At 62.9% G+C, this 114,153-nt stretch carries 103 protein-coding genes and 1 pseudogene (1 of these 104 only partly in view); 50 read left to right on the forward strand and 54 right to left on the reverse strand.

Translation table 11 applies throughout. The annotated features are described in order from the left end of the window. Nucleotides 1-114: 114 nt before the first annotated feature. Together UB48_RS11695 and UB48_RS11700 are read right to left on the reverse strand one after the other, a co-directional pair. Entirely contained in the window at nt 115-393 is a 279-nt protein-coding gene (locus UB48_RS11695; protein ID WP_045197123.1) for a DUF3077 domain-containing protein, read from the reverse strand. 65 nt (nt 394-458) lie between these two features. Then, nucleotides 459-686, reverse strand: a complete 228-nt coding sequence (locus UB48_RS11700; protein ID WP_045197124.1) for a hypothetical protein — start codon at nt 684-686, stop codon at nt 459-461. Nucleotides 687-1,151: 465 nt separating this feature from the next. Here UB48_RS11700 and UB48_RS11705 point away from each other — a divergent pair, with 465 nt between their 5' ends. Continuing rightward, nucleotides 1,152-1,754: a hypothetical protein gene (locus UB48_RS11705; protein ID WP_045197126.1), complete on the forward strand. Its 603-nt coding sequence runs from the start codon at nt 1,152-1,154 to the stop codon at nt 1,752-1,754. On the opposite strand, the gene UB48_RS11710 is transcribed toward UB48_RS11705, so the two are convergent. After that, complete coding sequence (locus tag UB48_RS11710; RefSeq protein ID WP_045197127.1) at nt 1,751-2,626, reverse strand: EamA family transporter; 876 nt, start codon at nt 2,624-2,626, stop codon at nt 1,751-1,753. The two genes, UB48_RS11705 and UB48_RS11710, sit on opposite strands and share 4 nt — an antisense overlap. A gap of 95 nt (nt 2,627-2,721) precedes the next feature. Between UB48_RS11710 and UB48_RS11715 the strand changes: the two genes are divergently transcribed. Both UB48_RS11715 and UB48_RS11720 read left to right on the forward strand, forming a co-directional pair. Continuing rightward, on the forward strand, nt 2,722-3,498 hold the full coding sequence (locus UB48_RS11715) for a helix-turn-helix domain-containing protein (RefSeq protein WP_045197129.1): 777 nt from the start codon (nt 2,722-2,724) through the stop codon (nt 3,496-3,498). After that, on the forward strand, nt 3,495-4,049 hold the full coding sequence (locus UB48_RS11720; protein WP_045197131.1) for a nucleotidyltransferase family protein: 555 nt from the start codon (nt 3,495-3,497) through the stop codon (nt 4,047-4,049). Before UB48_RS11715 ends, UB48_RS11720 begins: the two co-directional genes overlap by 4 nt. An 811-nt stretch (nt 4,050-4,860) precedes the next feature. Here UB48_RS11720 and UB48_RS11725 read toward each other — a convergent pair. From UB48_RS11725 to cra, 4 genes are all read right to left on the reverse strand, one after another. Further along, nucleotides 4,861-5,574 (reverse strand): DUF4225 domain-containing protein, encoded by a 714-nt coding sequence (locus tag UB48_RS11725; protein WP_045197133.1) that lies wholly within the window; start codon nt 5,572-5,574, stop codon nt 4,861-4,863. Beyond that, a complete protein-coding gene (locus UB48_RS11730) occupies nt 5,562-6,056 on the reverse strand; it encodes an Hcp family type VI secretion system effector (protein ID WP_045197134.1) in 495 nt (164 codons plus the stop codon). Before UB48_RS11730 ends, UB48_RS11725 begins: the two co-directional genes overlap by 13 nt. A 98-nt stretch (nt 6,057-6,154) precedes the next feature. Next, a complete protein-coding gene (locus UB48_RS11735) occupies nt 6,155-6,934 on the reverse strand; it encodes a TatD family hydrolase (protein ID WP_045197135.1) in 780 nt (259 codons plus the stop codon). 2 nt (nt 6,935-6,936) lie between these two features. After that, complete coding sequence (gene cra, locus UB48_RS11740) at nt 6,937-7,932, reverse strand: catabolite repressor/activator (protein WP_045197136.1); 996 nt, start codon at nt 7,930-7,932, stop codon at nt 6,937-6,939. 389 nt (nt 7,933-8,321) lie between these two features. Between cra and ptsP the strand changes: the two genes are divergently transcribed. The 3 genes from ptsP to UB48_RS11755 are packed head-to-tail and all read left to right on the forward strand — an operon-like array spanning nt 8,322 to nt 13,863. Continuing rightward, complete coding sequence (gene ptsP, locus UB48_RS11745) at nt 8,322-11,180, forward strand: phosphoenolpyruvate--protein phosphotransferase (RefSeq protein ID WP_045197137.1); 2,859 nt, start codon at nt 8,322-8,324, stop codon at nt 11,178-11,180. Next, nucleotides 11,180-12,130, forward strand: coding sequence for a 1-phosphofructokinase (pfkB, locus tag UB48_RS11750; protein ID WP_045197139.1), 951 nt, complete (start codon nt 11,180-11,182; stop codon nt 12,128-12,130). The genes ptsP and pfkB overlap by 1 nt, the downstream gene beginning before the upstream one ends. Beyond that, nucleotides 12,127-13,863, forward strand: coding sequence for a PTS fructose-like transporter subunit IIB (locus UB48_RS11755; RefSeq protein ID WP_045197141.1), 1,737 nt, complete (start codon nt 12,127-12,129; stop codon nt 13,861-13,863). Before pfkB ends, UB48_RS11755 begins: the two co-directional genes overlap by 4 nt. On the opposite strand, the gene UB48_RS11760 is transcribed toward UB48_RS11755, so the two are convergent. Then, entirely contained in the window at nt 13,864-14,094 is a 231-nt protein-coding gene (locus tag UB48_RS11760) for a DUF3820 family protein (protein ID WP_045197143.1), read from the reverse strand. It lies immediately after the preceding gene. A 201-nt stretch (nt 14,095-14,295) separates the two neighbouring features. Between UB48_RS11760 and UB48_RS11765 the strand changes: the two genes are divergently transcribed. Continuing rightward, the gene (locus tag UB48_RS11765; RefSeq protein WP_045197145.1) at nt 14,296-14,772 is read left to right on the forward strand and encodes a PA2169 family four-helix-bundle protein; all 477 of its coding nucleotides are present in this window, start codon (nt 14,296-14,298) and stop codon (nt 14,770-14,772) included. Here the strand turns inward: UB48_RS11765 and UB48_RS11770 are convergent. From UB48_RS11770 to UB48_RS11800, 7 genes are all read right to left on the reverse strand, one after another. Further along, the gene (locus UB48_RS11770; RefSeq protein WP_045197872.1) at nt 14,769-16,262 is read right to left on the reverse strand and encodes a sensor domain-containing diguanylate cyclase; all 1,494 of its coding nucleotides are present in this window, start codon (nt 16,260-16,262) and stop codon (nt 14,769-14,771) included. The genes UB48_RS11765 and UB48_RS11770 overlap by 4 nt on opposite strands. Before the next feature lie 195 nt (nt 16,263-16,457). Further along, the gene (locus UB48_RS11775) at nt 16,458-17,789 is read right to left on the reverse strand and encodes an OprD family porin (RefSeq protein WP_156160193.1); all 1,332 of its coding nucleotides are present in this window, start codon (nt 17,787-17,789) and stop codon (nt 16,458-16,460) included. 205 nt (nt 17,790-17,994) lie between these two features. Beyond that, complete coding sequence (locus tag UB48_RS11780; RefSeq protein ID WP_045197146.1) at nt 17,995-18,210, reverse strand: hypothetical protein; 216 nt, start codon at nt 18,208-18,210, stop codon at nt 17,995-17,997. A gap of 175 nt (nt 18,211-18,385) precedes the next feature. Then, nucleotides 18,386-19,768, reverse strand: a complete 1,383-nt coding sequence (locus UB48_RS11785; RefSeq protein WP_045197148.1) for a heavy metal sensor histidine kinase — start codon at nt 19,766-19,768, stop codon at nt 18,386-18,388. Beyond that, entirely contained in the window at nt 19,743-20,417 is a 675-nt protein-coding gene (locus tag UB48_RS11790; RefSeq protein ID WP_045197149.1) for a heavy metal response regulator transcription factor, read from the reverse strand. Before UB48_RS11790 ends, UB48_RS11785 begins: the two co-directional genes overlap by 26 nt. A 9-nt stretch (nt 20,418-20,426) precedes the next feature. Continuing rightward, complete coding sequence (locus UB48_RS11795) at nt 20,427-23,519, reverse strand: multidrug efflux RND transporter permease subunit (RefSeq protein WP_045197151.1); 3,093 nt, start codon at nt 23,517-23,519, stop codon at nt 20,427-20,429. Beyond that, nucleotides 23,516-24,682 (reverse strand): efflux RND transporter periplasmic adaptor subunit, encoded by a 1,167-nt coding sequence (locus UB48_RS11800; RefSeq protein WP_045197153.1) that lies wholly within the window; start codon nt 24,680-24,682, stop codon nt 23,516-23,518. The genes UB48_RS11795 and UB48_RS11800 overlap by 4 nt, the downstream gene beginning before the upstream one ends. Before the next feature lie 291 nt (nt 24,683-24,973). On the opposite strand from UB48_RS11800, the gene UB48_RS11805 reads away from it, so the two are divergent. Continuing rightward, nucleotides 24,974-26,557, forward strand: a complete 1,584-nt coding sequence (locus tag UB48_RS11805; protein ID WP_045197154.1) for a PAS domain-containing methyl-accepting chemotaxis protein — start codon at nt 24,974-24,976, stop codon at nt 26,555-26,557. A 6-nt stretch (nt 26,558-26,563) separates the two neighbouring features. Here the strand turns inward: UB48_RS11805 and UB48_RS11810 are convergent, their stop codons facing one another. The 4 genes from UB48_RS11810 to norR form a co-directional block, all read right to left on the reverse strand. Next, the gene (locus UB48_RS11810) at nt 26,564-27,313 is read right to left on the reverse strand and encodes a YkgJ family cysteine cluster protein (RefSeq protein WP_045197156.1); all 750 of its coding nucleotides are present in this window, start codon (nt 27,311-27,313) and stop codon (nt 26,564-26,566) included. Continuing rightward, entirely contained in the window at nt 27,310-27,621 is a 312-nt protein-coding gene (locus UB48_RS11815) for a hypothetical protein (RefSeq protein ID WP_045197159.1), read from the reverse strand. The genes UB48_RS11810 and UB48_RS11815 overlap by 4 nt, the downstream gene beginning before the upstream one ends. Before the next feature lie 79 nt (nt 27,622-27,700). Then, nucleotides 27,701-28,600 carry a chemotaxis protein gene (locus UB48_RS11820; protein WP_045197161.1) on the reverse strand — a complete coding sequence of 300 codons (900 nt, stop codon included), beginning with the start codon at nt 28,598-28,600 and terminating at the stop codon, nt 27,701-27,703. Nucleotides 28,601-28,680: 80 nt separating this feature from the next. Continuing rightward, complete coding sequence (gene norR, locus UB48_RS11825; RefSeq protein ID WP_045197163.1) at nt 28,681-30,234, reverse strand: nitric oxide reductase transcriptional regulator NorR; 1,554 nt, start codon at nt 30,232-30,234, stop codon at nt 28,681-28,683. A gap of 153 nt (nt 30,235-30,387) precedes the next feature. Here norR and hmpA point away from each other — a divergent pair, with 153 nt between their 5' ends. Together hmpA and UB48_RS11835 are read left to right on the forward strand one after the other, a co-directional pair. Then, a complete protein-coding gene (gene hmpA / locus UB48_RS11830; RefSeq protein WP_045197165.1) occupies nt 30,388-31,569 on the forward strand; it encodes an NO-inducible flavohemoprotein in 1,182 nt (393 codons plus the stop codon). Nucleotides 31,570-31,740: 171 nt separating this feature from the next. Continuing rightward, nucleotides 31,741-32,208: a phosphate-starvation-inducible protein PsiE gene (locus UB48_RS11835; protein ID WP_038998766.1), complete on the forward strand. Its 468-nt coding sequence runs from the start codon at nt 31,741-31,743 to the stop codon at nt 32,206-32,208. Here UB48_RS11835 and UB48_RS11840 read toward each other — a convergent pair. Then, nucleotides 32,177-32,482, reverse strand: coding sequence for a DUF3509 domain-containing protein (locus UB48_RS11840; protein WP_045197167.1), 306 nt, complete (start codon nt 32,480-32,482; stop codon nt 32,177-32,179). The two genes, UB48_RS11835 and UB48_RS11840, sit on opposite strands and share 32 nt — an antisense overlap. A 200-nt stretch (nt 32,483-32,682) precedes the next feature. Here UB48_RS11840 and UB48_RS11845 point away from each other — a divergent pair, with 200 nt between their 5' ends. The 4 genes from UB48_RS11845 (at nt 32,683) to UB48_RS11865 (ending at nt 36,465) form a co-directional block, all read left to right on the forward strand. Next, nucleotides 32,683-33,102 (forward strand): hypothetical protein, encoded by a 420-nt coding sequence (locus tag UB48_RS11845; RefSeq protein ID WP_045197168.1) that lies wholly within the window; start codon nt 32,683-32,685, stop codon nt 33,100-33,102. A gap of 3 nt (nt 33,103-33,105) precedes the next feature. Then, nucleotides 33,106-34,533: a PAAR domain-containing protein gene (locus UB48_RS11850; protein WP_045197170.1), complete on the forward strand. Its 1,428-nt coding sequence runs from the start codon at nt 33,106-33,108 to the stop codon at nt 34,531-34,533. After that, nucleotides 34,526-34,924, forward strand: a complete 399-nt coding sequence (locus UB48_RS11855; RefSeq protein WP_045197173.1) for a hypothetical protein — start codon at nt 34,526-34,528, stop codon at nt 34,922-34,924. The genes UB48_RS11850 and UB48_RS11855 overlap by 8 nt, the downstream gene beginning before the upstream one ends. A gap of 1,139 nt (nt 34,925-36,063) precedes the next feature. Then, nucleotides 36,064-36,465: a hypothetical protein gene (locus UB48_RS11865; protein WP_045197177.1), complete on the forward strand. Its 402-nt coding sequence runs from the start codon at nt 36,064-36,066 to the stop codon at nt 36,463-36,465. 57 nt (nt 36,466-36,522) lie between these two features. Here UB48_RS11865 and UB48_RS11870 read toward each other — a convergent pair whose 3' ends face one another. The 4 genes from UB48_RS11870 to UB48_RS11885 form a co-directional block, all read right to left on the reverse strand. After that, nucleotides 36,523-36,927 carry an HPF/RaiA family ribosome-associated protein gene (locus UB48_RS11870; protein WP_045197178.1) on the reverse strand — a complete coding sequence of 135 codons (405 nt, stop codon included), beginning with the start codon at nt 36,925-36,927 and terminating at the stop codon, nt 36,523-36,525. Between the two features lie 178 nt (nt 36,928-37,105). Next, nucleotides 37,106-39,445 carry a TonB-dependent Fe(3+) dicitrate receptor FecA gene (gene fecA, locus UB48_RS11875; protein WP_045197180.1) on the reverse strand — a complete coding sequence of 780 codons (2,340 nt, stop codon included), beginning with the start codon at nt 39,443-39,445 and terminating at the stop codon, nt 37,106-37,108. A 91-nt stretch (nt 39,446-39,536) separates the two neighbouring features. Beyond that, a complete protein-coding gene (locus tag UB48_RS11880; RefSeq protein ID WP_082075434.1) occupies nt 39,537-40,469 on the reverse strand; it encodes a DUF4880 domain-containing protein in 933 nt (310 codons plus the stop codon). After that, on the reverse strand, nt 40,466-40,960 hold the full coding sequence (locus tag UB48_RS11885; protein ID WP_045197879.1) for a sigma-70 family RNA polymerase sigma factor: 495 nt from the start codon (nt 40,958-40,960) through the stop codon (nt 40,466-40,468). Before UB48_RS11885 ends, UB48_RS11880 begins: the two co-directional genes overlap by 4 nt. A gap of 219 nt (nt 40,961-41,179) precedes the next feature. Between UB48_RS11885 and UB48_RS11890 the strand changes: the two genes are divergently transcribed. The 7 genes from UB48_RS11890 to UB48_RS11920 all read left to right on the forward strand — a co-directional run bounded on the left by UB48_RS11890 (nt 41,180) and on the right by UB48_RS11920 (nt 49,489). Next, a complete protein-coding gene (locus UB48_RS11890) occupies nt 41,180-43,147 on the forward strand; it encodes a ligand-gated channel protein (RefSeq protein WP_045197182.1) in 1,968 nt (655 codons plus the stop codon). A gap of 74 nt (nt 43,148-43,221) precedes the next feature. Next, nucleotides 43,222-43,527: a DUF3649 domain-containing protein gene (locus UB48_RS11895; protein WP_045197184.1), complete on the forward strand. Its 306-nt coding sequence runs from the start codon at nt 43,222-43,224 to the stop codon at nt 43,525-43,527. Continuing rightward, entirely contained in the window at nt 43,524-45,098 is a 1,575-nt protein-coding gene (locus UB48_RS11900; protein WP_045197185.1) for a PepSY domain-containing protein, read from the forward strand. Before UB48_RS11895 ends, UB48_RS11900 begins: the two co-directional genes overlap by 4 nt. Continuing rightward, entirely contained in the window at nt 45,098-45,424 is a 327-nt protein-coding gene (locus UB48_RS11905) for a DUF3325 domain-containing protein (protein WP_045197186.1), read from the forward strand. The genes UB48_RS11900 and UB48_RS11905 overlap by 1 nt, the downstream gene beginning before the upstream one ends. A 22-nt stretch (nt 45,425-45,446) precedes the next feature. Then, nucleotides 45,447-46,010 (forward strand): RNA polymerase sigma factor, encoded by a 564-nt coding sequence (locus UB48_RS11910; RefSeq protein WP_123566555.1) that lies wholly within the window; start codon nt 45,447-45,449, stop codon nt 46,008-46,010. Next, complete coding sequence (locus UB48_RS11915; RefSeq protein ID WP_045197189.1) at nt 46,007-46,981, forward strand: FecR domain-containing protein; 975 nt, start codon at nt 46,007-46,009, stop codon at nt 46,979-46,981. Before UB48_RS11910 ends, UB48_RS11915 begins: the two co-directional genes overlap by 4 nt. 105 nt (nt 46,982-47,086) lie before the next feature. Then, a complete protein-coding gene (locus UB48_RS11920; protein ID WP_045197191.1) occupies nt 47,087-49,489 on the forward strand; it encodes a TonB-dependent receptor in 2,403 nt (800 codons plus the stop codon). On the opposite strand, the gene UB48_RS11925 is transcribed toward UB48_RS11920, so the two are convergent. Then, entirely contained in the window at nt 49,486-50,361 is an 876-nt protein-coding gene (locus UB48_RS11925) for an AraC family transcriptional regulator (RefSeq protein ID WP_045197193.1), read from the reverse strand. The two genes, UB48_RS11920 and UB48_RS11925, sit on opposite strands and share 4 nt — an antisense overlap. Before the next feature lie 137 nt (nt 50,362-50,498). Between UB48_RS11925 and UB48_RS11930 the strand changes: the two genes are divergently transcribed. Further along, the gene (locus UB48_RS11930; RefSeq protein WP_045197195.1) at nt 50,499-51,401 is read left to right on the forward strand and encodes a DMT family transporter; all 903 of its coding nucleotides are present in this window, start codon (nt 50,499-50,501) and stop codon (nt 51,399-51,401) included. 190 nt (nt 51,402-51,591) lie between these two features. Further along, a complete protein-coding gene (locus tag UB48_RS11935) occupies nt 51,592-51,960 on the forward strand; it encodes a hypothetical protein (RefSeq protein WP_045197197.1) in 369 nt (122 codons plus the stop codon). Here the strand turns inward: UB48_RS11935 and UB48_RS11940 are convergent. Together UB48_RS11940 and UB48_RS11945 are read right to left on the reverse strand one after the other, a co-directional pair. Further along, nucleotides 51,957-52,934, reverse strand: coding sequence for a D-glycerate dehydrogenase (locus UB48_RS11940; RefSeq protein ID WP_045197199.1), 978 nt, complete (start codon nt 52,932-52,934; stop codon nt 51,957-51,959). The two genes, UB48_RS11935 and UB48_RS11940, sit on opposite strands and share 4 nt — an antisense overlap. Before the next feature lie 73 nt (nt 52,935-53,007). Next, a complete protein-coding gene (locus UB48_RS11945; RefSeq protein WP_045197201.1) occupies nt 53,008-53,955 on the reverse strand; it encodes a LysR family transcriptional regulator in 948 nt (315 codons plus the stop codon). A gap of 186 nt (nt 53,956-54,141) precedes the next feature. On the opposite strand from UB48_RS11945, the gene UB48_RS11950 reads away from it, so the two are divergent. Genes UB48_RS11950 through UB48_RS11965 form a run of 4 tightly spaced genes read left to right on the forward strand, consistent with a single transcriptional unit; the run spans nt 54,142 to nt 58,919 of the window. Then, on the forward strand, nt 54,142-55,668 hold the full coding sequence (locus tag UB48_RS11950; RefSeq protein ID WP_045197203.1) for an efflux transporter outer membrane subunit: 1,527 nt from the start codon (nt 54,142-54,144) through the stop codon (nt 55,666-55,668). Next, entirely contained in the window at nt 55,665-57,851 is a 2,187-nt protein-coding gene (locus UB48_RS11955) for an FUSC family protein (protein ID WP_045197206.1), read from the forward strand. Before UB48_RS11950 ends, UB48_RS11955 begins: the two co-directional genes overlap by 4 nt. After that, nucleotides 57,841-58,041, forward strand: a complete 201-nt coding sequence (locus tag UB48_RS11960) for a DUF1656 domain-containing protein (protein ID WP_028943216.1) — start codon at nt 57,841-57,843, stop codon at nt 58,039-58,041. Before UB48_RS11955 ends, UB48_RS11960 begins: the two co-directional genes overlap by 11 nt. Nucleotides 58,042-58,052: 11 nt before the next feature. Further along, nucleotides 58,053-58,919: an HlyD family secretion protein gene (locus UB48_RS11965; RefSeq protein ID WP_045197208.1), complete on the forward strand. Its 867-nt coding sequence runs from the start codon at nt 58,053-58,055 to the stop codon at nt 58,917-58,919. A 7-nt stretch (nt 58,920-58,926) separates the two neighbouring features. Here UB48_RS11965 and UB48_RS11970 read toward each other — a convergent pair whose 3' ends face one another. Next, a complete protein-coding gene (locus UB48_RS11970) occupies nt 58,927-59,379 on the reverse strand; it encodes a universal stress protein (RefSeq protein ID WP_045197210.1) in 453 nt (150 codons plus the stop codon). A 162-nt stretch (nt 59,380-59,541) separates the two neighbouring features. On the opposite strand from UB48_RS11970, the gene UB48_RS11975 reads away from it, so the two are divergent. The 4 genes from UB48_RS11975 to UB48_RS11990 all read left to right on the forward strand — a co-directional run bounded on the left by UB48_RS11975 (nt 59,542) and on the right by UB48_RS11990 (nt 64,645). After that, nucleotides 59,542-60,447 (forward strand): LysR family transcriptional regulator, encoded by a 906-nt coding sequence (locus tag UB48_RS11975; RefSeq protein WP_045197211.1) that lies wholly within the window; start codon nt 59,542-59,544, stop codon nt 60,445-60,447. A gap of 111 nt (nt 60,448-60,558) precedes the next feature. Then, entirely contained in the window at nt 60,559-62,100 is a 1,542-nt protein-coding gene (locus tag UB48_RS11980; protein ID WP_045197214.1) for an MFS transporter, read from the forward strand. 23 nt (nt 62,101-62,123) lie between these two features. Continuing rightward, nucleotides 62,124-63,194, forward strand: a complete 1,071-nt coding sequence (locus tag UB48_RS11985; RefSeq protein ID WP_045197216.1) for an HlyD family secretion protein — start codon at nt 62,124-62,126, stop codon at nt 63,192-63,194. Then, nucleotides 63,191-64,645 carry an efflux transporter outer membrane subunit gene (locus tag UB48_RS11990; protein WP_045197218.1) on the forward strand — a complete coding sequence of 485 codons (1,455 nt, stop codon included), beginning with the start codon at nt 63,191-63,193 and terminating at the stop codon, nt 64,643-64,645. Before UB48_RS11985 ends, UB48_RS11990 begins: the two co-directional genes overlap by 4 nt. Before the next feature lie 38 nt (nt 64,646-64,683). Here UB48_RS11990 and UB48_RS11995 read toward each other — a convergent pair whose 3' ends face one another. The 15 genes from UB48_RS11995 to yaaA form a co-directional block, all read right to left on the reverse strand. Further along, nucleotides 64,684-65,508, reverse strand: a complete 825-nt coding sequence (locus UB48_RS11995; RefSeq protein WP_045197880.1) for an SDR family oxidoreductase — start codon at nt 65,506-65,508, stop codon at nt 64,684-64,686. A 469-nt stretch (nt 65,509-65,977) separates the two neighbouring features. Next, nucleotides 65,978-66,442, reverse strand: a complete 465-nt coding sequence (locus UB48_RS12000) for a hypothetical protein (protein ID WP_045197219.1) — start codon at nt 66,440-66,442, stop codon at nt 65,978-65,980. Nucleotides 66,443-66,547: 105 nt separating this feature from the next. Then, nucleotides 66,548-67,999: a mannose-1-phosphate guanylyltransferase/mannose-6-phosphate isomerase gene (locus UB48_RS12005; RefSeq protein ID WP_045197221.1), complete on the reverse strand. Its 1,452-nt coding sequence runs from the start codon at nt 67,997-67,999 to the stop codon at nt 66,548-66,550. A gap of 33 nt (nt 68,000-68,032) precedes the next feature. Further along, nucleotides 68,033-68,689 (reverse strand): alginate O-acetyltransferase AlgF, encoded by a 657-nt coding sequence (locus tag UB48_RS12010; protein ID WP_045197222.1) that lies wholly within the window; start codon nt 68,687-68,689, stop codon nt 68,033-68,035. Nucleotides 68,690-68,702: 13 nt separating this feature from the next. Then, nucleotides 68,703-69,860, reverse strand: a complete 1,158-nt coding sequence (locus tag UB48_RS12015; RefSeq protein ID WP_045197224.1) for an alginate O-acetyltransferase — start codon at nt 69,858-69,860, stop codon at nt 68,703-68,705. A gap of 11 nt (nt 69,861-69,871) precedes the next feature. After that, nucleotides 69,872-71,329 (reverse strand): MBOAT family protein, encoded by a 1,458-nt coding sequence (locus UB48_RS12020; RefSeq protein ID WP_045197227.1) that lies wholly within the window; start codon nt 71,327-71,329, stop codon nt 69,872-69,874. Between the two features lie 195 nt (nt 71,330-71,524). Continuing rightward, complete coding sequence (locus tag UB48_RS12025; protein ID WP_045197229.1) at nt 71,525-72,634, reverse strand: mannuronate-specific alginate lyase; 1,110 nt, start codon at nt 72,632-72,634, stop codon at nt 71,525-71,527. 7 nt (nt 72,635-72,641) lie between these two features. Next, on the reverse strand, nt 72,642-74,051 hold the full coding sequence (locus UB48_RS12030; RefSeq protein WP_045197231.1) for an alginate O-acetyltransferase: 1,410 nt from the start codon (nt 74,049-74,051) through the stop codon (nt 72,642-72,644). 13 nt (nt 74,052-74,064) lie between these two features. Then, nucleotides 74,065-75,630 carry a mannuronan 5-epimerase AlgG gene (gene algG / locus UB48_RS12035; RefSeq protein WP_045197233.1) on the reverse strand — a complete coding sequence of 522 codons (1,566 nt, stop codon included), beginning with the start codon at nt 75,628-75,630 and terminating at the stop codon, nt 74,065-74,067. 18 nt (nt 75,631-75,648) lie between these two features. Next, nucleotides 75,649-77,130, reverse strand: a complete 1,482-nt coding sequence (locus UB48_RS12040; protein WP_045197235.1) for an alginate export family protein — start codon at nt 77,128-77,130, stop codon at nt 75,649-75,651. Continuing rightward, complete coding sequence (gene algK, locus UB48_RS12045; RefSeq protein WP_275559629.1) at nt 77,127-78,623, reverse strand: alginate biosynthesis TPR repeat lipoprotein AlgK; 1,497 nt, start codon at nt 78,621-78,623, stop codon at nt 77,127-77,129. The genes UB48_RS12040 and algK overlap by 4 nt, the downstream gene beginning before the upstream one ends. A gap of 12 nt (nt 78,624-78,635) precedes the next feature. Next, complete coding sequence (locus UB48_RS12050; protein ID WP_045197237.1) at nt 78,636-79,802, reverse strand: alginate biosynthesis protein Alg44; 1,167 nt, start codon at nt 79,800-79,802, stop codon at nt 78,636-78,638. A 37-nt stretch (nt 79,803-79,839) separates the two neighbouring features. Continuing rightward, nucleotides 79,840-81,330: a mannuronan synthase gene (alg8, locus tag UB48_RS12055; RefSeq protein WP_177329156.1), complete on the reverse strand. Its 1,491-nt coding sequence runs from the start codon at nt 81,328-81,330 to the stop codon at nt 79,840-79,842. A gap of 63 nt (nt 81,331-81,393) precedes the next feature. Beyond that, complete coding sequence (locus UB48_RS12060) at nt 81,394-82,710, reverse strand: nucleotide sugar dehydrogenase (RefSeq protein ID WP_045197240.1); 1,317 nt, start codon at nt 82,708-82,710, stop codon at nt 81,394-81,396. Nucleotides 82,711-83,455: 745 nt separating this feature from the next. Beyond that, nucleotides 83,456-84,235, reverse strand: a complete 780-nt coding sequence (gene yaaA, locus UB48_RS12065; protein WP_045197242.1) for a peroxide stress protein YaaA — start codon at nt 84,233-84,235, stop codon at nt 83,456-83,458. A gap of 134 nt (nt 84,236-84,369) precedes the next feature. On the opposite strand from yaaA, the gene UB48_RS12070 reads away from it, so the two are divergent. Further along, nucleotides 84,370-85,497 carry a polysaccharide deacetylase family protein gene (locus UB48_RS12070; RefSeq protein WP_045197244.1) on the forward strand — a complete coding sequence of 376 codons (1,128 nt, stop codon included), beginning with the start codon at nt 84,370-84,372 and terminating at the stop codon, nt 85,495-85,497. A 340-nt stretch (nt 85,498-85,837) separates the two neighbouring features. Further along, nucleotides 85,838-87,232, forward strand: a complete 1,395-nt coding sequence (locus UB48_RS12075) for a PhoH family protein (protein WP_045197246.1) — start codon at nt 85,838-85,840, stop codon at nt 87,230-87,232. Between the two features lie 64 nt (nt 87,233-87,296). On the opposite strand, the gene UB48_RS12080 is transcribed toward UB48_RS12075, so the two are convergent. Then, nucleotides 87,297-87,545, reverse strand: coding sequence for a hypothetical protein (locus UB48_RS12080; protein WP_045197249.1), 249 nt, complete (start codon nt 87,543-87,545; stop codon nt 87,297-87,299). Nucleotides 87,546-87,731: 186 nt separating this feature from the next. Between UB48_RS12080 and moaC the strand changes: the two genes are divergently transcribed. The 4 genes from moaC (at nt 87,732) to UB48_RS12100 (ending at nt 89,926) form a co-directional block, all read left to right on the forward strand. After that, the gene (gene moaC, locus UB48_RS12085; RefSeq protein ID WP_045197251.1) at nt 87,732-88,208 is read left to right on the forward strand and encodes a cyclic pyranopterin monophosphate synthase MoaC; all 477 of its coding nucleotides are present in this window, start codon (nt 87,732-87,734) and stop codon (nt 88,206-88,208) included. Further along, on the forward strand, nt 88,205-88,450 hold the full coding sequence (gene moaD / locus UB48_RS12090; protein WP_045197253.1) for a molybdopterin converting factor subunit 1: 246 nt from the start codon (nt 88,205-88,207) through the stop codon (nt 88,448-88,450). The genes moaC and moaD overlap by 4 nt, the downstream gene beginning before the upstream one ends. 2 nt (nt 88,451-88,452) lie before the next feature. Next, entirely contained in the window at nt 88,453-88,899 is a 447-nt protein-coding gene (gene moaE, locus UB48_RS12095; RefSeq protein WP_045197255.1) for a molybdopterin synthase catalytic subunit MoaE, read from the forward strand. A 247-nt stretch (nt 88,900-89,146) separates the two neighbouring features. Next, nucleotides 89,147-89,926, forward strand: coding sequence for an ABC transporter substrate-binding protein (locus UB48_RS12100; RefSeq protein WP_045197257.1), 780 nt, complete (start codon nt 89,147-89,149; stop codon nt 89,924-89,926). 29 nt (nt 89,927-89,955) lie between these two features. On the opposite strand, the gene UB48_RS12105 is transcribed toward UB48_RS12100, so the two are convergent. The 5 genes from UB48_RS12105 to UB48_RS12125 form a co-directional block, all read right to left on the reverse strand. Further along, a complete protein-coding gene (locus tag UB48_RS12105) occupies nt 89,956-90,582 on the reverse strand; it encodes a transcriptional regulator (protein ID WP_045197259.1) in 627 nt (208 codons plus the stop codon). A 73-nt stretch (nt 90,583-90,655) separates the two neighbouring features. After that, complete coding sequence (locus UB48_RS12110) at nt 90,656-91,786, reverse strand: FAD-binding oxidoreductase (RefSeq protein WP_045197262.1); 1,131 nt, start codon at nt 91,784-91,786, stop codon at nt 90,656-90,658. Nucleotides 91,787-91,796: 10 nt separating this feature from the next. After that, nucleotides 91,797-92,747, reverse strand: a complete 951-nt coding sequence (locus tag UB48_RS12115; protein WP_045197264.1) for an ornithine cyclodeaminase family protein — start codon at nt 92,745-92,747, stop codon at nt 91,797-91,799. Nucleotides 92,748-92,893: 146 nt separating this feature from the next. After that, complete coding sequence (gene rhlB, locus UB48_RS12120; protein ID WP_093379758.1) at nt 92,894-94,333, reverse strand: ATP-dependent RNA helicase RhlB; 1,440 nt, start codon at nt 94,331-94,333, stop codon at nt 92,894-92,896. Between the two features lie 96 nt (nt 94,334-94,429). Further along, a complete protein-coding gene (locus UB48_RS12125) occupies nt 94,430-95,086 on the reverse strand; it encodes an alpha/beta hydrolase (protein ID WP_045197265.1) in 657 nt (218 codons plus the stop codon). 335 nt (nt 95,087-95,421) lie between these two features. Between UB48_RS12125 and UB48_RS12130 the strand changes: the two genes are divergently transcribed. From UB48_RS12130 to UB48_RS12145, 4 genes are all read left to right on the forward strand, one after another. Continuing rightward, the gene (locus UB48_RS12130; protein ID WP_038998832.1) at nt 95,422-96,450 is read left to right on the forward strand and encodes an amino acid ABC transporter substrate-binding protein; all 1,029 of its coding nucleotides are present in this window, start codon (nt 95,422-95,424) and stop codon (nt 96,448-96,450) included. 67 nt (nt 96,451-96,517) lie between these two features. After that, nucleotides 96,518-97,696, forward strand: coding sequence for an amino acid ABC transporter permease (locus tag UB48_RS12135; protein WP_045197267.1), 1,179 nt, complete (start codon nt 96,518-96,520; stop codon nt 97,694-97,696). A 10-nt stretch (nt 97,697-97,706) separates the two neighbouring features. After that, complete coding sequence (locus UB48_RS12140; protein WP_045197269.1) at nt 97,707-98,804, forward strand: amino acid ABC transporter permease; 1,098 nt, start codon at nt 97,707-97,709, stop codon at nt 98,802-98,804. A gap of 10 nt (nt 98,805-98,814) precedes the next feature. Next, nucleotides 98,815-99,579, forward strand: a complete 765-nt coding sequence (locus UB48_RS12145) for an amino acid ABC transporter ATP-binding protein (protein ID WP_010220739.1) — start codon at nt 98,815-98,817, stop codon at nt 99,577-99,579. An 82-nt stretch (nt 99,580-99,661) separates the two neighbouring features. On the opposite strand, the gene algW is transcribed toward UB48_RS12145, so the two are convergent. After that, nucleotides 99,662-100,819 carry a Do family serine endopeptidase AlgW gene (gene algW, locus UB48_RS12150; RefSeq protein WP_010220741.1) on the reverse strand — a complete coding sequence of 386 codons (1,158 nt, stop codon included), beginning with the start codon at nt 100,817-100,819 and terminating at the stop codon, nt 99,662-99,664. A 229-nt stretch (nt 100,820-101,048) separates the two neighbouring features. On the opposite strand from algW, the gene UB48_RS12155 reads away from it, so the two are divergent. From UB48_RS12155 to cysN, 4 genes and pseudogenes are all read left to right on the forward strand, one after another. Continuing rightward, a complete protein-coding gene (locus UB48_RS12155; RefSeq protein WP_045197274.1) occupies nt 101,049-101,807 on the forward strand; it encodes a Nif3-like dinuclear metal center hexameric protein in 759 nt (252 codons plus the stop codon). 136 nt (nt 101,808-101,943) lie between these two features. Continuing rightward, nucleotides 101,944-102,861: a sulfate adenylyltransferase subunit CysD gene (cysD, locus tag UB48_RS12160; protein WP_038998836.1), complete on the forward strand. Its 918-nt coding sequence runs from the start codon at nt 101,944-101,946 to the stop codon at nt 102,859-102,861. A gap of 102 nt (nt 102,862-102,963) precedes the next feature. Beyond that, nucleotides 102,964-103,305 (forward strand): annotated as a pseudogene (locus UB48_RS12165) (four helix bundle protein). Nucleotides 103,306-103,358: 53 nt separating this feature from the next. After that, nucleotides 103,359-105,260 carry a sulfate adenylyltransferase subunit CysN gene (gene cysN / locus UB48_RS12170; protein ID WP_045197276.1) on the forward strand — a complete coding sequence of 634 codons (1,902 nt, stop codon included), beginning with the start codon at nt 103,359-103,361 and terminating at the stop codon, nt 105,258-105,260. Between the two features lie 98 nt (nt 105,261-105,358). Here the strand turns inward: cysN and UB48_RS12175 are convergent, their stop codons facing one another. From UB48_RS12175 to UB48_RS12180, 3 genes are all read right to left on the reverse strand, one after another. After that, on the reverse strand, nt 105,359-105,619 hold the full coding sequence (locus tag UB48_RS12175) for a bacteriocin immunity protein (protein ID WP_045197278.1): 261 nt from the start codon (nt 105,617-105,619) through the stop codon (nt 105,359-105,361). Next, complete coding sequence (locus UB48_RS27700) at nt 105,616-105,849, reverse strand: HNH endonuclease (protein ID WP_156160195.1); 234 nt, start codon at nt 105,847-105,849, stop codon at nt 105,616-105,618. Before UB48_RS27700 ends, UB48_RS12175 begins: the two co-directional genes overlap by 4 nt. Before the next feature lie 219 nt (nt 105,850-106,068). Then, the gene (locus UB48_RS12180) at nt 106,069-106,548 is read right to left on the reverse strand and encodes an Lrp/AsnC family transcriptional regulator (protein ID WP_045197280.1); all 480 of its coding nucleotides are present in this window, start codon (nt 106,546-106,548) and stop codon (nt 106,069-106,071) included. 128 nt (nt 106,549-106,676) lie between these two features. Here UB48_RS12180 and UB48_RS12185 point away from each other — a divergent pair, with 128 nt between their 5' ends. Continuing rightward, nucleotides 106,677-107,873 carry a methionine gamma-lyase gene (locus UB48_RS12185; RefSeq protein ID WP_045197282.1) on the forward strand — a complete coding sequence of 399 codons (1,197 nt, stop codon included), beginning with the start codon at nt 106,677-106,679 and terminating at the stop codon, nt 107,871-107,873. A 36-nt stretch (nt 107,874-107,909) separates the two neighbouring features. Beyond that, complete coding sequence (gene mdeB, locus UB48_RS12190; protein ID WP_045197885.1) at nt 107,910-110,606, forward strand: alpha-ketoglutarate dehydrogenase; 2,697 nt, start codon at nt 107,910-107,912, stop codon at nt 110,604-110,606. Nucleotides 110,607-110,690: 84 nt separating this feature from the next. Here the strand turns inward: mdeB and UB48_RS12195 are convergent, their stop codons facing one another. Further along, complete coding sequence (locus tag UB48_RS12195; RefSeq protein ID WP_038998843.1) at nt 110,691-111,125, reverse strand: YhcB family protein; 435 nt, start codon at nt 111,123-111,125, stop codon at nt 110,691-110,693. 138 nt (nt 111,126-111,263) lie between these two features. Between UB48_RS12195 and UB48_RS12200 the strand changes: the two genes are divergently transcribed. From UB48_RS12200 to zapE, 3 genes are all read left to right on the forward strand, one after another. Then, nucleotides 111,264-111,899: an alpha/beta hydrolase gene (locus tag UB48_RS12200; RefSeq protein ID WP_045197284.1), complete on the forward strand. Its 636-nt coding sequence runs from the start codon at nt 111,264-111,266 to the stop codon at nt 111,897-111,899. Between the two features lie 24 nt (nt 111,900-111,923). Further along, complete coding sequence (locus UB48_RS12205; protein ID WP_045197286.1) at nt 111,924-113,273, forward strand: tryptophan--tRNA ligase; 1,350 nt, start codon at nt 111,924-111,926, stop codon at nt 113,271-113,273. Between the two features lie 82 nt (nt 113,274-113,355). Continuing rightward, nucleotides 113,356-114,153: the 5' portion of a cell division protein ZapE gene (gene zapE, locus UB48_RS12210; RefSeq protein WP_045197288.1), read on the forward strand. The gene runs 297 nt beyond the window's last position; only the first 798 of its 1,095 coding nucleotides appear in the window; the start codon lies at nt 113,356-113,358; its stop codon lies off the right edge, out of view.

A 114,153-nucleotide genomic window follows, 5' to 3' on the forward strand; every position in this document is an offset into this window, starting at 1 on the left:
CCGGTTTCATTAGACCACTACAAGTACAGGAGGTGATCCTGACGAGCAGGGCAAGTTTATCGTTTCTATCGAACGGGTCCAAATGAGCTTTGACCTGGCTCAACAGGATGTCGATCACCCATCCGCCATCCCATGCACTACATCCTCAACCAACGCCTTCGCCATCCCACTCAAATAATGAGCCGCACACACCATCGCCTCATCCTCTTCAATCATCACCTGATGAGTCAGCTTGCTCACACACCCCATCAACAAAGCCGCTTGCTCCAGCACAAATTCCACACTGTGCCCTGGCTCAACCCGAAACAGTCGTTCGGTGGTCTTCCCGCTCGGGCCTTCGCCGAAGGTGCCGACGCCTATCGTTTTCACAATTGAAGCACGATCTTCGTTCATCAATACCTCCCAAAGCAGGCAGCCAGCATTGCCCAGGCAACACTGGCGCTCTTCTGAAATTGACCTCAGTGCTTCAACTGAACCTTGCTCAAGGCCACTTCAATCAAGCTTCGGGCGTGTTCAATCTCGTGCATGGTCGCCAAGGTCAGTACCTGCTCAGGCGGTCTGGGATGGAGCAGCACGGTCTGCTGAGCAATAGTCAGCGCGCGGACCAAATATCCAGACGTCTGGACGAGAAGGTCTTCAAGGGATTGGTTGGGATGATGCGGTGGGTCGGGGACGATTTTGAGCATGCGAACCTCTAGAGTCATCGAGGCTGCTACAGACCTGCTGTCAAACAAGTAGGTGGCAGCGGTACGCGGGTTGACAGACCGAGGACTCTAGAAACTCGGCGCACACGAGGTGCCCCACGTACTGCCGCCATAAAGCGTGCACGTGTTCTAGAGATCTGGAGGCCTGTCAAAGCCTGTCGTTAAAGGTCAACGACCGGTCGAGACTAGAGTGAGGCCAATGCCATCGCAATGGTTTACGCGCGGCAAAAGTATGATTGGGAAATGGACTACATGGAATCAGGAAATTCTGAAGATTTCCGCCGTTAAAGTACCGTTCTCGCGACTATTCGTTACAAATCCACGTTCCACGCTGGTGACCCTGCCATCACCCACGCCATCATAGGAGGTCACCGCAACCTGGCCTGTCCAGGCGCTGCGTTTTATACGAAGGGCAACGAAAGCCCTCTTTTTCTGCTGGGGCGATGGATGAAACAAGGGCGAGTGTGGGCGCTGATGTTGATGGTTGCGGTCTTGTCGGGCTGCGCCACGGCGCCGCCGAGGGATCAGAACAATCTGTGCAATATCTACCGCCAGTACCCGGACTGGTACGAAGATTCGCTGAAGATGCAGCAGCAGTTCGGCACGCCGCAACATGTGGCGATGGCGATCATGAAGCAGGAAAGCAGCTTCGTCTCCGATGCGCTGCCGCCCCGCGACTACTTGCTGTGGGTAATTCCGTGGGGGCGGGTGAGTTCGGCCTATGGTTATGCCCAGGCTCAGGACCCGGTCTGGGGTGAGTACAAATCCGGCACCGGCAATGGCGGCTCGCGGGATAACTTCGATGACGCGGTGATGTTCATCGGCTGGTACACCGCCGGCACCCAGCGCCAGTTGGGGATTTCCAAGTGGGATACCTACAACCAGTACCTGGCCTATCACGAAGGGCGCGGCGGTTTTAGTCGTGGGACTTATCGCAGCAAGCCGTGGCTGATGCAGGTGGCGCGCAAGGTAGAGGCGCAGTCGCGGGTCTATGGCGCCCAGCTCAAGGCCTGTCGCCAGGAGCTGGAGGATGATCGCGGTTGGTTCTAGACCGTTCGGCGCAGCAGCGGGCGGGTTTTGATTAGCCCCGCTGCAAGGGCCGCCAGAATCAGGGCAATGGCGATGCCTTCGTTGCGCTCGATGTGGTGGCCGAGCATGAGGATGGAGCCGGCGACGCCGAATATCGGGATCAGCAACGACAGCGGCGCAACGGTCGAAACCGGGTACTCGCGCAGCAACAGGTTCCAGCCCCAGTAGCAGAAGTGCGTCGCCGCGTAGACCTGGAACACCAGCGATAGCAGGGCGATGCCCTCAAGGTGGCTGGCCAGGGCGGTGAACGGCGCGCTGCCATGGTTGAGCCAGGTGAGCAGCAGCAAGGGGATCGGCGGGAAGAGGCTGGCCCACACCACAAAGGCAAACATCTCACGCACTTTCGAGCGTTTGATGATGACGTTGCCAACGCTCCAGCTGAAGGCGCTGACCAGCAATACGCTGTAGCCCGCGGTCGTCGCCTGGCCGGGGCTGCTGGCGATAATGCAGAGCAAGCCGAGGGCGGCGAGTAGCACGCCAACGCACTGGCCAAGGCTCATGCCTTCGCGAAACAGCAGCACGCCCCAGCCCAAGGTGAAGAAGGCACTGAACTGAATCAGCAGGGCAGCGGTGCCGGGTGGCACGCCCAGGCTGATGCCTATGTTGATCAGCGCCCACATTGCCACGCCGAAGATCAAGCCATAGGCGGCCAGCCAGCCCAGGGCCACGGGCGGGCGTTTGATGAACAACACCCAGGGCAGGGCGGCGAGGCTGAAGCGCAGGGCGGTAAGCAACAGCGGGTCGATCTCGGCCAGGGCCAGTTTGCTGATGGGGAAGTTCAGGCCCCAGACGGCGGTCACCAGCACGGCGAGCAGCAAGTGTTTTGGTTGCATGGTGTTGTTATCCACAGGCGGGCAGGGCGCAACTATGCGCAATGCAGGCGGTGGCCCGCTTGCGCTATCGGGTCGCAGGCCGGTAGATTCGGGCCATGATTGAAATCGACCCGTCTGAACACATTCCCCGCGATGCAGTGGTGACCGCCGTTGATTATGCCGATGGCCATCACTTCGCCTTGCATACCCATCAGCGCGGGCAGTTCGCCTATGCGGCCTGTGGGGTGATCACCGTGTTCACCCGCCAGGGCAACTGGGTGGTGCCGCCGCAACGGGCGATCTGGGTGCCGGCGCAGGTACCCCATGAGATGGTCATGAGCGGGCCGGTGACCATGCTCAACACCTACGTCAGCAACGTGGCGGCGGCACGTTTGGCGCTGCCGGGGTTGTGTCAGGTGTTCGATGTGTCGGCGTTTTTGCGCCAGTTGCTGATTCAGGCAGCAGACGTGCCGGCGCTGTATGCGCAAGAACAGCGCGACGGTCATTTGATGGCCTTGCTGCTGCACGAAATCGCCAGCATGGCGCCGCTGTCGCTGAATGCGCCGCTGCCGGATGATCCGCGCCTGGCCCAGGCGTGCCAGCGGCTGTTGCAGCAACCCTCGCTTGAGGTGAGCATCGATGACATGGCCCGGCAGGTGGGCCGGAGCCGGCGTACGTTTACCCGGCTGTTTCGTCAGCAAACCGGTATCAGCTTTGTCGAATGGCGCCAGCAGGCATGCCTGTTGGCAGCGGTAGTGCGCCTGGGCAATGGCGAGCCGATCACCCGGGTGGCGGTGGACCTGGGCTATAGCAGCCCGAGTGCGTTCACCAGCGTGTTTCGCAAGGTGTTAGGGGCGGCGCCAAGTCGGTATTTCAACAAGGATGCGCTATGAATCATGAAGCACAGGTGCAGCAGATTATCTCGACCGATGCGCGCCGCTGGCAGGTGCTTGAGGTGGTCCGGCGCCTGGATCTGCCGGACTGCTGGATCGGTGCCGGATTTGTGCGTAATGCGGTGTGGGATTATTTGCACGGTCGTAGGCCGTCAGCGCTGACCGGGGATGTGGATATCATCTGGTTTGATCCGGCTCGGGCAGACGCTGCCGAAGACCAACGCCTGGAAGCGACGTTGCGCGTGCTGGCTCCCGGCATCGACTGGTCGGTAAAAAACCAGGCGCGCATGCACAGCCGCAACGGCGATGCGCCCTACGGTTCATCCGCCGAAGCGATGTCCTTCTGGTGTGAAACGGCTACCGCCATTGCGGTAAGACGCACTGCTGATGACAGGTGTGAAGTGTCGGCGCCTTTGGGGCTTGATGACTTGTTCGCGCTGCTGCTCAGGCCGAGTCGGCGCTTTGTGGTGGATAAGCGGCAGGTTTATGAGGAGCGGATTGCGGGTAAGGCGTGGTTGAGTAAGTGGCCACGGTTGCGGTGTGTTGGCTGATGTCCTTTTGTGGGGTGGCTGAGTCCCTGCAGAAAGCGAAAACCCGATGAAAGCTGGTGGGATCATTTCTCGCTGGGCTCGTACTCGGGTTTTATAGCTTTCGCGGATAAGCCCATCCATGAAATAGTACTAGTGCCATGGAGAGCCAATCTATGAGTGGGTAATCACCCGATGAATAGTTTTGAATTCTAAGGTAGGTGTATTTTTCATGGTTCACCAGATAGAGGTAGCAACTGCTGAAAAAGACATTGCAGGTCAAGGAGATGAGGAACTTTGTCCAGCCTAGGTCAGCCCCAGTGAAGCGCTTCTTTAATAGAAGTGCTAATGAAATGCCCAGGGTTGCAAACACGAAAAAAGCAGTAATTATCATTTTTAAATTCGTCGCATACTTTCTTGTTTGTTATGGCGTCGTTCATAATTTTAGTGGCTAGTGATACGTTTTCCAGTTTTTTGAATGCGCGTACATAGGCCATTTTCCAGAATCGGAAAGGGTGCAAAGTGAGGCGCGCTTCAGGTGGTGTTGGGCCTCATCTTCGCTTTTCTTTCTTGGGGTAGCTGAATCCATGAAAGAGAAATAGAAGTGGAGCGCACCAGCCAATAAATTGATAGTCTTCGATTATGTCGGGGCGGTATCCGAAATAAACAAAATGATCCTGTTTTGCGATTAAAAGATAGCAAACCCCAAAAAAGGCATTGTAAGCCAAGCAAAACAATAGCTTGGTCCAGCCTAAGGATGGCCCGGAAAAATGTAATTTTAAAAAAATAGAAGACGCAATGCCAATAATTGCAAATCCTATAAATGCTAATGGGATCATTTTTTTATTTCATCATGGATTTGCATTCCTGTGAGTATGTCAGCTATGACTTCGGAACCCAGCGTCCCTGCCCCCATATTTTTATAGCCCCGCTCGAAGTCAGATTTCAGGTAGCGAAATAAGCGCCAGGAGTCTTTCTTGAGTACATGTCTGCCGAAGCCGTAAGCCGATAAACCTAAGTCAATACTGTTGTATGCGATATTTCCTTCGCGATTTTGAAAGCCGGCCGTTTTAGCAAGGGACTGATATCCCTTACGGACCGGACCTTCGGTATCATTGCTTCTTGTAACGAGATTTCGCCCATTTTCATAAATGTTATTTGTTCCATGTGCCATAAGTGGCACTCCAAAAAATACACATAGGGATCCAACACTGGCGTAACAAATACCTCCGCCAGCTACGACCTGAGCGGTGCCAACAGCCACACCGAATCCTTTGAAAAATATCTCCTGCGACTGTTTGAGCAAACTCCGCTGCTCTTCCTGGATTTCTCTAAGCCCTTCCTCAGGGCTCAAGCGTCGCTGCTCGACATCATCGACCACGCGCTTGGCGTAGTACGCCAGCTCGCGGTTGAATTGCATGCGTACACCATCATCCTCAAGGTGGCGGGCACTGATCGCGCAGGCGTAGCTGGTCAGGCGTGCGGCGGCGCTACTGACTTCCCATAGATCGTGTGAGCGCAGTTCAGGTTTTTTCTTCATTCGCTCCATTGCTCGTCCCCCCAAAAGGCATGACCACTGGTGCCTGCCAGGTGATGAGTCCAGAAAATGTCGCGATAGCGGATGGCAAGGTGTTCCTGGGCATCCATGTCGTGCTGGAGAACCGCGTGGGGTACATCGATTCTCAAATCGACGACCATCCCGCCCCTGAGCTCTATGGTGTAGTACTTCTCATGGTGGCCGCTGGAAGAGATTCGAAAGAAGTTGATCAGGCACTTCAGCTCCTCTCGATTGGCCAGCGCCTGAGCCAGTAACGGTGATGCCTTGTCTATGTTTTTGCTGATGACAATCGGGCGGTGGGTGGCGTTCTGGGTGTTGCCGAGGTTGGAAAGGTTATGACTGTACGCCAGCACCATGATCTCGTCGCAATGCCCGGACTGATACTTGTTGCCCATTGAATCTGCGGTGGAACAGCCAGCCGAGATCAGCCCTTGCTGCCTGCCGGTGATGGTCATGTATCCATGATTGGCCATAAGCGTTACTCCCTGTAGTCAGAGAGCGCAGCCTAGATTCGAATAAGTTGATGGGTATGTAGGTCGTTTCCGAAAATTGTCGCTTTGGCCTGAAAGATTTACGCCCAGCCAAACAACTCACAAGCATTACCCGTACTCACCTCAGCCAACCGCTCAACCTCGATCCCCATGATCGCGGCCAGCGCCTGGGCAATCTGCGGCAGGTGCTCCGGGCTGTTGCGCACGCCGGGGAACATCACCGGGGCCATGTCTGGCGCGTCGGTTTCCAGCACCACGCTGTCGAGCGGTAACTGTGGCAGCACCTTGTGCAAGCGCAGCGCCTGCGGCCAGGTCGCGGCGCCGCCGAGGCCGAGTTTGAAGCCGAGCTTGTGGTACTCGCGGGCTTCTTCGACGCTGCCGGCAAAGGCGTGGATGATGCCGCCGCGCTTGAGTTTGTAGCGTTTGAGCGTGGCGATCACCACGGCGTGGCTGCGGCGCACGTGCAGCAGGGCGGGCAGGTTGCAGTCTGCGGCCAGTTGCAGCTGGGCTTCGAACAGCGCTTGCTGGCGTTCGCGGTCGAGTTCGGGCAGGTAGTAATCCAGGCCGAATTCGCCGACTGCGCACAGCTGGCGCTCGCCTTGCAGGCGGGTCAGCCAGTCGCCCAATTCGACAAGGTGCTCGGGGCGGTGCTGGTCTAGGTAGACCGGGTGCAGGCCGAACGCGGCATAAAGTTGCGAGTCGCTGCGCACCAGGTCCCAGACGCGCTGCCAATTATCCTGATGCACCCCCAGCACCACCATGCGCTCGACCCCACCGGCCCGGGCGTTGGCCATTAAGGCCGGGCGGTCGGGGTCGAAGTCTGGAAAGTCCAGGTGGGTGTGGGTGTCGATCAGGCGCATGTTCAGGCCGGGAAGATTCGCTGTTTGAAGGTTCGACCGATGGCGTGCACGCCCGGTTGGTATTGCTTCTGTTCAACGGCGGCGAGGGCCAGCTTGAGCGCGGTTTCAGCGATCAGGCCGTGTTGCTGGGCCATGGCGTTGACCGGCAGCGGCAGGAAGTCGAGCAGCTGGTTGTCACCGAAGGTGCCCAGTTGCAGGCTGCGCGAGTCGGCCGGGCGTGCTTGCAGTACGTCGAACACGCCTTGCAGCAGCACGTAGGAAGTGGTCACCAAGGCGTCGGGCAAGCGGCCGAGGTCTTCGAGCAGCTGGTTCATCAGGCGCTGGCCGCACTCGCGGCTGAAGGCTTCGCCTTGCAGGCGGCTGACGTTACCGCCGAAGCCTTCCAGGGCCTGGTCGAAGCCGCCGGCGCGGGCCTGGCTGACGCTCAGCTCCGGGCGCGCGCCGATCAGGGCGATGTGCGCAGGCTGGGTGGCCAACAGGCTGCGGGTCAGTTGCTGGCTGGCGTTGCGGTCGTCGCTGACGATCGAGCAGAAGTGCGCGGGGTCGAGGCTGCGGTCGATGGCGATGATCGGCATGCCCTTGGCTTGCAGTTCGCGGTAGCTGTCGTCTTCTGGCGGCAGGCAGCTGGCGACGAACAGGGCGTCGCAACGGCGGGCGCGAAACAGCTGCTGCAGCTGGCGCTCGCTGTCGGGCTGGTCGTCGCTGCTGGCGATCAGCAGTTGGTAACCCTGGGCCCGGGCGCGTTGTTCCAGTTGTTTGGCGATACGCGCGTAGCTGGGGTTTTCCAGGTCGGGGAGGATGAAGCCGAGGGTACGCGTGTGCCGGCTGCGCAAACCTGCAGCCTGGGGGTTAGGGGTAAAGCCGTGGGCTTCGACCACCGCCTGCACCCGCTCGACAGTGCTTTTGCTGATGCGTTGCTGTTCGGCCTTGCCATTGATGACGTAGCTGGCGGTGGTGACGGACACACCGGCCAGACGCGCGATATCGCTGAGTTTCACCGCATTTTCCTTGTTATTACCGAGACTGGCTGCAAAGCCTGACCGGGTATTGTCGCCGATCCTGGAAGGATGGCGCAGACGACCATTGTCGCAATTGTCCTACAACATGGGCAATGTTGTTCACAGTTCCTACAGGAGCTGCATGCACTGAACCCTGTGGGAGCCGGCCTTGCCGGCGATGGGCTGCAGAGCAGCCCCCCGCAATACGACAAGCAGGGCTTCATTCATCCCACATTATCGAGTAACGTGCTCGTTAATCTAGATTAAACGTTTCAGCAGGCGATTTACTGCCGATCCCTTCGCCTGGACAGGGCCATTGCAACTGGCCCTTAGCTGAACAATTCACAACAATACCTCAGCACCGCCCTGGTGCTGCAAAGGAGAAGGTCATGCTCGAGCTCACCGTGGAGCAGATATCCATGGGCCAGTCGGCTGTGGATAAGTCGGCGGCGCTGCACCTGTTGGCCGAGCGCCTGGTCAGCGACGGCCTGGTTGCCGAAGGCTATCTGGCCGGCCTGCAAGCCCGTGAAGCGCAAGGCTCGACCTTCCTCGGCCAAGGTATTGCCATCCCCCACGGCACCCCCGCAACCCGCGAGCTGGTGCATGCCACCGGGGTGCGCCTGCTGCAGTTCCCCGAAGGCGTGGATTGGGGCGACGGCCAGATCGTCTACCTGGCCATTGGCATTGCCGCCCGCTCCGATGAGCATCTGCGCCTGCTGCAACTGCTGACCCGCGCCCTGGGCGAGACGGACTTGGCCGAAGCCCTGCGCCGTGCCAGCTCTGCCGAGGCATTGCTGAAGTTGCTGCAAGGCGCGCCGCAAGAGCTGGCGCTGGATGCGCAGATGATCGGCCTGGGCGTGCCCGCCGAAGATTTTGACGAGCTGGTATGGCGCGCCGCGCGCCTGCTGACCCGCGCGCAGTGTGTCGGCGGCGGCTTTGCCGGGGTGTTGCAGCAGCTCGATCCGCTACCGCTGGGCGAGGGCCTGTGGTGGCTGCACAGCGAGCAGGCGGTGCGCCAGCCGGGCCTGGCCTTCGTCACCCCGCAGCAGCCGCTGCGCCACAATGGCCAGCCGGTGCAGGGCCTGTTCTGCCTGGCCAGCCTTGGCGCTGCGCATCAGGCCTTGCTTGAGCGCCTGTGCACGCTGTTGATCGAAGGCCGCGGCCAGGAGCTGTGCCGCGCCACCAACAGCCGCACCGTGCTGGAAGTGCTGGGCGGCGAGCTGCCTGCCGACTGGCCCAGCGCGCGTATCGGCCTGGCCAACGCCCACGGCCTGCATGCGCGGCCGGCCAAGGAGCTGGCGCAACTGGCGAAAAACTTCGATGGCGAGATTCGCCTGCGCCTGGTCGACAGCGGCCAGCCAGCGGTGTCGGCCAAGAGCCTGAGCAAGCTGCTGAGCCTCGGTGCCCGGCGTGGGCAGATGCTGGAAATCATCGCCGAACCCGCCATTGCCGGCGATGCCTTGCCGGCGTTGCTGGCCGCGATTGAAGCGGGCCTGGGCGAGGAGGTCGAGGCGCTGGCGCCGGTGGTCGAGGCGGTCATCGAGGTGATGGCCGAGCCAGAGCTTGTGCCACCGGCAGCGGGCGCGCTGATCCACGGCGTTGCCGCTGCGCCGGGCATTGCCAGCGGCCCGGCGCATATCCAGGTGCTGCGCGAGTTCGACTACCCGCTGCGCGGTGAATCGCTGCCGATTGAACGCCAGCGCCTGCAGCAAGCGCTTAGCAATGTGAACCAGGAGATCGCAGCGCTGACCCAGCGCAGCCCGGCCAAGGCCATCCGCGAGATTTTCGTCACCCACCAGGAGATGCTCGCCGACCCGGACCTTACCGACGAAGTCGACCAGCGCCTGCGCCAGGGCGAAAGCGCCGCCGCTGCATGGATGGCGGTGATCGATGCCGCCGCGCGCCAGCAGGAGTCCTTGCACGATGCGCTGCTTGCCGAACGTGCCGCCGACCTGCGCGATATCGGCCGGCGGGTATTGGCCCAGCTGTGCGGCGAAGCCGACGTGCCGGCGCCGCAGCAACCCTATGTGTTGGTGATGGAAGAGGTCGGCCCCTCCGATGTGGCGCGCCTCGACCCACAACGGGTAGCCGGGATTCTGACCGCTCGGGGCGGCGCCACCGCCCACAGCGCCATCGTCGCTCGTGCCCTGGGTATCCCCGCTGTGGTGGGTGCCGGCGACGCCGTGCTGCTGATTGCCCCGGGTACGCCGCTGCTGCTTGACGGCCAACGCGGGCGCCTGACCGTCGCCCCCGCCGCTGACCAACTCGAACGGGCCCTGGCCGAACGCGACCGCCGCGAGCAACGCCTGCAGGCCGCCAAGGCCCGGCGCCTGGAGCCTGCAATCACCCGCGACGGCCATGCCATCGAGGTGTTCGCCAATATCGGCGAAAGCGCCGGGATCGAAGCGGTGGTTGATCAGGGCGCCGAAGGCGTTGGCCTGCTGCGCACCGAACTGATCTTCATGGCTCACCCGCAAGCCCCCGACGAAGCCGTGCAAGAGGCCGAGTACCGCCGCGTGCTCGATGGCCTTGCTGGCCGGCCGCTGGTGGTGCGCACCCTCGATGTCGGCGGCGACAAACCCTTGCCTTACTGGCCGATCGCCAAGGAAGAAAACCCCTTCCTCGGCGTGCGCGGCATTCGCCTGACCCTGCAACGCCCACAGGTGATGGAAAGCCAGCTGCGCGCCTTGCTGCGCGCTGCTGGCGACCGGCCGCTGCGGATCATGTTCCCGATGGTCGGCCAGCTCGAAGAGTGGCGCCAGGCGCGGGCCATGGTCGAGCGCCTGCGCGAGGAAATCAGCGTCAGCGACCTGCAACTGGGGATCATGATCGAGGTGCCATCGGCCGCCTTGCTGGCGCCGGTGCTGGCCCAGGAAGTGGACTTTTTCAGCGTCGGCACTAACGACCTGACCCAGTACACCCTGGCCATCGACCGCGGCCACCCGAGCCTTTCGGCGCAAGCCGACGGCCTGCACCCGGCGGTGCTGCAACTGATCGACATCACCGTGCGCGCCGCCCATGCCCAGGGCAAGTGGGTCGGCGTGTGCGGCGAGCTGGCGGCCGATCCGCAGGCGGTGGCGCTGCTGCTCGGCCTTGGCGTCGATGAGCTGAGCGTTGCTGCGCGCAGCATCGCCGAGGTGAAAGCCGAAGTACGTGAACTGAACTTTGAACATGCCCAAAAGCTTGCGCGCCAAGCCTTGCTGCAGGGCAGTGCCGGCGCAGTGCGGGCACTGCTGGAGACCCGTTGATGGCCAAGATACTGACCCTGACCCTGAACCCGGCGCTGGACCTTACCGTCCGCCTCGACAGCCTGCTGGCCGGCCAGGTCAACCGCAGCCAGGCGCAGCACAGCCATGCCGCCGGCAAGGGCCTGAACGTTGCCCAGGTACTGGCCGATCTTGGCCATAGCGTGACGGTGGGCGGCTTTCTCGGTCGCGACAACCTGGCGCCGTTCGAGGCCCTGATCGGCCGCCGTGGCTTTGCCGATTGCTTCGTGCGGGTAGCCGGCGAGACCCGCTGCAACATCAAGCTGGTCGAAGCCTGCGGCCAGGTCACCGACATCAACGGCCCCGGCCCGCAGGTCGATGAGCAGGCGCGTCTGGAACTGCTGACCCGCCTGGAGCAGATCGCCCCCGGTCACGATGCGGTGGTGGTGGCCGGCAGCCTGCCGCAGGGCATCAGCCCGCAGTGGTTGCAGATGCTCCTGGCCCGGCTCAAGGCCATGGGCCTGAAAGTGGCTCTGGACACTAGCGGTGAAGCCTTGCGGGCCGGGCTTGCCTGCGGGCCGTGGCTGGTCAAGCCGAACACCGATGAGCTGAGCGAAGTGCTTGGCACTGCGGTGCAGGATGTTGCCCAGCAGCAACAAGCTGCAACCCGGTTGATCGGCCAGGGTGTCGAACATGTGGTGGTGTCCCAGGGCGAGCAGGGCGTCAACTGGTTCCGCCAGGGCAGCGTCCTCAGCGCCGTGCCGCCCAAGGTCACGGTAGCCAGTACCGTCGGCGCCGGCGATTCGCTGCTGGCAGGCATGGTCCATGGCCTGCTGAGCGCCGACACGCCGGCGCAAACCCTGCGCCGGGCCACGGCGATTGCCGCCCAGGCGGTGACCCAGATCGGTTTCGGCATCAACGACCGGGCGCAACTGGCGCAACTGGAAAGCCAGGTGCAGCTGACAGAAGCACAACAAGAGGCTTGCAGATGAACATTGCCATCGTCACCGCCTGCCCCAATGGCCAGGTCTCCAGTGTGCTCAGTGCGCGCCTGCTGGAAGCGGCCGCGCTGCGCCAGGGCTGGAGCACCAGCGTTGAAGTGCACGACCCGCAGCAACCCGAGCGGCAGTTATCGGCGGCGGCGATCGCTGCCGCCGACTGGGTGCTGGTGGTCAACACCGGCCCGCTGGAGCTGCGCCGTTTCGCCGGCAAGCGCCTGTTCCAGAGCACCCCGGCGCAAGCCCTGGCGGATGTCGAAAACTTTCTCCGTGAAGCGGCCGAAAAGGCTGTGGTTTATCAGCCCGAAGCCGAGCCGGTTGCAGCGCCGGTAGAGCGCGGCGCGAAGATCGTCGCGGTCACCGCCTGCCCGACTGGCGTGGCCCATACCTTCATGGCCGCTGAGGCCTTGCAGCAGGCGGCGCAGCAGCTGGGCTACCAGCTCAGCGTCGAGACCCAGGGCTCGGTGGGCGCGCGTAACCCCTTGTCGGCAGCGGCCATTGCCGACGCCGACGTGGTGCTGCTGGCCGCTGATATTGAGGTGCCCACCGCGCGTTTTGCCGGCAAGCGCATCTACCGCTGCGGCACCGGCGTTGCCCTCAAGCAGGCCCAGGCGACACTGAAAAAAGCCCTGGCCGAAGGCCGCGAAGAAGCTGCCGCGCAAGGTGCAAACGCAGCGCCTGCGCGCAGCGAAAAAACCGGGGTGTACAAGCACCTGCTCACCGGCGTGTCGTTCATGCTGCCGATGGTGGTGGCCGGCGGTTTGCTGATCGCGCTGTCGTTCGTGTTCGGTATCGAGGCTTACAAAGAGCCCGGCACCCTGCCTGCGGCATTGATGCAAATTGGCGGTGACGCGGCGTTCAAACTGATGGTGCCGCTGCTGGCCGGTTACATCGCTTATTCGATCGCCGACCGCCCGGGGTTGGCGCCGGGGATGATTGGCGGCTTGCTCGCCAGTACCTTGGGCGCGGGGTTTATCGGCGGGATCGTCGCAGGCTTTCTCGCCGGTTACAGCGCCAAGGCCATCAGCCGCTGGGCGCGCCTGCCCAGCAGCCTTGAGGCGCTCAAGCCGATCCTGATCATCCCGCTGCTGGCCAGCCTGTTCACCGGCCTGGTGATGATTTACGTGGTCGGCAAGCCGGTGGCCGGCATGCTCGAAGGCCTGACCCATTTTCTCGACAGCATGGGCACCACCAACGCGATTCTGCTCGGCGTGCTGCTCGGCGGGATGATGTGCGTCGACCTCGGCGGGCCGATTAACAAGGCGGCCTATGCATTCTCGGTCGGGCTGCTGGCGTCACAGAGTTATGCACCGATGGCCGCGACCATGGCCGCCGGCATGGTGCCGCCGATTGGCCTGGGCATCGCCAGCTTCATCGCCCGGCGCAAGTTCGCCCAGAGCGAGCGCGAAGCCGGCAAGGCGGCGCTGGTGCTGGGCCTGTGCTTTATTTCCGAGGGGGCGATTCCGTTTGCCGCCAAAGACCCGCTGCGGGTGATCCCGGCCAGCGTCGTCGGCGGTGCGCTGACCGGCGCCTTGTCGATGTACTTCGGCTGCAAGCTGATGGCGCCCCATGGCGGCCTGTTCGTCATGCTGATCCCCAATGCGATCAACCATGCCGTGTTGTACTTGCTGGCGATCGTCGCCGGCAGCCTGCTGACGGCAGTGGTGTATGCCGTGCTCAAGCGTGGTGAAGGGGTGGAGCTGACAGTGCAGCCGGCCAAGGCCTGATCAGTTGCGCGGGCGCGGGTACTTCTTGCGCAGGGGGACCAGCAGGTCGCTCAGGCCGTTGTGATCGACCTCGTGCATCAGCGCCAGCAGGGCCCCCAGTTCGCCCTTGGGGAAGCCCTGGCGGGCGAACCAGTTGAGGTAGTGGCCAGGCAGGTCGGCGATCAGCCGGCCCTGGTATTTGCCGTAGGGCATTTCGCGGGTGACCAGCAGGACGAGGGCTTCCGGGTTCATGGCAAGGCTGTTCTTTGAAGAGGTGGGCCAACATACATGCAATCTGCATGAAGGCCAAAGGACAGTTCATGCAGAACGCGTGCAAGTGATAAGTTCATTTAATTTCAAGTTATTGAAAGTTAACGATATTTTTTATGTTCGCCGGCTGGCACGAACCCTGCTCCGATCTATTGCACTTCCCTCATGCAAAGGAGCAACGTCATGACTACCCCCAACAAAGAAGTGGTCTCGGTTCTCAACGAACTGATCGAGTTCAGCAAGGATGGCGAAAAGGGTTTCAAAACCTCTGCCGAGGATGTGAAAAATCCGCAGCTCAAAAGCTACTTCATCCAGCGTGCCGGTGAGTGCGGTAGCGCCGCCGCCGAACTGCAACAGCAAGTGCGCAGCCTCGGTGGCGACCCGGAAACCTCGACCAGCGTCAGCGGTGACCTGCACCGTGGCTGGGTCAACCTGAAGTCGATGCTCACCGGCAAGGATGAAGAAGCGGTGCTCAACGAAGTCGAGCGCGGCGAGGACCACGCCCTGAAAGCCTACAAGGACGCCCTGGAAAAACTGGCTCGCCTCAACACCCTGCCAAGCAGCGAGGTGTACGCCCTGGTTGAACGCCAGTACCACGGTGTGCAGCGCAACCATGACCAGGTCAAGGCCCTGCGCAACCAGGCTCGCGCCAGCTCTTAACGCGCAGCCTCGACCCGGTTGCGGCCGTTGCCCTTGGCACGGTAAAGCGCCTCGTCGGCATCGCCCAGCAAGGTCGCAAGATCTTGCTGGGCGCCTGGCGTGTGGCAACCGATGCCGATACTGACGGTCACCGGCGCTGTGTCAGCGCCAAACGGCGGCAACGCCTCGACGGCTGCGCGAATGCGTTCGGCCAGCAGCAGTGCCCCCGGCAGTTCAGTCTCCGGCAACACCACCAGAAATTCCTCACCCCCATAGCGTGCGGCCAGGTCGGCCGGGCGGCGAATGCTGCTGGCAATCGCTGCGGCCACCTGGCGCAAGGCGGCATCGCCACCCGGGTGGCCATGGCGATCGTTGAAGGCCTTGAAGTGATCGACATCGACCATCAGCACCGCCAGCGGCCGGGCATTGCGCAGGCTTCGTGCCCATTCCTGGCGCAGCACCTGGTCGAGGCGCCGGCGGTTGGCAAGGCCGGTCAGGCTGTCGGTGGCGGCCAGCGCCGCCAGGCCTTGTTCGGCGCTCTGTCGGCGGCGTAATTCGCGACCCAATAGCAGGGTCAGCCAGAGAATGCCGATGCACAGCACGCCGGTGGCGACGCTGACCAGCACGGCGGTGCGCCGCCACGACTCGAAGACTTCGTCGGCGGAGTGGGCGACGATGACGATCAGCGGCAAGTCGCCAACCCGGGCGAAGGTAAACAGCCGTTCTTTGCCGGTGCGGGTGGAAACCCCGGCAAAGGTGCCGCTGACATCGGCGCGCATGCGCTGGAAGTTCGGTCGGTCGCTGTAGTTCTGGCCGATTTTCGGCTCGTCCGGGCTGCCCGGCTGGCGTACCAGCAGGGCGCCGTCGGTGTTCATCAGGTTGATGCTGCTGTCGGTGCCGATGTCCAGGCGCTGGAACAGCGTGCTGAAGTACGACAGGCGCAAGGCCCCGGCAGCCACGCCGAGAAACTCGCCGTGGGGCCCGGAGATGCGCCGGCTGAAGCTGATGCACCAGTCCAGGTCGCCCAGCCGTGCCTTGAACGGCTGGCCGATGACCAGGCCCAGGTCGGGGTTGTCGCGATGCTGCTGGAAGTCCTTGCTGTCGGCGAAATTGGCCTGGCGCGGGATGCTGCTGGTGGAGTCTGCAACCACGTCGCCCTTGGCATCGAGCCAGAGGATATCGCCACGTACCGGTGCGGTAACGGCCTGGTTGAAGAGAATCTGCTGGCGCAGCTCGACCGGCACGGCGAGCAGTTCCGGGCGCTGCACGGCCCAGATCAGGCCTTGCAGGGAAAGGTCATAGAGTTCGACATTGCGCACGATGTCGCTTTCGATCAGCTGCACTATGTTGCTGGCCGAGCGTGCGGCGGCCTGTTCGACGCTGCTGCGTTCGCGCATCAACAGGAAGGTGACGATGGCGACGATGGCGAGCACCGCGAGGCAACTGCCCAGGTTGAGGATCAGCTCCGGATGAGACTTGTACAGGGCGGATCGCTGGGATCGGGTGGGCAACGTCATGGTCACTGATGCCGAAGACCGTCTGGAAAGTGCGGTATTACTGCGCGGCGGCCGTATTCTAGGGGCGCGCGGATTGTCGGACAAGGATTTAATGGTGACATTCTGACGAATGTGGGAGCGGGCTTGCCCCGCGATTGCAACGGGTCAGACCCATCGCATCGCGAGTCAAGCTCGCGCCTACAGGTTCGATCAGAAAATGTTCAGCGGGTAGTCAACGATCACCCGGTACTCGTCGACATCGTTGTCGATGTGCGAGTAGCCCTGGGTGCCACGGTGCGAGGCCCAGCGCAGCAGTACCGAGAGGTCCTTGAGCTGGCCTTGCTGGAACACGTACTGCAGGTCGACGTCACGTTCCCAGTGCTGGGCATTCTCGCCGTCGGCGTTGTACCAGTGACCGTAGCCGACGCTGTTGGGGTCGACCTTGCTCATGTCCAGCTCACCGCGCGAGTAGGACACAATCGAGGTCAGGCCGGGGATGCCGGCACCGGCGAAGTCGTAGGCGTACTTGAGCTTCCACGAGCGCTCGTTGGGGCCGTTGAAGTCCGAGTAGATCTGCGAGTTGTCGAGAAAGACGCTGTCGCCCTGGTTGATGTAGTCGAACGGGGTGTTGCCGTTGACCCGCTGGTACACCGCGGTGAGGCTGTTGTAGCCGACGTTGACGGTGAAATGCAGGCTGTAGGTGTTGTTGTCGATATGCCCGAGCAGCGCCTGGCCGGTGTCCTGGGTGTGGTAGAAATGTAGGCCGGGGTTGAGGCTGACCAGCTCGTTGAGTTGCCAGGTGTAGTCCAGATCGAAGTAGTACTGGTTCCAGATGTCTTTGAGCTCGGCGGCATACAGGCTCGAGGTCAGGTTCGGTACGCCGCTCCAGGCCACCCCGGCCCAGTTCAGGTGGCGGCTGTCGCGCTCGTCCTGCAACTTGCCGTAGAAGGTGTCGATGCGCCGATGGCCGCTCTGGTTGTAGGGCTTGGTGAAGCTGGCCTGGCCGGCTTCGAGCATCACCCCGTCAAAGCTGTTGTTGGTGACGCTGACGCCACGGAAGGTCTGCGGCAGCATGCGCGACTCACCGCCGGCGATCACCGGGTTGGTGAGGAACAGGTCGCCGGCCTTGAGCTCGGTGTCGAAGGCTTTCATCTTCAGCGCAGCGCCGGCAGTGGAGAACGAATCGTGGGCCTTGCCCGGTTCGCCATCGCCCTTGGTGTTGATCGGCAAAATACTCGAGCCGGAGGTACCGCCACCGCCGTCGAGTTTCAGCCCGAGCATGGCGTGGGCATCGAGGCCGAAACCGACTGTACCCGGGGTGTAGCCCGACTCGAACTTGCCGAGAAAACCCTGGCCCCATTCGCGGTTGTCACGCACGCCTGGCAGCAGCTGGTTGCGGTTCAGGTAGTAGTTGCGAGCGTGCACATTGAGGCTCGACCCTTCGATAAAGCCTTCGGCCTTTTCCTCGTCGGCCTGGGCGCTGCAGGGCATCGTTGCAGCCAATGCAACGAACAGTGGGGTGAAGCGTAAAGCAGTGTTCACCGGTGTGGACTCCTTGGGGTGAATGTACGGCAGTTTTTATTGTGTGAAAGACGGTCTTGTTATGAACAAACGAGCCAGCGCGCTGGCATTTTTCGACACACGAAAAAAAGCCGCTGATCGGCAGCGGCTTTGAAAGACAACCGCACAGGCGCTCAAGTCACCTGTACGGCCATCGAGGGAGTCGAAGGAGTGGAGCGTGTCGCTATCAGCTATCGGAAGCGTCACTCGTTTGAGCCTTGGAAGCGGTCTGTTCCAGGCCTTTGGCCTGCTCGGAACGTTGCGCGGCGAAGGCTTCCTGAACGACGGCGGCGCGCTCGGCATTACGGGCAACAAAGGCCGGGGATTCTTCAGCCATGGCCAGTGGCGACAGCAACAGGGACGACAGGACGAATACGCTGGCAACACCCATACTGTTGGACATTTGCAACAACCTTCTTGCTTGGCAAGTGTGGATTAGGTTTGACTAAATTAGTCGGAAATGGGTGATAGAAACAGTTACTTTTAGGATAAGCACTGTTGCGTCAAAGGTAATAGTCATCGCGGGTCAAGCCCGCTCCCACAATGGATCTGTGTACACCGGACCCGCGATGAGGCCCTCAGGCCGGCAACAGGATCCCGAAGGTATTGGCCCCCGCCTGGCTGCGCACGAACACGCTGCCGCCATGCATCAACGCAATCGCCTTGACGATCGCGAGCCCCAGCCCGTGGTTGCCGGCGCCGCTGTTGCTGCGCGCCGCATCCACCCGGTAGAAGCGTTCGAACAGCATCGCCAGGTGTTCCTCGCCAATCGCCGGCCCCGGGTTGCTCACGGCGATGCTCACCTGGCCGTGCTGTTCCTCGATGCGCACCTGGATCACCTGCTCGGGCAAGGTGTGCTGCACTGCATTGTTCAGCAGGTTGATCAGCGCCCGGCGCAACTGGGCCTTTTCGATGCGCGCCTGGGCATCGCCGCTGACCTGCACGCTGATGCGCGCGTCCTCGAGGATGTAGTCCAGGTAGTCGAGGGTGGTCGCCACTTCTTCGGCCAGCGAGGTGCTGGTCAGCGCCGTGGCTTTGCTGCCCTGGTCGGCGCTGGCGAGGAAGAGCATGTCGTTGATGATGCTGCGCAGGCGCTCGAGTTCTTCAAGGTTCGATTGCAGCACCTCGAAGTAGTGCTCGGCGCTGCGCCCACGGGTCAGGGCGACCTGGGTCTGGCCGATCAGGTTGGTCAGCGGCGAGCGCAGTTCATGGGCGACGTCGGCGTTGAAGGCTTCCAGGCGGCTGTAGGCCTGGTCGACGCGCTCCAGGGTCGAGTTGAAGGCGCTGGCGAACTGCGCCAGCTCCGGGGCGAGGTCGGCCAGTTGCAGGCGCCCGCTCAGGCGCGGTGGCGCCAGCTTTTGAGCTTCGGCCGAGAGTGCCAGCAACGGCCGCAAACCATAGCGCGCCACCCAGTAACCGAGCAACGAGGCCAGCACCACGCCCAGCACCGACAGGCTGATGATCGCCACCAGCAAGGTGTGCTGGGTGTGCCAGAAAGTCTCGGTGTCGATGCCGATCAAAAAGCGCAGGGCCGGGCGCTTGCCCATGGCCGGCAGTTCGCTGACCAGTACCTTGTAAGGGTAGGGGCTGGCGGCCAGGTGCAGGTCGCGCATGCCCAGCCGGCCCTGGGCAAAGGTGCGGATGCTGGCGTCTGGCTGGCCATACTCGAACGGGCTACCGTCGCTGACCACCCAGAAGCGGATGCGCCGGTCTTCTTCGCTGAGCAAATTGAGCTTGTTGGTGATCTTCTGCCAGTGCTCGCGGGTGTCGTAGCGGGTCAGCGACGACTCCAGCACGCTGAAGCGCGCTTCAAGCTCGGCGGTGGGCAGCAGGTCGAGGCTGCGGTCGACCTGCTTGTACAGCGCGGTACCGATCACCAGGAACACACCCAGTGCCACCAGGGTGAACAGGGCGCTCAGGCGCAGGGCGATGGAGTTAGTCGGCACGGTTTTCCAGAACATAGCCCATGCCTCGGATGGTGTGCAGCAGTTTGGTTTCGAAAGGCCCGTCGAGCTTGGCGCGCAGGCGCTTGATCGCTACTTCGACAACATTGGCGTCGCTGTCGAAATTGATATCCCAGACCAGCTCGGCAATCGCCGTTTTCGACAGAATTTCGCCATGCCGGCGGGCCAGCACGCTGAGCAGCGAGAACTCCTTGGCGGTCAGCTCCAGGCGCTGCCCGGCGCGGCTGGCCTTGCGGCTGATCAGGTCGACCCAGAGGTCGGCGACCTGGATCTGCACCGGCTCATGGCCGCCGCCACGGCGGGTCAGGGCTTGCAGGCGGGCGACCAGTTCGAGGAACGAGAACGGCTTGCCGAGGTAGTCGTCGGCGCCTTCGCGCAGGCCGTGGATGCGGTCTTCGACCCGCTCGCGGGCGGTGAGCATGATCACCGGCGTCTGCTTGCGCGCACGCAGGGCGCGCAGCACCCCGTAGCCGTCCAGCCCCGGGAGCATCACATCGAGGACGATCACCGCATAGTCGCCTTCCAGGGCCATGTGCAGGCCATCGATACCGTCGCGCGCCAGGTCCACGGTAAAGCCTTGCTCGCTGAGGCCGCGGTGCAGGTAGTCGGCGGTCTTTTGTTCGTCTTCGATAATCAGCACACGCATGGTCGGCTCTCAACTGGCATCGGTTTGCGCCATGGTCACGGCCGTCTGGCGCCGGTGGAACAGGCGTTCCAGGGCCAAGTATATGACCGGTGTGGTGAACAGTGTCAGCGCCTGGCTGACCAGCAGCCCGCCGACCACAGCAATGCCCAGTGGCTGGCGCAGCTCGGCGCCGGCGCCCATGCCGAACATCAGCGGCACGGCGCCAAGCAGGGCGGCGAGGGTGGTCATCATGATCGGCCGAAAACGTGTCAGGCAGGCCTTGTGGATCGCCTCTTCGGCGCTCAGGCCCTGGTGGCGCTGGGCGTCGAGGGCAAAATCGATGAGCAGGATGCCGTTCTTCTTGACGATGCCAATCAGCAGCACGATGCCGATCAGGCCCATGATCGAAAAATCCTCGCCCGACAGCCACAACAGCGCCAGGGCGCCGAGCCCGGCCGAGGGCAGAGTGGAGATGATGGTCAGCGGATGGACGAAGCTCTCGTAGAGCACGCCGAGGATGATGTACACCGCCACCAGCGCCGCGAGGATCAGCCACGGCTGGCTCGACAGCGAACTCTGGAAGGCCTGGGCCGCACCCTGGAAGGTGCCGATGATCGAATCGGGCATGCCCAGTTCGCGCTGGGTGCGTTCAAGAATCTGCACCGCGTCGCCCAAGGCGACGCCGGGGGCCAGGTTGAACGACAGGTTGGCGGCCGGGAACAGGCCGTCATGGGCAATCGACAACGGCCCGGTGCTCGGCGCCGCGACCTTGGCCAGCACCGACAACGGCACCATCTCGCCGCTCAAGGGCGAGCGCAGGTAGAAGTAGTTGAGGCTCTCGGCCTTGCCGCGCTGGCGGGCGTCGAGTTCGAGGATCACCTTGTACTGGTTGGTCTCGGTCTGGAACTCGCTGATCTGCCGCTGGCCGAAGGCATCGTAGAGCGCCTGGTCGACGTCGGTGGTGGTCAGGCCGAAACGCGCCGCGGCCTTGCGGTCGATGTCGATGCGGGTAACGCTGGCGCCCAGTTGCAGGTCGTTGGACAGGTCGCGAAAGGCCGGGTTGGCCTTCAGCCGCTCGGTCAGGCGCTGGGTCCAGAGGTTCAGCGCCGGGCCGTCATTGCTCTTGAGCACGTACTGGTACTGGCTGCGGCTTGGTCCGGAGCTGAGGTTGATGTCCTGGCCGGCGCGCAGGTACAAGACCACGCCCGGCACCTTGGCCAGTTTCGGCCGCAGGCGGTCGATGAATTCGCTGGCCGAAACGTCGCGATCGCCGCGGTCCTTGAGGGCGATCCAGAAGCGGCCGTTGGCGATGGTCTGGTTGCTGCCGGTCACTCCGACAGCATGGGAGAAGGCTCGCACGGCCGGGTCGGCCTCGACGATCCTGGCCAGCGCCTTATGTTTTTCGAGCATGTCCGGGTAGGAGACATCGGCCGCCGCCTCGCTGGTGCCGAGCACGAAGCCGGTGTCCTGCACCGGGAAGAAGCCTTTGGGGATGGCAATGTAACCGACCACCGCCAGGGCGAAGGTCAGGCCGAACAGGCCCAGCATCAGCCGCTGGTGGGCCAGGGCCTTGACCAGCCCGCGCTCGTACCAGCCGAGCAGGCGGCTCGGGGCGTCATGGGCGTTGTGCTGCGGGCGGCGCATGAACAGGGCGCAGAGGGTCGGCGCCAGGGTCAGCGACACTACCACGGAAATCAGGATGGTCGAGGTGGCGGTGAGGGCGAACTCCTTGAACAGCCGCCCGACCACGCCGCCCATGAACAGCAGCGGAATGAACGCGGCAATCAGCGAAAAACTGATCGACACCACGGTAAAGCCGATTTCCCCCGAGCCCTTGATCGCCGCCTCGCGCATGCCGTCACCGGCTTCCAGGTGACGGTGGATGTTCTCCACTACCACGATCGCGTCATCGACCACAAAGCCCACGGAGATGACGATGGCCACCAGGGTCAGGTTGTTCAGGCTGAAACCGAACAGGTACATCAGGGCGAAGCTGGCCACCAGCGACACACCGAGCACGCTCGACACGATCAGGGTCGCCGACCATTGGCGCAGGAACAGCGCCATTACCCCGATCACCAGCAGCACGGCGATCATCAGGGTGATCTCCACCTCGTGCAGCGAGGCGCGGATGGTCTGGGTGCGGTCGTTGAGCACCGACACCTGCACGGATGCCGGCAGCATCTGCTCAAGCCCCGGCAAGGCCGCCATGATGCCGTCGACGGTATCGACGATGTTCGCCCCGGGCTGACGGAACACCACCAGGTTCAGGCCCTGCTGCTCGCCGGACCAGGCTTTGACGTAAGCGTTTTCGGCGCCATTGATGACCTTGGCAACATCCTGCAGGTGCACCGGCGCGCCGTCGCGGTACGAGACGATCAGCTGGGCGTATTCCTCGGGGTGGAACAACTGGTCGTTGGTGGCGATGGTCGACACGCTGTTCTGCCCGTACAGCGCGCCCTTGGCCAGGTTCAGGCTGGTCTGCTGGATGGCCTGGCGCAGGTCGGCCAGGGTCAGGCCCAGGGCAGCGAGTTTTTCTGGCTGGGCCTGTACGCGGATGGCCGGTCGCAACTGCCCGGTGATGTTGATCAGGCCGACCCCGTCGATCTGGCTCAACTGGCGGGCCAGCAGGGTTTCGGCGTAATCACTGAGCTCGTTGGCCGGCATCTGCGCCGAGCTTACGGTAAGAATCAGCACCGGGCTGTCGGCCGGGTTGACCTTGCGCCAGGTCGGCGGGCTGGGCATGTCCTGGGGCAGGCGCGCGGTGGCGGTGTTGATTGCCGCCTGGACTTCCTGGGCGGCGGTGTCGATGCTCTTGTCGAGGGTGAACTGCAAGATCAGGTTGGTCGAGCCCAGGGCGCTGCTGGAGGTCATCTGGGTCATGCCGGGGATGGCGCTGAACTGTACCTCAAGCGGCGTGGCCACCGACGAGGCCATGGTTTCCGGGCTGGCGCCGGGCAGTTGCGCGGTGACCTGGATGGTCGGGAAATCGGCTTCGGGCAATGGCGCCACCGGCAGGCGCGGAAAGGCGATGACCCCGAGCAGCACCAGGGCGAAGGTCAGTAGCAGGGTGGCGATCGGGCGGTCGATGCACCAGGCGCTGATCGAGCCGCGCGGGTTCATGGCTGCACCTTGGCGCTGGTCACGTCTTCTGGCGGCGGCGCCTCAGGGGCGACTTCGACATGGGCGCCGGGCTTGAGCCGCGATTGGCCGTCGGACACCAACCGGTCGCCAGTTGCGACCCCGGCAATGATGTTCAGCACACTGTCCTGGTACAGCACCTTGACCGGCACGCTGTCGACCTTGTCGCCATTGAGGCGGTATACGTAGTGGCCGTCGATACCGCGCTGCACCACTTGCGGCGGCACCACCAGGGCTTTTTGATCCAGCGCGGTCTGCAGTTTGAGGGTCACCAGTTGCCCGGGCCACAGCCGCGCATCCGGGTTGGTGAACTCGGCCTTGACCCGGATGGTGCCGGTGTTGGCCGCCACCTGGTTGTCGATCAGCGTAAGCCTGCCCTCGCCCAGCAGTGTGCCGCCACTGTCGCCGTCGCCTTCCAGGTAGGCTTGCACCACCGCCGGGGTTGGCGCGGTGAGCAGGCCCTGCAGGGTTGGCAGCAGTTGCTGCGGCAGCGAGAACTCGACGCCGATCGGGTCGATCTGGGTCACGCTGAACAGCCCCTGGGTGTCGGCCACGCGCAGGAAGTTGCCCTCGTCGACATTGCGAATGCCGACCCGGCCGGTCACCGGCGAGCGAATCTGCGTGTAAGACAGCTGCACCTGGGCGGCGGCAATCGCCGCCTGGTTGCCGAGTACCGTGGCCTTGAGCTGGTTGAACAGCGCCTGCTGCTGGTCGAGGGTCTGTTTTGAGACGCTGTTGTCGGTGCTCAGCAGCCTATAGCGCTTGAGGTCGACCTCGGCCACCTGCAACTGCGCCTGGCTCTGGCCCAGTTGGGCCTTGGCCTGCTCGAGGCTGGCGCGAATCGAACGGTCGTCGATGGTGGCCAGCAGGTCGCCTTGCTTGACCGCCTGGCCTTCCTTGACCAGCAACTGCGTCAGCACCCCCTCGACTTGCGGGCGTATCACCACGCTGTGCAGCGAAAGCACAGAACCGATACCGCTGACAAAGCGCGGCACGTCCTGTTGCTTGACGCTGACCACTCGCACCGGAATGGCGCTGCTGGTGGTGGATTGTTCCTTGCCGGGGCGGTTGACCAGCCACAGGGCAGTGCCTGCCAGGGCGATGAGCAGGGCGCAGATAACGACGGAACGAGACTTGATTCGCATGCTTGCAGGGCACCGCGGACGGAGGGGTGGGTATTTAGCGTTATAGCTGCTCAATCAGGTCAGCAGCGTGACCGCTAACTGACAGCGCTGACAGGTTTGGCGTACACCGCTCCTTTGTGGGAGCGGGCTTGACCCGCGATGAGGCCCGACCTGCCAACACAGCAGATTCTGTGTATTTCAGCTCGGTAATGGCCAAGTGCCAATATCCTGAGCTGGATCAAGATTGCGCAAAAATTTGCCACTAGAGTCGTACGCCCTGCCGATTCTCCCCGACAAAAACGAGTGCCTCCGATGAAGAGCAATTTGCCTGTGACCGGTCGCAATGTGGATTATCCCGGTGACGCCAATATCCTTTCCACCACTGACCTGACCAGCCAGATAACCTACGCCAATGACGATTTCATCAAGATCAGTGGCTTTACCCGTGAAGAGTTGATCGGCAACCCCCACCATATCGTCCGCCACCCGGACATGCCGCCCCAGGCCTTCGCGCAGATGTGGCAAACGCTGAAGAGCGGCCGCTCATGGATGGGCCTGGTGAAAAACCGTTGCAAGAACGGCGACCATTACTGGGTCAGCGCCTTTGTTACGCCCATCTCCAGCAACGGTCAGGCCATGGAGTACCAGTCGGTGCGCACCAAGCCCAGTGCCGAGCAGGTCGAGGCCGCTGAGCGTTGTTACGCCCACCTGCGCAGTGGCCGCAACCGCTGGTGGCAGCGTCTGCCGGTGCTTGGGTTGGGCTGGCAGTTGTGGGGCGGGGTGACCCTGGCGCTGGCGGCGGTGTTTGCCATCAGTCGCCTGCTGCTGCCGGTGCTGCCATGGCAAGGTGCGCTGGAGCTGATTGTGGCCAGCGGCCTGGCGGCGTTGATGATCTTCATTGCCCTGCGCCCGCTGGAGCGCCTGCGCGTTCAGGCTCAGGCGATTGCCGACAACCCCTTGAGCCAGCAGCTGTACACCGGCCGGCGCGACGGCATCGGCCAGATCGACTTCGCCCTGCGCATGCTCAAGGGCCAGTTGGGTGCGGTGGTCGGGCGTATCGGCGATACCTCGCGGCGCCTGGCCGGGCATACCGGCAGCCTTGCCCAGTCGCTGCAAAGCAGCCACAGCAACAGCCTGGAGCAACAAAGCGAAGCCGACCAGGTGGCCACCGCGATCAACCAGATGGCCGCCAGCGTTGCCCAGGTTGCCAGCAGCGCCCAGCAAGCCTCGCAGGCTGCCGACCAGGCCGAAGGGGAAACCCAGGCCGGGCATCAACTGGTCGATCTCAACCGCAGCGCCATCCAGAACCTGGCCAATTCGCTGAATTCGGCCACCGAAGTTATCCACAATCTGGAAAGCCATAGCAGCGAGATTACCGGGGTGCTCGAGGTGATTCGCGGCATCGCCGAACAGACCAACCTGCTGGCCCTTAATGCTGCCATCGAAGCGGCGCGTGCCGGCGACCAGGGCCGTGGTTTTGCCGTGGTTGCCGACGAAGTACGCGGCCTGGCCCAGCGCACCGCGCAGTCGACCCACGAGATCCAGCGGATGATCAGCGCCCTGCAACATGGTGCGCGCGAAGCGGTGCAGGTCATGCAGCAGAGCAGCGAACATGCCGGGCACAGTGTCGAACAGGCGCAGCGCGCCGCCAGCGCCCTGGACGGCATCAGCCTGCGGGTCAACCAGATCAGTGAAATGAGCCTGCAGATTGCCGCTGCAGTCGAGCAGCAAAGCCAGGTCAGCGAGAGCATCAACCGCAACATCATCAGCATTCGCCAGGCCAGCGAAGCCACCGTGCAGGTCGGCCAGCAGAGCCACCTGAGCGCCACCGACGTGGCCGGGCTGGCGCAAGACCTGCGCCGGCTGGCGGATGAGTTCTGGCGGCGCTGCCAGTAGGGTGATTCAAAAACCGATGAAGCTGTAGTACAGGCTCGGCTCGCTGCGCACCTGCGCACCGTAGGCTTCAAGCTCGGCGCTCAGGGCCGGGTCGACCACATGCAGCGTCCACGGCGCCAGCGGCTGCTCCAGCGCTGGTTGTTGCAGGGCCTGGGCCAATGCTGCGGTGTCGGGCAGGTAAGCGGTAAAGCCATTGCCCTTGAGCGCGCTGACATCGATGCCCAGTGCCTGGCAGATGGCAACCTTGGCACGGATATCATCGCGATCGGCCTGGCGCGAACGCTCGATCAGCTCCGCCAGGCGCTTATCGACCAATTGATTGCCGTGGATCAGCGCCGGGCCGCTTTGCCAGGCTTCGCCCGGGCAGTCCTTGGCTTCGGGGCGCAGCGGGATGTGCGGGTTGATTTCCATCGGGTAGATGCGGCACACCAGCGGGCGGATCTCGTAGATGCCGCAGCGGTTGTCGTCATCCAGGTTGCGGCAGCGGCCGGGGTTGAAGGCAGCGAAGGTGATGGTCACCCAGGCTTCGCTGCTGCCGCAGGGCACCGGCCAGGAGCGGCGCATGGCGTGCTCGCGCTGCTCGGCCGGCAGGCCCAGGCCGTTGGCGAGGAAGGCTTCGACCAGGACGATGACCTGGCCGCCAGAGCCAGCCCAGTGGCGGGCTTCGCTCAAGGTCAGGGGCACATGATGCCCGGTGCAGCATTTGCCACAGCCGGTGCAGTCGAAACGGATATCGGAGGCAGGTGCGCTGTTCACGGTTGGCCGGGTGCCCACTCGGTGACGAAAGCCGCCTTGCGTTTTTTATCGAACAGGCACAGCTCGGTGCCTTTGCGGTTGTTCATGTGTTTTTGCGGGTAGCGGCCTTCGAGCAGCAAGGCGCTGTAACCGACGCGGTCGTCGAACTCGGCGGCCTTGCCCAGGGCCTTGACCTGTTTGAGCTGGCTGGCGGCGATGCAGCTTTTCAGGACCTGCTGTTCATGCTCGCTCCAGGCCTGGCTGCTGGAAGACTGGGCGCCGGCACTGAACACAGCGCAGCCGAGCAGGGTGAAGAGGAGGGCTTTCATGGCGGGTACTCGCAAAGGTGTGCGCACAATTGTGCCTGAGCCTCAGGCACATTCAAGCGCAGCGCTTCGCGGGTATGTGTCAGCGTTCTTCGAAGGCCACGGTGCGCGCGGCGACGATCAGGCAGTCGGTCAGCTCCGGCGAGGAGAACTTGGTCAGCACCGCGTTGGCCCCGGCATCCTTGGCTTTGTCGCTGTTCATGGCGCTGTCCAGCGAGGTGTGCAGCAGCACGTAGAGGTGCTGGAAGTCAGGGGTTTCGCGCAGTGTGCGGGTGAAGGCGTAGCCGTCCATCTCCGACATCTCGATGTCCGATACCACTACGTTGATCTCGCGCTCGGTGCCTTGCAGTTCCAGCAGGGTGTTGATTGCATCCTTGGCGCTGCGCGCAGTGTGGCACTCGATGCCGAGGTTGCGCAGAGTGTGCACCGACTGCTGCAGGGCCACCTGGCTGTCATCGACCACCAGAATGTTGGTGGCGGCCAGTACCGCAGCATCTTCGGCATTGAGCTCGGAGCTGGCCACCTCATGGGGCGGCGGGGCGATGCCGTGGATGACCTTCTCGATATCCAGCACCTGCACCAGGGTATTGTCGACCCGGGTCACGCCGGTGATGAACGACTTGCTCCCCGAGCCGTAGGGCGGCGGCTTGATGTCGGTGCTCAGGCAATGGACGATCTTGCTCACCGCCTGCACGTGCAGGCCCTGTTTGGAGCGGCTGATGTCGGTGACGATCAGGCAGCCGCCGTCCGGGTCTGCCAGCGGCCGTTCGCCGATGGCCCGGGACAGGTCGATGACCGACAGCGAGTTGCCGCGCAGGGTGGCCACGCCTTTGACGTGGGGGTGCGACTCCGGCAGCTTGGTCAGCGGCGGGCAGGGGATGATTTCACTGACCTTGAGCAGGTTGATCGCCATCAGCTTGCCGCTGCGCAGGGTAAACAGCAGCAGCGACAGCGAGTCCGCGCGGGCATTTTGCGACGCCATAGGCACCTTCAGGGCAGAGTAATAGGGGGAGATGCCAGGTTATCGACCCGGCAGCCCGTGGCTTTAATCACTCGGTGAAATCAGCGTAGACCCAAGCGCCGCGCCAGGCGACTGAGATTGGCCCGGTCCAGGCCCAGCTCGCGGGCGGTGCTGGCCCAGTTGTGCTGGTGGCGCTCCAGGCAGGCCTGGATCAGCTGGCGCTGGTAGTCATCCAGGGCCTGGCGCAGGTCGCCAACGGGCAGCGGCGCTTCGACCAGCGGCTGTGTTTCGGCTTGTGTCGGCAGCGCCTCGAGCGGGCGCAGGTCCAGGTCGGCGGCCTCCAGGGTGAGGATTTTCGGCCGCTGTGCATGTTGCCCCAGGGCCTTGAGCGCCGAGCGGCCGATCAGGTGTTCCAGCTCGCGCACGTTGCCCGGCCAGCTGTAGGCAAGCAACGCGGCCTGGGCTTCGGCGCTCAGGCGCAGGCTACCGAGGCCCATGCGCGAGCGGTTCTGTTCAAGAAAGTAGCCGCTGAGCAGCAGCACATCGCGCCCGCGCTCACGCAGCGACGGTACCAGCAGCGGATACACGCTCAGGCGGTGGTAGAAGTCGGCGCGGTAACGCCCGGCGCGCACTTCTTCGGCCAGGTCGCGGTTGGTGGCGGCGATCAGGCGCACATCGACGCGGTGCTCCTGGTCCGAGCCCAGGCGTTGCAACTGGCCGCTTTGCAGCACGCGCAACAGCTTGGCCTGCACGCTCAGCGACAACTCGCCGACTTCATCGAGAAACAACGTGCCGCCATTGGCCAGCTCGAACTTGCCACGGCGCTCGCCGACCGCGCCGGTAAAGGCGCCACGCACATGGCCGAACAGCTCGCTCTCGACCAGGGTGTCGGGCAGCGCCGCACAGTTGAGGCTGATCATCGGCCGCTCGGCGCGGCTCGAGGCCTGGTGGATGGCCTGGGCCACCAACTCCTTGCCGACCCCGGTTTCGCCGGTGATCAACACCGTCAGGTCGCTGCTGCCGACCAGGCGGATTTCTTCCAGCAGGCGTTTGTGCGCCTTGCTCTGGCCGATCAGTTCTTTGTGCTGTTGGCCGCTGGCCTGGCGATACACCTCGGCGCGCTGGTGTTCGTCTTCGGCGCGCAAGGCCAGTTGTTCGATGCGCTCGGCAACATTGACCGTAGCCGCGGCCAGGCTTGCAAAGGCCTGCAGGGCATCGAGCTCGACCTGCTGGAACTGCTCCGGGTCGAGCGCATCGAGGGTGATCAGGCCCCAGGGCTGTTCGTCGACAAACAGCGGGCAGCCCATGCAGTCGTGGACCTCAAGCTGATGATGCAGGCCTTCGACCAGGCCGTCATAAGGGTCGGGCAGGTCGCTGTCGCTGGCGAAGCGGGTGGGCTCTTCGCGGCTGAGGATGGCGGCAAAGCGTGGATGTTCATCGATCTTGAAGCGCCGCCCGAGGGTATCGGTGCTCAAGCCGTCCACCGCCAGGGGCACCAGCCATTCGCCGTCCAGGCGCAACAGCGCCGCGGCATCGCACGGCAGCAGGCTGCGCATGGCTTGGAGCAGGCGCCGGTAGCGCTCGCGTTCGGGCAATTCGCGGGACAGGTCGCTGACCAGCGGCAGCAAGGCGGTGAGCAGGGATTTTGCGGTCATAAAGACTCCTGTGGGTCAAAATGACTATATCGCAGATGTTGTCGTTATGACTCTTTAATTTATAAGTTGTTGATTTATATGGATTAAATAGTTGGCACGAAAGCTGTAATAACTCAGGCATTCATCAAGAAGCCACAGGCTCAGGAGTCATCCATGCTCAATGCCCAGGATCGTGCAATCGTCAAAGCCACCGTACCCCTGCTGGAAAGCGGCGGTGAAGCGCTGACCACCCATTTTTACAAGCTGATGCTCAGCGAGTACCCCCAAGTGCGCCCGCTGTTCAACCAGGCCCACCAGGCCAGCGGCGACCAGCCACGGGCCCTTGCCAATGGCGTGCTGATGTACGCCCGGCACATCGACCAGCTCGAACAACTGGGTGGCCTGGTCGGGCAGATCATCAACAAGCATGTGGCTTTGCAGATCCTGCCGGAACATTACCCGATTGTCGGTAGCTGCCTGCTGCGCGCCATCGAAGAAGTCCTCGGCAAAGACATCGCCACCCCTGAAGTGATCGCCGCCTGGGGCGCGGCCTATCAGCAACTGGCCGATATCCTCATCGGCGCCGAAGGCGAGGTCTATGCACAAAAAGCTGCGGCCCCGGGTGGCTGGCGTGGCGCGCGCGCATTCAAGCTGGTCGAGCGGGTCGAGGAGAGCCGCGAAATCGTCTCGTTCTACTTCGCCCCGGTTGATGGCGGCGCGATCCTGCAGGCCGAGCCTGGCCAGTACATCGGGTTGCAACTGCTGATCGACGGCGTCGAACAGCGCCGCAACTATTCGCTGTCGGCCCTGAGCAATGCTGGCCAATACCGCATCAGCGTCAAGCGCGAAGCCGGCGGCAAAGTCTCCAACTACCTGCACCAGCAGCTGGCGGTAGGCGACAGCATCAACCTGTTCCCGCCATCGGGCGAGTTCACCTTGAGTGCCAGCGACAAGCCGCTGGTGCTGATCAGCGGCGGCGTCGGCATCACCCCGACCTTGCCGATGCTCGAAGCGGCGCTGGAAAGCGGCCGTTTGGTGCACTTCATTCACTGCGCACGCAACGGCGCGGTGCACGCCTTCCGCGACTGGGTCGATGAACTGGCGGCGCGCCATCCACAGGTCAAGCGCTTCTACTGCTACGCCGAGGACGATGGCGTCAGCCAGCCGGCGGACGCCGTGGGTTTGCTCAGCGCCGATCAGCTTGGTCAGTGGTTGCCGCAAGAGCGTGATGTGGACGCCTACTTCCTCGGCCCGAAAGCCTTCATGGCCGCCATCAAGCGCCACCTCAAGGGCCTGGGCGTGCCCGAGCAGCAGAGCCGCTACGAATTCTTCGGCCCGGCTTCAGCGCTTGAGTAAACACGTTTCGGTAACCGCGAACTGAAAGGATAGGGGCACAGCCAGCGATGGCTGTGCCTTGCGGCAATCGGTCGCCTTCTCAAGCAGGGGGCCTGGCCTTTTTACTGCATGCAGACAAAGCGTCATGCGCCTGGCGCATCATCCTTCCAGCCGTATCAAGGAAACCGTATCGTGAGCATCAATTGGGCTGACAAACTGCGCAAGAGCCTGCATGGCTCGGCCGACTCGCTGGGCAACCTGTGCGTCGAGGCGTTCCACTACCTGGCCCTGTTCGGCATCGGTGGCATCACCGCCTACGCAGCCGTGGTCACCTTCATCGAGATGCTCGGCAAGGGCGTCAGCGTCGACGACATCCTGCTGCTGTTCATCTACCTCGAGCTCGGCGCCATGGTCGGGATCTACTTCAAGACCAACCACATGCCGATCCGCTTCCTGCTGTATGTAGCGATCACCGCGCTGACCCGCCTGCTGATTGGCGACGTGTCGCACCACAAGGCGCCGGACCCCGGCTTGCTGTACGTGTGCGGCGGCATCCTGCTGCTGGCGTTCTCGATCCTGGTGGTGCGCTACGCCTCGTACCGCTACCCGTCAACCAAAGCCATCGATGCTAGTGGCAAGGAGATCGAGGAAGCGAAGTAACCTGGCCGGCTTTTGCACCGTTGCGGGTCATGGCGGCGAGGATTTCCACGGCGCTGTGGCCCTGTTCGATGGCGATACCGAACTGGACGCTCTCGATCAAGCGCTGCAGGCGCTGCGGGTCGTTGCGCTGGGCCGGGCTGATCAGCCGTTTGGCGACGATGCCGGTGTCGTTGGAGAGGGTCAGCATGATGCTGCCGTCGAGCCGCTCGATACTCAGGTTGACCCGGTACTTGGGGGCAAAAGCGTCGTTGATCTGTACGAAAGGGTTGATCATGGTGCTTCACCTGGCAAAGACATGCAGTGATTGACCGGGAGGGGGAGGGTTGGTTCAGGTGATTTTTCTCACGGTCTTTTGCGATATCTGACAGCTAAATCCTACGACCGAGTGGGATGCTTCTGAATTGCCTCTGCCCAGGCAGAAGGCCACCTTTACCGTGCTAGGTTCCGGGCTTCATTTGCCCAAGGAAGCTACACATGACACGGAATAATCAACCCGCCACCTCTTCCTTCACCAACGCGCTGACTTCGCAACAGTGCGCAGCCGTTTCATCCCCTGTTACCGAAGCCATCTATCGTCTGGCAACCCAAGGCAGCCGCACACGCAAGGGTGGTGTCATTCGCCAGGCCAGCGCCCCACTGACCATCACCCTGGACGATGGCCAGGTGGTGCGCGTGGCGCAGACCGGTGACTATGCCGAGTACCCGGATGGCAGCCGCGCGCACATCATCAGTGGCGCCGGAGCCCAGGGGCAACTGCAGGATCAGGCCATTGCCCTGGTCGGCAGTGCCTTGAGCAACGGTGATGAAATCATCGACACCCCACAAAACACCGTGCTGATCAGCAAGCAGCAAGGTGTACCCATGGCGGACGACTTCCTCACGAGCGCGAGGTGAGCGATGGTTTATCGCCTGAGCCTCAATGGTCGCGGCGCCGGGCAGCATGGCGACCCGACCACCAGCGGGGCGACCTGCCTCAGCAGCCAGTCCAGTCACCTGCAGAACGGGGTCGGCAGCCTGCGCCTGGGGGATGCCACCACGCCATGCCCGGAGTGCGGCCAGGCCGGCAAGATTGCCGAAGGGTATGCCGACTGGATCATCAACGGGCTGCCGATCGCCTTTGATGGTGCGCAGATCGACTGCGGCTGCCCGGCCGGCAGCAACCGCCTGGTAGCGCCGCTGGATGGCGGCGGCGCCAGAGCGGCGCCGGTAGCGGGCGGCTTTACCGCGCCGGCTGGCCAGGCCTTCAAGCCGCCTGCGGCGACGCTCAGGCCAACTGTCATCGGTACGACCGGGCCCGCTTCAGCCATGTCCAGTGCGCCTGGCGCGCTGGAGCCGGGCTTCTATGTGGTGCCACGCAGTATGTCGGGTCAGCAGGTGCTGGCCCGGCTTGGCGGCGAAAACCGCTACCTCAGCGCCCGGCTGCAGCGGCTTAACCCCACTTTCGCCGAAGGCTTCAAGGCCGGTGAGCTGTTCGTCCTCGGCGACCCCGACAACGGCATGAGTTGCACCCGCGAGGAAGCTCAATTGATGGCCGCTGCCGCCCAGGTGCGCGAGGCACTGGCGCCGCTGACCGAGGAGGAGGCCAACTTCATGGTCCGCTACCAGGGTGAAATCGCCGGCTTGTTCAGCGGCGCCAGCCAGTCGATGGGCGTCGGCAAAGACATGCTCGGTCATGGTTTGAGCCAGGTTGAAAACAGCCTGCGCGCGCTTGAACAGCTGCATCAGCGCTCGTTCAGCACCTACGGGCATCTGAACAGCCCGCAGTTTTTCGCCTCCCGCCAACAGCTGTACCGCCAGCTGGATGCCCAGTTGAAGACGGCGTTTCTCAACAAGCCATTGAACCTGGGCAGTTACGAGAGCCTGCGTCGAGACCTCGGCATCTCGACCAAAAGCCTGGTTCACCACTGGAGCCGTGCCGGTGCGCCGGGTGAGATCCCGGGTTATGCCACCCACCTTGAGCAGGTATCCCGGACCGCGAAATACCTTAAGCACGGTGGGTATGTCGGTGTTGCCCTGGGGGGTGGCGCGTCGGTTCTCAAAGTGCAGGAAGTGTGTAGAGCGGGGGAGACGGAGGAATGCAAGAAGATTCGATTTACTGAGGCTGGGAGTTTCTCTGGGGGGGTGGCGGGTGGTGCTGCTGGTGCCTATCTGGGAGGGAAGACAGCTGTAGCTGTATGTGGCGTCGCCGCTGCGGCTGCCGGCGGAATTGGTCTGGCGGTATGTGGAATCGTCCTAGTGGGAGGGGGATCATTTGCAGGAGGGAGCGGCGGTGGCTCATTTGGAGAATGGCTAGGAGACAAGATTTATCAGGTGAAACATGATTGACATAAACACTTGGCCGCCGAGCGTTGCGATCGCTTTCGGTTTTGCGCCCTTTGTCATCCTCTTACTTGGCGTAGCCATGGAGACCTACATCGCCCGCAGCCGGGACTTCGACCTCATCATTGCCAGCCTCCCAAACAGTCTCTGGCTCAAGCAGCAGATACCGTTCTGGGGAACCACCAGGTTGAAATCGCGCTGCTATTTGCTCAGCACGATTTGCGGTGCAATGCTTTATCCAAAGCTCTGTATCCGCCTGGGAATGATGGATGCAGAGGATCTGCGCAACTTTCCTCCACGGCTTCGGCGACGATTGTTGATTGCTTCCTGGCTGATAATCGTTGGTTCGGCGTGGATGTTTATCGGTGTCGGCTTGATCAAGCTTTCAAAAACCTGAGCATAAAAAATCAAGTCCCATGGACTCTCCTTTTTACCGTCTACGTCGTTGATTACCAGTTGAGGCGAGCTTGCTCGTTATTCAGGAATTATTTGAGCCCAAGGCGAAGGTACTTTACAACCGGATGGAACCATGACGCTTGATTACTACACTTGGCATTCTGATATCCAGATTTCATTCCTGCTCACCCCCATTGTAACTGGTGTGACAGGCGTATTTATCAACCGATACGTGGCCAGTAGTCGACACTTGAACGTCATGCTTGCAGCCCTTAAGAACAGTCGTTGGCCAGAGCAGCAGATATTAAAGGGAGGGCTGATCCTTCCGACGGCTCGAGTCAATCTGGTTGCCGGTGTCTCAGGCTTTCTAGTGTTCCCGAGCTTCAGTGTTCGCACCGGGAGGCTGAATGCAGAAGACTTACGTAACTTTCCACCTTACCTTCGACGGTGGTTGATCGCATCGTTCTGGCTCACGATTTTGGGGTGCATAGGAATGCTCTTAAGTGTATGCCTTCTCAAACTTTCAGCAACCTGAACATTCCAAAGCGAGCCCCATGGGCTCGCCTTGGAAGTTTGCAGGGCAGAGGAGACGGATGGGTGTAAAAAGATTCGATTTGCTGAGGTCAGAAGCTTTTCTTGTGGGTCGCTTGCCGGTGGACCAGGAGGTGAAACAGGTGGCGAATGGCTCGGGGATTTTGTATATGAAAAGGTCAATCCATGACGGAATTTTGGAGCTCTTGGTGGGCATTTGCTTTCATGCTGACGCCTTTCGTGCTCAGTCTTTCCGGCGTGGCGATAGGTGCGCATATAGCCTGCAGTCGCGACTTCAACACCATGATTGCAGCGCTTCCAAGCTGTCGTTGGCTTAAGCAACAGATACCGTTCTGGGGCACTTCGAGTCTCAAATCACGTTGCTTCTTGGTTAACACTGTTTGCGCTGCGATGGTTTTTCCGGCGATCGGAATACGTAGAGGCTTGTTCGAAGCAGACGAGATACGAAATTTCCCAAAACCCCTTAGGTATCGAATGGTTGCATCCGTCTGGCTGACGACTACTGGTTTTGCCTGGATGCTAATAGCCGTAGCGCTTCTTGAATTATCGAAAGATTGAATAGTGCAGAGGTACAGTTGGCATGGAGTCATGATCTTTGAATATTACACCTGGCATCCAGGGTTACGATTCGCCTTCTTGTTCACGCCGTTCGTGATCATGATGTCTGGTGTGGCGATGAGTACTTACCTTGCCCTAAGTCGAAACTTTGAGACCATGATTGCGAGCCTGCAAAAGAGTTTTTGGCTTCAACAGCAGATGCCTTTCTGGGGGACGACAGGTTGGAGGTCACGTTGCTATCTGCTTAGTACAATCAGCGGAGCATTGCTCTATCCGAAACTCAGTGTTCGATCAGGGATGATGGATGCCGAAGAGTTGCGTAACTTCCCTCGGTTCCTTCGACGCAGAATGCTAGTGGCTTCCTGGCTGACAATCATTGGCTCAGCCTGGTTGTTTATCGGCTTCGGCCTGATCAAGCTTTCAAAAACCTGAGCATAAAAAAAGCGAGCCCCCTGGGCTCGCCTTTTTACCGTCTGCGTTGCTGCTTGTTCAGTTGATACGAGCTTGCTCGTTCTCCAGGAACTCTTCCTGCAACAGCCCGTCATTCTGGGCGCCGTCGATGCTTTGCTGGGCCACCGCGCGTTTGCTGCGCAGTTTGCCGTAGAAATGCTCCAGGGCGTGGTTCAGTTTGATTGCGGCGCCTTCGACAGCCTGGTCGAGGGATGCGGACTTGTGGCTTACGGAAATCGGTTGATGGCCTTTTGGGCGTGCCTCCATCTGGCAGCGTTTGTCGTGCGGACCTGGCTTGTCGCCGTTCTCGTCGCGCAGGTGGACCTCGATGCGGGTGAGGTCTTCGTCATATCGTTCGAGCGTGCTTTCTACCGTGCTGCGGACCCACTCTTCCAGCCGGATGTTGCCTTGAATATGGTTGTCGCTATTGACCTGGATTTGCATAGTTCAATCCCTTATTCAGCTAGCTCGCAAGAGAATCGATGGGGCCTTGGCGGCCTGTGACAACCATCGCCTCTTGACTACAAGGTCAGGCACTTGGCCAAACAATTCAAGCCCTTTTGAAATAAAAATATCTTGTAGCAAAAAGCCCGGCACAGGCCGGGCTTTTGCATGCGCTGGATCAGAACGCGACGGAGGTCTGCAGGTATACCGTACGGGGTTCACCCACGTACTTGCCCTTGTTGTTGTCGTCGAACGAGCGGGTGTAGTACTGGTGATTGAAGATGTTTTTCACCCCGACGGCGACGTTGAGGTTCGACAGTTGCGGGCCGAAATCGTAGGCCGCGCGGCTGCTGAACAGCATGTAGCCGGGGATGCGCCCGGTGCTGCCGTCGGCGCTTTCGGCCGCGGTATTGGCGTTGTCGGCGAACTGGTCGCTCTGGTAGCTGCTGTCGAGGTTGAGCTGCCACTGGCCTTCGGTATAACCGATGCCCAAGGTACCTTTGTGACGCGAGGAGAAGGGCACACGATTGCCCTTGTTCGGCCCGTCTTCGCGGATTTTGGCGTCGACGAAGGCGTAGGTGGCATACACGTCGAAACCTGCCAGCGCCGGGTTGAGGCCTTCGAGGGCGTACTTGACGCTGGTCTCGATGCCCTGGTGGCGGGTTTCGCCGCGGGCGATCACCGAATCGTTGGTCTGGTTGCTTTCGTACTGGTTGTCGAAGTTGATCAGGAAGGCGCCGATCTCGGCCTGCAGGTTGCCGTTGTCGTAGCGGGTTCCCAGTTCCCAGGTGCGGGCTTTTTCCGGTTTCACTTCGCCGCTGCTGACCCGGTTGGGCATCTGGCTGTACTGCACGCTGCCGAACGAGCCTTCGGTGTTGGCGTACAGGTTCCAGCTGTCAGTCAGGTGGTACATGACGTTTAGCGCCGGCAGCGCGGTGTTGTAGTCGCCCTGGTAGCGCTGGCCGTTGAGTTTGTTCGACTGCTCGGAATCGATCATTTCGTAGCGGATGCCCGGGGTGATGGTCCACTGGCCGATGTCGATGCGGTCATCGAGGAACAGCGCATGGGCTTCGGTGCTGCCACGGGTGTCGCGGTCGTTGCGGCTGGCGCTGGTCGGCAACTGGTTGGCGGCGATCGGCTCGCGGTAGCGCAGCTCGTGGCCGGCTTCGTTGACGTAGCGGTAGCCTACGCCCACTTCATGCCAGCTCTCGCCGAGGGCAAAGCCCTGGGAGAAGCGCGTTTCGATGCCGCGTACCCAGTACTCGCGCGGCGACAGCGAGACGAAGCTGCCCTGGTCCAGATAGCCGCTGCGCAGGGTCTTGGTGAAGAAGCTGTTGACGCTGAACTGGCGGGCGTCTTCCTTGTAGTCGTAGCCGAAGTTGAACATCGTTCGGCGGCCCCAGAACTTGTCCTGCAGGCGGGTCGACTGGTACGGGTCGGCATCGTAGTCGGCAACGTTCAGGCCGCCGGGCATCTGCGCTTCGCCTTCGTAGTACTGGGCCATGGCGTGCAGGCTGTTGGCCTCGTCGAGCTGGTATTTGCCCTTGAGGATCAGGTCGTCGATCTGCGTGTCGCTGTGCTCGCGCCAGTCACCGCCACGGCTGCCGGAGTACAGCAGGGCGCCGCCCAGGCCGTTGGCGTTGGTGCCGCCGGCGAGCAGGTTGGCGCTGGTCTTGAAGCCGTCGTGGCTGGACGACGGGCTGGTCTGGGTCTGGAAACCGGCTTTCACCGTCGGCTCGTCGGGGATCGCCCGGGTCACGAAGTTGACGATGCCGCCGACGTTCTGCGGGCCGTAGCGCACCGCGCCGCCGCCGCGCACGACGTCCACCGCGTCCATGTTGCCCATGCTGATCGGAGCGAACGACAGCTGTGGCTGGCCATAGGGTGCGAACGGCACCGGAATGCCGTCCATCAGCACCGTCGAGCGCGAGGCCAGGCGCGGGTTGAGCCCGCGAATGCCGAAGTTCAGCGCCATGTCGTGGCTGCCGGTGCCGTTGTTTTCCGGGGCGTTGACCCCGGGGATGCGGTTGAGCACTTCGCGCGCGGTGGTAGCGCCGCTGCGCTCGAATTCTTCGCGGCGGATTACATCGCGGGCACCGGCATGTTCGAAGACGTTGTCTTGCTGCGCCGCGCCCAGCCAGTCGCCGACCACGGTGGAGGCGCCGAGCTCGACCGGCGCGCTGGGGGCCGCGAGCGGTTGCAGGCTGAAGGCGTTGTCACCTTCGGCGCGGGCTTGCAGGCCGGTGCCTTGCAGCAATGCATCCAGACCCTGCTGCGGGCTGTAGTGGCCCTGCAGGCCGGGGCTGTGCACACCGCGGGTGAGCTGCGAGCCAAACGAGATCAGCACGCCGCTTTCACGGCCGAACTGGTTCAGGGCGTTTTCCAGCGTGCTCGGGGCGATCTGGTAAGTGCGCGCCGGGGCCTCGGCTGCCTGGGCGGCAACGGCGCTGAAACTCAGGCTGGCACCCAGCAGCAGGGTGCGCATGGCCTGGGCAAGTGGACTCGGTCGAAGGGGCATGCAGAAGGTCCTTGAGAAGGTCGAAGCAAAGGGTTCTGCCTTCTCTGTCACGCGAGATGTGAAAACGGCTCAGGTCAGTGGAAAAAAACGTTCAGGCCCGCGCTTCGACCGTCACCCAGTAGCGGGTAAAGCGCCGCACGCGCACCGGCAGTGCCACCTCGAGCAGGTCGAGAATGCGTTCGCTGTCGGCCAGTGGATAACTGCCGGAGATCAGCAAATTGGCTACCTCGGGTGCACAGTTGAGCTGGCCGCGGCGGTAGCGGCCGAGCTCGTCGAGAAACGCGCCAAGGGGCATGTGCGCAGCCACCAGCATGCCGTCGACCCAGGCCCCGAGGTTGCTGTCCAGGGCCTGGCTGGCCTGCCAATGCGGGCCGTTGAAGCGCGCTTGCTGGCCCGCCCCCAGGCGATTGCCGGCCAGGCTGGCGCTGCCTTCGAACACCGCCAACTGGCTGTAGCCGGCGAACTGGCGCAGGTTGTAGCGGCCGTTGCCCAGGTTCAGCAGGCCGTGTTCGCTGCGCAGTTGCAGCGGTCGGCTATCGCCGGCCACGGTCAGTTGCATTTCACCTTCGAGCAGGTGCACCAGGCGCTGGCGGGCATCGAAACGCACGTCGGCGGCGCTGCGGGTGTTGAGCAGCAGCAGGCTGCCGTCGTCTAGAGCCAGGCGCCGGAGTTCGCCGACCGGGCTGCGGTAATCGGCAAGCAATGTCGGCAACCGGTTGTGCTGCTGCAAGGCCAGGCCACTGGCGCTGCCGACCCCGAGGATCAGCAGGGTTTTCAGCGCCCGGCGGCGGCTGGCCGAACGTGGCGCCTGCAACGCGGCGTGGGCCAGGGGCGAGGACAGGCCGCACAAGCGTTGATTGACCCGCTGAATGTGCTCCCAGGCGCGCTGGTGGTTGTCGTCGGCCTGCAACCATTGCTGCAGGGCCTGTTGCTGACGCGCATCGAGGGCGCCGCCCTGCAGCTCGATCAGCCAGTGCACGGCCTGTTCGGCCACCTGCGGGGAAAACTCCTGATGGCCGTTCACAGGGCGAAGTAACAGCGCATGGCCGCCTTGTTCAGGTAGCGCTTGACCGTGGCCAGGGAGATGCCCAGTTGCGCGCCGATCTCGGCGTAACTCAGGCCATCGACCTGGGCCATCAGGAACGCGCGCTTGACCACCAGCGGCAAGCCGTCGAGCAGACGGTCGAGCTCCAGCAGGGTTTCGAAAATGATTGCCCGGTGTTCTTCCGACGGCGCCAGTGCTTCGGGCAACTGCGCCAGCGCCTGGAGGTAGGCGCGCTCCAGGTCCTGGCGGCGGTAATGGTTGCACAGCACCCGCTTGGCGACGGTGGTGAGGAACGCCCGCGGCTCGTTGAGCAGCGGCGTTTCGCGGCCCTGGAGCAGGCGCATGAAGGTGTCCTGGGCCAGGTCGGCGGCACTGTCGGGGCAGCCCAGACGCCGGCGCAACCAGCCGGTCAGCCAGTTGTGATGGTCGAGGTAGAGGCCTTCGAGCGAGGAAGGGGGAGCGCTGGGCACCGTGAACACTCCGGCGCCGGGATGCGCAACAGAATAAGAATTGTTCGCATTGTAGTGAAAGGTGCCACTACTCGGCAATCGGTGCCTGACTGACGGGCGTAGCAGAGGATCGGGGAAATGTAAAAAACGTAAATACGCTTTACTCACATTTGAGAATGAATAGCATTCGCTCCCTAGATGAATTTACGCAACCTTTACATTTCTCAGGGAGAGGTCCTCGTGTCCCCGACTTTCAGTAAATCCTGCCTCGCGCTTACCCTCTGCTCGCTCTACACCGCGCAAGCCACAGCTCAGAACCAGCCGCTGGAGCTGGAGAACATGGTGGTGACTGCGTCGGGTTTCTCCCAGCAGATCAAGGATGCGCCGGCATCGATTTCGGTGATTACCCGCGAGCAGATCGAGAACAAGTCCTACCGTGACGTCACCGATGCCCTGCGCGATGTGCCGGGCGTGGTGGTCACCGGTGGCGCCAGCTCCAGCGACATCAGCATTCGCGGCATGGCCTCCAAGTACACCCTGATGTTGGTCGACGGCAAACGCCAGGACTCGCGTGCCACCCGCCCGAACAGTGACGGCGCCGGTATCGAACAGGGCTGGATGCCGCCGCTGGAAGCCATCGAGCGCATCGAAGTGGTGCGCGGACCGATGTCTTCGCTGTATGGCTCCGACGCCATGGGTGGGGTGATCAACATCATCACCCGCAAGGTCACCCCGCAGTGGTACGGCGGCGTGCGCACCGAAGCAACCTTCCAGGACCGCTCCGACTCGGGCAACTACAACAGCACCAACGCCTTCATCTCCGGGCCCCTGGTCGACAACCTGGTCGGCCTGCAGCTGTACGGCCAGCGCTCGCGCCGCGACGAAGACCATATCGTCAACGGCTTCAACGAGCAGAGCACCGACAGCGCTACGGCCAAGCTGTCGTTCACCCCGGATGAACACAACGACATCACCCTCGAAGCGGGCAAGTCCGAGCAGGAGCGCAACTCCCACGTCGGCCGTTCGGCCAGTCGTTCCGCCAGCCGTAACGACTACGACCGTACCAACTTTTCCATCACCCATTCCGGGCGCTGGGACAGCCTTACCAGCGAAAGCTACCTGCAGCGCGAAAAGATCGAGAACCCCGGCCGGCGCATGGAGCTGGAAAACACCGTGCTCAATTCGCAGGTGTCGTTCTTCAGCGATTCGCACATCACTACCTTCGGTGGCCAGTACAAGTACGAGGACCTCAGCGACGAAGGCAACCAACTGGCCTCGGCGGCCAGCGTCAACCAGCTGACCCGCTGGTCGTGGGCCCTGTTTGCCGAAGACGAATGGCGCCTGACCGAAGCCTTCGCCCTGACCGGCGGCCTGCGCATGGACCGCGACGAGAACTACGGCACGCACTGGTCGCCACGCCTGTACGGGGTCTACCACCCGACCGAGCAGTGGACCATCAAAGGTGGTGTATCCAGCGGCTACCGCTCGCCGGACATCCGCGCCGCCGTCGATGACTGGGGCCAGATCACCGGTGGCGGTGGCGACCCGGCGATCATCGTCGGCAACTCCAGCCTCAAGCCGGAGAAGAGCCTGAGCCAGGAAATCGGCTTTATCTGGGACAACCTCGAAGGATTCTCCACCGGCCTGACCCTGTTCAACACCGACTTCAAGGACAAGATCACCGAGACCCGCCGCTGCACCGACAGCACCGGCAATGCCTCGGGCCAGTGCCAGATCGGCGGTACCTCGTACAAGTTCATCAGTGACCGGGTCAACGTTGACGAGGCGCAGATGCGCGGCATCGAAGCGACCCTGGACTGGGACATCACCCAGACCGTGTCGCTGGCCACCAACTACACCTTCACCGCCTCCGAGCAGAAGAGCGGCCCGCAGAAAGGCAAGGCCCTGAACCAGATGCCGCGGCACATGTTCAACGCCACCCTCGACTGGCAGGCCACCGACCAGCTGGGCACCTGGGCGCGCCTGAACTATCGCGGCAAGACCTCGGACTACCTGGGCCGCACCACCATGTCCGACGGCACGCCGTCGTACACCTTCGTCGACTTCGGCGGCACCTACCGGGTGACCAAGAACGTCAAGCTGCTGGCCGGTGTGTACAACGTCTTCAACAAGGAAGTGGACTACGACACCTACCAGACCGTGCTGGACGGCCGCCGCTACACCATGGGCGTCGACCTATCGTTCTGATCGGCCGGCCTGCGGTTTTGCTTATGAGAATATAAATCATTATTATTGTGCGCTTCTCGTAATGGACCGATGCCATGAAAAGCAAAGCCGCCGGGCTGCCCATCAGCTATCGCCTGGCCGTGACTTCCCGCAGCCTGGCTGCCGTGTTCGGTGGCTACCTGCTGGCGGCCATGGCCAGCGTCTGTATCACCCTGCTGTTGCCGGTGCCGCGTGCCGAGGCGGTGATCAGCGGCATGATGCTGTCGTTCCTGTTCTACCTGGTGGCTTTTCTCTGGTGCTTCGCCTGTCGTAGTGCCTGGCAGGCGTGGCTGGGAGTACTGGTGCCGAGCCTGGTGCTGGCGATGATCAGCGGCCTGGCCTACTGGATGAAAAACCCATGAAAGAGGGCTTTCGCCAGGCCATGGCCTGGCTGCATACCTGGACCGGGCTGATCTTCGGCTGGTTGCTGTTTGCGATTTTTCTGACCGGGACCATGTCCTACTTCAAGGAAGAAATCAGCCACTGGACCCAGCCGGAAGTGCCCAGCCGGGCGCTGGATCCGGCGGCCAGCCTGGACCTGGCCCAACGCTACCTGCAAGAGCATGCGCCGACTGCGGGCAGCTGGTTCATCGAGTTGCCCAACGCTCGCGAACCGGCGCTGAGCGTGAGCTGGCCCAAGGCTGGAGGCGGGCGCCGCGACTTCACTTCCAAAACCCTCGACCCTGCCACCGGCGCCGAATTGCAGGCGCGCGAGACCCGTGGCGGCAATTTTTTCTACCGTTTCCATTTCCAGCTGGAGATGCCTCACCCCTGGGGCCGCTGGCTGTCGACCTTTGCCGCGTTCATCATGCTCCTGGGCCTGGTGACCGGGATCATTACCCACAAGAAGATCTTCAAGGAGTTCTTCACCTTCCGCCCGGGCAAGGGCCAGCGTTCCTGGCTCGACGGGCATAACGCCATCGGCGTATTGGTGCTGCCGTTTCACCTGATGATCAGCTACAGCAGCCTGGTGATCTTCATGGCCATGGTCATGCCGGCCAGCATCATCGCCAGCTATGGCGACAATACCCGTGGCTTTTTCAACGACCTGTTCGGCGGCCAGAGCCAGGTCCAGGCCGCCGGCACCGCGGCGCCGTTGCTGCCCTTGCCGCAGCTGTACGCCAAGGTCCAGGAGCAGGCGCCCGGGGCCAATCTTGCCTGGGTTGAGGTGCAGAACCCCGGTGACCAGAACGCCCGGGTCCGGTTCGCCCGCCATGCCGGTGACCGCATTGCTCACCAGCGCGGCGGTGGCTGGCTGTTTGACGGGGTTAACGGCATGCTTGAGGGCGGCAGCCAGATCGAGGCCACGCCGGTGCTGATTTCCGGCGGCATGTACGGCCTGCACATGGGCATTTTCGCCGGGCCGTGGCTGCGCTGGCTGTACTTCTTCTTTGGCCTGGCCGGCACCGCAGTGATCGGCACCGGCCTGGTCATGTGGCTGGGCAAGCGCCAGCTCAAGCATGCCAAGAGCGGCACCCAGCCGTTCGAGCTGCGCCTGGTCGAGGTGCTCAACATCGCCAGCATGAGCGGCTTGCTGCTGGGTGTGGCGGCGTTCTTCTGGGCCAACCGCTTGTTGCCGATCGACCTTGAAGGCCGTGCCGACTGGGAGACCAACTGCTTCTTCCTGCTCTGGGCTTTGTCACTGGTGCACGCCATGCTGCGCCGCGGCCGCCGAGCCTGGGCCGAGCAACTGGGCCTCGGCGCGCTGATGTGGGCGGGCTTGCCGCTGCTCAACGGCCTGACCACCGGCCAGGGCCTGAACCACTCGCTCGCCGTCGGCGACTGGGCCATGGCTGGTTTCGACCTGACCGCCTTGGCCAGCGGCCTGTTCCTGGCCTGGGCTGCCAGCAAGATGTGGCGGGCGCCGCTAGTCGCGCCCAAGCGCAAGCCCAAGGCCGCGCCTGGCACGTTGATTGAAAGCGAGGTGAACTGATGCTGGCTATTGCCCTGTTTGGTTTTTCCGGTTTCGCCGCGCTGTGCCTGGCCATGGACAAGCACTACAAGGACCTGCTCGGACAGCCACCGAGCAATGCGCGGCGTGCGGCGCTGCGGGTGGCAGGCTGGGCGCTGCTGGCCCTGGCGCTGTTGTTGGCGGTGCGCCACAGCGGCTGGGCCATGGGCCTGGTCGAGCTGTTCGCGGTGCTGATGGCCGGCGTCACCCTCTGGGTGTTCCTCCTGCCTTACCAGCCGCGGCTGCTGCTGGGCCTGGCGGCGGCCAGCGTGGTGCTGGCGCCATTGACTGCCCTGGCGTCGCTGTAGCTTGGTCAACGAGCCGCTCGATCTGCCCGCCGAAGGTGGCAACGACACCGACGGGGCCAGCGGGCGCGCGCGATTTGTGCAGGTGTTTCTCGCCCAACGGGCGCAGATGGAAGCCCTGGTCAGCCGCCGCATCGGCTGCCGGGCCACCGCCTCGGACTTGATCCAGGAGTTGTTCCTGCGCTTCTGGCGCCGGCCGCAGGTCAAGGTCGAGGCTCTCGATACCTACCTGCTGCGCTGCGCCGGCAATATCGCCATCGATCACCTGCGCAGCGAAGGTGCCCGCGAGCGGGTCAACGACAGCCTGCAACTGGAGGTGGCCGACGAGCATGTCAGCGCACCGCAAGTGGCCCTGGAGGTAAACAGCGACCTGCAGCGCATCGAGGCGGCGCTGCGCCTGCTGCCCGAGCGTACCCGGCAGATCTTCTTGCTCAACCGCATTCACGGGCGCAAGTACGCCGAGATCGCCAAGGCCATGGGCCTGTCCCAGAGTGCGGTGGAAAAACATATGATGCGCGCACTGGAGGCGTGCAAGGCGAGTATCGAGCTGCCGCCGGCCAGCACCCGCAAGCCAGGGAAAGCACCATGACTGACATCACCGCCGCGCAGCACCAGGCCGCACTGGGCTGGCTGAGCCGGATCAACGAGCAACCGCAACTGGCCGAGCGCGCCGAGTTCAAGCGCTGGTTGCTCGCCCATCCGGCCCATGGCCGCGCCTATGCCCAGGCCCAGGCGTTGTGGCGCCTGAGCGAAGCGCCGGCGAGCCTGTTGGCAGCCGAGGACGACCCGGCCTTGCAAGGCTATTTGCGCGCCATGCAGCAACCGCCAGCGGGGCGCACCTGGCGCCGTGTCGCCACCTTGGCTGCCGCTGCCTGCCTGGTACTGGCGCTGGGCACCGCTGCCGGCTGGCATCCGGCCTACTGGCTGGATGACCTGCAGGCGGATTACGTCACGGCGCCGGGGCAAGTCGAGGAAGTGGTGCTGGCCGACAACTCGCACATGACTCTGGATGCTGGCAGCGCCGTGTCGGTAGATTTCAGCGAGGGTCAGCGCCAGGTGACGATCCGCCGTGGCGCGGCGTTCTTTCATGTCACCCACACCGGCGCGCCGTTCGTGGTCGAGGCGGCAAAGGGCGAGACGCGGGTACTCGGCACCCGCTTCGAGGTGCGCAAGCACAATGGCGGCGCGCGGGTCACCGTGCTCGATGGCCGGGTGGCGGTGACCGCCGAGCCCGGGCGCTTGCAGCAACAGCTGAGCGGCGGCCAGCAGGTGGCCTACCGCCACGGCACCGCCAGCGCCGTCGAAGCGGTGGACAGCGAATCGCGCCTGGCCTGGCGCCAAGGCTGGCTCAATTACTACCAGGTGCCGCTGAGCACGGTGATCGACGACCTGGCCCGCTACTATCCCGGGCGCATCATCGTGCTCGACAGCGAACTGGGCAAACGCAAGGTCAGCGGCAGCTTCCCGGCCAGCCAGCCGCTGGCGGCGCTGGATTCGCTCGGCGCGGTGCTGGGCTTCAAGCGCAATACCCTGCTGGAGCGGGTGACGCTGATCCGCTGAAAAATATTTTCAGAAAACTGATGAGGTAAGTTCGCGCGACAACCGTGTAGTGAGTGAAAGTGCGATTCATTCGCATAAACGTCACTCCTTCACAGGTTACCGGTCATGAAGTTCACCCCCTCGGCAGCGCGCAGCTTTTCAATCTGGCTCAGTGTCTCGGCCCTGGCCACAGCGGGCGCATTCCCCCTGGGCGCGGTGGCCGCGCAGCAAGTCTATGTGTTTGCCCAGCCGAGCAAGCCGCTGGTGCAGGCGCTCAATGACTTCAGCCGGCTGACCGGGCAAAGCGTGATCTATACCACCGATCTGCCGGCGCTCAACGCCCCGGCCCTGCACGGCAGCCTCAGCGCCGAGCAGGCCCTGCAGCAACTGCTGGGCAACTCGGGTTTTGCCGTACGCCGGGTCGATGCCCGCACCCTGACCCTCGAACCACTCGATGCCGGCGCTGCGCTCAAGCTCGACGCGACCACGGTGAACTCGCAAGCCGATGCCGACTACAGCTACCAGCCGCCAGCCAGCAGCTCGGTGATGCGCAGCCAGGCTTTGATCATGCAGACGCCCCAGGCGATCAACGTGGTGCCGGCCCAGGTGCTCAAGGACCAGGCCCCGGGCAACCTCGACGATGCCCTGGCCAACGTCAGCGGTGTGACCCAGGGCAACAACTTCGGCGGCACCCAGGACACGGTGATGAAGCGCGGCTTTGGCGACAACCGTGACGGCTCGATCATGCGTGACGGCATGCCGATCGTGCAGGGCCGCAGCCTCAATGCCAGCACTGAGCGGGTCGAAGTGCTTAAGGGCCCGGCTTCGTTGCTGTATGGCATCCAGGACCCGGGCGGGGTGATCAACGTGGTCAGCAAGCGCCCGCAACTGCAGCAATACAACGCCCTGAACCTGCGCGGCTCGACCTATGGCAGCGGCAAGAACGGCAGCGGTGGCGGCCTGGACAGCACGGGTGCCCTGGGCCAGAGCAACTTCGCCTACCGCCTGGTGCTCGACCATGAAGACGAAGACTACTGGCGCAACTTTGGTACCCACCGTGAATCGCTGGTGGCGCCGTCGCTGGCCTGGTTCGGCGAAGACACCCAGGTGCTGCTGGCCTACGAGCACCGCGAGTTTCTCTACCCGTTCGACCGCGGCACGGCCATCGACCCGCGCACCAACCACCCGCTGGACATCCCCAGCACCCGGCGCCTGGACGAGCCGTTCAACGACATGCAAGGGCGCTCGGACCTCTACCGCCTGGAGGTCGATCATCAGCTCTCGGACGACTGGAAAGCTCACTTCGGTTTCAGCTATAACCGCGAAACCTACGACGCCAGCCAGGTGCGGGTGACCGCCGTCAACGCTGCCCGCGGCACCCTGAGCCGGAGCATGGACGGCACCCGCGGCGCGTTCAGCAGCGACCGTTTCGCCACCGCAAGCCTGGAGGGCAAGGTGCAACTGGCGGGCATGCAGCATGACCTGCTGTTCGGCCTCGACAACGAGTACCGCAAGGTCTACCGCGCCGACCTGATCCGCCAGGGCAGCCTCAGCACTTTCAGTTACCTCGACCCGGTGTATGGCCGCGAAGTCGAGGGCACCAGCGTGCGCGACAGCGACAGCGCGCAGACCGACAAATTGCGCAGCGACTCGCTGTTCTTCCAGGATTCGATCCACCTCGATGAACACTGGATTCTGGTCGCCGGTGCGCGCTACCAGATGTACGACCAGCTCGCCGGGCGCGGGCGGCCGTTCAAGGCCAATACCAACACCAACGGTCAGGCCTGGGTGCCGCGGGTGGGGCTGGTGTACAAGGTTGACGAGCAGCTGTCGTTGTACGGCAGCTACAGCGAATCGTTCAAGCCCAACTCCAGCATCGCCCCGCTGACCGGCGGCCTGGTTCTGGATTCGGGGATCGAACCGGAGGAGGGTAAATCCTGGGAACTGGGCGCCAAGCTCGACATGCCGGGGGCGCTGACCGGCACCCTGGCGCTGTTCGACATCCGCAAGCGCAACGTGCTGGTGGCCAACTTCGATTCCGCTACCGGCGACACGCTCTACAGCAACGCCGGCGAGGTGCGCTCGCGCGGCATCGAGCTGGACCTGACCGGGCAGTTGAGCGAGCGCTGGAGCCTGATCGGCAACTATGCCTTCATCGACGCCGAAGTCACCCAGGACCCGACGCTTGAAGGTAATCGCCTGCAGAACGTGGCGCGCCACAGCGGCTCGCTGTCGGCGGTGTATGACGCCGGCAGCCTGTTCGGTGGCGACCGCCTGCGCCTGGGCGCCGGGGCGCGCTATGTCGGTGAGCGGGCCGGTAACGCCGAGAACGATTTCGAGCTGCCGGGCTACACCGTCGCCGATGCCTTCGCCAGTTACGAAACCCGCCTGGACGAACACAAGGTGCGCTTGCAATTGAACGTCAAGAACGTGTTCGACCGCACCTATTACAGCTCGGCGGTGAACCGCAACTTTGTCTCGGTGGGCGATGCGCGCCAGGTCAGCCTGTCCAGCACCCTCGAATTTTAACTGTTGAAGGCCGCCCGGTAGGCGCCGGGCGTTGCTCCCAGGGCCTGACGGAAGCGGTTGCTGAAATGGCTGGCGCTGGCAAAGCCGCACAGCAGCGCCACTTCGCCCAGCGGCAGTTGGCCATGGCGGAGCAATTGCCGCGCTTTGGCCAGGCGCCGGGCCAGCAGGTACTGGTGCGGCGGCAGGCCGAAGCTTTGACGAAACATTCGCGCGAAGTGGTACTCGGAAAGGTTGCACAGCGTCGCCAGCTCACCAAGGCTCAGCGGCTGATCCAGGTGGCCTTCGACATATTCACTCAGTTGCCGGCGCTGGTGCGCGGCCAGCCCGCCCTTCAGGCGCAGGCCCTGGCGCAGGCCGACCTGGCTGAGCAGGGCGTGGTCGAGAATCTCGTGAGCCAGGCTGCTGGTCAGCAGGCGTTCGGCGGGCTCGTCCCAGTCCAGGGCAATCAACTGACGAAAGCGCCGGGCCTGCTCGGGATCGTCGAGAAAGGTCGCTTCCTGCAATTGCAGCTCTCGCGGTTCGCGGTCCAGCAGGCTGACGCAGCCGAGGGCGAACTGCTCCTGGCTGATATACAGGTGCGCCAGGCGGATCGAGCCGTTGACCACCCAGTGCGAGGCGGAACCGGCGGGCATGATGCACAGTTTGTCGGGCGAGCCGGTGTGGCCGGGGCGGTCGCGGCGAAAGGTGCCGGTGCCGTCGGCGATGTAGCACGACAGGGTGTGATGGCTGGGCGCTTCGTAGTCGCGGGCGTCGTGGCGGTTGTTCCACAGGGCTGCCGCCAGGCCGTCCCCCAGGTGCGCGCTGTGTTCCAGGCGGGCATGGGGTGAGTCGTGCATGGCTTTGAAAACGTGCAGCTGGTCCAACGGCGTCATGGTCGCTACCTCTGTTGGCCATCCTACTCCGCCGCGTCCGGGCTGACAGCTGCTGCCTGCGCAAAAGCGCAAGAATGTGCAAGTGCCGGTGCAGCGGGCGGCTGCACACTGCTGGCCTGGAATTGAGGAGTGCCGCCATGAACCTGTCGTTATACCTGCTCACTGTGCTGATCTGGGGCACCACCTGGATTGCCTTGAAGCTGCAACTGGGGGTGGTCGCCATCCCGGTGTCGATCGTCTACCGCTTTGCCCTGGCGGCGCTGGTGCTGTTTGTCATTCTGCTGCTCAGCCGCCGCCTGCAACCGATGAACCGTCGCGGTCACATGATCTGCCTGGCCCAGGGCTTGTGCCTGTTCTGCGTCAACTTCATGTGCTTTCTGACCGCCAGCCAGTGGATACCCAGCGGCCTGATCGCCGTGGTGTTCTCTACCGCGACCTTGTGGAACGCGCTGAATGCGCGGGTGTTCTTTGGCCAGAAGGTGGCCGCCAATGTGCTGGCCGGTGGCGCCCTCGGCCTGGCCGGGCTGGGCCTGTTGTTCTGGCCCGAGCTGTCCGGGCATGCCGCCAGCCGTGAAACCATCATCGGCCTGGGCCTGGCGCTGCTGGGAACCCTGTGCTTTTCGGCCGGCAACATGCTCTCCAGCCTGCAACAAAAAGCCGGTTTGCGCCCGCTGACCACCAATGCCTGGGGCATGCTCTATGGCGCCAGCATGCTTGGCCTGTATTGCCTGGTCAGCGGTATTGCGTTCGCCATGGAATGGAACACGCGCTACATCGGTTCGCTGATGTACCTGGTGATCCCGGGCTCGGTGATCGGCTTTACCGCCTACCTGACTCTGGTCGGGCGCATGGGCCCGGAGCGGGCCGCTTACTGCACGGTGTTGTTCCCGCTGGTGGCGCTGAACGTCTCGGCGTTCTATGAGGGTTACCAATGGACGGCACCGGCGCTGGCCGGCCTGGTGCTGGTGATGCTGGGCAATGTGCTGGTGTTTCGCAAACCCCGGCCCAAGGTGGTCGAGCCGGTGGTGGCCTTGCGGTAGCTATCGCGGGTCAAGCCCGCTCCCACAAGTTGGGATTAATCTGTGGGAGCGGCGGTGCGGCGCCCCGACTTGACCCGCGATGAGGCCGACGCAGTACCTGATAAAAATGCCAGGTTTCAGGGACGTTCCAAGGGCGTAACTTGCGCTCAACACATCCGCAGCGCTCGAGGCAACGGTCATGGAAGTGATAATGGGCAAGTCCGATAAACCGGTGGTCGCGCCGCCCACGCTCAAAGATGCGAGCTGGACGGTCAGCCTTTCCCAGGTGGGCGAGGCGGGGCTGACGCTCAGTGGTTACGCCTTGCCAGGCTTGCAGGGCTCTCAAGGGGCAACCTTGCTGCTTGGCTGGATTGGTTTTCCACCGGGAGGAGAGCCGGAAACTTTCTCGGACTCGCATGCAATCGAGCATTGGGAAGACTATCGCGGGCACGACTTCGTACTGCCCAGGCGCTATTTGCAAAGCGCGCTGGGCGGTACTGGTGTGCTGTTTTTCGATCTCTCGGTGCTCAGCCTGCCGTCGCAGATTTCACCACTGGTAACGGTAAGGGTGGTTGATTAGGCCGACTTCCACACCTGCGGATTGACCAGGTCCCGTGGCCGTTCACCGAGCAAGGCGCTGCGCAGGTTATCAATCGCCCGATTGGCCATGGCCTCGCGGGTTTCAGCGGTAGCCGAACCTACATGCGGCAAGGTCAGGGCGTTTTTCAGCTGGAACAGCGGTGATTCGGCCAGCGGCTCCTTCTCGTAGACATCCAGCCCGGCGCCGCGAATAGTGCCGGCCTGCAAGGCTTCGACCAGCGCCGCTTCATCGACCACCGGCCCACGGGAGACGTTGATCAGAAACGCGCTGGGTTTCATTAACTGCAGCTCGCGACTGCTGATCAGGTGTTTAGTCTGCGCGCCCAGTGGCACCACCAGGCAGACGAAATCAGCTTCAGCCAGCAGTTCATCGAGGCTGCGGTACTGCGCGCCGAGTTCCTGCTCCAGCGCTGGCTTGCGGCTGTTGCCGCTGTAGATCACCGGCATGTTGAAGCCGAAGCGCCCGCGCCGGGCGATGGCTGCGCCGATATTGCCCAGGCCGACGATGCCCAGGGTCTTGCCGTGCACGTCGCTGCCGAACTGCGCCGGGCCGACGGTGGCTTGCCATTGCCCGGCCTTGGTCCAGGCATCCAGCTCGGCGACCCGCCGCGCCGCGCCCATGAGCAGGGCAAAACCGAGGTCGGCAGTACTTTCGGTAAGCACGTCGGGGGTGTTGGTCAGGGCGATGCCGCGCTGGTTGAAGTAGGCCAGGTCATAGTTGTCATAGCCCACCGAGACGCTGGCGACCACTTCCAGCTTGCTGGCGTTTTCCAGCTGCGCCTGGCCGAGCTTGCGGCCGACGCCGATCAGGCCATGCGCTTGGGGCAGGGCTTGGTTGAACTGGGCGCTGATGTCGCCGAGCTTGGGGTTCGGCACGATCACGTTGAAGTCTTGCTGCAGGCGTTCGACCATCGCCGGGGTGATGCGGCTGAAGGCAAGGACGGTCTTTTTCATCGGCGAAATCTCTGCGGGCGGTGGAGAATGGGTAGCACGCTATCATTCTCCACCGCCGCTGTGCAGCAAGATTTCAGGTGGCAATGCGCAGTTCATGGGTTTTCAGGTCCGCTTCATGGGCGGCGAGAATTTCCGGCAGCGAGTTGCGCAGGTACTCGACCCAGGTCTTGATCTTGGCATCCAGGTACTGGCGCGACGGGTAGATCGCGTACAGGTTCAGCTCCTGCAGGCGGTACTCGGGCATTACCCGCACCAGCGAGCCATCGCGCAGGCCCTCTATGGCCGAGTAGATCGGCAGTACGCCAACGCCCATGCCGCTGCGGATCGCGGTTTTCATCGCATCGGCGGAGTTCACCTGGAACGGCGCCTGGGTGATGTTCACCACTTCCTGGCCTTCGGGCCCGTCGAACAGCCATTTTTCCAGCGGGATCACCGGGCTGACCATGCGCAGGCAGGCGTGGTTGAGCAGGTCGCTGGGCTTGTGGGCGATACCGTGGCGCTTCACGTATTCGGGCGAGGCGCAGACGATGCTGTAGGTAATGCCCAGGCGCTGGGAGACGAAGCCCGAGTCTGGCAGCTCGCTGGCCAGCACGATCGACACGTCGTAGCCCTCGTCGAGCAGGTCCGGCACGCGGTTGGCCATGGTCAGGTCGAAGGTCACGTCCGGGTGGGTTTCGCGGTAGCGGGCGATGGCATCGATGACGAAATGCTGGCCGACCCCGGTCATCGAATGCACCTTGAGCTGCCCGGCCGGGCGCGCATGGGCGTCGCTGGCTTCGGCTTCGGCTTCTTCGACGTAGGTAAGAATCTGTTCGCAGCGCATCAGGTAGCGCTTGCCGGCTTCGGTCAGGGCAATGCGCCGGGTGGTGCGGTTGAGCAGGCGGGTTTGCAGATGGGCTTCAAGATTGGAGACCGCCCGCGATACGTTAGCGGTGGTCGTATCCAGTTGCACGGCCGCGGCAGTGAAGCTGCCGACTTGCGCGACGCAACTAAAAGCACGCATGTTTTGCAGGGTGTCCATGGGTCGCTCTCAAAGTAGACGACAAATTGTGACATGAAGTAACCGGGGCGGTCTTCAGACTAAAGCCGGATTATCGCTGTTTTCGTAACAAAGATTCGCAGTAATGCACGCTTATCGCCAGTGCGGCGGCCCCCTAGAATTGCCTCTCCAAGCGTCATCCACCTTCTACGTCGGGAATTCGCAGCTGTGCCGCGTCGCATTATCAGAGCGCTCAATGCGCTCAGTGCCTGTGCCTTTAGCTTGACCTTGAGCGGCTGTATCGGAACCTGGGGCATTGCCCCGCAAAGCAAGACGCTGCAAGCCAATACCCTGACCACCGACGCGGCCATCCGTGATGCCGCCCTCGACGCCCACTGGCCCGACCAGCAATGGTGGCGGGCCTACGGCGACCCGCAACTCGATCGCTGGATCGCCCTGGCCGTACACGACAGCCCCAGCATGGCCATGGCCGCCGCCCGTGTGCGCGAAGCCAGGGCCATGGCCGGGGTGGTCGAGTCGGCGCAGAAACTGCAGGTCAACGGCCAGTCGACGCTCAAGCGCCACAACTGGCCGGAAGACCAGTTCTATGGCCCTGGCGCACTGTCGGGTTCCAACACCTGGGACAACAATGCGGCATTGGGCTTCAGTTATGCCCTCGACCTCTGGGGCCGCGAACGCAATGCCAGCGAGCAGGCCGTGGACATGGCCCACATGAGCGTGGCCCAGGCCCGTCAGGCCCAGCTCGAGCTGCAGAACAACATCGTCAAGGTCTATATCCAGCTGTCGCTGCACTTTGCCCAGCGCGATATCGTCAAGGCCGAGCTTGAGCAGCAGGAGCAGATCCTGGCCCTGGCCGAACGGCGCCTGGCCGGCGGTATCGGCACCCATTTCGAAGTCAGCCAGGCGCAGACGCCGCTGCCAGAAACCCACCGCCAGCTCGATGCCCTGAATGAAGAGATCGCCCTGGCGCGTAATCAACTGGCGGCGTTGGCCGGCAAAGGGCCGGGACAGGGCGCGCAGTTACAGCGCCCGCAACTGGCCCTGGGTACCGCGTTGAAGCTGCCCTCGGCGTTGCCCGCCGAACTGGTCGGCCAGCGCCCGGACGTGGTCGCCAGCCGCTGGCAGGTGGCGGCTCAAGCCCGTGGTATCGATGTCGCCCATGCCGGTTTCTTCCCCAATGTCGACCTGGTCGGTGGCCTCGGCTTCATGGCCACCGGTGGCGGCGCGCTGGAGTTTCTGACCGGGCGCAAATTCAACTACAACGTCGGCCCGGCGATCAGCCTGCCGGTGTTCGACGGCGGCCGCCTGCGCTCGCAACTGGGGGTTGCCTCGGCCGGTTACGACATCGCCGTGGCGCACTACAACCAGACCGTGGTCGAGGCGCTCAAGGGCATTTCCGACCAGCTGATTCGCCGTGAGTCGATGAACGAGCAGCAGCACTTTGCCGCCGAGTCGGTGGCTTCGGCGCAAAAAACCTACGACATCGCCATGATCGCTTTTCAGCGCGGCCTGACCGATTACCTCAATGTGCTCAACGCGCAAACCCAGTTGTTCCGCCAGCAGCAGATCCAGCAGCAGGTCCAGGCTGCGCGCCTGAGTGCCCATGCCGAGCTGGTTACGGCCCTGGGCGGCGGCCTGGGCGCGGGTAGCGATGTGCCCGGCGAAGACCGTCAGCAGGCGCCGAAGACCCCGGCGACCCTGGCGATTTTCGATAAGCCGGTTCACGCCCAATGAGCGCGCTGACCCTGCCGTTTCGCTGGCTGGCCACCCTGGAGTGGCGTCGCGGGTTCTTTGAATGGCTGCGCACCGACGGGGTGACCTGGGTGTACATCTTCAAGGTCCTCAGCGCCGCCTTCCTGACCCTGTGGCTGGCCATGCGCCTGGAGTTGCCGCAACCGCGCACGGCGATGATCACCGTGTTCATCGTCATGCAGCCGCAGAGCGGCCATGTGTTCGCCAAGAGCTTCTACCGGCTGCTCGGCACCCTGGCCGGCTCTTCGATGATGGTCGCGCTGATCGCCTTGTTTCCGCAAAACACCGAGCTGTTCCTGCCGAGCCTGGCGATCTGGGTCGGCCTGTGTTCGGCCGGTGCCATGCGCTACCGCACCTTCCGCGCCTATGGTTTCGTGCTCGCCGGTTATACCGCGGCGATGGTCGGCTTGCCGGCCTTGCAGCACCCCGACGGCGCGTTCATGGCCGCCGTGTGGCGGGTGCTGGAGATCTCCCTGGGGATTCTGGTCTCGACCCTGGTCAGCGCCGCGATTTTGCCGCAGTCGGCCAGTGCCTCGATGCGCAACGCCCTGTACCAGCGCTTCGGCGTGTTCGCCGGTTTCGTTGCCGAGGGCCTGCGCGGCGACAGCCAGCGCGACCGCTTCGAAAGCAGCAACGTGCGTTTTATCGCCGAGGCCGTGGGCCTGGAGAGCCTGCGCAGCGTTACCGCCTTCGAAGACCCGCACATGCGCCGGCGTAACGGTCGCCTGGGGCGCATGAACAGCGAATTCATGGCCATCACCACACGCTTCAACGCCCTGCACCAGTTACTTGAGCGCTTGCGTTTGCGTGGGCCGCTGCAGATCGTCACCGCCATCGAACCCGGGCTCACCGCCCTGGCCGAGCTGCTCGACGGTTATGCCGGGCGCGGCCTCACCGAGCGCGATGCGGCGCGCCTGGCCGAGCAACTGGCGGCCTACAAGGAAGGCTTGCCGGAGCGCGTGCGCACGCTGCGCGCGGCCTATGTCGAAAGCGGCCCGAGCGACGCCGACCTGCTGGATTTTCACACCGCCTATGAGCTGCTGTACCGCTTCGTCGACGACATGCACAGCTACGCCCAGACCCACGCCTCGCTGACCGAACACAACCATGCCCGCGAGCAGTGGGATGAGCCCTATGTCGCGCAGACCAACTGGATGGCTTCGCTGGCCGCCGGTGTGCGCGCTTCGTTCATTTTGCTGGTGCTGGGCAGTTTCTGGATTCTTACCGCCTGGCCGAGCGGGGCGATGATGACATTGATCGCCGCCGCCACCGTCGGCCTCTCGGCGGCGACGCCGAACCCCAAGCGCATGTCGTTCCAGATGGCCTGCGGCACTTTGTTCGGCGCCTTTGTCGGCTTCTTCGAAACCTTCTTCGTGTTCCCCTGGATCGACGGTTTCCCGTTGCTGTGCCTGGTGCTGGCGCCGGTGTTCGTGTTCGGTGCGTTCCTCGCCTCGCGCCCGGCCTATGCCGGTTATGGCCTGGGCCTGCTGATCTTTTTTGCCACCGGTTCCGTGCCCGACAACCTGACCATCTACAACCCCTACAACTTCATCAACGACTACATCGCCATGGTCATCGGCATGCTGGTCTGCGCCGCTGCCGGGGCGATCATCCTGCCGCCCAACAGCCGCTGGTTGTGGAGCCGCCTGGAGCAGGACCTGCGCGCCCAGGTGCTGTATGCAATTACCGGGCGCCTGCGCGGCCTGGGTTCGAGCTTCGAAAGCCGCACCCGCGACCTGCTGCACCAGGCCTATGGCCTGGCGGTCGGCCAGCCGTTGGTGCAGAGCAAGCTGCTGCGCTGGATGTTCGTGGTGCTTGAGGTTGGCCACGCGATCATCGAGCTGCGCAAGGAACAGGCAATCTTGCCAGTGCACCCGTGCTATGCCGAATCGCAGCCCTGGCGCCAGGCCATCCGGGTCATGGGCCGGGCGTTGGCGCGGCTGTTCATGCAACCGAGCGCCAGCAACCACGAGCGCGCCCTGGTGGCGGTGGATCACGCCATCAGCCGCGTGCAGGCCACCGACGAGCCGTTCGCCCGCCACTTCGACACCTCGGCCCTGCGCCGGGTGCAGAGCTACCTGCACTTCATCCGTACTTCGTTGCTCGACCCTCAGTCGCCGCTGGCCGAACTGGCCCCGGCCAAAGGACTGCCCCATGCCTCGTGAAATCGCCTTCCATGGCGTCTACATGCCGACCATGACCTTGATGTTCCTGTTCGCCGCCGGGCTTGCCTGGGGCCTGGACCGGTTCATCGCCAGCCATGACGGCTACCGCTTTTTCTGGCACCCGGCGCTGCTGCGCCTGTGCCTGTTTATCTGCCTGTTCGGATCCATGGCCCTGACTCTCTACCGTTGAGACCCCTGTTGATGAAAAAGTTTTTCAGCCTGATCGCCACCTTGCTCGTGCTGGCCGCTGCCGTGGTGATCGGTCGCCAGCTCTGGGTGCATTACATGAACACGCCCTGGACCCGCGACGGGCGGGTGCGCGCCGATATCATCAACGTCGCCGCCGACGTGCCGGGCTATGTGGTCGACGTGCCGGTGCGCGACAACCAGTTGGTGAAGAAGGGCGACGTGCTGATGCAGATCGACCCCGAGCATTACCAGGTGGCGGTCCGCCAGGCCCAGGCGCTGGTCGCTTCGCGCAAGGCCACCTGGGAAATGCGCAAGGTCAACGCCCATCGCCGCGCCGACATGGACAACCTGGTGATCTCGCGGGAGAACCGTGACGATGCCAGCAACATTGCCAACTCGGCGCTGGCCGATTACCAGCAGGCCCAGGCGCAGCTGGCGGCGGCCGAGCTGGACCTCAAGCGGACCCGGATCCTCGCCACGGTCGATGGCTATGTCACCAACCTCAACGTCCATCGCGGCGATTACGCGCGCACCGGCGAGGCGAAGATGGCGGTGGTCGACAAGGACTCGTTCTGGGTTTATGGCTTTTTCGAAGAAACCAAGCTGCCGCACGTGCGCGTGGGTGACCAGGCCGAGCTGCAGATGATGAGCGGCGAGCGGCTCAAGGGCCACGTCGAGAGCATCTCGCGCGGTATCTATGACCGCGACAACCCTGAAAGCCGCGAACTGATCGCCGATGTCAACCCGACCTTCAACTGGGTGCGCCTGGCCCAGCGGGTGCCGGTGCGGATTCACATCGATGAAGTGCCGGAAGGCTTTTTACTGGCGGCGGGGACCACCTGCACAGTGGTGGTCAAGCCGGCTCGGAAAGAAGGCTAAAAGCGCCTCAAGCCTGGCGCGAATCCACCAGCACCGGGCAACTGACCTGATCGATCACCTTGTTGCTGATCGACGGATCGAGCAACCGCCCGAGGCGGTTCAAATGCCGGTGGCCGATGATGATCAGCTCGCACTCAAGCGCGCGGGCGGCAGCGACGATGGCCGCCACCGGCTCGCCCGGCACCAGCCTGCCTTCGCTCTCGAAGCCCAGCGCCCGCAGGTTCTCCAGGGCCTGGCGCACGGCCTGGACGGCATGGCGCTGCTCATCGGTGGCCGCCGGGTATTCCTGCTGCTCGTACAGGCTGATCGCCCCCGGGCCGTCGCTCAGGGCGAAGGCGCTGTCGATGGCCAGCACCACCTGCAGGCGATGGCAGTTGGGCAAACAGTACTGTTGCGCGAGCTCGACCAGGCCCTGGGAGGCGGACGATCCATCGATGGCAATCAATACGGGGCTGAGCATGGGCGGCTTCTCTGGGCGGCAGTCGAGCCGGCTATTGTTGAGGATCGGCGGCCTGCGGATAAATGGCCTGGCATGCACTGTGTAGTTGCGTGACGCGCAACCCGATGGCCGCTGCCGAGCTGTTAAGATCGGCCCTTGTTTACCCGTCATGGATGCCTGGCAATGCAGATCCCGGATATGAACCTGTTGGTCGCTCTCGATGCCCTGCTTGATGAGGGCAGCGTGGTCGGCGCAGCGCGGCGCATGAACCTCAGCCCGGCGGCCATGAGCCGGACCCTGGGGCGAATCCGCGAGGCCATCGGCGACCCGATCCTGGTCCGCGCCGGCCGTGGCCTGGTGCCGACGCCGCGGGCGCTGGCCCTGCACGAGCAGGTGCGGGCCCTGGTCGAGCAGGCCGGGCTGGTGTTTCGCAGCCGCGAAGAAGTCGACCTGGCAACCCTCGACCGGGCCTTCAACATCCGCACCAACGACCTGTTCATCGCCCTGTATGGCGCGCAACTGCTGCAGATGATGCACGAGCAGGCGCCGCACACCGTGCTGCGTTTTGTCCCGGAAGGCGGTGGTGACGATGATGCGGTGCTGCGCGACGGCGGCACTGACCTGATCGTCAGCTCGACCATCGACCTGGGCCCCGAGATCAAGATGCAGAGCCTGTTCAACACCATCTACGTCGGCCTGGCGCGCCAGGATCACCCGATCTTCGAGGCCGAGATCACCCCCCAGCGCTTTGCCGCCTACCCGCAGATCAGCGTCTCGCGCCGCGGCCGCGCCAACGGCCCGATCGATGTCGAGCTGGCCAACTACAAGGTGCAGCGGCGGGTGGCGCTGATCACCCCGAGCTTTCATTCGGCGATGTTCTCCTTGCCTGACTCCGACCTGTTGCTGCCGATGCCGGCCAATATCCTCAGCAGCGTGACCAAGCTCGGCCTGCCGCTGCGCTCGTTCCACATCCCGTTGCCACTGGAACGGGTGACGGTGATGCAGGCCTGGCACCCGCGTTTTGACAACGACCCGGCCCACCGCTGGCTGCGCCAGACCCTCAAGGCGTGCTGCAGCGAGCAACGCTGAACCAGTCGATTGCGTTTGCTGCACTAGTAAACTGCCAATATGTCAGTTTTCGTAAGCATTGCCCCTTCATAGACTTGCGCCGGTTCTTTTGTTTGTCCGGAGATGTCTGTGATGAGTTCGCTGACCGCGACTCCTTTACCTGTGCTGCCCCCACCGGTTGCCGCGACGGCGGCGCCGGCGGCTTTTGGCACGCGCATTCTGGTCGGCCTGCTCGGGGTACTGCTGGCGGTGCTCTGCGCCGGCCTCAACGAGATGGTCACCAAGGCCTCGCTGGCCGATATCCGTGGGGGCATGTTCATCGGCGCCGATGAGGGCGCCTGGCTGATTGCGGTGTATTCGGCGGCGTCGGTCTCGGCCATGGCCTTTTCGCCGTGGCTGGCGGCGACCTTTTCCCTGCGCCGTTTTACCCTGTGCGCCATTGCCGTGTTTGCCCTGCTCGGGCTGGTGCAGCCGTATGCGCCCAACCTGTCCAGCCTGATGCTGCTGCGCACCTTGCAGGGCCTGGCATCGGGGGCGTTGCCGCCAATGCTGATGAGCGTCGCCCTGCGTTTCCTGCCGCCGGGGATCAAGGTCTACGGCCTGGCCGGCTATGCCTTGACCGCGACCTTCGGGCCCAACCTGGGCACGCCGCTGGCCGGGTTGTGGACTGAATATGTCGGCTGGCAGTGGGCGTTCTGGCAGATCATTCTGCCGTCATTGCTGGCAATGGCCTGTGTTGCCTGGGGCCTGCCCCAGGACCCGCTGCGCCTGGAGCGTTTCAAACAGTTCGACTGGCGCGGGCTGCTGCTCGGCCTGCCTGCCATCTGCGCCCTGGTGATCGGCCTGACCCTGGGGGATCGCATGGGCTGGTTCGATTCACCGCTGATCTGCTGGCTGCTCGGCGGCGGCCTGGTGCTGCTGGTGCTGTTCCTGTGCAACGAGTGGTCCGAGCCGCTGCCATTCTTCAAGCTGCAGATGCTCAAGGTGCGCAACCTGACCCACGCCCTGGTGACCCTGTTCGGCGTGCTGATCGTGCTGACCGCAGTGATCATCATCCCCTCCAGCTACCTGGCGCAGATCCAGGGTTACCGCCCGGCGCAGACCGGCCCGCTGATGCTGCTGGTGGCCTTGCCGCAGTTGCTGGCGCTGCCGCTGGTGGCGGCGCTGTGCAACATTCGCGCAGTGGATTGCCGCTGGGTGCTGGCGGCGGGGCTGGGCATGTTGTCGCTGTCGTGCGCGCTGGGCAGCCAGCTCACCAGCGTGTGGATTCGCGACAACTTCTACCTGCTGCAACTGCTGCACATCTTCGGCCAGCCGATGTCGGTGATCCCCTTGCTGATGCTGGCCACCGGCGGCATGACCCCACAGGACGGGCCGTTTGCCTCGGCCTGGTTCAACACGGTCAAGGGCCTGGCTTCGGTGGTTGCGGCCGGCTTGATCGAGGCGCTGACCACCGTGCGCCGGCATTTTCACTCCAATGCGCTGGTCGACAGCCTGGGCAATTCGCCGCTGGCCGACAGCAGCGCCCCGGGTCTGGCCAGGCGCATCCACGACCAAGCCCTGGTGCTGACCTCGGCCGATCTTTACCTGTGCATGGCGCTGCTGGCTGCGGCGCTGATTGTACTGATTCCTTTTGTGCCTACCCGGATCTACCCACCGCGCGCGGTGGCCTAGGTTTGCGGATTTGAGAGAAAGACATGACCACGACAACAACTCACCGAAAAACCGCCTTGATCGTCGCCGCCCTGGTGGTGGCAGGGATTGCCGGCGTGTTCGGCCCGATGCTGCTGGGCCACGACAGCGCGCAGAGCACCAACGACGCCTACGTGTCTGCCGACTACACGGTGATCGCACCGAAGGTGGCCGGCTTTATCAAGCAGGTGCTGGTGGAGGACAACCAGCAGGTCAAGGCCGGCCAGTTGCTGGCGCAGATCGACGACCGCGACTACCAGGCGGCGCTGGCGGCGGCGCAGGCGCAACTGCTGGTGTCCAGCGCGCAAAGCCACAACGCCCGGGCGACCCTCGAGCGCCAGGCCTCGCTGATCGACCAGGCCCAGGCCGCGGTCAGTGCCGACCAGGCTGAGCTGGCCTTCGCCAATCACGAACTGACCCGCCACAGCCGCCTGGCCGAGCAGGGCGCCGGTACCGTGCAGAACGCCCAGCAGGCGCGCAGCCGGGTTGATCAGGCGCGGGCGCGGCTGGCCAACTCGCAGGCGGCGCTGGCGGCGGCGCGCAAGCAGGTGGATATCCTCAGCGCCCAGGTCGACAGCGCCGAAGGGGGCCTCAAGCATGCCCAGGCAAGCCTTGAGCGGGCGCAACTGGACCTGTCGTACACGCGCATCGTCGCGCCCATCGACGGCATGGTCGGCGAGCGCGCGCTACGCGTTGGCGCCTACGTCAACCCGGGGGCGCGGTTGCTGTCGGTGGTGCCGCTGGAGCACGCCTATGTGCTCGGCAACTTCCAGGAAACCCAATTGACCCACGTGCAACCCGGGCAGCCGGTGCAGATCCGTGTGGATACCTTCGCCGATGAATACCTGCACGGGCGGGTCGAGAGCATCGCCCCGGCTACCGGTGTCACCTTCGCGGCGGTCAAGCCGGACAACGCCACCGGCAACTTCACCAAGGTGGTGCAGCGCATTCCGGTGAAAATTGTCTTCGACGCCAACCAGCCATTGCTGGAACGCCTGCGGGTCGGCATGTCGGTGGTGGCCACGATCGATACCGGCGCGAGCCTGAGTACCGGTAAAGAGGTCAGCGCCCGATGAAACCTGCATTCGCCCTTTGCCCGCTGCTGCTGAGCCTGCTGGCCGGCTGCAGCCTGGGCCCGGATTTCAGCGCGCCTGACAGCCATGCCCCGGCCGCATGGCCGGCGCTGCAGGAAACCCCCGGCGCCAGTCAGGCCCAGGCCACACCGCTGGAGCAGCGCTGGTGGGAAAGCTTTCACGACCCCAAGCTCAGTGCCCTGATCGAGCGCGCCAGCCAGCGCAACCTCGACCTGCAGATCGCCAGCGCGCGCTTGCTGCAAAGCCGCGCGCTGCGCATGAGCATCGCTTCCGAGCAAACCCCGTCGGTTGATCTGGGCGGCGGATACAGCCGGGCGCGCAACAGTGCCGAAGGCCTCAACGACCCGTCCGGCAACGGCGGCAAGTCGGCCTTCAACCTCTGGCAGGGCGACTTTACCGCCAGTTGGGAGCTTGACCTCTGGGGCCGCGTACGCCGCCAGGTCGAAGCCGCCGACGCGGTGGTCGAAGTCGCCGAGAACGACCGCCGTGGCGTGCTGTTGTCGCTGCTGGCCGAGACCGCCGGCAACTACATCCAGCTGCGAGCGGTGCAGAGCACCCTGGCCGTCACCCGGGAGAACCTTGAGGTTTCGCGGCACAGCCTGCGCCTGTCGCAAATGCGCCTGCGCGACGGGGTAGCCACCGCCCTCGATGTGGCCCAGGCCAGTGCCCAGGTCGCCTCGGTCGAGGCCCGCCTGCCGACCCTGGAAGAGCGCCAGGCACAATTGATCAACGCCCTCGGCCTGTTGCTGGCCGAGCCGCCACGCAGCCTGCAGGCCGAATTGCTGGAGCCAGGCGCGATGCCGACGCCGCAGCAACGCTTTGCCATCGGCGTGCCGTCGGAGCTGGCCGAGCGGCGCCCGGACATTCTTCAGGCCGAGGCCCAGCTGCATGCCGCCACCGCCAGTATCGGGGTGGCCAAGGCGGATTTTTATCCGAGCATCCGCTTGTCGGGCAATGTCGGTCTGCAGTCACTGCAGTTGTCGGATTTCGGCAGCTGGGATGCGCGTCGATTCGCCATCGGCCCGCAACTGAACTTGCCGATTTTCGAAGGCGGGCGCCTGCGCGGCGTGCTCAAGTTGCGCGAAGCCCAGCAGCAGGAAGCGGCTCTGCGCTACCAGCAGGTGGTACTGCGCGCCTGGCACGAAATCGACGATGTGCTGCGCCTGTACAACGCCAGCCAGTTGCGCCGCGACCTGCTCGAAGAGGCCGTGCGCCAGAACCGCATCGCCCTGCAGACCGCGCAGCAGCAGTATGTCGAGGGCGCCGTGGACTTTCTCAATGTACTCAGCGTGCAGGGCGCCTTGCTGGCCAGCCAGGAGCAGTGGGTCGAAAGTTCGGCGGCGGTGTCCCAGGCCCTGGTTGGCTTGTACAAGTCGCTGGGCGGTGGATGGCAGCCGTTCAGCGAGCCGTTGCAGACCGCCGCCCAGGGTTGATTTTCGCGCGTCGATGGCGGTGTGCTGCGCTCGATCGCCTAGAGCGCGCGGTCCAGGCCGAAACGTTTTTTCAGCACGCGCTGCAGCAAGCCCCGCGGCAGCCAGTTTTGCAGCAGCGGCAAGGCGCGGCTGCCATTGCCCAGGCGTACCAGCGCCGCCGGCTCTGGCTGGCGCACGGCCTTGAGGACATCGCGGGCGAAGTCGGCCGCCGGGGTCGGTTTGTCCTGGGAAGCGCGTGAGCGGGCCCGGATGCCTTCGCGCAACGGCCACCAGGGCGATTGTTCACCGATCAGTTGTTCGGCTTCGTGCCCGGCGTTGCTGGCGAACTGCGAGGCAATTGCGCCAGGCTGTACTTCCATGACCCGTATGCCAAAGGGCGCCACTTCCAGGCGCAAGGCTTCACTCAGGGCGTGCACGGCCGCCTTGGAGGCGCAGTAGGCGCCGGCGAACGGCGTGACCAGTACCCCGGAAACACTGCCGATATTCACCACCAGGCCTTTGTTGCGGCGTAGCGCCGGGAACAATGCGCGGGTGACCCCGACCACGGCGAACACATTGGTTTCGAATTGCCGACGCATCGCCTCGGCGCCGCCATCGAGCAGCGGCCCCATGGCGCCGTAGCCGGCGTTGTTGATCAGTACATCGAGGCCCTGGCCGTGCTGTTCCAGCTCACCCGCCAGCTGCGTCAGCGCCTGCTGGTCATTGACGTCCAGTTGGCGGGCATTAAAGCCGCTGGCGGCCAGGCGGCTTACGTCCTCGGCCTTGCGCGCCGTGGCCCAGACCTCGAAGCCGGCATTCTTGAAGGTCTCGGCCAAAGCCAGACCGATACCGCTGGAGCATCCGGTGATCAACACGCTGGGCATGAGCTGCTGTCCTTGAGCAGTGGGGGTACTGGATGATAGTTCAGCAATCAGCGTTTTCAATGCATTTTCCAACCGATCGGTGCAAATGCCGGTCCAGAGCTGGCGTTGGCTTGCCCTGTCATACAGCAGTTGAGTGGGCACGTGGGTGACCTGAGTGTCGAGGGACAACGTTTGAAAGGCAGCGAATGTCAGCTGGTAGAAGTCAACCCGGTCCCGATAGCCGTTATCGGCCAGGGTTGTCACGTTGCGCTTGGCATCGGCACATGCCGGGCAGGTGTCCGAATACACCAGGATCACCACCGGCCTGGCCAGTGGTTGATGATGATTGATCCGTTCGAACAGTTGCTTGAACTGGTCCTGAACCGCTGGCGATGTGTCGACCATGACCTTACTCCGCTAGGCAGTGAAGTACGCGGAGTCATTCAACAGGATTTTGCCGCCTGGGTAACCTGGCAAAAATACCAGGTGCTCAGTCGGCGAAGCTGCCTTGCAGGTGCTCGGCGCGGTAGTCGACGCTCTGTGGCCGGTAGCCGGAACGCAGTGGCGGCAACGGCAGGCACTCCTGCCAGCTGGCGCCGGGCTGCAGCTCGCCGGGGCCGCGGTAGCGCGGGGCGGCGTAGGTGTTCTCAGCGAGGTTGACGGTATCGCCCGGGGCATAGGCCGCGACCCGCCAGCGCAGCTCCACCAGTGGCACCGGGTTGCCGTTGTTGATGTGCACCTGCAGCGGGCGATCGGCCGGGCATTGCTCCGGGGCGTAGGTCAGACGCAGCTCCAGGTGGGCCAGTTGCCTGGCTTCGCGGTTGTCCAGCCAGACCACCCACAACGCCACCAGGCCCAGGCCGAACAGCGCCGCCAGCGAAATCGGCAGGGCTTTGGCCGGGTAGCGCAGCAGCAGGACCAGCCAGGTGAGGATGAGCAGGGCGCCGATGAACATGGAGCGAACCTTGTGGGTGGGGGGCTTTCATCCTAACCAAAAAGCATCGCGGGGCAAGCCCGCTCCCACAATGTGTAGGAGCGGGCTTGCCCCGCGATTGGGGTTTTACTGCGCGATGGTCTTGATCGAGATCCCGCGCTCGATCGGCGTCGAGCGTCCGTAGATATCTTCAAAGCGCTCGATATCGTCCTCGCCCAGGTAGCTGCCGGACTGCACTTCGATGATCTCCAGGGGGATCTTGCCCGGGTTGCGCAGGCGGTGCACCGAAGCGATCGGGATGTAGGTGGACTGGTTTTCGGTGAGCAGGAACACGTTCTCGTCGCAGGTCACCTCGGCAGTGCCGGACACCACGATCCAGTGCTCGGCGCGGTGGTGGTGCATCTGCAGCGACAGGCTGGCACCGGGCTTGACGGTGATGTGCTTGACCTGGAAACGCCCGCCCATGTCCACCGAGTCGTACGAGCCCCACGGTCGGTACACCTCGCAGTGGTTCTGGGTTTCGCTGCGGCCCTGTTCGTTGAGGGTGTTGACCAGTTGCTTGACGCCCTGGACCTTGTCCTTGTGGGCAATCATCATGGCGTCCTTGGTCTCGACCACGACGATGTTCTCAAGGCCGATCACCGATACCAGCTTGCCGTTGCCGTGGATCATGCAGTTGTGGCTGTCCTGGACCACCACGTCGCCCTTGGTGACGTTGCCGTTGTGGTCTTTTTCATGCACATCCCACAGCGACGACCAGCAGCCGACATCGCTCCAGCCCGCCGACAGCGGCACCACGCAGGCGCGCTGGGTCTTTTCCATCACCGCGTAGTCGATGGAGTTGTCCGGGCAGCAGGCGAAGGTGGCTTCGTCGATGCTCAGGTTATCGCCGTCTTCCTCGCTGCGCTCCAGGGTCAGCAGGCAGGTGTCGTAGATATCGGCGTCGTGCTTTTTCAGCTCTTCGAGGAAGCGGCTGGCGCGGAACAGGAACATGCCGCTGTTCCAGAAGTAGCCACCGGCCCGGACGAACTCGGCGGCGCGTTTTTCATCCGGTTTCTCGACGAACTGCGCCACCCGGCTGACGCCTTCGGGCAGCAGCACGTCCTGGCTCGACTTGATGTAGCCGTAGCCGGTTTCCGGCTTGGTCGCCGGCACCCCGAACAGCACCATCTCGCCGCGCTCGGCGGCCACGGTGGCCAGGGCCAGGGCCCGTTGCAGGGCTTTCTGGTCGTCGATCACATGATCGGCCGGGAGCACCAGCATCAGCTCGTCACGGCCTTCGTTAACCAGCTTCATCGCGGTCAGTGCCACTGCCGGCGCGGTGTTGCGGCCGAAGGGCTCCATGAGGATGCCCTGGGTTTGAAGTTTGAGGCTTTGCAGCTGCTCGCTGACGATGAACTTGTGGTCTTTGTTGCAGACCACGATGGGCGCGTCCATGCCGTCGAACACCAGGCGCGAGAGGGTTTGCTGGAACAGGGTGTGTTCACCGGTCAGGGCCAGGAACTGCTTGGGAAACTGCTTGCGCGACAGCGGCCACAGACGCGAACCGCTACCACCGGACAGAATGACTGGAATCATGGGTGTTCTCCAAAAATAGAAATAGGCAGGTGGTTAACGGGTGGATACCGGGCGCTTGACCCAGACCGGCGACAGGCTGCTGCCGGAACCGGTCACGTACAGCACCGCTGCTTCGCCGCGCTCCAGAGCCACAGGCTTCAGATCGCTGACTTTTTTATCGCCTTCATACAGCGCCAGGCTGACCTTGACCGGGTTGATCTCGCGCTCGCCACGGGCCTTGGCGGCCACCGGCTTGACCACTTCGGTCTTGCCGTCGGCGGTCTTCAGGGTCAGGGCCTGGCTACTGAGGTTCTGTACCCGCACCAGGGATTTCTGCTTGTTCTTGAACGGTGGCTCCTCGACCAGTTGCGGCTGGCCCGAGGCGTTGTTGACCAGGGTGTAGTAGTGATCGGCGGCGAGCTTGACCGGCAGGCTCTGGCTGCCGACCTTGGCGCTGTAATCGCCCTGGGGCATGAAGCTGAAGTCACTGCTGCCCTGGGCCGCCACTTCGCTGATCTGGGTGTTGCCAACGCTGGCGCTCACTGGCTGGGCGCCGGCGTTGTAGATGCGCACGAAGGTCGAGCCTTTCGGCGCGGTCGGGCCATACAGCGCGGCGTCGGCGCCGGCCAGGGCTTGCAGCGAGAGCAGGCTGAGGCCGGCGGCCAGGGCGCAGGCTTTGGCGATGCGCAGCTTTTGGGTATGCAAGGTCATGTGCGTTTCCTCTTCAGTTTTCCGTCCGATGGGACGACAGGGCCAGGTCTTGATTGGCATTGCGGGTTTTTTTCAGCTGCGCGATCCACTGCGGATCGAAAGCGCTGAGGTCGTTTTTCATTGGCAGATAACGTTCCGGGAACTCCCAGATCAGCACTTGCGGCGCGCTGTTCTTGAAGGCGTCGGTTTGCAGGTACTTGAGCATCGGCAGCAGTGGGCCATGGCCGTCTTCGGCGTAATTGACCACGTCGCTGCGCAGTGCTTGCTGCAGGGCTCCGAGGAAGTTCCAGTTGGGGTTGGCGCTGTAGCTGGTGCCAATCAGCGCCACCGGAATTTCACTGTCGGCGAACAATGCATCGCCGCTTTCACCTTCAGCCTCGGCCGGGCGGGTGCTGCGTTGTTGCAGGCTGTCCGGCGGCGGCAGCAGGTTGCTGAACAGCGGGTCGAGCGGCAGGAAGTTGGTCAAATCGCCCTTGTATGGCGCGCTCTGGCGTTGTTCGGTGACGAACTGCTGGGGCTCGCCGTTGAGCAGGGTCTGGCGCGCCACGGCGGCGGCCAGGTGCTGGGCAACCACTTCGGCGCCCATCGGCGTCCAGTGGGTGTCGGTGCGCAGGAACACCTGGCCACGGGCTTTGGCCTCTTGCAGCGGCGCCAGCAGGTCGGGGGCGAACACGCCGGCCTGGCGGGCCTGGGCGTGGAACTCGTTGTACAGGTCGGTGTGCAGGCTGGCCGGGGTCTGTTCGCCGACATACTCCGGATACAGCCGCGCCTTGGCCGGCACAATCGCCAACACCAGTTGCACGCCGTGTTGCTGCAGGGTGTCGCGCACACCGCGGATCAGCGCCAGGTTCTCTTGTTCGTACTGGTCGCTGTTGGCCACCGGCTTGAACTCCTCGTCACTGAACAGCCAGTGCTCGCGGCCCAGCACCACGCCCGGGCGGCCTTCGTTGAACAGTTTGAAGTCCAGCGCCGCCCACAGGTTGGTGCCGATGCGCTTGAGCGGGAACTGCTCGTCGTAGTGGGTTTCGGCGGCCTTGGCCAGTTTGCCGTCGAGGGCGCTCATCTGCGCAGTGCGCTGGAAGCTGCCCAGGCCGCCCAGCGACCACAGGCCCAGGCCCAGCAACAGGGCGAGGAACAGCAGGGCGTAGAGTTTGCGTAAATGTCGGGTCATGGTCGGCTCGCTCAGAACTGGAAGTAGAGGAACGGCGAGTAGCTTTGCGCCGAGAGCTTGAGGATCGAGGCCACGAACAGCAGCAGCACCAACGCGCGGGTGGCGTACAGGCCCCAGTCCAGGCTCAGGCTGCCGTCGGCATGCACGGCCACCGGGCTGGCCTTGGGCGCGGGCCTGGCGTTGCGATAGAAGTCGCGCAGGCCGAAGTACGCCAGGGTCACGTAGGCCAGCACCAGGGTTGCCACTTGCAGGCCGGTGAGGCTGGCGCGGTTGAGCTCCGACAGTTGCCAGTCAGCGAAGCTGAACATGGCGCCGTACATGCGTGCGGCGACGTGCAGGTTCTCGGCGCGGAAGATCACCCAGCCCATCACCACCAGCAGGAAGGTGAAGGCCCAGCGCACCAGGTTGAAACGCTGCGGCGCGGCGTTGATGCCCAGGGCCCGCTCGATCGCCAGCCACATGCCATGCCAGGCACCCCAGACGATGTAGGTGAAGTTGGCGCCGTGCCACAGGCCGCCCAGCAACATGGTCAGGAACAGGTTGCGGTAGGTGGCGAAGGTGCCGCCGCGGTTGCCGCCCAGGGTGATGTACAGGTAGTCGCGCAGCCAGGTCGACAGGCTGATATGCCAGCGCCGCCAGAACTCGGTGATCGACTGGCTGATGTACGGCTGCTTGAAGTTCTCCATGAAGCGAAAGCCCATCATCAGGCCCAGGCCGATGGCCATGTCGCTGTAGCCGGAGAAGTCGAAGTACAGCTGCGCGGTGTAGGCCAGGGCGCCGAGCCAGGCGTCGCCGGTGCTCGGGTTCTGCAGGGCGAAGCAATGGTCGGCGACCACCGCCAGGGTGTCGGCGATGAACACCTTCTTGATGAAGCCCTGCATGAAGCGCGTGCAGCCTTCGGAGAACTTGTCGAGGGTGTGGGTGCGGTGGTTGAACTGGTCGGCCAGGTCCTTGAAGCGCAGCACAGGGCCGGCGATCAGGTGCGGGAATATCGCCACGAAGGCGGCGAAGTCGATCAGGTTGCGGGTCGCCGGGGTGTCGCCGCGGTACACGTCGATGATGTAGCTGATCGACTCGAAGATGTAGAACGAGATACCGATCGGCAGCAGCACATGGGTGAGGATGAACGGCTCAAGGCCGAACGAGGTCATGATCGCGTTGATGCTGTCGACGCCGAAGTTGGCGTACTTGAAGTAGCCGAGGATGCCCAGGTCGACCGCAACCCCCAGCAGCAGCCAGCGCTGGGCCGGCTTGCTGCGCACGCCGGCGGCGCCGACTTTCAGGCCGATCCAGTAGTTCCACAGGGTGACCCCGGCAAACAGCGCCAGGAAGTCCACCCGCCACCAGGCATAGAACACGTAGCTGGCCAGCAGCAACAGGGCGTTGCGATAGCGTTGCCCGCTCAGGTAGTACAAGCCGAGAAAGATCGGCAGGAACAGGAACAGAAACACGTTGGATGAAAACACCATCCCGATCTCTCCTTGTCGTTAGCAACCGGGGCAGCAGCCCCCCAAACCCCCCGTAGAAATCCCGGGAGAAACCAGATCAAATCTTTGCCTTGCACCAACCCTGTGGGAGCTGGCTTGCCAGCGAGGCGTCGTATCTGACACATCGCGGTGTTCCGATCGCTGGCAAGCCAGCTCCCACAGGGACAATGCAGATCCTTACTTTTTCTGTTCGGCCTGCGGGTCATAGACCCGGGTCAGGTCGCCGCCCAGGCGGAAGCTCTTGAACGGCTGCATGTCGTGCTTGCGCCCGAGCACGTCGCTGTTGCAGCTGTAGAGGCTGCACCAGGGTTCGAGCCAGGCGTATTTGCTGTCGATCTTGAGGTCGTCCATGTCCTGCTTCTCGCCGTTCTTTGCCTTGAACGGGCTCGGGTCTTTCGAGCCCGACAGCACCCGCTCACCCAGGCGCTTGAGTGCGCCGTTGTTTTCCGGGCGCACATCGACACCGTTGGCCTGGGCGAAGCTTGCGATCATCGCCAGCGGCGGCAGGGCGTAGTTGTGGTAGGCCAGGGCGCGCTGCTTGCGCTTGAGCTCGTTGGGCAAGAAGCCCTGGGCGTCGACCTGGTTGGCGGCCACGCGGTATTCCTTGATCGACCAGTCGAACAGGTCGCGGCGGTCGGTGGCGACGGCGGTGGCCATCACCGACCAGGCCGCCCAGTAGGAGTGGTTGTTGATCTTCTCCTGCGGCAGGTCGCTCCAGTCCTTGACCACCTGGTCGGCCAGGCGCCCGAACCATTTCTCGATCAGTTCGGCCTGTTGTTGGTGCGCCGCCAGCGGCTGGGAGTTGGAGAACTTCAGGCGCAGCCAGGCCGAGCTGAGGCTGCCCAGCGCCCATTTGCGCATCGACTTGCCGGTGTGGTTGTAGTCGGTGGACATCAGCGCATTGGCGCTGGCCCAACTGCTCAGCCACTCCAGGGTGCAATCGAGCTGTTGCGGGCGGCCATCGCGCATGTACTGCATGACCTGTTTGCTGACCCCGCGCTCGAGGGTGGTGATGCTCGCGGTGGAGTCGCGGAAGGCTTTTTCCGAGGCCTTGTTAAGGGTTGCGCGGGCCTTGTCCGAGCCTTCGTACTTGCTGCGAAACTGCAGCTTGTCGGTGTAGGGCGTGGGGATGGCTGCGCATTTGAAGTCACTGTCGCCGGTCTTGAGTTTTTCGATCCCGGCGTAATAGCCCTGGGGAGGGATCAGCCCGGCGGCGTGCGCGGCCGGGCCGAACAGGGCCAGCGCCAGTGCGAGTGCTGCTACAGGGGATGTGCTGAAATTTTTCATAGGCGCCTCACTTTCGTTTGCACAGCGTGGCTTCGACTTTCTGGCTGCCGCTTTGCGGCCCCTGGACTTCGACGGCGAGCAGGGTCTGGGCGGCCCAGTCCTCATCCTCGCGCAGCTCGAAGGCAAAGCGGCCATCGGTGTCGGCGGTTTCCGGCTTTTCGATCTTCAGGTCTTCGTGGCGGCCGTTCATGTACCAGAGGGTGGCTTGCAGGGTCTTGACCGACTTGTCTTCGAACCGGATATCCAGTTGGTGGCGGCCGTTGGTCAGGTCCTTGATCACGCCGTTACGGCCGTTGACCATCAGCTCGTTCTTGCCCGGTTTGAGCGCGGTGCTGGCGCTCATCTGCGCAGGCTTGCCCTCGCAGCCGTTGTCGACCAGGGCGAGCATCTGTCGCCAGATGGTTTCCTGGTCGAGGCGGTACAGCGGCGAGAATTCCCAGATGAGGATCTTCGGCGGGTTGTTCTGGAAGTCTTCGCTACCCAGGTACTGGATCATCGAGCCTTCCAGGCCGCCGCCGGGGAAGGCGACGTTGAGCACGTCGGCGCCGATGTACTGCTCAAGGAAGCCCGAGAAGTTGTAGTTCTTGCCGCTGTGGCTGGTGCCGACCAGGGTGATCTGCGGGTTGCCGGAGTCGCCAAACAGGTCGTCGCTGCCGCTCTCGCCCTTGGGCTCGGTGACGAACTGGTCCATGTACTGCACCGCATAGCTGGTGCCGCACAGCTGCCCGGCGACGTTGTGCAGGGTGCCGGTCTTGCCCATGCGCCCGGACTTGTGGCTCTCGAACTCACGCTTGGGTACGTCGGCGAAGGCCGGCATCTTGTGCACGCTGTCGGCGACGATTTTTGCCGCGCGCTCGGCGCCGTACGGGGTCCAGTGCTGGTCGCCACGGAAGTAGAAGTCCTTGCCCTGGTCGGCCGCAGCCAGTTGTTCGTTGGTCAGCGGCGACAGGTCGGGCACGGTGTAGCCCATCTGGCTGAAGCGCCCGAGCATGGCCTGGTAGTTGTGCAGCGCCTTGGCGTAATTGAACGCGGCCTTTTCGGCCGGCTTGAGCATGTTGCGGTTCACCAGGCCGCGGGTCGGCTGGTAGACGATCACCAGTTCCACGCCCTTGGCCTTGAACGCATCGTGCAACTGCTGCAGGCGCCGGTAGCCGGCCGGGGTGGTGTCGAATTCGGTGCGCAGGTCTTCGCGGGTGCGGAACAGCCAGTCGCCCTGGGCTTGCACCAGGGTGGTGAAGTTCTGCTGGTAGCGGGTGGTGTAGCGGCTGGCGTCGTGGGCCTGCGGGCACAGTTGGCAGCACGGCTCGGCGGTGAAGTCCGGTGCCTGGACCTGTTCGGCCGAGGCGCCGGCGCTGATGGCCAGCAGGGCGGCGGCAAGGCCGCAAAGGCTCAACAGCTTGGTCAATTGTGGTTGCATAAGATTGGCTTCCTCAGTCCAGCATTTCGGTCTGGCGCTCGACCGGATCGATCAGCACGGCTTTGCCCTGGCGCACCATCAGGTCGAGAATCTCGTCCTGGCGATCGCCCAGTACTCCGGAAAAACTGATGCCGCTGGCCTTGCTCGGCGCCAGCATCGACACCCGGTACAACTCGACGCTCAGCGGCGAATCAATCGACAGCGGGCCGCTGCCATTGGCCGCCAGCTCACCGCCGACGACGATCAGCGAGACCTTGGTGTCGAACGGGTCGAGGGCGATGTCGCGGTCGGTCTCGGACAAGTCCTTGATGTGCCCGTAGACGCCTACCAGGCCGTTGGCCATGGCGACGTTCTCGTACAGGCGGATGTTGACGCTGTTGCGCACGCGAATGCCGTGGCGGCGGTTACTGATCAGCTTGTTGCCCCAGATCAGGTTGTCACCGCTCTCGTACAGGGTGATGCCGTCGGTGTGGTTGCGGTAGATCTCGTTGTAGGCGATCAGGTTGTTGACGCTGTTACGGTCGATGACCACGCCCGAGAGCTTGTTGTCGTAGCTCTTGTTGTTGATGATCCAGCTGTCGTTGACCTCGCGCGAAACGATGATGCCGTGCTTCTTCTTGGTCCCGTACACGGTGTTGCCGGCGATGATCAAACGGTGCGAGCGGTCGTGGGGGTCGATGCCGTAGACGATGTTGTCGCGGTAGGTGCTGTCCTTGACCACGAAGTCGCTGGTTTCGTAGCAGTAGAAGCCGTACCACATGTCGCTGAACTCGGAGCCGATGATCCAGCCGGTGGGTTCCGGGCGGCCCATCTGCTTGGCCATGTTCGGCGTGTACTGCGAGATGCTCACGCCATAGGACTTGCTCTTGGCGTAGCCGAAGCTGGCCATCTTGCTGTTGACGATGTAGGTCTCGGTGCCGCCCCACGACAGCAGGAACGGGCGGAATTCCTTCGGCGAGCGGAAGGTCGCCGGGCCGTTGTCTTTCTCGCGCCAGCCAGTCACCCGGGTGTCGCTGACGAACAATTTTCCGTCGTTGACGATGAACGCGCCGCCTTCCTGGGACAGGCGCAGTTCCTTGACCTTGGCGTCGATCTCGAGCACGCCTTTTTGCCCGACCACGATCGGCAGGCGCGCCAGGTACACGCCCGGCGCGGTTTCGCGCAGGTACTGGGCGGGCACCTGCTTGCTCAGCTCGGTGAAGTTCACATGGCCGTCGTCGATGAAGATCGCCTGGGGAATGCCATGCTGGCGCGCCACCCATTCGGCCATCTTGTTGTCGCCGCCGATGAACTCCTTGAGGCTGTTTTCCTGGAGCATGCGCCGCACCGAGACCTTGCCCTTGTGCGAGCGGTCGATCTTTTTCTGCACCGCTTGCGCGCTATAGCCGGACAGCTCGGGCAGGGTCGGCGCCGGGATCTGCAGCGGCTCGATCGGCGCGCTGCTGACCGTGTAAGTCTTGGCCTGCTGCAGCTCCTTGGCCACCGGCGTCGGCGCCTGGCCGTTGGCCAGGGCGATGCTGCTGGCCAGCAGCAGGGTGCCGGCCAATAAGGCGTGGAGCTTGTTCGGTTGAAGGCTCATTTGATTGCACCCCAGGCGTCAGAAGCGCCAGATCACGTCGACGAAAGCGCGGTGCATGTAGGAGTCCGCTTCCTTGCCATAGGCATCACCGGGCTTGAACACGCCGCCACGAAAGCGCACCAGTGCCGACGGCTCGTCGATCGACTGGCTCAGCGCGGCGGGCAACAGGCCCTGCTTGAAGTACTTGGTGACCACCAGGTCCATCTCCTGGCCGAGGTCTTTCTCGCCCTGGATCAGCGGCCGGTTGATGCCGTTATCCTCGACCACGGCGTTGATGCCGCTGCTGCCGATGTTCTGGTCGCCATCGACGCGCCAGAACTTGTGGTAGATCAGGCTGGCGTCGTAGTCGTCGCGCAGTTGCCAGGAGGTGAACAGGGTCGCCGCCTGGACATTGCCCAGTTCGCCACGGAAGGCCTCGCCGAAGCGGTGTACGCGCGAGCGGGTGCCGGTGAAGTTGGAGCGGTTGCTCTCAAGGCCGGTCTGCTCGTAGTTGCCTGAACCGTCGCCGCCACCGCCGCCGCTGCCGCGGGCATAAGCGGCGCCGACCTGCCAGTTGGGATCGAGGCGCAGGCGGATACCGAGGTCGGTGGCCCAGGCATTGACGTCGCCGCTCTGCTTGCCGCTGGCCACTTGCTCGCCGTTGACCGTGGTGGTGTTGAGGCTGTCGCGATCGCCGCTCAGCCAGGTCAGGCTGCCCCAGTAGTTGACGCGGTTCTGGTTGCGCCAGTTATAGGCGTCGCTGTTGGCTTCCAGTCCCAGCCAGGTGAGGTCGCCGGTGCGGGTCTTGTCCAGGGCGTCGACGGTTTCGCCGGGATTTTTCAGCTTGCCGTCGTCGTGGGTGTGGTGGGCGCGCAGGCCGACCCAGTGCCCGGGCGTCCACTGCGTGGCAACGTCGCCGTAAATGTGCAGGCGGTCCTTGTCTTCCGGCGCCAGCTCGGTGAGGTCGGTACGGTACTCGCTGAAGCGCTCGGCCACGCCCAGGTTGGCGCGCAGCAGGGTGGTGTCGAAGGTCCAGTTCAGCGCTTCGATGTTGGTGTCGCGCCACATGCCGTCGTCGTTGCGCAGGCGTTGGCGGCCAAAGCGCAGTTGCTCGCCGGGGTAGGCGGTCAGGCCGCTGTAGCCGACCCAGAACTCGCGCATGGCCAGGTAGCTTTTATCGGCTTCGCGGCCATGGGCGCGGCCGCTGTCGGACTCGGCCTCATCGCCGGACTGGCGCAGGGTGTCGGTCTCGATGATGTCGCTGGCGGCCACCGCCTGGCCCATGGCAAAGGCGCTCCAGTTGCCGCGCTCGCCGTACACCCAGGGGCGCAGGTCCAGGCCCAGGCCGTTGACGTCGCCGCCGGAGCGGGTACCCAGGTCGCGGTCGTCTTCGGACTGGCCGGTGATCTTCACGTCCAGGCCGAAGTTCTTTTCAGCGGTCATTGCCGCCAGGGTCGGGCACGACCAGAGCAGGGCGAAGCCCAGGCCTACGCCTGCTTTCATCCACGGATTGAGTGTCATAGGGAGTCCTCGCCTTGTTCGGGTTGCGCTTGGGCCTGCAGGGCCAGGGCATCGGCACCCGGGCCCATGGCGCCACGGGCCTGGCGCTCTTGCTGCAGCAGGCGCTCGGCCTGGGCTTTTTGCGCGGGAGTGAGTTGCTGGTCGAGCTGGGCGGCCAGCTCGCGCGACTGATCGCTGGGGTTGGCTTGCGCCAGTTGGCTGAACACCCAGGCGTTGACCAGGTCCTGGCGAATGCCGTGGCCTTCGCTGAACAACTGGGCCAGGGCGTAGTCGGCGCTGAGCTGGCCGCCGCGGGCAGCGCTGAGCAGATGATCGACGGCCTTTTGCGGGTCAACGCTGCCCAGGTAACCGCGGCGATACAGCTGGCCCAGGTAGTAATGGGCGCTGATTTCGCCGGCGTTGGCGGCGCTGAGCAAATGAGTTTCGGCCTGCTGCGCATCGGCCGGCACGGTCTTGCCTTCGTAGTACAGGCGGCCTAGCAGCAGTTCGGCGCGCGGTTGTTCGGCGGCGCGGCCCTTGTCGATGTATTCCATCAGCTTGTCGGTGTCGCCAAGCTCCGGGAAGTCGTAGAGCAACTGCGCCAGGCTGACCCAGGAACCGGGGTTGACCGGCGCCACCTGCTCAAGCAGGGCCTGGGCGGTTTTCTCGTCAGTCTGGCCGAGGCTGCGGTCGGCCAGGACGCGGGCCACGCTGTCGACCCGGGTGGCCGGAATCGTACCGCGCTGGTAGGCGCTTTTGACTTGCTCGAGCAGCGCCGCTTGCTGCTCGGGCTGGGCGCGCTTCTGGTAGACGGTGGCCAGTTCCACGTAGCAGATGTCAGTGCTGCTCAGCGCCGCTTTGCAGATGTGCTCGACCTCGTCCAGGTGCTGGTCGTAGCTGTCCTGGGTGCGGTACAGCAGGATCTGGGCCAGGCCGGCTTCGGGGTAGCCGGCGCTGCGCCACGTGTCGATCTGCTGCTGGGCGTTGGTGCCGGGGAAGCTCTGCGGGTATTGCAGGTAGAGCATCGCCAGCGGGATCAGGGTGTTGCCCTCGCCATTGGCGAAGGCTTTTTTCAATAGGGTTTCGGCTTCCTGGCGCTCGGCTTCGCTGGCGTCCGGCTTGGCCGCCAGCAAACGGCCGAGGCGGGCCTGGGCGCGCGGCGAGATATCAGCGGCGGCGCGGTAGGTGGCTTCGGCCTCCTTGAGCTTGGCCGGGTCGCGGGTTTCCACCTGGATATCGGCAAGGCCCACCTGGGCTTCGCTGTAACCGAGGTCGGCGAGCTGGCGGTAGTTCTGTTCGGCCAGGGCGGTGTCGCCGCGCTTGAGCGCTTCATTGGCCAGGCGCTGGTCGGGCAGGCCGGCACAACCGGCCAGGCTGATGGCCAGGGCCAGGCCGAGAAGGGTGCCACTGTGGGAGCGGGCTTGCCCCGCGATCGAGCACAACGCTTTGGGGAATTGAGGGGCTTCATCGCGGGGCAAGCCCGCTCCCACAGTTGGGGTGTTGAGCATATTCATGGGCAGATCCTCTTAGAGCCCACGGGCCACGGCTTTATCGATCAGCCAGTCCAGCGACGGGCCTCGATTGCTGTCTACCGCCACCGGGCGGCCGGCCAGTTCGCTGGGCAGCGATTCGTCCGGCTTGATCTGCACGCGGATGTCCGACGACAGGTCCTCGCTGTTCAGGCTGGTGCTGCTGACGATCTGCCCGGTACGGGTCTGCTCTTCGCCAGCGACGGTGAAGTGCACGCGCGAGCCTGGTTTGACGTCGTCGAACTGGCGGTAGCTGAAGCGCGCTTCAACGGTGGGAATGGTGGTGCGCGGGACCAGCTGGAAGATCACCTGGCCCTTGCTTGCATACTGGCCGTCATCCACCAGTTGGCGGGCGACCACGCAATCGCAGGGGCTGGTCAGGGTGCCGCTCATCTGTTTGCCGAACAGCTCCTCGACCTTGGCCGGCTCCAGTTGCTGGTCATCCAGGTGGCCCTTGAGCATGTCCAGCATGCTGGTGCTGAACGAGGCCAATGGCGCGCCCTTGACTACCTGGCCGCCGCTCTCCACCAGGCCCTGCACGGTACCGTCGCGGGGCATGGTGACGTTGCTGGTCGGCACGCTGACCACCCCGGCCTGGGCATGGCTGACGAAGTACAGGCCGTATACCGACTTGGCGATAAAGCCGAAGGCGGCAACGCCAACCACGAACACGCCGAGGCTGAAGGTCACCGCCCGCAGGCGGCCGAAGGCGCTCATGCCGCCGCTGGCGTCTTTCTGTTTGCGCGCCTTGGTGAAGTTGTCGCGCTGCAGGGTACTGAGTACGTCGCCGATGGTGATCAGTTCGCCCGACAGGTGCGAGGTGATGATGTGGCGCAGGGTGGCGATGTCGCGGGGTTCGAGGTTCTGGAACTGCACGCCGGCGCGGCCGCTGGAGGGGTCGAAGGAGCGCACCTGGAACTCGATGTCCATGGCCAGGCCGAGCTTGTCGACGGTGAACTGCAAGCGCCCGCGCAGCACTTCGCCGACTTTCAACGGGTGCTTGGCATGGAAGCTCAGGCCGCCGGCGGAAAGGTCGTCGACCTTCACTTCGAGGGTTTCGCGGTTCTCCCCCAGGTAGCGCAGCTTGGCCGGGATGCGTACCCGGGCGTGCTGGCGCTGGGCTTCGGACTCATGCACGACATTGACGTTCACGGCGGTATTCATGGCGATTTGTTCCTGTTTAATCCAATCGGGTTCCGGCTCACACGACCATGAACAGCACAGCAATGAAGATGCTGGCCGCCGAGAAGGTCATGGTCCGGGAGGACCAGGTGTTGAACCATTGTTGAAAGCTGGCGAGGTCGCGCTTGAGGGCAGTGGGCTGGCGGGTCCAGGACTGCTTGTCGAGGCGGAAGAACACGTAGATCTTCATGATCGCGCCGACGATCTGGTTGTAATAAAGAATCAGCGGGTAGGCCGGGCCGATGTTGTGGCCCGAGCACAACAGCATCAGGGTCAGGATCAGCCGGGTGATGCCGATCCACAGCAGGTACACCAGCAGGAACGCCGGGCCGAACTTGAGGCTGGCGATCACCGCGACGGTCAGGCCCAGCAGGCTGGTCCACATCGACACGCGCTGGTCGAACAGCACCACGCTGGTGAACAGGCCCAGGCGGCGGATGCCCAGGCCCAGGGCGCGGGAGTTCTGCCGCAGGTTGTTGCCGTACCAGCGGTACATCAGTTTGCGGCTGGCCTTGATGAAGCTCTTTTCCGGCGGGTGCTCGACCGTGTTGATCGCCGCGTCCGGCACGTAGAAGGTGTCGTAGCCCAGGCGCATGAGGCTGAACCAGCTCGACTTGTCGTCGCCGGTGAGGAACTTGAAGCGGCCCAGGCGCCAGTGCTGCAGCGAGTCGTTCTCGACGTCGGCGATGAACTCGGGGTTGGTCACCACGGCGGCGCGGAACACCGACATGCGTCCGGTCATGGTCAGCACGCGCTTGGACAGGGCCATCGAGCACATGTTGATGTGGCGCTGGGCGAAGCGCAGCTTGTGCCACTCGCTCATGATGTAGCCGCCACGTACTTCACAGAATTCGTTGGTGGTCAGGCCGCCGACATTGCCGAACAGCTTGAACCAGGGCACAGTCTTGCGCACCACGCCTTCGCCGAGCACGGTGTCGCCATCGATCACCGCGACCACGGCGTTTTCATCCGGCAGGTGGCGGGAGATGGCCCGAAAGCCGTAGGCCAGGCCGTCGCGCTTGCCGGTACCGGCAATGCGCACGAAATCGAGGGTCACGCGCTGCGGCGGGTTGTATTTCTCCCACAGGCTTTTCACCAGCAGTTCGTCGGACATTTCCACCAGCGAACAGACCACAGTGGTCGGGTAGCCGCAGTCGATCGCTTCGCGGATCACCGAGCTGTAGACCTGGGCGGTGGTCAGGGCATCGATGCGAAAACTGGTGACCATAAGGTACACATGAGATGGGTCGGCGGCGCTACCGAGCTTGCGCACCTTGCGCCGCAGGTAGGGGTAGACCACGTAGAGAAACAGCATGCCGCGGACAAAGTGCGTGGCACCCATGGAATAGCGCCAGATGCCGACGGCGCCGACCAGGAAAATGAAGTCCTTCGAGTCGGGGTCGAAAATGGAGTTGGGCAAGGCCAGGGCGATCAACATGAGCAGGCTCACGTAGAACAGCCAACCGGCGACCTGTAGCAGGCCGTGCTTGAGCCTGTGCATGTTCTGCATCCGTATCGAATGGAAGGGGCGTTGATGGCGCGCGGGGCCGGGCGGCCCCGCGCAACCTGCGGGTTACCAGCAGATACCTTCGGTACGGCTGCTCGGGCAGGAGGCCTTGCTCATGAAACCGACCAGGTCGATGACCTGCTTGCCGGCGGGCGCCTGCTGGGCCAGGGCGCGAAACTTCTCGTCGCGGTTGCCCAGCACGATGACGTCGGCGTGGTTGATCACCTGCTCGAAGTCAGCATTGAGCAGCGACGACACGTGAGGGATTTTCGACTCGATGTATTCCTTGTTGGCGCCGTTGACCCGCGCATACTCGACGTTGCTGTCGTAGATGTTCAGCTCGTAGCCCTTGCCGATCAGGCGTTCGGCAAGCTCCACCAGCGGGCTTTCGCGCAGGTCGTCGGTACCGGCCTTGAAGCTCAGGCCGAGCAGGGCGACCTTGCGCTTGTCGTGGCTTTCGATGATGTCGAAGGCGTTCTGTACCTGCGACTCGTTGCTGGTCATCAGCGAGTTGAGCAGTGGCGCCTTGACGTCCAGGCTGCCGGCGCGATAGGTCAGCGCGCGCACGTCCTTGGGCAGGCACGAACCGCCGAAGGCAAAGCCCGGGCGCATGTAGTACTGCGAAAGGTTCAGGGCCTTGTCCTGGCAGACCACATCCATCACGTCACGACCATCGACGCCGACCGCCTTGGCAATGTTGCCGATCTCGTTGGCGAAGGTAACTTTGGTGGCGTGCCAGACGTTGCAGGTGTACTTGATCATCTCGGCCACTTCGATGTCCTTGCGGATGATCGGCGCGTCGAGTTCTTCGTACAGCGATTGCAGAAGGTCGCCACTGGTCTTGTCCAGTTCGCCGATGACGGTCATGGGTGGCTGGTCGTAGTCCTTGATCGCGGTGCTTTCGCGCAGGAATTCCGGGTTGACCGCTACGCCGAAGTCGACACCGGCTTTTTTCCCCGAGCAGTCTTCGAGGATCGGGATCACCACGTTCTTCACCGTGCCCGGCAGCACGGTGCTGCGTACCACGATGGTGTGGCGGCTGGATTTTTCCCGCAGTACGAAGCCGATTTCGCGGCACACCGACTCGATGTATTCCAGGCCCAGGTCGCCGTTCTTCTTGCTTGGCGTGCCGACGCAGATCATCGACAGGTCGCTGTCGCGAATTGCCGCGGCAAAATCGGTGGTGCCACGCAGGCGGCCATTGTCGATACCCTGTTGCAACAGGGCTTCGAGCCCCGGTTCGACAATCGGCGATTTGCCTTGGTTGATCAGGTCGATCTTGGTGGTGGATACATCGACGCCAATCACTTCATGGCCACGTGCCGACAGGCAGCCAGCACAGACTGCACCCACATAACCCAAACCAAAGATGCTGATACGCATCGCATTCACCTCATGTGTTTATCACGCCGGCTCAATAAATAGAGCCAGACCGGGTTGATTAACCAGCAGTTATCGGGCACACGGAGGCGTGGCAGAAAGATGTCACTTCACCGTGTGCAGGCATATAAATATCAAGTGCAAAAGTCGTTGCACTTAAAGTTGGCAGCCAAAGGCCAATAATTATGGGCGTGCCCTGTTATGCAGCCGTCTTTATTGCAGATCGGTTACCCGAAACTGCAGTGCTTGTTCTTTCAAGTGAATAAAATCCTTTGAAATCAACCACAAGGACGATTTGTAGGGGCGCGTTTCTCCTGGGTTCAACTGTGGGTCGGGTGACCGACACTCAAGTCAAAGTTGTCTGGATGCACAATGACTGTGCGCTCCAATCAATGCTGTAGGTCATCTCTCACATAACGCTCGAGAATCGTTACGGGTGGTATGAGCGATGGCTGAAGGGATAAGTTCCGGGGGCGGTTCAGGGGCCGTGAAAGATTTTTTAATATTTTATCTGATGGCCATACTTTCACTTTGATAGCACTTGTCAGTTTCGTCCCTGTATATAAAGGACGAACTCGAGGGGGGATGTTTTTATGCCAGTACCGGAAAATTTTTTTCAAAATTCGTCAAAAAATTACGAACGGTCTTATGGCGTTTTGCGATAAAGCTAGAAGGGTGGTTTTTTGGCGCCAGGATTGTGGCGTATTTATCGCGGGGCAAGTCGGGCCGCATCGCCCCGCGATAGCTTTTACTCGTCCGCGTGATCGCGCAGGAACACCAGGTTGTCGGCCTTCGACAGCTCGGCACTGTAGTAGTAGCCCTGCACATCGAACTGCTTGAGCTGCTCGGGATCGTTGATGCGTTCCTGGATCACGAAGCGGCTCATCATGCCGCGGGCCTTTTTGGCGTAGAAGCTGATGATCTTGTACTGGCCGTTCTTGAAGTCGCGGAACTCGGTGTTGATCACCCGCGCCTTGAGGGCATTGCGCTTGACCGCGCTGAAGTACTCGTTGCTGGCCAGGTTCAGCAGCAGGTCGTCGCCTTGCTCAGCCAGGGCCTGGTTCAGCCACTCGCTGATGCGCGTGCCCCAGAAGGCATACAGGTCCTTGCCGCGGGCGTTGGCAAGCTTGGTGCCCATCTCCAGACGGTACGGTTGCATCAGGTCCAGCGGGCGCAGCAGGCCGTACAGCCCGGAGAGCATGCGCAGGTGCTCCTGGGCGTAGCTGAAGTCGTCTTCGCTGAGGCTTTGCGCGTCGAGCCCGGTATACACGTCGCCCTTGAACGCCAGCAGCGCCTGCTTGGCGTTGTCCGGGGTGAAGGCCGGGGTCCAGCTGCCGAAGCGCGCGGCGTTGAGCCCGGCGAGCTTGTCGGAGAGGTGCATCAGCTCGCTGATCTGCGCCGGCGACAGCTCGCGCAACTGCACGATCAGTTCCTGGGAATCATCCAGGTACTGCGGCTGGGTGTAGCGCTGGGTTACCGGCGGGGTGTCGTAGTCGAGGGTCTTGGCGGGGGAAATCACCGTCAGCATCAGGTCGGCTCCTTTATTCGTGGCGCCGATTCTACGGGGCGGGGGCGGCGATCTCCAGCTATCAAGGCAATAGCCACAGACCATCCCGACACTTGGCGCTATAGTGCGCGGCGAGGAAAACGGAGAGCCCGATCGTGCGCATTGCCCTTGTTTTACTGGCTGGCCTGTTCAGCGTCACGGCCCAGGCCGCGCCAGCCCCGGTCGCCACTTTCGACCGCAGCCACTGGCCAGAGCAGCTCGACAGCCCGGCGCTGTTCGATGTCGCCTCGCGCGCCGAAATCCTCGGGTTTGCCCGGGTGCTGGCTGAAAGCGAAATGCTCGACCAGAGCGCCATGGCGGCGCGGCTGAACCTGCGCCAGGTCAATCTGCTGTCGATCAACACGCTGCGCCAGCGCCTGTGGCAGCGCTTATGGCGCAACTACGACCTGGCGCAGAAGAGCTGCGAGCAGGACGCCTCGTTCTGTTATGCCATCGACGACCTGGGCGATTTTCGCAAGCAGACGGCAACCTTCGAAGTCGCCGCCGACTCGTTCTACGCGAGCTGGGCCGAGCCCAGCCGGGCCTTTCACGAGCGCTACCTGGACGAGCTGCTGCGCAAGGCCGCGCTGTTCCCGCAGACCGCCAGCGAAATCGAGCGCTTCTCCGACCTTGAGCGCAATGGCGACGAGCTCAACGACCGGCTATTCATGCTGACCTTCGATGGCGGCCCATCCTTGGCGGGCGGCAGTACCGACGGCCTGGCCGAGTTCCTGCGCCGGCAACGGCTGTCGGCGACCTTTTTTGTGCTGGGCAACAGCCTGCAGAACCGGCGCGACAAGACCTCGCTTAGCGACCTGCGGGCGCTCTACCAGGGCCAGTGCGTGGGCTTGCAAGGCTGGCAGTACCGCTCCCACGGGCAGTGGCAGGGCTGGCAGGACTCGGTGCTGCGCAGCCAGGCGCGGGTACAGGGCGACTTGCCGCAGCAGTATGTGCCGTTGTTCCGGCCGCCTTATGGCCAGCGCCGTGCCGACAGCCAGGCATTCTTCGCCGGCCAGCATTTGCAGGTGGTGTTGTGGGATATCGACGCCCAGGATCAGGGCGCGTTGAACAGCGAACAGTCGGCCCAGCGGGTGCTGACCTTGATGTTGCTGTGGCGAAAGGGGCTGATCCAGTTTCACGACGCCCAGCCCAAGGCGCAGGAGGCAGTGGCCTGGTTGCTCAAGCAAACGGCACAGAGTGGAATTGGCTGGGGAGATTGCCGTAATTTCGGTGAAAAGCTGTGAAAAGGTAAGGTTATGGCGACGCCCGGGAATAAAACGCCGCAGGAATTTCACATGACTGGATTTATGACTGTAGCGGTGCTTTGCCCCTGCGCCAAGGGCTAATTGGCCGATCGAAAAATAAACTTCAAAAAAACGTAAAAACGCTTTTTCCGGTCATGGGTTTTGCGGTATTACGAAGACAGACCGCCGAACCCTGCAGCACAGGTGGCGTCCTACGGCCCATTCTTTGTTCGCAGCTCCCTACCCGTAACGACGCGGACCAGGGGAGAACCGGCGGCCACTTCGCGGCGCAGCACCGCTCAGGTATTGCGTCGTCTGGCTCCCACAAAGGTGACCGAGTATGGATGATCAAGGACGCAGCACTTCCTCCAACCAGCCAATCCTTTATGTGCTCGATACCAATGTACTGATTCACGATCCCAACGCTTTGCTCAACTTCGAGGAGCACCACGTCGCTATCCCGATGACGGTGCTGGAGGAGCTCGACAAACTCAAGACGGGCAAACATACGATTGCCGCCGAATGTCGCCAGGCCATCCGCCTGATCGACCAGACCCTGGGCGATGCCTCGCCGGCCGATGTCGAGCAGGGCGTGCCGATCCAGCGCGGCAAGAGCGGCCCCAAGGGCTTCCTGTCGATTCTCATGAGCCCGCGCAACGAGCCCAACCGCCTGCTGCCGGAGAACCTCAACGACAACATCATCATCAACCAGTTGCTCGAGCTGCGTAGCCGGCGCAAGGAACTGGACGTGGTGCTGGTGACCAAAGACATCAACATGCGCCTCAAGGCCCGCGCCTGCGGGATCGCGGCCGAGGACTACAGCACCGACCAGCTGGTGGACGACGTCTCCCTGCTGTCCAAGGGTTACCACAGCGTCACCGGCTCGTTCTGGGACCGCGTCAGCAAGGTCGAGACCCGCCAGGACCATGGCCGCACCTGGCACCGGGTGCAGATGATCGACAACCTGCCGGCCGTGCACATCAACGAGTTCATCATTGACGAGCAGGGCTTCGTCGGCTGGATCAAGGGCATCAAGGATGGCGAGCTGGTGCTGCTCGACCTGCACCAGGAGCCGCTGCTGCACCAGGAAGCCTGGGGCCTCAAGCCGCGTGACATCCACCAGAGCCTGGCGCTGTTCGCCTTGCTCGACCCGGACATTCACCTGGTCAACCTGACCGGCGCGGCCGGTTCCGGCAAGACCATCCTGGCCCTGGCTGCCGCCATCGAGCAGACCATGGTCAGCAAGCGCTACCGGCGCATCATCGCCACCCGCAGCGTGCAGGGGCTGGACCAGGAGATCGGCTTCCTGCCGGGCACTGAAGCAGAAAAAATGGAGCCCTGGCTCGGGGCAATCACCGACAACCTCGAAGCCCTGCACATGGATGACGAAAACACCCATGGCAGCGTCGAGTACATCCTTGAGCGGGTGCCGCTGCAGTTCAAATCGCTGAACTACATTCGCGGTCGCAGCTTCCAGCAGAGCCTGATCCTGATCGATGAATGCCAGAACCTCACCCCGCACCAGATGAAAACCATCATCACCCGTGCCGGCGCCGGTTCCAAAGTGATCTGCCTGGGCAACCTGGCGCAGATCGACACCCCTTACCTGTCCGCCACCAGCTCCGGCCTGACCTACCTGACCGAGCGCTTCAAGGACTTCCCCAACGGCGTGCACATCACCCTGCAGGGCGTACCGCGCTCGATTCTGGCCGAATACGCCGAATCGCACCTGTAACCCGGTACGGAGGTTGCAAAAAGCCCGCATCAGCCGATGCGGGCTTTTTTTATTGCTGGTAATTTCATTTCCAACCGCGGCCAAAAGCACCCCAGCCGGTGAAAATTACGCTCAGTATGCTGTCGTCCTTGTCGAGAATCAGAAGGTAAGGGCTCTGCCCGGTATAACCAATCACTCCCGGCCGAATCTCGGTGACTTCACCTCCACCCGCATTTTTGCGGATCTCGTCGGCTAACTCCTTGCTGAATGTTTTGCCAATGTAGGGAGCAAAGATGGGTTGCATTTTTTCGTAGTCTTTCGCGTTCATGACCATATCGGTGCCTCCTGGCATCAGGTTAGGGTGCGTGCAAGGTTGTTGCATTGGCAGCTTCTACCTGCAGACACATCAGTGTGTAGTAGATGGATATCGCATGTTTAAAGCCCCAGGCAGTGTCCGCGCTTGTCGCTAAGGTCTGACTCAAGGGTTTACAATCGACTGTCCTGAAACAGGAGTAACGCTGTGCTGACCCATCTCGATTCCCAAGGTCGCGCCAACATGGTCGACGTCACCGATAAAGCCGTGACGTCGCGTGAGGCGGTGGCCGAAGCGCGGGTGCGCATGCTCCCGCAAACCCTGCAGATGATCGTCGAAGGCGAACACCCCAAGGGTGACGTGTTTGCCGTGGCGCGCATTGCCGGTATCCAGGCGGCGAAGAAGACCAGCGACCTGATTCCGTTGTGCCACCCGTTGCTGCTGACCAGCGTCAAGGTCGAGCTCCGCGCCGAAGGCAACGACACTGTCTATATCGTCGCCCGTTGCAAGCTGGCCGGGCAGACCGGGGTAGAAATGGAAGCGCTGACCGCTGCCAGCGTCGCGGCCCTGACCATCTATGACATGTGCAAGGCGGTCGACCGCGGCATGATCATCGACGGCGTGCGCGTGCTGGAAAAGCTCGGCGGCAAGAGCGGCCATTACCAGGCGGATGACGTGCAATGAAAATCAAGGTGATGTATTTCGCCCGTTACCGGGAGTTTCTGGGGGTTGATGCCGAAAAGCTCGAGGGTTCGTTCGCTACCCTGGATGACGTACGCAAGGCGCTGGTTGCAAAAGGTGACAAGCATGATGTGCTGCGCGAACAGAACCTGATGTGCGCGCGCAATGAAGAGCTGTGCAAGCTGGACGAGCCGCTTGAAGACGGTGACGAAGTGGCGTTCTTTCCGCCCGTGACTGGAGGCTGAGCATGAGCGTTCGAGTCCAGAGCGAGCCCTTTGACCCGGGGGCTGAAGTCAATGCGATGCACGCGGCCAACGTCGGTGTCGGGGCGGTGGTCGGTTTTGTCGGCTACGTGCGCGACTTCAATGATGGCCAGGACGTGGCGGGGATGTTCCTCGAACATTACCCGGGTATGACCGAAAAGGCCCTGGCCAAGATCGTGGTTGAAGCCGAGCAGCGCTGGCCGCTGCTCAAGGTCGAGGTGCTGCACCGCATTGGCGGCCTGGAACCCGGTGAACCGATCGTTTTTGTCGGTGTTGCCAGTGCCCATCGTCAGGCCGCATTCGATGCCTGCAATTTCATCATGGACTACCTGAAAACCCGCGCGCCGTTCTGGAAGAAGGAACAGACCGGCGACGGCCCGCGCTGGGTCGAGGGCAAGCAGAGTGATGAAGAGGCTGCCGGGCGCTGGTAACCCTGTGGGAGCTGGCTTGCCAGCGATCGAGCGCGTAGCGGTCGCAATGCAGGCAACACCTGATGTGCTGATTGCACTGGCTGCATCGCTGGCAAGCCAGCTCCCACAATGCTTTTGCTTGTTGAATTTTCATACCAAAAAGTCCAGTATGGAATTATAAGTACAAAATAATTCCAGGCCGACCCGCGCCTGCCCCTTTCCCTCTGTCTGGCACCACACCTCCAACAACGAGCGAGAGAGCCCCGTCATGAACAAGTTCACCCTGATCAGCGGCCTGGCCCTGAGTCTGATGGCCAGCAGCAGTCTGTTCGCCGCCGAGAAGACATTGCGCATTGGCATCGAAGCCGCGTACCCGCCGTTCGCATTCAAGACCCCTGACGGCAATATCAGCGGCTTCGACTACGACATCGGCAATGCCCTGTGCGCGCAGATGCAGGTCAAATGCCAGTGGACCGAGCAGGAGTATGACGGCTTGATCCCGTCGCTGAAGGTCAAGAAGATCGATGCGGCGCTGTCGTCGATCACCATCACCGAAGAGCGCAAGCGCTCGGTGGACTTCACCCACAAGTACTACTTCACCTCCGCGCGCCTGGCGATGAAGGAAGGCAGCCAGGTCGACGACCAGTTCGTCAGCCTCAAGGGCAAGCGCATCGGTGTGCAGCGGGCAACTACCACTGACCGTTACGTCACCGAGGTGCTGGCTCCCAAGGGTATCGAGGTGGTGCGCTACACCAGTAACGAAGAGATCTTCATGGACCTGGTTTCCGGGCGTCTGGACGGCGTTTTCGCCGACACCATTCCGCTGGAGCAGGGTTTTCTGAATACCGAGAAGGGCAAAGGCTACGCTTTCGTCGGCCCAGAGCTGAAAGACCCGAGCTATGTGGGTGAAGGCGCGGGTATCGCGGTGCGCAAGGGCAACACGCAACTGGTGACCGAGCTGAACCAGGCCATCGACGCCATTCGCGCCAACGGCGAATACCAGAAGATCCAGGCCAAGTACTTCAAGTCTGATATCTACGGCGACTGATCGCCGCTTTAATCAGGGCCTGGGCGTGATCAGGCCTTGAGTTCCTTCAGGTGCTTGTACACCGTCGCCCGTCCCATCCCCAGCACATTGGCCACATAGTTGGCGGCACTCTTGCCCTTGAACGCGCCCTCGGCGTGCAGGGCCAGTACCAGTTCGCGCTTATGGTCGCGGCTGAGCAGGTTGAGGCTCAGTTGACGTTGGCGCAGCCAGCTGTTGAGGAAGGTGTTGATGCGCTCCTGCCAGTCATCGCGAAACAGCGCATCGGGCTGCGGGATCAGCTTGCTCGGCGACAAGAACAGGTCGAGCGCCGCCTTGGCGTTTTCGAACAGGGAAATATTCAGGTTGATGCACAGCACCGCCAGCGGCTTGCCGGCCGGGTCGCGCAGTACGGTGCTCAGCGAGCGGATCTTCTGACCGTCCCAGTTGAGCTTTTCGTACGGTCCGATGTTGGTCTCGTCAGTACCTTCCTCGAACATGTCCTCCAGCGCCGCATCATCGCCAATCTCGCGCTTGGACAGGTTGTTGGCAATGTAGTCGATCTTCTGGCTGCGCAAATCGTGCAGCACCACTTCGGCGTGGGGGAAGAACAGGGTGGCGATGGCGTCGGCGATGGCCCGGTAGTTGTGCAGGACGGGATCGGCTTGGGGTGTGGGCATTCGGACGGGCTCCAGGCGGTGTCAGCGCCCTTGCGACAGGGCGCTGGGAGTGTGCCGCAATCGCGGCCGGGCGTCACCCTTGCAGGCGGCGCGGCGACAACATCGCAGCGTTGAGGCCAAAGCCCTTGAGGGTGTCAGGCAAGTCTTCACCGCGCACCAGGGCGGCGCTGGCCTGGCCCATGGCCGGCGAGGTCTGGATACCATAGCCGCCTTGCGCGGCCACCCAGAACAGCCCGGGCACCTGCGGATCGAAGCCGGCCACCAGGTCGCCGTCAGCGACGAAGCTGCGCAAGCCGGCCCAGGTACGGGTCGGGCGACGAATGCTCAGGGTGGTGGCTTCTTCGATCTGGTAGATGCCCATGGCGATGTCCAGCTCTTCGGCCTGCACGTCGTGGGGCTCGACCGGGTCGGCATTGGCCGGTGAGCCGAGCAGCATGCCGGCGTCAGGCTTCATGTAGAACGACTCATCGAGGCTGACCAGCATCGGCCAGGCATGGCTGTCGATGCCTTCGGGACCGGCGAAGATGAACGCGGCGCGGCGCTTTGGCTGCAGGCCCAGGGGTTGGGCGCCGGCCAGTTCGCCGACTTTGTCGGCCCAGGCACCGGCAGCGTTGATCAGCACCGGGGCGGTGAAGGTGCCGCGGCTGGTCTGCACGTGCCAGAGGCCGTCGGCGTCGCGGCTCAGGTGTTGTACTTCGCAGTCGCTGTGCACTTCACCCTGCTGGCGACGAATGCCGCGCAGGTAACCCTGGTGCAGGGCGTCGGTGTCGATGTCGCTGGCACTCGGGTCGTACAGGGCGCCATGCACCTTGTCGCGGCGCAGCACCGGCAGGCGCGTGCAGGCTTGCTCGGCGCTGAGCAGCTCGACCTCTGGCACGCAGGCCTTGGCGCTCTGGTACTGACGCTGCAGCTCTTCAGGGTCACCATTGAGATCGACGGTCATTTCCCCGCGCGGGCTGAGCAGCGGGTGCTCGGTAAAACCCGCTGGCGGCTGGTCGAAAAACGCCCGGCTGGCCAGGGTCAGTGCGCGCACTTGCGGGGTGCCATAGGCGGCGGTGTACAGCGCTGCCGAGCGGCCGGTGGAGTGGTAGCCCGGCTGCGACTCGCGCTCAAGCAGCAGTACCCGGCCGTGGCCGGCCAGCCAGAAGCCGGTGGAGGCACCGGCAATACCGGCGCCGATGATGATGAAATCAGCCTGTTGCATGAAGGTTTCCTCAGTCGGCGCGTTGCAGGCGGTACAGGGCGTTGGCCAGGGCGATGTCTTCCAGGCCCAGGCCGATGGAGCGGAAAAAAGCGTGGCGCTGGTAGCCAGGCTTGTGCGCCGCACCACTGATCAATTGCGCCAGATCGCCGACGATCGCATCGGCTTGCCAGCCATGTTGTTCGGCGGCGATGCGCATCTCGCCGGCGCTGCCCGGGGTGGTTACGCGGTAGTCGCAGTAAACGTCCATCTCGCTTAAGGTCGCTGGCGGCACTTCGTGGGCACGCACCGCATTGGTGCTGATGGAGGTGATCAGCGCGGGCTTGCTCAATTGGCGCGGGTCGAGCACCGGCGTGGCGCAGGAGGTGCAGAGCATGATCACGTCGGCATCCAGCACCGCCTGCTCCAGGCTTTCGCTGAGCACCAGGCGCGGGTCGAGATTACTCAGGGCCTGACGCTGTTCGGTCGATTGCCGGCCCAGGCTTGGCGAGTACAGGCGGATGTCCTGCCATGGACGCAGGCTGCGGGCGTAATGCAGGTGGGCGCGGGCAATCGGGCCGCTGCCGATGATGGTCAGGCGCCGGGCCTCGCTGGCTGCCAGGGCATCGACGGCAACGGCGGTAGTGGCGGCGGTGCGCGCGGTGGTCAGTTCACCGGCATCGCACAGCAGCAGCGGCTGGCCGCTGTCCATGGACATCAGCAGGGTCCAGGCGGTGACCAGCGGTCCCTGCTCGCGGACGATATAGGGCGAGGTCTTGACCCCGTACACGCGCTGTTCGGCCAGCACGCCACCGTAGTTGATGAAGTCGCCTTTGCCGGCCGGGAATTCCACCAGTTGCTGGGGCGGTTGTACCGCTTGCCCGGCCGCCAGGTCACGGAACAGGTTGCGCAGGATCTGCGGGACATCCACCTGGGCGAGCAGTTGGCGAGCGTGCTGTTGATCGATGACGAGAGGCGCAGACATGCGAAGCTCCAAATGAACTATTTTGTCTATTATGGACTTTTAGTTTATTTGGGCAATATGCCGAGGTGTAAAAAGCATCGCGGGGCAAGCCCGCTCCTACAGGGTGGTGTAGGAGCGGGCTTGCCCCGCGATTGGTGTTACTGCACTCAGTGATGCTTGCGCGGTACCGGCTTGAGCAACTCGGTCGGCGGCATCTCGCAGCTGATCTTGCGCCCCAGCAGTTCTTCGATGGCTGGCAGCTGGTAGGAGTCATCCTCACCGGCGAAGCTGATCGACACGCCGCTGGTGCCGGCACGACCGGTACGACCAATGCGGTGCACGTAGTCGTCCGGGTCTTCCGGCAGGGTGAAGTTGATCACGTGGCTGATGCCGTCGATGTGGATACCGCGGCCAGCCACGTCAGTGGCCACCAGCACGGTGATGCGCCCTTCGCGAAAACTCTCGAGGGTCTTGATCCGCTTGTGCTGCGGCACGTCGCCCGACAGCTGGGCGGCGTTGACGCCATCGCGCACCAGGCGCTCTTCGATGCGTCGTACTTCGTCCTTGCGGTTGGCAAAGACCATCACCCGTTCCCACTTGTTCTCGGTCACCAGGTTGTACAGCAGCTTGTACTTGTCGCTGCCGGCCACGGCATAGACGTGCTGCTCGACGGTCTCGCTGGCGACGTTCTCCGGCTCGATCTCGACGATGGCAGGGTCGGTGGTCCACTGCTTGGCCAGGTTCATCACGTCTTCGGTGAAGGTTGCCGAGAACAGCAGGGTCTGGCGCTCGCTCTTGGGCGGGGTCTGGCGGATGATCTGCCGCACCTGGGGGATGAAGCCCATGTCGAGCATGCGGTCGGCTTCGTCCAGCACCAGCACCTCGACCATGTCCAGGTGTGCTTCACCGCGCTGGTTGAAGTCCAGCAGGCGGCCCGGGGTGGCGACCAGGATGTCACAGTGGCGGGCTTCGAGGGCCTTGAGCTGCTTGTCGAAGTCCATGCCGCCGACGAAGGTCATGACGTTGAGGCCGGTGTATTTGGTCAGCGCCGCGGCATCCTTGGCGATCTGCACCACCAGCTCGCGGGTCGGGGCGATGATCAGCGCCCGTGGCTCGCCCATGTAGCGCTCTTTCGGCGGCGGGGTCTGCTGCAGCTGGGTGATGATCGAAATCAGGAAGGCTGCGGTCTTGCCGGTACCGGTCTGGGCCCGGCCAATGGCGTCTTTGCCACGCAGGGTGTAGCCCAGCACCTGGGCCTGGATTGGCGTGCAGTACGGGAACCCTAGGTCGTGGATCGCATGCATCAGCTCGGGCGAGAGCTTGAAGTCATGAAAGCGGGTCTTGCCTTCCTGCGGCTCGACGGCGAAGTCTTCGAGCTTCCAGGTGGAGGCGGCGGGCTTTGGCTTGCGCTCACGGCGCGGCTTGGCCTCGGCCGGTTTTTCGGCGCGTGCCGGGGCAGGGTCCACGGCTTCGGTCTTGAGCGGTGCCGACGGGGCAGGGGCCTGGGGTGCTGCGGGCGGCTGCTTCACGGGGGCAGCGGTTTCGGTGGCGAGTTGCTCAACCTCGCTCTTGCCGAACATCTTCTTGAGTGCTTTGAGCACGGTCATCTCATCAATTGGTTAAGGAATGTACGCCGGGCAGTGTAATGCAAGAATCGGGCGCGGCGTAGTGGATTGCACTGACAACTACGGGGAACGCTTCTTTTAGCGCAGGCGCTCGGCCAGCCAGTCGGCGATATCGCGAATTTCTTCCTGCAGCACTTCGTGCTCCATCGGGTACTCGGCCCACTTGGCGCTGACGCCCCAGTTCTTCAGGTGCTCGTAGGCGCTGCGTCCCATGGCCGGTAGCACAACCGGGTCGTACACACCGTGCAGGCACAGGGCCGGGGTGCGTTGCTGGCAGGCGCTCAGTTCGCGTGCCTCGGTGAAAGTCGGGGCATAGGTCGAAAGCGCCAGTACGCCGCCCAGGGCTTCTTGCCACTTTATATAGGCAGTGTGCAGCACCACGGCGCCGCCCTGGGAGAAGCCGGCGAGGATGATCCGCGACAGGGCCACGCCCTTGGCCTGCTCGGCCTTGATCAGTTCGATCACCTGTTCCGCCGATTCGTGCAACTGGTCTTCATCGATGGCTCGCGCCGGGCTCATGGCCTTGATGTCGTACCAGCTGGGCATTGCATAGCCGCCGTTGATGGTCACCGGACGGGTGGGTGCCTGGGGCATGACGAAGCGGGTGGTCAGCAGAACTTCCTGCAGGGCCTCAGCCACCGGCATGAAGTCGTAACGATCGGCCCCCAGGCCGTGCAACCAGATCACACAGGCGTCTGCGGTTTTTTGTGGTTCGAGAATCAGCGGGTGGGTCATGACTGCTCCGAAAGTGTGCGCGCGCTCTTGTTTGCGTGCATGAAATGAAGGCGCGTCGGGTAAATCCGGGAAAAACCTGTCGCAAGGTTGCAAGTTTTCCTATTGACGTTAACTGAAACGCTTTAGCCCTTCAGTGTGGTACGCGCTTTGCTATGAAACTCCAGATGCGAGGTTACACGTTTTGGACGGTAACACCCGTTAGCGGTCCCCAAGGCTGTCACAGAACAGCGCATTGCGCCAATTGACCCAAAAACAAGCCAACACGGGTCGGATGCGCCTCATAAGGGTGCGGTGCAATCCCGGCTCACACAACAAGAGCAAAACTGGAGGTTTGAATGAAGATGTTGAAATCCACACTGGCAGTGGTTACCGCTGCTACCGCGTTGGGTATCAGCGGTTTCGCACAGGCAGGTGCGACCCTGGACGCAGTACAGAAGAAGGGATTCGTTCAATGTGGCGTCAGTGACGGCTTGCCGGGCTTCTCGGTACCGGATGCCAAGGGCAACATCGTCGGTATCGACGCCGACGTCTGCCGCGCGGTCGCCGCTGCGGTGTTCGGCGACGCCAAGAAGGTCAAGTTCAGCCAGCTCAACGCCAAGGAGCGCTTCACCGCGCTGCAATCGGGCGAAGTCGACGTGCTGTCGCGCAACACCACCTGGACCAGCTCGCGCGACGCCGGCATGGGCCTGGTGTTCGCCGGTGTTACCTACTACGACGGCATCGGTTTTCTGGTCAACAAGAAGCTCGGCGTTTCCAGCGCCAAGGAACTGGACGGTGCAACCATCTGCATCCAGGCCGGTACCACCACCGAACTCAACGTCTCCGACTACTTCCGCGCCAACGGCCTGAAATACACCCCGATCACCTTCGACACCTCCGACGAGAGCGCCAAATCGCTGGAATCCGGCCGTTGCGACGTGCTGACCTCGGACAAATCGCAGCTCTACGCACAACGCTCCAAGCTGGCCGCCCCGGCCGATTACGTGGTGCTGCCAGAGACCATCTCCAAGGAGCCGCTGGGCCCGGTGGTGCGCAAAGGCGATGAAGAGTGGTTCAGCATCGTCAAGTGGACCCTGTTCGCCATGCTCAACGCCGAAGAGATGGGCATCAGCTCGAAAAACGTCGAAGCCGAAGCCAAGGCCACCAAGAACCCTGACGTGGCCCGCATGCTCGGCGCCGACGGCGAGTACGGCAAAGACCTGAAACTGCCGAAGGACTGGGTAGTGCAGATCGTCAAGCAGGTCGGCAACTACGGCGAAGTCTTCGAGAAAAACCTGGGCAAGGAAACCCCACTGCAAATCGACCGCGGTCTGAACGCCCTGTGGAACAACGGCGGCATCCAGTACGCGCCACCGGTGCGCTGACGGTTGCGGCCTGCGGCGGCATCCGGCCGCCGCAGGCTGTTCGGTTCCCTTCCTTGCGGGGCATTACATGCAAAATAATATCGGCGCACCCAAGGGACTATCCCTGAGCGATCCACGTGTGCGTGCGTGGCTGTTCCAGATTATCACCGTGGTCGCGGTGGTCGGTCTGGGCTGGTACCTGTTTCACAATACCCAGACCAACCTGCAACACCGCGGGATCACTTCGGGCTTCGACTTTCTCGAACGCAGTGCCGGTTTCGGCATCGCCCAGCACCTGATCCCCTATACCGAACAGGACAGTTATGCGCGGGTGTTCGTTATCGGCCTGCTCAACACCCTGCTGGTAACCTTCATCGGCATCATCCTCGCGACCCTGCTGGGCTTCATCATCGGTGTGGCACGACTGTCACCGAACTGGATGATCAGCAAGCTGGCCACTGTGTATGTCGAGACTTTCCGTAACATCCCACCGCTGCTGCAGATCCTGTTCTGGTACTTCGCGGTGTTCCTGACCCTGCCGGGACCGCGGGGTAGCATCAATCTCAACGACACCTTCTTTATCAGCAACCGGGGCCTGAACATGCCCGGTGCTGCCATGGCCGATGGATTCTGGCCATTCGTCGTCGCCGTCGCACTGGCAATCCTTGCCATTGTGGTAATGGTGCGCCTGGCCAACCGGCGCTTTGAGGCCACCGGCGAGCCGTTCCACAAATTCTGGGTCGGCCTGTTCCTGTTCTTCGGCATTCCGGCGTTGTGCGTGCTGCTGTTCGGCGCGCCGGTGCACTGGGAGATGCCGCAGCTCAAGGGCTTCAACTTCGTCGGCGGCTGGGTATTGATCCCGGAACTGCTGGCGCTGACCCTGGCACTGACCATCTATACCGCAGCGTTCATCGCCGAAATCGTGCGCTCCGGCATCCGTTCGGTGAGCTACGGCCAGACCGAGGCGGCTCGCTCCCTGGGCCTGCGCGAAGGGCCGACGCTGCGCAAGGTGATCATTCCCCAGGCGCTGCGGGTGATCATCCCGCCGCTGACCAGCCAGTACCTGAACCTGGCGAAGAACTCTTCGCTGGCGGCCGGTATCGGCTACCCGGAAATGGTCTCGCTGTTCGCCGGTACCGTGCTTAACCAGACCGGCCAGGCCATCGAGGTGATCGCCATCACCATGAGCGTCTATCTGGCCATCAGCATCAGCATTTCCCTGCTGATGAACTGGTACAACAAGCGCATTGCGCTGATCGAGCGGTGAGGACAAGCGCATGAGTACCCATGTTTTCAAACCTGATATGCCGCCACCGGTCAAAGCCGTCGGCGTAATGGCCTGGATGCGCGCCAACCTGTTCTCCAGCTGGCTCAACACCCTGCTGACGCTGTTTGCCGTGTACCTGGTGTGGCTGATCGTGCCGCCGCTGCTGCAGTGGTCGATCTTCGACGCCAACTGGGTGGGCACCACCCGCGCCGACTGCACCAAGGAGGGCGCCTGCTGGGTGTTCATCCAGCAGCGCTTCGGCCAGTTCATGTACGGTTACTACCCGAGCGAGCTGCGCTGGCGTGTCGACCTGACCGTCTGGCTGGCGGTAATCGGCGCCGCGCCGTTGTTCATCTCGCGCTTCCCGCGCAAGGCGGTTTACGGCCTGGGCTTTCTGGTGCTGTACCCGATCATCGCCTACACCCTGCTGCACGGCGGCTACCTGGGCCTGGCCACGGTACCGACCAACCAGTGGGGCGGGCTGATGCTGACCCTGGTGATCGCCACCGTGGGCATCGTCGGGGCCTTGCCGCTGGGCATCCTGCTGGCGCTGGGGCGGCGTTCGAACATGCCGGCGGTGAAGGTGGTCTGCGTGACCTTCATCGAGTTCTGGCGCGGCGTGCCGCTGATTACCGTGCTGTTCATGTCCTCGGTGATGCTGCCGTTGTTCCTGCCTGAGGGCATGAGCTTCGACAAGCTGCTGCGGGCCATGATCGGGGTGATCCTGTTCCAGTCGGCGTACATCGCCGAAGTGGTGCGTGGCGGCCTGCAGGCTATTCCCAAGGGCCAGTACGAAGCCGCTGCGGCCATGGGCCTGGGCTACTGGCGCTCGATGGGCCTGGTGATTCTGCCGCAAGCCCTGAAGCTGGTAATCCCCGGCATCGTCAACACCTTCATTGCCCTGTTCAAGGACACCAGCCTTGTGATCATCATCGGCCTCTTCGACCTGCTCAACAGCGTCAAGCAGGCAGCTGCCGACCCGACCTGGCTGGGCATGGCGACCGAGGGCTATGTATTTGCCGCCCTGGTTTTCTGGATTTTCTGTTTCGGTATGTCCCGCTACTCCATGCATCTGGAGCGCAAGCTGGACACAGGCCACAAGCGTTAGGAGTGTTCCCATGAGTGAAGCGATCAAACAGCCTGTGAGCCCTGAAGGCATTATTCAGATGCAGGGCGTGAACAAGTGGTACGGCCAGTTCCACGTGCTCAAGGACATCAACCTGAACGTGCGCCAGGGCGAGCGTATCGTGCTGTGCGGGCCGTCGGGCTCGGGCAAGTCGACCACCATCCGCTGCCTCAACCGTCTTGAGGAGCACCAGCAGGGGCGCATCGTCGTCGATGGCGTGGAGCTGACCAACGACCTCAAGCAGATCGAAGCGATCCGCCGCGAAGTCGGCATGGTGTTCCAGCACTTCAACCTGTTCCCGCACCTGACCATCCTGCAGAACTGCACCCTGGCGCCGATGTGGGTGCGCAAGATGCCCAAGCGCAAGGCCGAGGAAATTGCCATGCACTATCTGGAGCGGGTGCGAATTCCGGAGCAGGCCAACAAGTTTCCCGGGCAGCTATCGGGTGGCCAGCAACAACGGGTAGCGATTGCCCGGGCGCTGTGCATGAAGCCGAAGATCATGCTGTTCGACGAACCGACCTCGGCGCTCGACCCTGAGATGGTCAAGGAAGTGCTCGATACCATGGTTGGCCTTGCCGAAGACGGCATGACCATGCTCTGCGTGACCCACGAAATGGGCTTTGCCCGCACCGTGGCGAACCGGGTGATCTTCATGGATAAAGGCGAGATTGTAGAGCAGGCGGCGCCGGACGACTTCTTCGACCGGCCGCAGAATGAGCGGACCAAGTTGTTCCTGAGTCAGATCCTGCACTGACCCCATCGCGGGGCAAGCCCGCTCCCACAGGTAAACCACAAAACCTGTGGGAGCGGGCTTGCCCCGCGATGCTGTTAACCCATCAGTTTTCTTCTTTGGCTGCCGGTGCCGGCGGTGGACGCAAGCCGATTTCAGCAGTCAGCTTCAATTCCTTGCCGTTGCGCATGACCTGAATCGCCACCTTGTCATTGGGCTTGATCCGCGCCACCTGGTTCATCGAGCGGCGACCATCGCCGGCCGGTTCGCCGTTGATGCTGAGGATCACGTCACCCAGCTCCAGGCCGGCCTTCTGCGCCGGGCCATCACGGAAAATCCCCGCCACGACGATGCCCGGACGCCCCTGCATGCCGAACGACTCGGCCAGTTCCTGGCTCAGCGGCTGCACCTCGATCCCCAGCCAGCCACGAATCACCTGGCCGTGCTCGATGATCGACTTCATCACCTCCAGCGCCAGCTTGGTCGGAATGGCAAAGCCGATGCCTTGCGAGCCGCCGGACTTGGAGAAGATCGCCGTGTTGATGCCGGTGAGGTTGCCGTTGGCGTCGACCAGGGCGCCACCGGAGTTGCCCGGGTTGATTGCGGCGTCGGTCTGGATGAAGTCTTCGTAGTTGTTCAGGCCCAGCTGGTTGCGGCCGGTGGCGCTGATGATGCCCATGGTCACGGTCTGGCCGACACCGAAGGGGTTGCCGATGGCCAGGGCGACGTCGCCGATATGGATGTTGTCGGAGCGGCCGATGGTGATCGACGGCAGGTTCTTCAGGTCGATCTTCAGCACCGCGAGGTCGGTTTCCGGGTCGCTGCCGATCACCCGTGCCAGGGTTTCGCGGCCGTCCTTGAGCGCCACCACGATCTGGTCGGCACCGGAGGTCACGTGGTTGTTGGTCAGCAGGTAGCCTTCCGGGCTCATGATCACTGCCGACCCCAGGCTCGACTCCCAGCGGCGCTGCTTGGGCAGGTTGTCGCCAAAGAAGCGGCGGAACTGCGGGTCTTCGAACAGCGGGTGGGCGGTCTTGTTGACCACCTTGGTGGTGTACAGGTTGGCCACCGCGGGGGCGGCGATGCTCACGGCGTCGGCGTAGGACACCGGCCCCTGCATGATCCGCGTGGTTTGCGGGGCTTGCTGCAGGTTGACGTCCTGGCTGGGCAGGCCGACCCACTGCGGAAAGCGCTGGATGACCAACAGGGCGATCAGCACGCCGACCAGCAGCGGCCAGCCAAAGTAACGCAAAGCCTTGAACATTGAACGAATCCTGGGAGTTGGCAGAGGGCCGATGACAGCTGGGAGCGTAAACGCGCGCGATCATACTGCGCTGCGGCTTGTGCAGGAACTGTTAAATCGTCACGAAAACCAACAATGCCAGCCCCCAGGCAACTGCCGTCGGTTTCCCCAAACCCGGCGACGGCCCATAATGCCGCTCATTATACGGGGCCTTGGGCCGCGCTGAACTGCGAAATTGAGGAGTCTTTCCATGGCTGTTGCCTTGAGTACCCTGGTCGAGGAAGCCGAACGCTACCTCGGCAGCGCCAAAATCCAGGACTACTGCCCCAACGGCCTGCAGGTCGAAGGCCGCCCGCAAGTGACCCGCATCGTCAGCGGCGTGACCGCAAGCCAGGCGTTGCTCGACGCTGCAGTCGAAGCCGAAGCCGACCTGGTGCTGGTGCACCACGGCTATTTCTGGAAGGGCGAGAACCCGTGCATCACCGGCATGAAGCAGCGCCGGCTGAAAACCCTGCTGAAAAACGACCTGAGCCTGTTGTCCTACCACCTGCCGCTGGACCTGCACGCGGAAGTGGGCAACAACGTGCAGCTGGCGCGCCAGCTCGACATCACTGTCGAAGGCCCGCTGGACCCGCAGAACCCGCGCATTGTCGGATTGGTCGGCTCGCTCGCCGAACCCATGTCGGCGCGCGATTTTGCCCGCAAGGTGCAGGAGGTGATGGGCCGTGAGCCGCTATTGATCGAAGGCGAGCAGATCATCCGCCGGGTCGGCTGGTGTACCGGCGGCGGCCAGGGCTATATCGACCAGGCGATTGCTGCCGGTGTCGACCTGTACCTGAGCGGCGAAGCCTCCGAGCAGACCTTCCACAGCGCCCGCGAGAACGGCATCAGCTTCATCGCCGCCGGCCACCACGCCACCGAGCGTTACGGCGTGCAGGCGCTGGGCGATTACCTGGCCCGACGGTTTGCCCTGGAACACCTGTTCATCGACTGCCCGAACCCTATATAAAGCTAAAACGGCAGGGCATATTCTTATACTGTTTCGTTCTAGTTGGCTGCCTAAATAGAATCGGGCGCTGTGATAAAGTGGCCCGCTCGAACACGGCCCGCTGGCCGTCCATAAGATCGTATTTCCGTGAGTAGCCATGGTCGACAAACTGACGCATTTGAAACAGTTGGAGGCGGAAAGCATCCACATCATTCGTGAGGTGGCCGCCGAGTTCGATAACCCGGTGATGCTGTACTCGATTGGCAAGGACTCGGCCGTGATGCTGCACCTGGCGCGCAAGGCCTTCTTCCCGGGCAAGCTGCCGTTTCCGGTAATGCACGTCGACACCCAGTGGAAATTCCAGGAGATGTACAGCTTCCGCGACAAGATGGTCGAGGAAATGGGCCTGGAGCTGATCACCCACGTCAACCCGGACGGCGTCGCCCAGGGCATCAACCCGTTCACCCACGGCAGTGCCAAGCACACCGACATCATGAAGACCGAGGGCCTCAAGCAGGCGCTCGACAAGTACGGCTTCGATGCCGCCTTCGGTGGCGCGCGCCGCGACGAAGAGAAGTCGCGGGCCAAGGAGCGGGTCTACTCGTTCCGTGACAGCAAGCACCGCTGGGACCCGAAGAACCAGCGTCCGGAGCTGTGGAACGTCTACAACGGCAAGGTCAACAAGGGCGAATCGATTCGCGTGTTCCCGCTGTCGAACTGGACCGAGCTGGACATCTGGCAGTACATCTACCTCGAAGGCATCCCGATCGTGCCGCTGTACTTCGCCGCCGAGCGTGAAGTGATCGAGAAGAACGGCACCCTGATCATGATCGACGACGCGCGCATCCTCGAGCACCTCTCGGAGGAAGAAAAGGCCCGTATCGTCAAGAAGAAGGTGCGTTTCCGTACCCTTGGCTGCTACCCGTTGACGGGCGCGGTGGAGTCGGAGGCCGAAAGCCTCACCGACATCATTCAGGAAATGCTCCTGACGCGCACTTCCGAGCGCCAGGGCCGGGTCATCGACCACGATGGCGCCGGCTCAATGGAAGACAAAAAACGTCAAGGGTACTTCTAAGCTTCAAGTTACAAGCGGCAAGCTGCAAGTTAGAAGCAAGGTGCGTAGCTTCTGGGTTTTGTCGGCTGCCGCCCCATTGTGGGTGCGTGAGAGTGCTTAACAATGGACTTTGAGAAGCTTGCTGTTTGGCAGAGATGCAAAGATTTGGCGGTAGCGATTTACACGCAGTAGAGGGTGTGCCGGGATCTTGGATTCAAGGATCAGATCACCCGGGCGGCACTTTCCGTTCCGTCGAATATCGCCGAAGGCATGGAGCGCAGAACGGCAAAAGAAAAGGTTCGCTATCTGTGTATTGCCAAGGCGTCCTGCGGTGAGTTGCGTACGCAGATCATCATCGGGGGAGAGGTAGGCTATCTGCCAAAGCCTTTGTCGAATGAGTGGATTACAGAGACTCGTGAGCTTTCAAGAATGCTGAGCGGGTTGATCAACAAAATTTCTGACTAGTTGTATGCCGACAAGCTTGCCGCTTGAAGCTTACAGCTTGGAGCTTGAATGTAATGAGCCACCAATCTGATCTGATCAGCGAGGACATCCTCGCTTACCTGGCCCAGCACGAACGTAAAGAGCTGCTGCGCTTCCTTACCTGCGGTAACGTCGACGACGGCAAGAGCACGCTGATCGGGCGCCTGCTGCACGACTCGAAGATGATCTACGAAGACCATCTGGAAGCCATCACCCGCGACTCGAAGAAGGTCGGCACCACCGGTGACGACATCGACCTGGCGCTGCTGGTCGACGGCCTGCAGGCCGAGCGCGAGCAAGGCATCACCATCGATGTGGCCTACCGCTACTTCTCGACCGCCAAGCGTAAGTTCATCATCGCCGACACCCCGGGCCACGAGCAGTACACCCGCAACATGGCCACCGGTGCGTCGACTTGCGACCTGGCGATCATCCTGGTCGATGCCCGCTACGGTGTGCAGACCCAGACCCGCCGGCACAGCTACATTGCCTCGTTGCTGGGCATCAAGCACATCGTCGTCGCGGTCAACAAGATGGACCTCAAAGGCTTTGACGAGGGCGTGTTCGAGAGCATCAAGGCCGACTACCTGAAGTTCGCCGAAGCCATCAACATGAGCCCGAGCAGCCTGCACTTCGTGCCGATGTCGGCGCTCAAGGGCGACAACGTGGTCAACCGCAGCGAGCGTTCGCCGTGGTACACGGGCCCGGCGTTGATGGAAATCCTCGAAACCGTCGAAGTCGCGGCCGACCGCAACTTCACCGACCTGCGCTTCCCGGTGCAGTACGTCAACCGGCCGAACCTGAACTTCCGCGGCTTCGCCGGTACCCTGGCCAGCGGCGTGGTGCACAAGGGCGATGAAATCGTCGTGCTGCCGTCGGGCAAGAGCAGCCGGGTCAAGTCCATCGTCACCTTCGAAGGCGAGCTGGAAAACGCCGGCCCCGGCCAGGCCGTGACCCTGACTATGGAAGACGAGATCGACATCTCCCGTGGCGACCTGCTGGTGCACGCCGACAACGTCCCGCCGGTGACCGACCAGTTCGACGCCATGCTGGTATGGATGGCTGAAGAGCCGATGCTGCCGGGCAAAAAATACGACATCAAGCGCGCCACCAGCTATGTGCCGGGCTCGATTGCCAGCATCGCCCACAAGGTCGATGTCAACACCCTGGAGCAGGGCGCCGCCAGTGCCCTGCAGCTCAACGAGATCGGCAAGGTCAAGGTCAGCCTCGACGCGCCGATCGCGCTGGACGGCTATGACAGCAACCGCACCACCGGTGCCTTTATTGTCATCGACCGCCTGACCAACGGCACCGTTGGCGCCGGCATGATCATCGCGCCACCGGTTGTGCCACATGGCAGCGTTGGCCAGCACGGCAAATTGGCCCACGTGGACACCGCAGAACGTGCCCTGCGTTTCGGTCAGCAGCCAGCCACCGTGCTGTTCAGCGGCCTCTCGGGCGCGGGCAAGAGCACCCTGGCCTATGCCGTGGAGCGCAAGCTGTTCGACATGGGCCGTGCGGTGTATGTGCTCGATGGCCAGAACCTGCGCCACGACCTGAACAAAGGCTTGCCGCAGGACCGCGCCGGGCGCACCGAGAACTGGCGCCGTGCCGCGCACGTTGCGCGTCAGTTCAACGAAGCCGGCCTGCTGACCCTGGCCGCCTTCGTCGCCCCGGACGCCGAAGGCCGCGAACAGGCCAAGGCGCTGATCGGCAAGGAACGCCTGCTTACGGTCTACGTCCAGGCTTCGCCTCTGGCGTGCCGCGAGCGTGACCCGCAGGGCCTGTATGCCGCCGGCGGCGACAACATCCCGGGCGAGAGCTTCCCGTATGACGTACCGCTGGATGCGGACCTGGTGATCGACACCCAGAACGTCAGCCTGGAAGACGGCGTCAAGCAGGTGCTGGAGCTGCTGCGCAAGCGTGGCGCGATCTAAGCGCTGGCGCTGAACAAGAAGCCCCACTTCGGTGGGGCTTTTTGTTGGTCGAATTCACCGCACGGTAGGAGCGGGCTTGCCCCGCGATGGGCCCTCATTCAGCCCACCTTCAGTCCAGGCCTGCCGTTGGCTACTCGCCACTCCAGGATCTGCTTCATAATTTTCTGCGGCGTTGGCTCCTGACCGCCAGCCGGGTAAAAAATCAGGTCCGAGCCCTCTGGATGTTGCGTCACTGCGATGAAGTGCTCTAGCAAGGTGTCCTGATAGAGCTCGGTGCCAGCGGCCTCGATAATGTTCTCGATCAGCAATTCGAACTCGGTTGCCGTGTAATCAGCAAAGCTGCTCTGGAGCAATATCATTGCTGATCACCATAGAGGCTGATGCATTGTTTGGGTGTCAGGATTCGCAGGTTGTCCAGGTCATACAGTGCACCGCCCTCGCTCGTTGGCACGATATGGCGCATTTCATAAGAACGGCGATTCTTGACCGTTTCTGAAAATGGCGCGCGGGGCGGATAGCCTTTCTGCATTCGGGCCAGGTTCGCTTTGGAGAATGGAGAGGTGAAAGGCGCATCGGTGCTTAAGGTCATTCAGAACAACCCCTGGTTGTTGACGGTGGGCGCCAGTGAAATGCTTCCTGGTGCGTCTTGCGCACAGGATGCAGATTTACAGGTGGGGATGTCTGTCGTGCGGGGTGGCAGTTGGAGTCAGGATTTTCTGAGCAGCGAGAAATTTGCTTCCTACAGGGCGATGCAGTGGGAAAATCGCGGGGCAAGCCCGCTCCCACATTGTAGGAACGGGATTTGAATTCAGATGTGTTTTTCCGACACCGGAATCACCCGCTTCTCCTTCACTGCCTTGAACGAGAAGCTCGAGTAAATCTCTTTCACCCCGGGCAAGGTCTGCAGCACTTCGCGGGCAAACTCACCGAATGACTCAAGGTCGCGGGCAAGGATTTCCAGCAGGAAGTCATAACGCCCGGAGATGTTGTGGCAGGCGACGATTTCGGGGATTTCCATCAGCCGCTGCTCGAAGGCGCGGGCCATTTCCTTGCTGTGCGAGTCCATCATGATGCTGACGAAAGCGGTTACGCCAAAGCCCAGCGACTTGGGCGAGAGGATGGCCTGGTAGCCGATGATGTAGCCGGCTTCTTCCAGTAGCTTGATCCGTCGCCAGCACGGCGAGGTGGTCAGTGCGACCTGGTCGGCCAGCTCGGAAACCGTCAAGCGCGCGTTGTCTTGCAAGGCCGCGAGCAACGCTCGATCGGTGCGATCGATGGTTGTAGGCATGTTTTACCCTCCGTGGTCTGAAATCGTTGTTTTTATGTCAATAACCTTCCGCAAGGACGGCTACATTTGGAAAAAAATCAGCACCTCAGTGGCATAAGCTTATAACAAACCACTAGAGGCTGTTTGCCATGAGCGGCTCCAATAACAATTCAGGTTTTGCCACCCGCGCCATTCACCACGGTTACGATCCACTGGAACACAGTGGTGCCCTGGTGCCACCGATCTACCAGACCGCGACCTTTGCTTTTCCGACCGTCGAGTACGGCGCTGCCTGCTTCGCCGGGGAACAGGCCGGACATTTCTACAGCCGGATTTCCAACCCTACCCTGGCCTTGCTGGAACAACGCATGGCCTCGCTCGAAGGCGGCGAAGCCGGCCTGGCGCTGGCTTCGGGAATGGGCGCGATTACCGCGACCCTGTGGACCCTGCTGCGCCCCGGCGACGAGGTGCTGGTGGGGCGCACCCTGTACGGCTGCACCTTTGCCTTTTTACACCATGGCATTGGCGAGTTCGGGGTCAAGGTACGGCATGTCGATATGAGCGACCTGCAGGCAGTTGCGGCGGCGATCAACGGCAATACCCGGGTGATCTATTTCGAAACCCCGGCCAACCCCAACATGCAGATGACCGATATCGCCGCCGTGGCCGCGCTTGCGCACCAGCACGATATCAGCGTGGTGGTGGACAACACCTACTGCACCCCGTACCTGCAGCGACCCCTGGAGCTGGGCGCCGACCTGGTGGTGCATTCGGCGACCAAGTACCTCAGTGGCCATGGCGATATCACTGCCGGCCTGGTGGTGGGGCGCAAGGCGCTGGTGGATCGGATTCGTCTGGAAGGCTTGAAAGACATGACCGGTGCGGTGATGTCGCCCCATGACGCCGCCTTGCTGATGCGCGGGATGAAAACCCTGAACTTGCGCATGGAGCGCCACTGCAGCAACGCCCAGGCCATTGCCGAATACCTCGAGCAACAGCCGGAAGTTGAAATGCTCAATTACCCCGGCCTGCCCGGCTTTGCTCAATATGAGCTGGCCCAGCGGCAGATGCGTTTGCCGGGCGGCATGATCGCCTTTGAACTCAAGGGCGGCATCACTGCCGGCAGGCGTTTCATGAATGCCCTGCAGTTGTTCAGCCGTGCCGTCAGCCTTGGCGATGCCGAATCGCTGGCCCAACACCCGGCAAGCATGACCCACTCCAGCTATACCCCAGAGGAGCGTGCGCAGTACGGCATTTCCGAAGGGCTGGTACGCCTGTCGGTGGGCCTGGAGGACATCGACGACCTGCTGGCGGATATTCAACAAGCGCTCAAGGCCTGCGCCTAACCTTTCACGGACGAGGTCAATGCAATGGTGGCAATGATGAACCTTGTGCCTGGCGAAGGTGTGCCGCGGCGCCCGGGCGATCCACAGCAGGACAGCGACCCGGGGGAAACCGCCGAATGGCTGGACGCACTGGATTCGACCCTGCTGCATTGCGGCCCGGAGCGTGCGCGGTTTCTGCTGCAGCAACTGCAAACCCATGCCCGCGAGTTGGGCCTGGAGCGCGGGGCCCAGGCCTTTTCGGCCTATCGCAATAGCTTGTCGGTGGAGCAGCAGGGCGTCTATCCGGGTGATCTGGATCTCGATGAGCGCATCACCAGCATCCTGCGCTGGAACGCCCTGGCCATGGTCATGCGGGCCAACCACGCTTATGGCGACCTCGGCGGGCACATCGCCAGTTATGCCTCGGCCGCAGAGATTTTCGAAGTCGGTTTCCAGCACTTTTTTCGCGGTGAGGCCGGTGGCGAGCAACGCAGCGCTGACCTGGTGTTCTTCCAGCCGCATTCGGCGCCGGGCATTTATGCCCGGGCCTTCCTGGAAGGGCGTTTGAGCGAAGAGCAACTGGCCAGCTATCGCCAGGAAGTGGCTGGCAAGGGCCTGTGCTCCTACCCACATCCGTGGCTGATGCCGGACTTCTGGCAGTTTCCGACAGGCTCCATGGGCATCGGCCCACTCAACGCGATCTACCAGGCGCGGTTCATGCGCTACCTGCACAACCGCCAGTTGCTCGATACCAGTGCCCGGCACGTCTGGGGGGTGTTTGGCGATGGCGAGATGGACGAGCCGGAGTCGATTGCCGGCTTGACCCTGGCCGCCCGCGAGCAACTGGATAACCTGACCTTCGTGGTCAATTGCAACCTGCAGCGCCTGGACGGACCGGTGCGCGGTAATGGTCAGATCATCCAGGAACTTGAAGCGCTGTTCAGTGGCGCCGGCTGGAACGTGATCAAGGTGCTCTGGGGCTCGGAGTGGGACGCATTGTTCGCTCGTGACACCGAGCACGTGCTGTTGCGCCAGTTGGCGGCGACCCCGGACGGGCAGTTCCAGAACCTTGGGGCCAAAGATGGCGCCTACAACCTCGAGCACTTTTTCAACCAGCAACCGGCCTTGCAAAAGCTGGTGGAGCACATGAGCTCGGCCGAGATCAATGCGTTGAAACGCGGTGGCCACGATTTTCGCAAACTGTACGCCGCCTTCGCCGCCGCCAAGGCCTGCAAGGGCCGGCCAACGGTGATTCTGGCCAAGACCAAGAAGGGCTACGGCATGAGCGCCGCCGGTGAGTCGCGAATGACCGCGCACCAGGCCAAGAAGCTCGACGTGCAGGCCTTGCTAGCCTTTCGTGATCGTTTTCATTTGCCGCTGTCGGACGCGCAGGTCGAACAGTTGCAGTTCTATCGACCGGACCAAGACAGCGCAGAAATGCGCTACCTGCGCGAGCGGCGGGAAGCTCTGGGTGGGCCGCTGCCTGCTCGGCGCAGCGACGTACGCCCGGTGCCGGTGCCAGCGCTGGAGGCCATGGGCGGCTTCGCCCTGCAGGCCGACGGCAAGGAAATGTCCACCACCATGGCCGCCGTGCGCATGCTCAGCGCTTGGCTCAAGGCGCCGCAGCTGGGGCCGCGGGTGGTGCCGATAGTCGCCGACGAGGCGCGCACCTTCGGCATGGCCAGCCTGTTCCGGCAGATCGGCATCTACTCGCCCCAGGGGCAATGCTACGAGCCGGAAGACGCAGGGTCGTTGCTGTCCTACAAGGAAGCGCGCGATGGCCAGTTGCTGGAGGAAGGTATTACCGAAGCCGGGGCGATTTCTTCCTGGGTGGCGGCGGCAACGTCCTACGCGGTGCATGGCGAACCGATGCTGCCGGTGTACATCTATTACTCGATGTTCGGCTTTCAACGCGTCGGTGACCTGATCTGGGCCGCCGCCGACCAGCGCGCCCGTGGCCTGCTGCTGGGCGCCACTGCCGGGCGCACCACGCTGGGCGGAGAGGGGCTGCAGCACCAGGACGGTTCAAGCCTGGTGATGGCCTCGATGGTGCCCAACTGCCGGGCCTGGGAGCCGTGCTTTGCTGGCGAGCTGGCGGTGATCCTCGAGTACGCGGCGCGGCGCATGCTCACTGAACAGTGCGATGAATTTCATTATGTCGCGGTGATGAACGAAAACTATCCACAGCCGTCCCTGCCGGCGCAGGTGCATGAAGAGGTTTTGCGCGGCATGTACCGTTATGTCGAACAGCAGCTGCCGGCTGCCCAGGGGCGGGTGCGCCTGCTGGGCTCCGGGGCGATTCTGCGCGAGGTGATTGCTGCCAGTGAACTGCTGGCCAGCGACTGGCAGGTTGCCAGTGAAGTGTTCAGTGTCACCAGCTTCAGCGAGCTGGCGCGTGAGGCGCGGGATGTAGATCGCGCCGGCCGGTTGGGGCAGGGCAGTGCTGATCTGAGCCATGTGCAGCGCTGCCTGGACGGTGACGCGCCGGTGATTGCGGCAACCGATTACGTGCGGGCCTGGCCGCAATTGATTGCTGAATATGTACAGGCACCTTATGTGACGCTGGGTACCGACGGTTTCGGCCGCAGTGATACCCGCCAGCAGTTGCGCCGGTTCTTCGAGGTCGATCGCTTCAGCATTGTTCTGGCAAGCCTGCACAGCCTGGTGCGCCAGGGTGGAGTTGAGCGGCGGGTGCTGGATGAGGCGCGGGAGAAGTATGGCTACCGGGAGGGGGAGGCGCCTTGGTATTGCTGAGGCTCATCACCGGGCAAGCCCGCTCCTGCAGGCTGCAACAGCAGCCATAATAAAAAACCCCGCCAGTTGGCGGGGTTTGTATTTTTAACGCTTGAGCCCGTAATGCTCATCGAGCATGCCCGGTGCGTTGGGCGCTTTCGGTGCGTAGTCGCGCGGCACCTCGGTGTCCTTCGGCGGGGTCAGGCGATCACGCGCAGGCTGCACGGCTTCGGAGTGCAGGGCGGCCAGCAGGCGCTGGCGGGTGAGTTCGTCCAGGGCCAGGCGGTTGGCGCCCTCGGCCAGGTGATCCTGGACGTCCTGGTAACTTTGGGTCAGCTTTTTGACCAGCGCAGCCGTACTGTTGAAGTGAGTAACCACCTCATTCTGGTAGCTGTCGAAACGTTCCTGGATATCATCCAGCTGACGCTGGGTGCTGCTCGGTGCGGCATTGGGCAGCAGGCGGGCGACCAGGAAACCAACGACGACACCCACGACGAGGGCCAGGGTCGGCAACAACCAAACTAAGAGCGAGAGTTCCACGAGTCCTTCCTCTATAAACGGCTTTGCTTTACGTTAACGGCTCGGACCTGCGCTGTATACCGCGAACGATCGCAAATATCTCAGACAGAATCATTCAGCTAGACGAGTCGACCCTTTCCGAGGTCACGGAGTTTATCCTTGCTTATCCGCGAAACCCCCGTATTCATCGATGGCCCGGTCGGCCAACTGGAAGCCTTGTACCTTGATGTTGCCGACGCCCGTGGCGTGGTGTTGCTGTGTCACCCTAACCCGGTGCAGGGCGGGACCATGACCAACAAGGTGGTGTCGATGCTGCAGCGCACCGCCCGCGATGCCGGTTACATCACCTTGCGATTCAACTACCGTGGTGTCGGTGCCAGCGCCGGTAACCATGACATGGGCAGCGGCGAAGTGGACGATGCTCAGGCGGCAGCGACCTGGCTGCTGGAACAACATCCGCGACTGCCCCTGACCCTGATGGGTTTTTCATTCGGCGGCTTTGTTGCGGCCAGCCTCGGCGGGCGTCTGGAAGCAAACGGTATCGAATTGAAGCACCTGTTCATGGTTGCGCCAGCGGTGATGCGCCTGCAGGATCACGACACCTTGCCACAAGGCTGCGCGCTGAGCGTGATCCAGCCGCAAACCGACGAAGTGATCGATCCGCAGATCGTCTACGCTTGGTCCGGCGCACTGCCACGCCCCCATGAGCTGCTGAAAGTGGCAGAATGCGGACACTTTTTCCATGGCAAGCTCACCGACCTCAAGGAACTGGTGCTGCCACGCCTTTCGAACTGATACAAGCCTGATAAGCGATTACCCATGACTACGCGCATCCTTACCGGTATCACCACCACGGGCACGCCTCACCTGGGCAACTACGCCGGTGCCATCCGCCCGGCGATCCTCGCCAGCCGTGAGCCGGGTGTCGACTCGTTCTATTTTCTGGCCGACTACCACGCCCTGATCAAATGCGACGACCCGCAGCGCATCCAGCGCTCGCGCCTGGAAATCGCCGCGACCTGGCTGGCCGGTGGCCTGGACCCGGAGCGAGTGACTTTCTATCGTCAGTCCGACATCCCCGAGATTCCCGAGCTGACCTGGCTGCTGACCTGCGTTGCGGCCAAGGGCCTGCTCAACCGCGCGCACGCCTACAAGGCGTCGGTGGACAAGAACGTCGAGAACGGCGAAGACCCGGATGCCGGCATCAGCATGGGCCTGTACAGCTACCCGGTACTGATGGCCGCCGACATCCTGATGTTCAACGCCAACAAGGTGCCAGTCGGCCGTGACCAGATCCAGCACGTGGAAATGGCCCGCGACATCGGCCAGCGCTTCAACCACCTGTTCGGCCAGGGCAAGGAATTCTTCGCCATGCCCGAAGCGCTGATCGAAGAAAGCGTCGCCACCCTGCCGGGCCTGGACGGGCGCAAGATGTCCAAGAGCTACGACAACACCATCCCGTTGTTCACCAGCGCCAAGGACATGAAGGATGCCATCTCGCGCATCGTCACCGACTCCCGCGCCCCGGGCGAAGCCAAGGATCCGGACAACGCGCACCTGTTCACCCTGTTCCAGGCCTTCGCCACTGCCTCCCAGGCCGATGAGTTTCGCAGCGAACTGCTCCAGGGCCTGGGCTGGGGCGAAGCCAAGCAGCGCCTGTTCCAGTTGCTCGATGGCCAGCTGAGCGAGCCGCGCGAGCGTTATCACCAGTTGATCAGCCGCCCGGCCGACCTTGAGGACATCCTCCTGGCCGGCGCGCAAAAAGCCCGCAAGGTGGCCACGCCGTTCCTTGAGGAGCTGCGCGAAGCGGTCGGCCTGCGCTCGTTCCGTAACGTCGAGCAGGCCACTGCCCAGGTCAAGAAGAAGGCGGCCAAGACCGCGCGCTTTGTCAGCTTCCGCGAAGACGACGGCAGCTTCCGCTTCCGCCTGCTGGCGGCCGATGGCGAGCAACTGCTGTTGTCGCGTAACTTCGCCGACGGCAAGACCGCAGGTGCTGTGAGCAAGCAACTGCAGCAGGGCGGCGAGCTTGACGTGCGCCACGAAGGCCTGGGCTTCAGCCTGTGGCTGGAAGGTGAGTGCGTTGGCGACGGCCCGCAGTTTGCCGACGGCGCCGCCCGCGACAGCGCCATCGAAACCCTGCGCGCGGCCCTGGTGCCCCAGCAGGACTGAACGGCTTATCGGAAGTCTGATTGCCATTATCCCGGGCCGTCGCTACAGTGACGGCCCGTTTTTGTTACCTTGCTAACGAATTATGACGCCCCTAGAACGATATCAAGCAGATCTGAAACGTCCCGAATTCTTCCATGACGCGGCGCAGGAAACTGCAGTGCGTCATCTGCAGCGCCTGTACGACGATCTGATCGCGGCGCAGAACAACAAGCCGGGTGTGTTCGGCAAGTTGTTCGGCAAGAAGGACCAGGCACCGGTCAAGGGCTTGTATTTCTGGGGTGGGGTAGGCCGCGGCAAGACCTACCTGGTCGATACCTTCTTTGAAGCGCTGCCGTTCAAGCAGAAGGTGCGCACGCACTTCCACCGCTTCATGAAGCGCGTCCACGAGGAAATGAAAACCCTCAAGGGCGAGAAGAACCCGCTGACCATCATCGCCAAGCGCTTCTCCGACGAGGCCCGGGTGATCTGCTTCGACGAGTTCTTCGTCTCCGACATTACCGATGCGATGATCCTCGGCACCCTGATGGAGGAGCTGTTCAAGAACGGCGTGACCCTGGTGGCCACCTCCAACATCGTCCCTGACGGCCTGTACAAGGACGGCCTGCAGCGCGCACGCTTCCTGCCGGCGATTGCCCTGATCAAGCAGAACACCGAGATCGTCAACGTCGACAGCGGCGTCGACTATCGCCTGCGGCACCTGGAACAAGCCGAGCTGTTCCACTTCCCGCTCGACGAAGCGGCGCACGAAAGCCTGCGCAAAAGCTTCAAGGCACTGACACCGGAATGCACCCAGGCGGTCGAGAACGATGTGCTGGTGATCGAGAACCGCGAAATCCGCGCCCTGCGTACCTGTGACGACGTGGCCTGGTTCGAATTCCGC

The sequence above is a fragment of the Pseudomonas sp. 2(2015) genome, assembly GCF_000955865.1.
Lineage (GTDB): Bacteria > Pseudomonadota > Gammaproteobacteria > Pseudomonadales > Pseudomonadaceae > Aquipseudomonas.

Bases quoted from the DNA above. Each gene is read 5' to 3' on its own strand.
- UB48_RS11960 (WP_028943216.1), top strand. From the start codon at position 57,841: ATGCCTCGTGAAATCGCCTTCCATGGCGTCTACATGCCGACCATGACC.
- UB48_RS12130 (WP_038998832.1), top strand. From the start codon at position 95,422: ATGAAGATGTTGAAATCCACACTGGCAGTGGTTACCGCTGCTACCGCG.
- UB48_RS11755 (WP_045197141.1), top strand. From the start codon at position 12,127: ATGAACATTGCCATCGTCACCGCCTGCCCCAATGGCCAGGTCTCCAGT.
- UB48_RS11795 (WP_045197151.1), bottom strand. From the start codon at position 23,519: ATGAACCCGCGCGGCTCGATCAGCGCCTGGTGCATCGACCGCCCGATC.
- UB48_RS11970 (WP_045197210.1), bottom strand. From the start codon at position 59,379: ATGCTCAGCCCCGTATTGATTGCCATCGATGGATCGTCCGCCTCCCAG.
- UB48_RS12110 (WP_045197262.1), bottom strand. From the start codon at position 91,786: ATGCAACAGGCTGATTTCATCATCATCGGCGCCGGTATTGCCGGTGCC.
- UB48_RS11935 (WP_045197197.1), top strand. From the start codon at position 51,592: ATGGGCAAGTCCGATAAACCGGTGGTCGCGCCGCCCACGCTCAAAGAT.
- UB48_RS12010 (WP_045197222.1), bottom strand. From the start codon at position 68,689: ATGACCTTGCATACCCAAAAGCTGCGCATCGCCAAAGCCTGCGCCCTG.
- UB48_RS11735 (WP_045197135.1), bottom strand. From the start codon at position 6,934: ATGCGCCTGATCGACACCCACACCCACCTGGACTTTCCAGACTTCGAC.
- UB48_RS12145 (WP_010220739.1), top strand. From the start codon at position 98,815: ATGAGTGAAGCGATCAAACAGCCTGTGAGCCCTGAAGGCATTATTCAG.
- UB48_RS12075 (WP_045197246.1), top strand. From the start codon at position 85,838: ATGGATGATCAAGGACGCAGCACTTCCTCCAACCAGCCAATCCTTTAT.
- UB48_RS12025 (WP_045197229.1), bottom strand. From the start codon at position 72,634: ATGAAAAATTTCAGCACATCCCCTGTAGCAGCACTCGCACTGGCGCTG.
- UB48_RS11760 (WP_045197143.1), bottom strand. From the start codon at position 14,094: ATGAACCCGGAAGCCCTCGTCCTGCTGGTCACCCGCGAAATGCCCTAC.
- UB48_RS11780 (WP_045197146.1), bottom strand. From the start codon at position 18,210: ATGTCCAACAGTATGGGTGTTGCCAGCGTATTCGTCCTGTCGTCCCTG.
- rhlB (WP_093379758.1), bottom strand. From the start codon at position 94,333: ATGACCGTGCTCAAAGCACTCAAGAAGATGTTCGGCAAGAGCGAGGTT.
- UB48_RS11800 (WP_045197153.1), bottom strand. From the start codon at position 24,682: ATGCGAATCAAGTCTCGTTCCGTCGTTATCTGCGCCCTGCTCATCGCC.
- UB48_RS12125 (WP_045197265.1), bottom strand. From the start codon at position 95,086: ATGACCCACCCGCTGATTCTCGAACCACAAAAAACCGCAGACGCCTGT.
- UB48_RS11990 (WP_045197218.1), top strand. From the start codon at position 63,191: ATGAAACCTGCATTCGCCCTTTGCCCGCTGCTGCTGAGCCTGCTGGCC.
- UB48_RS11870 (WP_045197178.1), bottom strand. From the start codon at position 36,927: ATGCAAATCCAGGTCAATAGCGACAACCATATTCAAGGCAACATCCGG.
- UB48_RS11895 (WP_045197184.1), top strand. From the start codon at position 43,222: ATGAAAAGCAAAGCCGCCGGGCTGCCCATCAGCTATCGCCTGGCCGTG.
- norR (WP_045197163.1), bottom strand. From the start codon at position 30,234: ATGACCGCAAAATCCCTGCTCACCGCCTTGCTGCCGCTGGTCAGCGAC.
- yaaA (WP_045197242.1), bottom strand. From the start codon at position 84,235: ATGCTGACGGTGATTTCCCCCGCCAAGACCCTCGACTACGACACCCCG.
- UB48_RS11980 (WP_045197214.1), top strand. From the start codon at position 60,559: ATGAGTTCGCTGACCGCGACTCCTTTACCTGTGCTGCCCCCACCGGTT.
- UB48_RS11900 (WP_045197185.1), top strand. From the start codon at position 43,524: ATGAAAGAGGGCTTTCGCCAGGCCATGGCCTGGCTGCATACCTGGACC.
- UB48_RS11710 (WP_045197127.1), bottom strand. From the start codon at position 2,626: ATGCAACCAAAACACTTGCTGCTCGCCGTGCTGGTGACCGCCGTCTGG.
- mdeB (WP_045197885.1), top strand. From the start codon at position 107,910: ATGAACCTTGTGCCTGGCGAAGGTGTGCCGCGGCGCCCGGGCGATCCA.
- UB48_RS11920 (WP_045197191.1), top strand. From the start codon at position 47,087: ATGAAGTTCACCCCCTCGGCAGCGCGCAGCTTTTCAATCTGGCTCAGT.
- UB48_RS12205 (WP_045197286.1), top strand. From the start codon at position 111,924: ATGACTACGCGCATCCTTACCGGTATCACCACCACGGGCACGCCTCAC.
- UB48_RS12105 (WP_045197259.1), bottom strand. From the start codon at position 90,582: ATGCCCACACCCCAAGCCGATCCCGTCCTGCACAACTACCGGGCCATC.
- UB48_RS11705 (WP_045197126.1), top strand. From the start codon at position 1,152: ATGAAACAAGGGCGAGTGTGGGCGCTGATGTTGATGGTTGCGGTCTTG.
- UB48_RS11790 (WP_045197149.1), bottom strand. From the start codon at position 20,417: ATGCGTGTGCTGATTATCGAAGACGAACAAAAGACCGCCGACTACCTG.
- UB48_RS11815 (WP_045197159.1), bottom strand. From the start codon at position 27,621: ATGAAAGCCCTCCTCTTCACCCTGCTCGGCTGCGCTGTGTTCAGTGCC.
- ptsP (WP_045197137.1), top strand. From the start codon at position 8,322: ATGCTCGAGCTCACCGTGGAGCAGATATCCATGGGCCAGTCGGCTGTG.
- UB48_RS11985 (WP_045197216.1), top strand. From the start codon at position 62,124: ATGACCACGACAACAACTCACCGAAAAACCGCCTTGATCGTCGCCGCC.
- UB48_RS11785 (WP_045197148.1), bottom strand. From the start codon at position 19,768: ATGTTCTGGAAAACCGTGCCGACTAACTCCATCGCCCTGCGCCTGAGC.
- hmpA (WP_045197165.1), top strand. From the start codon at position 30,388: ATGCTCAATGCCCAGGATCGTGCAATCGTCAAAGCCACCGTACCCCTG.
- UB48_RS11865 (WP_045197177.1), top strand. From the start codon at position 36,064: ATGATCTTTGAATATTACACCTGGCATCCAGGGTTACGATTCGCCTTC.
- UB48_RS11940 (WP_045197199.1), bottom strand. From the start codon at position 52,934: ATGAAAAAGACCGTCCTTGCCTTCAGCCGCATCACCCCGGCGATGGTC.
- pfkB (WP_045197139.1), top strand. From the start codon at position 11,180: ATGGCCAAGATACTGACCCTGACCCTGAACCCGGCGCTGGACCTTACC.
- UB48_RS11850 (WP_045197170.1), top strand. From the start codon at position 33,106: ATGGTTTATCGCCTGAGCCTCAATGGTCGCGGCGCCGGGCAGCATGGC.
- UB48_RS11955 (WP_045197206.1), top strand. From the start codon at position 55,665: ATGAGCGCGCTGACCCTGCCGTTTCGCTGGCTGGCCACCCTGGAGTGG.
- algW (WP_010220741.1), bottom strand. From the start codon at position 100,819: ATGTTCAAGGCTTTGCGTTACTTTGGCTGGCCGCTGCTGGTCGGCGTG.
- cysN (WP_045197276.1), top strand. From the start codon at position 103,359: ATGAGCCACCAATCTGATCTGATCAGCGAGGACATCCTCGCTTACCTG.
- UB48_RS12080 (WP_045197249.1), bottom strand. From the start codon at position 87,545: ATGGTCATGAACGCGAAAGACTACGAAAAAATGCAACCCATCTTTGCT.
- UB48_RS12020 (WP_045197227.1), bottom strand. From the start codon at position 71,329: ATGGTGTTTTCATCCAACGTGTTTCTGTTCCTGTTCCTGCCGATCTTT.
- UB48_RS11840 (WP_045197167.1), bottom strand. From the start codon at position 32,482: ATGATCAACCCTTTCGTACAGATCAACGACGCTTTTGCCCCCAAGTAC.
- UB48_RS11700 (WP_045197124.1), bottom strand. From the start codon at position 686: ATGCTCAAAATCGTCCCCGACCCACCGCATCATCCCAACCAATCCCTT.
- UB48_RS12030 (WP_045197231.1), bottom strand. From the start codon at position 74,051: ATGCAACCACAATTGACCAAGCTGTTGAGCCTTTGCGGCCTTGCCGCC.
- UB48_RS12155 (WP_045197274.1), top strand. From the start codon at position 101,049: ATGGCTGTTGCCTTGAGTACCCTGGTCGAGGAAGCCGAACGCTACCTC.
- UB48_RS11915 (WP_045197189.1), top strand. From the start codon at position 46,007: ATGACTGACATCACCGCCGCGCAGCACCAGGCCGCACTGGGCTGGCTG.
- UB48_RS11965 (WP_045197208.1), top strand. From the start codon at position 58,053: ATGAAAAAGTTTTTCAGCCTGATCGCCACCTTGCTCGTGCTGGCCGCT.
- UB48_RS11930 (WP_045197195.1), top strand. From the start codon at position 50,499: ATGAACCTGTCGTTATACCTGCTCACTGTGCTGATCTGGGGCACCACC.
- UB48_RS12060 (WP_045197240.1), bottom strand. From the start codon at position 82,710: ATGCGTATCAGCATCTTTGGTTTGGGTTATGTGGGTGCAGTCTGTGCT.
- UB48_RS12185 (WP_045197282.1), top strand. From the start codon at position 106,677: ATGAGCGGCTCCAATAACAATTCAGGTTTTGCCACCCGCGCCATTCAC.
- UB48_RS11725 (WP_045197133.1), bottom strand. From the start codon at position 5,574: ATGGAGCGAATGAAGAAAAAACCTGAACTGCGCTCACACGATCTATGG.
- UB48_RS12115 (WP_045197264.1), bottom strand. From the start codon at position 92,747: ATGTCTGCGCCTCTCGTCATCGATCAACAGCACGCTCGCCAACTGCTC.
- UB48_RS12135 (WP_045197267.1), top strand. From the start codon at position 96,518: ATGCAAAATAATATCGGCGCACCCAAGGGACTATCCCTGAGCGATCCA.
- cysD (WP_038998836.1), top strand. From the start codon at position 101,944: ATGGTCGACAAACTGACGCATTTGAAACAGTTGGAGGCGGAAAGCATC.
- moaD (WP_045197253.1), top strand. From the start codon at position 88,205: ATGAAAATCAAGGTGATGTATTTCGCCCGTTACCGGGAGTTTCTGGGG.
- UB48_RS12050 (WP_045197237.1), bottom strand. From the start codon at position 79,802: ATGAATACCGCCGTGAACGTCAATGTCGTGCATGAGTCCGAAGCCCAG.
- moaE (WP_045197255.1), top strand. From the start codon at position 88,453: ATGAGCGTTCGAGTCCAGAGCGAGCCCTTTGACCCGGGGGCTGAAGTC.
- algG (WP_045197233.1), bottom strand. From the start codon at position 75,630: ATGAGCCTTCAACCGAACAAGCTCCACGCCTTATTGGCCGGCACCCTG.
- UB48_RS11845 (WP_045197168.1), top strand. From the start codon at position 32,683: ATGACACGGAATAATCAACCCGCCACCTCTTCCTTCACCAACGCGCTG.
- UB48_RS11730 (WP_045197134.1), bottom strand. From the start codon at position 6,056: ATGGCCAATCATGGATACATGACCATCACCGGCAGGCAGCAAGGGCTG.
- UB48_RS11765 (WP_045197145.1), top strand. From the start codon at position 14,296: ATGACTACCCCCAACAAAGAAGTGGTCTCGGTTCTCAACGAACTGATC.
- UB48_RS11855 (WP_045197173.1), top strand. From the start codon at position 34,526: ATGATTGACATAAACACTTGGCCGCCGAGCGTTGCGATCGCTTTCGGT.
- UB48_RS11805 (WP_045197154.1), top strand. From the start codon at position 24,974: ATGAAGAGCAATTTGCCTGTGACCGGTCGCAATGTGGATTATCCCGGT.
- UB48_RS12000 (WP_045197219.1), bottom strand. From the start codon at position 66,442: ATGTTCATCGGCGCCCTGCTCATCCTCACCTGGCTGGTCCTGCTGCTG.
- UB48_RS12100 (WP_045197257.1), top strand. From the start codon at position 89,147: ATGAACAAGTTCACCCTGATCAGCGGCCTGGCCCTGAGTCTGATGGCC.
- UB48_RS11995 (WP_045197880.1), bottom strand. From the start codon at position 65,508: ATGCCCAGCGTGTTGATCACCGGATGCTCCAGCGGTATCGGTCTGGCT.
- UB48_RS12180 (WP_045197280.1), bottom strand. From the start codon at position 106,548: ATGCCTACAACCATCGATCGCACCGATCGAGCGTTGCTCGCGGCCTTG.
- fecA (WP_045197180.1), bottom strand. From the start codon at position 39,445: ATGCCCCTTCGACCGAGTCCACTTGCCCAGGCCATGCGCACCCTGCTG.
- UB48_RS12040 (WP_045197235.1), bottom strand. From the start codon at position 77,130: ATGACACTCAATCCGTGGATGAAAGCAGGCGTAGGCCTGGGCTTCGCC.
- UB48_RS11905 (WP_045197186.1), top strand. From the start codon at position 45,098: ATGCTGGCTATTGCCCTGTTTGGTTTTTCCGGTTTCGCCGCGCTGTGC.
- UB48_RS12005 (WP_045197221.1), bottom strand. From the start codon at position 67,999: ATGATTCCAGTCATTCTGTCCGGTGGTAGCGGTTCGCGTCTGTGGCCG.
- UB48_RS11945 (WP_045197201.1), bottom strand. From the start codon at position 53,955: ATGGACACCCTGCAAAACATGCGTGCTTTTAGTTGCGTCGCGCAAGTC.
- UB48_RS11720 (WP_045197131.1), top strand. From the start codon at position 3,495: ATGAATCATGAAGCACAGGTGCAGCAGATTATCTCGACCGATGCGCGC.
- UB48_RS11695 (WP_045197123.1), bottom strand. From the start codon at position 393: ATGAACGAAGATCGTGCTTCAATTGTGAAAACGATAGGCGTCGGCACC.
- UB48_RS12140 (WP_045197269.1), top strand. From the start codon at position 97,707: ATGAGTACCCATGTTTTCAAACCTGATATGCCGCCACCGGTCAAAGCC.
- UB48_RS27700 (WP_156160195.1), bottom strand. From the start codon at position 105,849: ATGACCTTAAGCACCGATGCGCCTTTCACCTCTCCATTCTCCAAAGCG.
- UB48_RS11820 (WP_045197161.1), bottom strand. From the start codon at position 28,600: ATGGCGTCGCAAAATGCCCGCGCGGACTCGCTGTCGCTGCTGCTGTTT.
- UB48_RS11925 (WP_045197193.1), bottom strand. From the start codon at position 50,361: ATGACGCCGTTGGACCAGCTGCACGTTTTCAAAGCCATGCACGACTCA.
- UB48_RS11975 (WP_045197211.1), top strand. From the start codon at position 59,542: ATGCAGATCCCGGATATGAACCTGTTGGTCGCTCTCGATGCCCTGCTT.
- UB48_RS11715 (WP_045197129.1), top strand. From the start codon at position 2,722: ATGATTGAAATCGACCCGTCTGAACACATTCCCCGCGATGCAGTGGTG.
- UB48_RS12175 (WP_045197278.1), bottom strand. From the start codon at position 105,619: ATGATATTGCTCCAGAGCAGCTTTGCTGATTACACGGCAACCGAGTTC.
- alg8 (WP_177329156.1), bottom strand. From the start codon at position 81,330: ATGCAGAACATGCACAGGCTCAAGCACGGCCTGCTACAGGTCGCCGGT.
- UB48_RS12015 (WP_045197224.1), bottom strand. From the start codon at position 69,860: ATGACCCGACATTTACGCAAACTCTACGCCCTGCTGTTCCTCGCCCTG.
- algK (WP_275559629.1), bottom strand. From the start codon at position 78,623: ATGAATATGCTCAACACCCCAACTGTGGGAGCGGGCTTGCCCCGCGAT.